Here is a 103,066-nt window from a genome sequence, read left to right on the forward strand (position 1 = left end):
ACTCCGGGCGACATGCCGACCATCACCCCGAACTCGGCCGGGGCGAATTCGGCGATCGCGGGGCAGCCGTCGCCGCCCAGAACCACGGCGCGTTCGCGGCCGTCGCTGGAGCGGCGGCCGGGGCGGGTGGGACTGGTGTCGGGGTGGTGGTGGTCGGCAAAGATCTGGGCGTGTTCGATCAGACGCGCGTCGAGGCGGTTGACCTCGGCACGGTGTTCGGCGGCCGACTCCAGCAGGTCGGCCGTCGAGAGCGTGGTCAGATCTCCATCGAACATGTGTTCGATCTTAGGTGATGGTGGGCGCTCAGGCAAACTCGTAGAGGCGCTCGGATTCCCTTATCCACAAGGGGAAATGTCACATCGATCCAGCTGGGCAGGCGGGTAGGCGTCGCTGTTGAGGGCGTGCGCCAGGTGGGTGGTTGCGCTAGGCAAGGATGTCGTGGGTGACCGTGGTGCTCGGGAAAGGCGTGGCCGGCCATGGTGGTGCGCGGGTGGTTGAGGGCGTGTACGCGACGGAGGAGCCGGTGTGGCGACGTGGTCCAGGTCGGTGATGGAGGTGTTGCGGGTGCGTGCGCCACGGGTGGGAACGGCAGTGTCCTCGGGGCAACCGCGACAGCGACGGTACGACGATGCTCGGTTGGTGCGTGTGGACGGTGTTTCGAGCATGCGGGCGACAGAGGGGTCCGCCCTCGGGTGGGGGCGGTGGCGAGCGCGGGGTGGGGGAGCTGGGCGGGTCAGTTGGGGGGCGCGTCCAGTCGGGGCGGTGAAGCTCTGTGATGAGGTCGTCGAAGGCGGAACGGTCGCTGGCTGTTCCGGTGTGTGGGTGGGTGAACCAGGTTGCGTACTCCGCGAGCTCGCTTAGGCGCCACTCCAGGTCGAACAGTTCGGTCATCTCCCAGTTCGGGGCGGCCAGGTCGGCGTAGCCGGAGTTGATCAGGGTGCCCAGGTCGCGCTCCCGTGGTGCCAGGGCGAGTGATTCCCAGTCGACGAAGACGATCCCGTGGTCGGTGATGAGTTGGTTGGCGGTGTGGGGCTCGCCGTGCGTCGGCACCCACTGGTGGTCGACGGTACGGCGACTCAGATCGTGGTAGGTGTCCGTCCAGCGTCGGATTGCGTCGATCCGCTGGGTCAGGGCGCTCCGGGCGCGTTCGCCGTACGGACCGGTTTGCCATGGGGTGCGCACGAGGTTCGCCAAGGAGCCGCCGAAGTCCTCTCCGACCCTGGGTTGCCAGCTCGGGATGCCGATTGGAGGTGGTGTGGCGTGCAGTTGGGCGAGCGCCTTGGCGTTCTGCTGAGCCAGGTCGTCGGTGTCGATGGGGCCTGAGCCAGGTTTCCCGCCGGTCCACGGCACACAGCTGAGTCTGTGGCCGGCCAGTGGAGCGGTGTAGCGACCCTGACGATTGGGAACGGACGCCAGGACGAACTCGAGCCCGGCCGCGGCCAGCTCGCCCGCCGCGGTGTAGGCAGCCTCGAGCGACTCCGCCGTATGACGTGGGCCGAGGTTGTCGAGCGTGACGAAGAGTCGCGGCGCCCCGGCGAACGAGACCCGCCAGTGGTGCGCTCCGAAACCGACCGGGAGGTGTTCGATCACGTCGACGTCGATCGCCCAGTGCGTGCGGACGGCATCGAGGACAGCATCGGCTGAGATGAACTCCGGCGCTTCACGCATGAGTGCAGCCAAGCACATCAGGTAGGAGCGTCGACGGGTGTTTTCGAGCAAGCGGGCGACAGCACGCCCAGGGGTGGGTGGGAGCGGTGGCGGGCACGCGTTGGAAGGAGCGGCGCGTGGGGTAGTTACCCAGGTGTGGGGGCGTCCTCGCGGAGGAGGTTGGCTGATTTCAGGTCTGACCAGAAGGCGGTGGGGACCTCGGTGCGGGACAGGGCTGCGTTGGTGTGGACTTCGGCGGGGGTGCGGCAGCCTACGGCGATGCCGGCTACGGCGGGGTGGGCGAGCGGGAAGGCCAGGGCGGCGGCGGGGAGGGTGGTGCCGTGGGACTCGCAGATGTCGGCGAGTTTGTTGGCCTTGTCGAGCAGGGCCGCGGCGGCGGGTTCATAGTTGAACGTGGCGCCGGGGGCGGGGCGGGGCTGCGACAGGAGGCCGGAGTTGAAGATGCCCACGGCAACTACCTGGACGTTGTTGTCCAGGCACGCGGGGAGTACGTCGTCCAGGCCGTCGGGGTCGATCAGCGAGTAGCGGCCGGCCAGCATGATCACGTCGATGTCGACCTCGCGGGCGAAGCGGGTCAGCATCGCGGTCTGGTTCATCCCGGAGCCGATCGCGCCGATCACGCCCTGGTCGCGTAGTTCGATCAAGGTCGGGAACGCGGTCGCGACAGCCTCGTCGAAGTGGTCGTCGGGGTCGTGGACGAAGACCACGTCGAGGCGGTCGGTGCCGATCCGGCGCAGTGAGTCCTCGATGCTCTGCAGGACGCCGTCGCGGGAGAAGTCCCAGCGTCGCCGCCGGGTCGTGTTGATGTCGAAGCCCTCGTCGTCGACAGCCGCGGAGTCGGCGGAGTAGATGATCCGGCCGACCTTGCTCGACAGCACGAACGAGTCCCGCGGCTTGCCGTCGAGGCCCAGTCCGAGCCGTTCCTCGGCCAGCCCCAGACCGTAGTGCGGCGCGGTGTCGAAGTACCGCCAGCCCTCGTCCCAGGCCGCGTTGACCGTGGCGACGGCGTCGGCGTCGCTGACCTCGCCGAGCAGGTTTCCGATCGGCGCCCCGCCGAGCCCGATCCGCTGGTCGTCCGGGAACAGCTTCATGACCGGGCCGCCGGGAGCCGGAGGTTCTGCATCCCGCCGTCGACGGCGATCGCCGTACCAGTGGTCGAACCCGACAACGGGCTGGCCAGATAGGCGATCGCGTGCGCGACCTCATCGGCCGACACCAGCCGGCCCATCGGCTGACGAGCCTCCAAGGCGGCCCGCTCCGCCGCCGGGTCGTCGGCCGCGTCGAGCAGGCGGCCGACCCACGGTGTGTCCGCCGTACCGGGGTTCACGCAGTTCACCCGGATGCCTTCACGGACGTGGTCGGCGGCCATCGCCATGGTCAGGGCCAGTACGGCGCCCTTGCTCGCCGAGTACAGCGCCCGGTTCGGCAGACCCGCGGTGGCGGCGATCGAGCAGGTGTTGACGATCGCGGCGGCCGAGGACTTGCGCAGGTACGGCAGCGCGGCCCGCGTCACCCGGGCGATTCCGACCACGTTGACGTCGAGGACGCGGTGCCACTCCTCGTCGTCGTTGGCCGCGACCGTGCCCTGGGCGCCGATGCCGGCGTTGTTCACCACGATGTCGATGCCGCCGAGTTGCAGCGCCGCCGCGGAGACCGCGTCGCGGACCGAGCTGTCGTCGGTGACGTCCGCGGCGATTCCGGTCAGCGGCTCGGGGACATCAGGCTTGAGGTCGAACACGACCACCTGTGCACCCCGGGAAGCCAGCAGTGAGGCGGCCGCGAGTCCGATCCCCGAAGCGCCTCCGGTCACCACGGCCTTCAGGCCGGCGAAGTCGGTCACTTGCTCTCCTTAGTCAGATCGGTCCAGATCTTGCCACTCGGGTACCGGTAGTCACAGAGCGTCTCAGGATTCATCTCGGCGCCGAACCCCGGCTTCAGCGGTACGACGTAATGCCCGTCCTTGATCACCACCGGGTCCAGGAAGTGCTCGTGCAGGTGGTCGACGTACTCGATCACGCGGTCCTCGACCGACCCGCTCACCGCGACGTAGTCGAACATCGACAGGTGCTGGACCAGCTCGCACAGCCCGACCCCGCCGGCGTGCGGGCACACCGGTACGCCGAACTTCGCCGCGAGCAACAGGATCGCGATGTTCTCGTTCACCCCGGCCACCCGGGCGGAGTCGAGTTGCAGCACCGACAGCGACCCGGCCTGCAACATCTGCTTGAAGACGACCCGGTTCTGCACGTGTTCACCGGTCGCGACCCGGATCGGTGCGATGGCGGCAGCGATGGCCGCATGCCCGAGTACGTCGTCCGGGCTGGTCGGTTCCTCGACCCACCAGACGTCGTACGGCGCCAAGGCCTTGACCCAGGTGATCGCGTCGGCCACGTCCCAGCGCTGGTTGGCGTCGATCGCGATCCGGATGTCCGGACCGACCGCCTCGCGGGCCAGCCGCATCCGCCGTATGTCGTCGTCCAGGTTCGCGCCGACCTTCAGCTTGATCTGGGTGAACCCCTCGGCCACGGCCTCGTGGCAGAGCCGGACCAGCTTGGCGTCGTCGTACCCGAGCCAGCCGGGAGTCGTCGTGTACGCCGGGTAGCCGCGCTCACGCAGCAGCGCTTCACGCTCGGAACGGCCGGCTTCGGCGGCGCGCAGGATCTCCAGCGCCTCCTCCGGTGTGAGCGCGTCGGTGAGGTAGCGGAAGTCGATCAGGTCGACGATCTGCTCAGGCGTCAGGTCGGACAGCAGCTTCCACAGCGGTACGCCGGCCCGCTTGGCGGCCAGGTCCCACACCGCGTTGACGACCGCGCCGATCGCCATGTGCATGACGCCCTTCTCCGGGCCGAGCCAGCGCAGTTGCGAGTCGTGCACGAGCGACCGCCAGAACCCGCCGAGGTCCTTCAGCGTCGCGTCGACGTCGAGCCCGATCACGTGGTCGCGGAGCGCCTCGATCGCCGCGGTCTGGATGTCGTTGCCACGGCCGATGGTGAACGCGAAACCGTGCCCCTCGAGCCCGTCGTCGGAGTCGGTCCGCAGGATCAGGTACGCCGCCGAGTAGTCCGGGTCGGTGTTCATCGCGTCGGAGCCGTCCAGGTCCAGCGACGTGGGGAAGCGGACGTCGTACGTCTCTAACTCGGTGAATCGTGGCATCAGGACCCGATCTGCAGCTGTGGGCGGACTGTCGCGAGGAATCCTATAGGATATGTGCCGACTTGGGCAGTGCTGGCGGGTCGGGACCGGCCCGTTAGAGTCGGTCGCATGGCGGAGCGGGGCGTACTGCGGCTGGGCAGCCGGTCGTTCGGCGTGGGCGAGTTCGCGCTGATGGCGATCGTCAACCGGACCCCGGACTCGTTCTTCGACCGAGGGGCTACGTACGCGACCGATGCGGCGTACGAGGCGATCGACAAGGCGGTCGCGGACGGTGCCGACCTGGTCGACATCGGTGGCGTCAAGGCCGGGTACGGCGAGCCGGTCAGCGAGGACGAGGAGCTCCGCCGGACCGTGGACTTCGTCGCCGGTATCCGCGCCCGGCACCCCGATCTGGTGATCAGTGTCGACACTTACCGCAGCGGCGTCGCCCGCCGGGTCGCCGAGGCCGGCGCCGACCTCATCAACGACACGTGGGCGGGCGCTGACCCTGAGTTGGCGTCCGCTGCCGCCGAGTTCGGCGCCGGGCTGGTCTGCAGCCACGTCGGCGGCCTCTCGCCGCGTACCGACCCACACCGGATGGCGTACGACGACGTGGTCGCCGATGTCATCCGTACGACGACCGCCCTCGCCGACCGTGCGGTCACCGCCGGGGTCCGGCCGGACGGGATCCTGATCGACCCGACCCACGACTTCGGCAAGAACACCCTGCAGTCGCTGGAGCTGACCCGCCGTCTGGACGAGCTGGCCGCCACCGGGTGGCCGGTCCTGGTCGCGGTCTCGAACAAGGACTTCATCGGCGAGACCCTGGAGTTGCCGCCGGGGCAGCGGGGTCATGGGACGCTGGCCGCGCTGACCGTTTCCGCTTGGCTGGGTGCCCGGGTCTTCCGCGTCCACGACGTACCGGCGGCCCGCCAGGCGCTCGACCTGATCGCCGTACTGCGTGGCACCGCCCAACCCGCCGGAACCCGAAGGAGTCTCGCCTGATGCGTCGACTGGAAGACCTCACGGACGCGGAGCTGGCGGCGGCCTACGAGCCGGCCGACCGGTCGGTGCCGCACCTGCGCGCGAACTTCGTCAGCAGCCTGGACGGCGCGGTCGAGATCGACGGCCAGTCCAAGGCGCTGTCGAGCGACTCGGACAGCCGGTTGTTCAGCCGGATCCGGATGCTGGCCGACGTGGTCATGGTCGGCGCCGGAACGATCCGGGACGAGGGCTACAACCCGCTGCGGTTGTCGGCGGCGAGCCGGGAGTGGCGGCGCGCGTCCGGTCTGCCGGAGAACCCGACGCTCGTGGTCGTCTCGTCGCGGCTGGAGCTGAGCCCGGTGAACCCGATCTTCCAGTCGGCGGTGCGGCCGATCGTGGTCACGCACTCCGCGTCACCGCCGGAGCGGCGCGAGGCGCTGAGCGAGGTCGCCGACGTACTGGTTCTGGGCGCGGCCGAGGTCGATCTGACGGCGGTCGTGAAGGAGTTGGGTGAGCGGGGGATGCCGCAGATCCTGTGCGAGGGCGGTCCGCATCTGCTCGGGTCGCTGACCGAGGTCGACCTCGTCGACGAGCTGTGCCTGTCGCTGGCGCCGCTGCTGGCCGGCCCGGGCGCCGGGCGGATCACGGCCGGTCCGGAGACGACGTTGACGCGGCGGATGAGGCTCGAGTCGGTGCTGACGGCGGAGGACGGGTACGTGTTCCTTCGCTACCTCCGGGAGGCGTAGGCGTGCCTGTCGTGAGCGCCGCGGTCTGCCCGCACCCGCCGTTGCTCGTCCCCGAGGTCGCCTCCGGCGCGGCCGGCGATCTGGACGACCTCCGCGCGGCTTGCCTGTCCGCGATCGATCACTTGTCTGCCGCGGATCGGCTGCTGGTGGTGGGCTCTGGTGTGGCACAGCAGCAGTACGACGGCGCGGCCGCCGGAACCTTCGGCGCGTACGGCGCTCCCGGTGTGCGAGTGGGAGCGGGCGACCCGGTGTTGCCGCTCTCGCTGGCGATGGGCGCTTGGCTCATCGAGCAGACCAAGGCGGCCGACCTGCCGCGCACCTACCTGGCCGTGCCCGCAGACGCCTCGCCCGCGCACTGCCTCGAGCTCGGCCGAGAGATTGCTGCAGGCAACGATCGGATCGGGTTGCTGGTGATGGGTGACGGCTCGGCCCGCCGCAGTGAACACTCACCTGTCCACCTGCATCCCCGCGCCGAGATGTTCGACACCACAGTCGCGAACGCCTTGGATCGCGCGGATTCCGCCGTACTCGCAGCTCTGGACCCGGACCTGGCAGCAGAGCTACAGGCCGCCGGTCGTGCGCCGTGGCAGGTGCTCGCCGGCGTCCTGGAGGCTGGTCTGACTGGCAACCTCACCTACCACGCGGCGCCCTACGGCGTCGGCTACTTCGTCGCCGCGTTCACCTAGGAACGGGCGGCCAGCGGTCCGCGGTGGCGGCCAGGTCGTCGCGTCCTGCCGCTCGCAGTTGATTGACCAGCTCAGCGCGGGCAGCCTGTACAGCGGCCACTGCGGCGTCGGCGGTGTCGTGAGGGCCGGACCAGTTGCACACCGCGTCCCCGGCGTACCAGTCGCCTGCGGTGGAGCGTCGTACGTGCGAAGCAGCCAGGCGGGCGGCTGGGAGGTCGGTGTCGGCCAACTGGATGACGGCGTCGACCGCGACCACGTCGGCGTCCAGGTCGAGGAGTGGGCGCAGTTCGACGGCGTCTGTCAGGACGAACTCGTAACCCGCGGGCGCACGCTCGGTCAGCCAGGCGAGTGCCTCCTCGGCTGTCTCGCGGAGGAGCTGAGCGTTGTCGGGGTCTGCGAGCGTGTGTACGCCGCACAGCCGCGTGTGCGTCGGCCGCAGTTCGTTCTGCCACAGGCGGATCTGGAGCTCCTCGCGGCCCGACAGTCGCCGGCCGAGGATGCGGGCCAGGCCGACGACGTCGAAGTGCAGTTCGTCCGGCGTCCGCTTCCGTCCAGGCTCGAGCGGTGCGCCGGGCAAGCTCCCACGTGTGGTCCAGGGACCGACATGCCATTGGGTCAGAGCCGTCACGGCTCCGACCCTACCGACCGTTCAGTCGGCCTTCACCGGGGCGGGCACGTCGAAGGTCTTGGCCAGGTCGGTGATGATGACCCAGGCGCCCTGCAGGCCGACCGCGGTCATCCAGGTCAGGTCGGGGACCTCGTGGACCTTCGGGGCCAGCGGCGTCCACAGCGGGTTGGTCTTGAACTGGGCCGCGGTCTTGGCGCTCAGGCCCTTCTCGTCGGCGTACTCGGTGACGAAGATGGCGTCGCCGTCGGCGTCCTTGATCCGCTCCGGGCTGATCTCGAGGGCGAAGTCCTCGACGTCCTGCGACGTCGGCCGGGCCAGGCCGGCGTCCTTCAGCACGATGCCGGAGAAGCTCTTCTTCTGGTACAGCCGGGTCGGGCCGTCGACGAACCGGACGATCGAGATGGTCGGGTTCGAGGCCTTCGCGTTGATCGCGTCACCGACGGTCTTCGCGGCCTTCTCGTACGACGAGATCTCCTTCTCCGCCAGTTCCTCCTGGCCGAGTGCCTTCGCCTCGAGCCGGATGTTGTCCTTCCAGGTCGGCCCGGTGGTCTCCGACATCACCGTCGGCGCGATCGCGGACAGTTGGTCGTACAGCTTCTCGTGCCGGACCTTGGCGGTGATGATCAGGTCCGGGTCGAGGGCGGCGATCTTCTCCAGGTTCGGCTCGGCCAGCGTGCCGACCGCCTGGGCCTCGGCGCCGTACGTCGTCCGGTCCTCGCCGAGGTAGTCCGGCAGTTTCCCGTTGATGCTGCGGTAGTCGGTGTACCCCAGGACCGGGGTGTCCAGGATCAGGGTGGCGTCGACGAAGCTCGCGTCCAGCGCGACCACCCGCTTCGGCTGGGCCGGGATCTCGGTCTTGCCCATCGCGTGCTCGACGGTCCGTGGGAAGCCCGCGGCCGCGGCCGATCCGGCCGCGTCCGGTGATTCGTCGTCGGAGGATCCGCCGCACCCAGCCAGAGCCAGGGCGGTCACAGCGAACAGGGCGGTCAGGCGGGGCAGACGCACGGGGGTTCTCCTGGTCAGGACATGTCGCAGGTTAAGGTGGCTCACCACCTCAGTGAAGTAAGGCAACCCTAACCCTATGCGCTCCGCCGCCCCGGCCGCACGTCCGGTCGCCGCACCGCCGGTACGACGTACCGTCGCGCTGCTGGTCCTCGTCGCCGTCCTGGTGCTGGCCTTCGCGGCCAGTCTCGCGCTCGGTTCGCGGTGGCTCGGACCTGGCGCACTCTGGCACGCGCTGGCCGCCAACAACGGATCTGACGCCGATGTGATCGTCCGCAACCTGCGCCTTCCCCGCACGGTGGTGGCGGTTCTGATCGGCGTCTGCCTCGGCATCGCGGGCGCGTTGATGCAAGGTCACACCCGGAACGCGCTGGCCGAGCCGGGAATCTTCGGCGTGAGCTCAGGGGCTGCCTTCGCCGTCGTCCTCGGCCTGCAGGTCGGTCTGGTCGAGTCGGTGGCGTCGACAGTGTGGGCCGCGCTCGCCGGGGCGTTGATCGCGACCTTCGGCGTGCAACGGCTGGCGTCGCGGGGGAGTGGGGCCTCGCCGGTCGGCCTGGCGCTGACTGGTGCCGCTGTGGCCGCGATGCTCGGTGCCGCGACGTCCGCGATCGTGCTGCTCGACGCGAACACACTGGACAGCTACCGGTTCTGGGCGGTCGGTTCGGTGGCCGGCCGAGGACTGGACGTCGCCGGGCAGGTGCTGCCGTTCGCTGTAGTCGGTCTCCTTCTTGCCTTGGTCAACGCCCGGGATCTGGACCTGCTGGCCCTGGGCGACGACGTCGCCGCGGGCCTCGGGTTGTCGATCCGGCGGGCCAGGCTGGTCGGACTGGCCGCGATCGGGTTGCTCACCGCGGCCGGGGTCGCGGCCTGCGGCCCGATCGGCTTCCTCGGGTTGCTGGCCGGTCATGTCGCGCGGCGGCTGTTCGGCGCCCGCAACATCTGGCTGATCCCGGCGGCCGGCCTGATCGGCGCGACCGCGCTGGTGCTGGCGGACCTGGTCGGCCGCCTCGTCGGTGGAGCCGGTGAGGTCCAGGCCGGTGTCGTCCTCGGTATCGTCGGGGCGCCGCTGTTCGTGATCGTCGTACGACGTCGGGCGGTGGCGCTCTGATGCTGATGGCCAGTCCCAGCAAAGTGAACTCGCGGACAGTCCTCCTCAGCGTGCTCTTCGCGGCCCTCGCGGTCGCGGTCGCCTTGATCTCCTTGAGTGTCGGTACGACGAAGTTGCCCGTGACTGATGTGGTCGAGGTGCTGCTCGGTGGCGGCCGCCGCGGCACCCGGCTCGTCGTCCTGGAGCTCCGCCTGCCCCGCGTTGCGACCGGACTGCTCGTCGGCGTCGCCTTCGCCGTGTCCGGTGCGCTGCTGCAGACCCTGTCGCGCAACGCGCTCGCCAGCCCTGACATCGTCGGCGTCAACTCCGGTGCGTCCGCCGGTGCGGTGGCCGTGATCGTTCTAGCCGGCACCGGTGGCGGGAACATCTCCGGCGTCGCGGCCAAGGTCGGTATCCCGCTGGCCGCCGTACTGGGTGGACTGCTCGCGACACTGATCGTCGGTGCACTCTCGATCCAGCGTGGTGTCGTGGATGCAGGCCGCGTGGTGCTGATCGGTGTCGGTATCGCGGCCGCCGCCAACTCGCTCGTCGCCTGGCTGCTGGTGATCGGCGACGTCAACGATGCCGGCCGGGCCGCAGCGTGGCTGGCCGGTTCGCTCAACGCCCGCGCGTGGAGTGACGCCGTACCGGTATCGCTTGCCGTGCTGTTGCTGGTGCCGGTGGCCATGATGTTCAACCGGGATCTGTCGGCGCTGGTGCTCGGGGACGACGTCGCCTCCTCGCTCGGTGTGCGGGTGGCGCGGATCCGGCTCGCGCTGCTGGTCATCGCGACCGTGCTGGCCGCGATGGCGACCGCGGGGGCCGGGCCGATCGCGTTCGTCGCGCTGGTCGCACCGCAGATCGCACAGCGGCTGACCCGGATGGAGCGGCCGCCGCTGCTGACGACTGCGATGCTCGGCGCGCTGTTCGTCGTACTGGCGGATCTCCTGGCCCGGAACGGGTTGCAGTGGTTGCAGGTCGGGCCGTACGAACTGCCCGTCGATGTGGTCACGGCTGCGGCCGGAGCGCCGTACCTGCTCTATCTCATCGGTCGTCAGCAGAAAGGACGCTGAACCGTGCACGTCGAGAACCTCACCCTCGCGTACGGCGCTGATGCGCCGGTGGTGTCCGGGCTGACGCTGGAGGTGCCGGCCGGACGGCTGACCGCAGTGGTCGGGCCGAACGGGTCCGGCAAGTCGACGCTGCTGCGCGGGATGAGCAGACTGCTGACTCCGCAGAGCGGTCAGGTGTTGCTGGACGGGAAGGACATCCACAAGCTGCCCGCACGCGAGCTGGCCAGGCAGCTCGGAGTACTGCCGCAGGGCCCGGTGACACCGGAGGGGATCACGGCCGCGGAGTTGGTCTCGCGCGGGCGGCACCCTCACCGCGGACTGTTCGGGCGGCTGACTGCTGAGGACGACGCGGCGATCGATGAGGCGCTGGCAGCGGTCGAGCTGACCGAGCTGCGGGAGCGGTCGGTCGACCAGTTGTCCGGCGGTCAGCGACAGCGGGTGTGGATCGCGATGGTGCTGGCCCAGGGCACTCAGCACCTGCTGCTCGACGAGCCCACGACGTACCTGGACCTGGCTCACGCGGTCGACGTGATGAACGTGGTCCACGCGGCTGCAGCCACCGGCCGGACCGTGGTGACCGTGCTGCACGACCTGACCCTGGCGGCCCAGTACGCCGACCACCTGGTGGTGATGGGGGAGGGCAGGATCGCGGCTGAGGGGCGGCCGGTCGACGTACTGACCGAGGAGCTGCTGGACGACGTGTTCGGGCTGCAGGCCACCGTGGTGGAGGTCGGTGGGGCGCCGGTCGTCGTACCCGATCGTAGGCTGGCCGGGTGACGTACTCCGTGCAGAAGCTCGCGGACATCGTGGATGACACGGTGGCGTGGGTCTCTGTGCGCGTTGCGGACTCCGTACCCGGGCCTGAGTGGGTGTCGTGCGCGGAGGTGGTCGCGGAGCAGCAGGCCGGCGGCGACCCGACGTACGAGTGGCGGAAGACGGTGCGGGAGGACTACGGGCGCGAGTACGCGATCGAGCCGCCGGTGCAGATCGCGGCGATGATCACGCTGATGTGGTACGTCCAGGTGCCGACAGTTGTGGCAGGAGTCGCTGCCGCGGTGACAGGGGTGTCACCCGATGTGTCTCCGTCGTCGCTGGCCTTCCGGCGGCACCCGACGGCGCACTACCCGGTCGAGGTCGCGTTGCTGACGGACCAGGTCGTCACGGTTGGTGAGGCGGCCGCACAGGTCGACAAGCACACGACGGCGTTTCTGGAGTCCTACCGGCCTGAGGTGAAGCTGGGCTCGCTGCAGCGGTACGGAGCGGTCAAGGACGAGCTCCGGCAGGCGATCCGGATGCCGGAGGAGGCGCCGTACGCCGATCAGGCCGCGGCAGCCTTCGAGGTGTCGCTGGGTGAGAAGCTGCGGATCTCATGCTGCTACTTCTATGCACTTCCGAACATCAAAGCGTGTAGCACCTGCCCTCGCTTCCGCTGAGCTCAAAAAACTGTCGGTGGGCCCGGGCACGATGGCCTGCATGACTTTTTCAGCGTGTTCGGTGTCACCGACGGGTAACCCGCCGTCGGTTGTCCGGCCGATGGTCCGAGGCTAGGTTCGCAGACGTGACTGTGCTTTTGGCCGGGCCTTCGGCGCCGGCGTGGTCATGGGGCCTTGGCTCCCGGCCTTCCCTCGTCGCTCCAGTCGCTGTGCACATTGCCACGCCTCCGGCGCGGCGGGTCATGGGGCTGGAACTCCCGGCCTTCCCTCGTCGCTCCAGTCGCTTCGCTCCCTGCGCTCCTCAGTCCAGGCCGGGAGGCCCCATGACCGGGCTCCCTGCGCTCCTCAGTCCAGGCCGGGAGGCCCCATGACCGTGTCCGGTGGTGCTCCGGCGACGACTCCGATCGGCTCCCGGGCCGAGGCGGAGGGATTCGTCGCGATGGTCTGTTTCAAGCACGGTCCTCCGCAACTGCACGGCGTCGAGCTCGAGTGGACGGTGCATCATGCGGACGATCCGCGCCGGCCCCTCGACGCCAGTCAACTGCGCAAGGCCCTGGGCGTGCATGCGCCCGCCACCCTGGTCCGCGGCAGCCCGCAGGTGCCGCTCGGCCGGGGTGCTCTGGTCACGGTGGAGCCGGGTGGCCAGGTGGAGCTCTCCGGCCCCGCCCTGACGTCGGTCCCTCGGCTGATCGACGACACCGCCGCCGACGCGGCCGAACTGATCTCCCTTCTTCTCGACGCGGACCTCGTCCCGGGCGACCACGGCCTGGATGCCTACCGCGCACCTCGCCGGATCCTGACCGTTCCCCGCTACGCCGCGATGGAGGCCGCCTTCCAGCGGCTCGGCCCGCACGGTCCACGGATGATGTGCAGCACCGCCGGCCTGCAGATCTGTCTCGATGCCGGCGAAGCGGATCAGACAGCTCTCCGGTGGCGGGCCCTGCACGATCTCGGCCCGGCTCTGGTCGCGCTGTTCGCCAATTCCCGGCGCCGTGCCGGCGCGGACACCGGCTGGGCGTCCGCCCGGACCGAGGCGACCTTCGGCACCTGCGCCCCGTTCACCGAGCCGCCGCCGCTCGACGGTGACCCCGCCGCCGCGTGGGCCCGGATGGCGATGGAAGCACCAGTGCTGTGCTTTCGTCGCGGCGACACCTGGGACGCTCCGGCCGGACTGACGTTCGGCGCCTGGGCGGATGGCGCGCTGCCCGGCGACAGACCGACGTACGACGACCTCGACTACCACCTGTCCACGTTGTTCCCGCCGGTCCGGCCGCGCGGGTATCTCGAGGTGCGCTACCTCGACGCGCAGACCGGCGACGGGTGGATCGCCCCGACCCTGCTGCTCACCGCGCTGCTGTCCGGCGCGGTGCCCGTCGACCAGGTGCTTGCCGCGGCCGAGCCCGCCGCCGGGCGCTGGTTCCCGGCCGCCCGCGAAGGGCTCGAGGACAAGTTGGTCCTCGACGCCGCGCGCGCCGTGGTCGAGCTGGGCACCGGAGTACTGGACCGGACCGGCGTGGACCCCGAACTCAGCGATCAGGTCGCGACCCGACTACATCGCATCGTCGACGACACCACCCATGGAAGGCGAGCCTCATGAGTCACCAACTGTCCGAGCTGTCCGCTGAAGGGCTGCGGGCGTATGTCGCCGAGCAGCTCGAGCGGTCGCGGGCGCGGACTGTTCAGCTGACCGACGCGGTCGACACCGATGACCTGGTCAAGCAGCACTCGAAGCTGATGTCCCCGCTGATCTGGGACTACGCGCACGTCGGCAACCAGGAGGAGCTCTGGCTCGTCCGCGACGTCGGCGGCCGCGAACCGCTCCGGCAGGACATCGACGAGTTGTACGACGCATTCATGCACCCGCGCGCCGATCGCCCCGCGCTGCCGCTGCTCGGTCCGTCCGAGACGCGGGCGTACGTCGTCGAGGTGCGGGACAAGGTGCTCGACGTCCTCGACCACGTGAAGTTCGACGGCGGGCGTGAGCTGGTGGACAACGCGTTCGCGTTTGGGATGATCGTGCAGCACGAGCAACAGCACGACGAGACGATGCTGGCGACGCACCAGCTGCGGACCGGCGTCCCGGTGCTCGACGCGCCGCCGCCACCGGCTGGCCGCCGGCTGGCCGCGCCCGAGGTGTTCGTGCCTGGCGGTGTCTTCGAGATGGGTACGTCGGTCGAGCCGTGGGCACTGGACAACGAGCGGCCGGCGCACGCCGTACAGGTCGCGCCGTACGTGATCGACACCGTGCCGGTGAGCAACGGGGACTACCTGCGGTTCGTGCTCGGCGGTGGGTACGACGATCCGCAATGGTGGTCCGAGGACGGGTGGGCCCACCTGCGGAAGGCGTCCCTGGTCGCGCCGCGGTTCTGGGAGCTCGCGGACGGTGAGTGGTGGCGGTTGCGGTTCGGGCATCGGGAGCCGTTGCCGCTGGACGAGCCGGTGATGCACGTCTGCTTCTACGAGGCCGAGGCGTATGCGAAGTGGGCCGGGAAGCGGCTGCCGACCGAGGAGGAGTGGGAGTTCGCGGCACGGTTCGACCCGGCGAGCGGGCGGACGCGGCGCTTCCCGTGGGGTGACGAGAGCCCTGGTCCGCAGCACGCGAACCTCGGTCAGCGGCACCTCCGGCCGGCGCCGGTCGGGGCATATCCGGCGGGTGCGTCACCATTGGGTGTCGAGCAGTTGATCGGCGACGTCTGGGAGTGGACCTCGAGCGACTTCCGGCCGTACCCGGGTTTCCGTGCGTTCCCGTACGACGAGTACTCGCTGGTCTTCTTCGGCACCGAGTACAAGATCCTGCGCGGCGGATCGTTCGGCACCGACGAGGTCGTTGCCCGAAGCACCTTCCGGAACTGGGACTACCCGATCCGCCGGCAGATCTTCGCCGGCTTCCGCTGCGCCCGCGACCCCCGCCCCGAGGAGCTGCACCCCTGATGTGCCGCCATCTGGCCTACCTCGGCCCGCCCGTCACCCTCGCCTCACTGGTGTCGGAGCCGGCCCACTCCCTCTTCGAACAAAGCTGGTCGCCGCGGGACATGCGCGGCGGCGGCTCGGTGAACGCCGACGGCTTCGGCCTCGGCTGGTACGTCGACGGCAGGGCGGTCCGGTATCGGCGGAACGTGCCGATCTGGACCGACGACAACCTGCCGGACCTGGCCGGCTCGATCCGGTCCGGCGCGGTGATCGCCGCCGTACGCAACGGCACGGATGGCATGCCGCACACGGAGTCCTCGGTGTCGCCGTTCAAGGTCGGGAACTGGCTGTTCAGTCACAACGGAAGGCTCCCGGGGTGGCCGGAGTCGACCGTGAAGCTGGCTGAGCAACTGCCGGTCGCCGAGCTGCTGAGGCTCGACGCACCGGTCGATTCCGCGCTGCTGTTCGCGCTCATCTCCAACCGCCTGTCCGACGGGATCGCGCCGGCCGATGCGGTCGCGTCCGTCGTCCAGGAGGTGGAGGCGGTGACGCCCGGGTCGCGGCTGAACGTGTTACTGACCGACGGGGAGCAGATCGTCGCCACCTCGTGGACACATTCGCTCCGGGTCCGGCAGACCGCCGACTCGGTGACCGTCAGCTCGGAACCGTTCGGTTCCGGCGACTGGGACGACGTACCGGACCGCTCGTTGCTCGTGGCCACCGCCACGACACTGCGGATCACGCCGATGGAAGGACGAGAGTGACCCAGATCGACGTACATCTGACCCCGGACTACACCGCCCGCGCACTGCGGGAGGACGTCCGGGCCGGGCTGACCGCGGACCCGAAGTGGCTGCCGCCGAAGTGGTTCTACGACGCGCGGGGGAGTGAGCTGTTCGAGCAGATCACCCGGCTGCCGGAGTACTACCCGACCCGCGCCGAACGCGAGATCCTGCAGGCCCGCGCGGGTGAGATCGCGGCGATCACCAAGGCGCACACGCTGGTCGAGCTCGGCTCCGGGTCGTCGGAGAAGACCCGGCTGCTGCTCGACGGCCTGCGCGATCACGGCTCGCTCACCACCTTCGTACCGCTGGACGTGTCGGAGTCCGCGTTGCGCGAGGCGGCCGACGCGATCAACGTCGACTACCCGTCGCTCGACGTGCACGGTGTCGTCGGCGATTTCACCGCGCACCTCGACAAGCTCCCCGGCGACCCGCCGAGGATCGTCGCGTTCCTCGGCGGCACCATCGGCAACCTGCTGCCGGCCGAGCGCGCGACTTTCTACCCCTCGGTCCGCGACGTCCTCGAACCGGGCGAATGGCTCCTGCTCGGCACCGACCTGGTGAAGGATCCGGAGACCTTGGTCGCCGCGTACGACGACAGCGCGGGCGTGACCGCGGAGTTCAACCGCAACGTGCTGCGGGTGATCAACCGGCAGTTGGGTGCGGACTTCGACGTGGACGCGTTCAGTCACGTCGCGATCTGGGACGCGGAGAACGAGTGGATCGAGATGCACCTGCGCGCCGACCGCGCGATGCGAGTGCTGATCCCGGAGATCCACCTGGAGATCGACTTCGCCGAGGGCGAGGAACTCAGCACCGAGATCTCCGCCAAGTTCCAGCGCCCCGGCGTAGCGGCAGAGCTGGACAGCGCCGGCTTCACCAACGCCGCTTGGTGGACCGACACCAAAGCCCGCTTCGCTTTGTCCCTCTGGCAAGCAGTCTGAGTTGGAGGCCGCCCTGTGGGCGGCCTCCAATCAGTAGAGCCCTCAGCCGCCTTGTTTGATCAGGTCGTTGACCTTGCTGACGTACGTCTGCAGCTCGGACACCGGCTTCTTCCCGGTCAGGATCGGCTGGTAGTACGCCGTCGTCAGGTCGGCGACCTGCTGCGCCCACTGGGTCGTGTACCGCACGCCGACCGTCTTCTCCGCGGTGAGCCCGGCCTTCACGGTGTCGACCACGGTCGGCTGCTGCGCCTTGGTCAGCGCGTCGAAGTAGCTCGTCTGCGCCGGGGTGTACGCCGGCGGCGCCACCGGGGAGGCGGGCAGTACGGCGTTCCACACGTTGGTGTTGAGGTACTCCAGCACCTTGTAGGTCGCGTCCTGGTTCTTCGTGTACGACGGGGTGCACACGCCGACCGCGTCGTACACCGTCACCGGGGTCTGCACCTGCGGGAGCGGCGCGTAGCCGTATTTGACCTTCGGCTTGTCGGTCTGGAACCCGGCGGCCAGCCACTGCCCGCCGAACATCATCGGCACCTTGCCGGCCGCGAACAGTCCCTGCACGTTCGAGACGTCGTACCCGGGTGGCGCGACCGATCCGGCCTTGATCGCGTCGGCCAGTTTCTGCACGCCCTCGACGTACTTGCCGTCCGCCTCGGCCTTGGTCGGGTGGTTCACGTTGTCGGTGAACGGTGCGCCGCCGGCCGAGACGGAGTACGTGCTCATCGTGAACGGGCCGTCCAGAGCGGTCATCGGGTCCGCCACCAGGCCGTACTTCGCACCGTTCTTGCCGGTCAGCTTCGCGGCGGCGGCGTACATCTCGTCCCAGGTCCAGCCGGCCTTCGGCTCCGGCAGGCCCGCGGCCTTGAACGCGTCCGCGTTGTACCAGATACCCGAGACGTTCATCAGCGACGGCAGGCCGCCCATCTGGCCGTCGGCGGTCTTCCAGTTCTCCATCGCCGACGGGACGAACTTGTCGGCCTTGAAGTCGCCGTCGCCGTTGGTGATCTTGTCCGTCCAGTCGACCAGCAGGCCCTGGGACGTGTACTGCTGCTCGGTGTCGTTACCGCACCAGAACAGGTCCGGCAGCTTCTTCGCCTGGGTCAGTGACGCCAGCTTGTCGCCGTAGTTGCCGCTCGGCGTCTCGAGCAGCTCGACGGTGATGTTGTCGTCCTTGAACTCGGCCAGGGCCTTCTTGATCGCCGCGTTCGTCTGCACGGACTCCCACGTCATCACGGTCACCGTGACCGGACCGTCCGACGAACCGCCGGAGTCGGAGCCGCTGCACGCCGTTGCCGTCAGCAACCCGGCGCATGCCAACGTTGTAGCAAAGTAGATGCGTTTCACAGGAACATCCCCTCTATTTCTGGTTCGTGCTGCCGAGAGCGCCGAGACCCTGGATGAAGTAGCGCTGCGCGGCGAAGAAGATGATCAGCGGCGGCAGCATGTAGAGCAGGTTGGTGGCCATGTAGTAGCTCCAGTCCGGGGTCTGGCCCGCGAACGACGAGATGAACGACGCCATCCCGACCGACAGCGGCCACTTCTCGGCGGAGTACAGGTAGACCAGCGGGTTGAGGAAGTCGTTCCAGGACGCCTGGAACGCCAGGATCGCCATCGTGATCCAGGCGGGCCGGGTCAGCGGCAGCATCACCTGGGTGAAGATCCGGAAATGCCCGGCGCCGTCGATCTTGGCCGCTTCGTCGATGGAGTAGGGGATGGCCAGGAAGTACTGCCGGGCCAGGAAGATGAACAGCGGATTGCCGCCGAAGAAGGCCGGCACGATCAGCGGCAGCCAGGTGTCGTACCACCCGATGCTCTTGTAGAGCTGGAACAACGGGATCAGGCCGACCACACCCGGCAGCAGCATGCTGCCGACGAACAGGTAGAACCACACCTTCCGGCCCGGGAACCGCAACCGGGCCAGCGCGTAGCCGGCCATCATCGCCGTCATCACCCCGCCGAACACGCTGAGCACGGTGATGACGGTCGAGTTCAGCAGCAGCCGCGGGAAGTGGATCGCCTGCGGGCCGTCGACGAAGTTGCTCCAGTTCCATTCGGTCGGCAGCAGTTTCGGCGGTACGTCGAAGACGGCCGTCTTGCTCTTCAGGCCGATGGTGATCATCCACAACAGCGGGACGATCATCACCGCGCAGATGAACAACGCGGTGACGTACCAGGCCGTCGTACCCACCACACGGGGCTTCTTCTGCGGTCGCGGCGCCGGCGGTTCCGTTGCCGGGACGACCGGGGCGGGGGCTTCAGTCGGGAGTGTTGTCACTGTAGGTCCAGAGCGAGGAGAACTTCGCGGTCAGGGCGATCACGGCGATGATCACGATGAACAGCACCCACACCTGCGCGGACGCGTACCCGAGTTGCGGGACCCGGCCGAGGTTGGAGAAGCCGTTGTTGTAGATCGCCAGCATCAGCACGTTGGTACTGAAACCGGGTCCGCCGTTGGTGAGGATCTTCGGCTGGTTGAACGTCTGCAGCGCGGCTGTGGTCTGCAGGATCACCTGGAGCAGCATGATCGGGCTGATCATCGGCAGGGTGATCCGGACGAACACCGACCAGGCGCCGGCTCCGTCGACCCGGGCCGCCTCGTAGAGCTCGGTCGGCACCGCCTGCAGTGCGGCCAGGAAGATGATCATCGTCCCGCCGACACCCCACAGCATCACCAGCACGATCGACGGCATCGCCATCGTCGGGCTCTGCAGCCACAGGCTGGTCGGCAGGCCGAGGCGGTCCAGGACCGTGTTCAGCAGGCCGACCTGCGGGTTGAGGATGAATTTCCACAGCGTGATGGTCGCGACGACGGGCAGTACGACGGGAAGGTACGCGAGGGTCCGGACCAGCCGTACCCCGGCGAACCGCTGGTTGCAGAACATCGCCAGCGCCAGCCCGATGACCAGCGACAACGGGACGTAGAGCAGCACCAGGTACCCGGTCGCGCGCAGCGACGGCCAGAACGCCGGGTCCACCGTGAACAGCCGGCGGAAGTTGCCCAGGCCAACGAACACCGGATCGCTCAGTCCGTTGTACTTGGTCAACGCGAGATAGAACGAACGGATCAGCGGATACACCACGAACACGGTGAAGCCGATGATCGCCGGGGCGATGAACAGGTACCCCGCGCGCACGTCGGACCCGGCGTTCCGGCTCATCCCACCGCCTCGGCTCCGGCGTCCCCGGTTCAACCCGCCACGAGAAAGACTCACCCGGCCTCCTGGACGGTAACGTTTCCAACGATTTACTGTTGGGTGACGATGCCGTGTCGTGAAAAGGAAGTCAACCCCGTGTCCGAAACGTTTCCAACAGTCCCGGAGGCCAGCCGGCCGACGATGATCGACGTCGCCCGGCGGGCCGGGGTGGGGTTGGGCACGGTGTCGCGGGTGGTGAACGGCGGCCACGGTGTCCGGGACGAGACCGCGCAGCGGGTCCGGACCGCGATCGCGGAGCTCGGCTTCCAGCGCAACGAGGTCGCCCGGGCGCTGCGACCGGGCAAGAAGTCGTCCAGTCTCGCCCTGGTCCTCGGTGACCTGACCAACCCGTTCTACGCGACCATCGCGAAGGCGTCGCTCGAGGTGGCCGGGCAGTCCGGGTTCGCCGTCGTCCTGGGCAGCGTCGACGAGGACCCGGAGGGGGAGAAGCGGGCGATCCAGGAGCTGGTCAGCCGGCAGGTCGCCGGGTTGATGATCGTGCCGGACCAGGGTGATCACTCGTTCCTCGCGGGCGCCGGCGTCCCGGTGGTGTTCGTCGACCGGCCGGCGCACGGCATCGATGCCGACATCGTGATGGTCGACAACGAGGGTGGTGGCAGGCTCGCGACGCAGCACCTGCTGGATCAGGGCCATCGACGCATCGCGATCCTGCTGGCGCCGTCGTACTACACGACCGGGCGACGGTTGCGCGGGTACCGCCGGGCGTATCGGTCGGCGGGGATCGACGTCGACGAGTCGCTCGTCGTGCAGTTGCCCGAGGGCACGGCCGAGGCCGCGGAGAAGGCGACCCTCGAGTTGATGCTTCGGCCCGATCCGCCGACGGCGGTGTTCGCCTCGACCAACTTCCTCACCGAAGGTGTGTTGCGGGCGCTGCAGGAGGTCGGCATGGAGCCGGCCGTGGTCGGGTTCGACGACTTCCGGCTCGCCGACATGCTGCCGACACCCGTGACGGTCGTTGCCTCCGACATCGCCGAGTTGGGGCGCAACGCGGCTCAGCTGTTGCTGGATCGCGCGTCGGGCACCGACACCCGCGCACCGCAGCGGATCGTGTTGCCGTGCGCGCTCATCCAGCGCGGCTCCGGCGAACGGCCGCCGGATTCTGCCACGAAGAGAAAGGCCCGCTGAGCCGTCGCGACCGTGGCTATGGTCGTCGGGTGTACTACGAATCGTTCGGTGCGGGCCGCCCGATCGTCTTCCTGCCCGGCTGGGGTGGCGCCAACGGTGAGGGCCGTGACGTCCACGAGCCTTTCTTCGAGGGCCGTCCGGGGTGGCGGCGGATCTACGTCGACCCGCCGGGTACCGGCAAGTCTCCGGCGGACCCGTCGATCGAAGATCAGGACGGCATGCTCGAAGCGATCCTTGCGCTGATCGACGACGTGGTGGGCGACGAGCGGTTCGCGCTGGCGGGCACGTCGGCCGGCGGTCTGCACGCCCGCGGCATCGTCAAACGGAACCCGGCCCGCGTCCTCGGCCTGCTGCTGCGCGTGCCGGGCATCGTCGTCGACCGCGCCCAGCGGACGTTGCCGACCGAGGACTACCTGATCAGGTCCGCGGCCTACCAGTCCGCGTGGGACGACAAGCAGCGCCGCTACTACGACCCGGCCGAGGCGCAGGCCGATCTCGAGTTTCTCGGCCGGATCCAGGCCGATGTCTCCACCTACTCGCTGCGCGAGGACCCGGCCGCGCGGTTCGAGGGCCCGACGCTCGTCGTGACCGGGCGCCAGGACACCATGACCGGCTACGCCGACGCGTGGTCGATCCTGGACGACTATCCCCGAGCCACCTACGCCGTGCTGGATCAGGAGGGTCACGACCTGCCGGTTCACCGCCTGGCTCTCTACCGGGCCCTCATCGCCGACTGGCTCGACCGCATGGAGGAGCACCTGGACGCGTGAGGGGCGGTACGCGCGTCCAGGTGCTCTTCGGGTGAGAGGTGGTCAGAAGTTCGGCCAGGCCCAGCCGAGGTAGCTGGAGAAGTACGGGAGTTTGGCCAGGCCGATCTTGCCGTTGACGCTGGTGGCCCAGAAGTAGCCGTCACCGCGGGCCACACCGACGTGGCCGTACGGTGCGGCCAGGTCCCAGAAGACCAGGGCGCCCTTCGGCGGGTTCAGGTCGCCGCGGTGGGCGGCGCCGCGGGCGACGGCATCGTTCCAGTTGGCCTTGGCCGAGGCGTAGATCCCGGTCTTGCCGTAGGAGTTCTCGGCGGCCATCTCGCAGTACCCCTGGTAGGCGGTCGAACCGTTGCGAGCGGAGTACCAGGCGATCGACTTGTCGGCTCGTGGGTTGCTGGTGCACAGCGGTGCGACCAGGCCGGAGCTGCCGGTGTCGACGTACGCGTCGGAGATGTAGCCCTTGCCGGGGACGTGGTCCCAGATCAGGCTGCGGCCGAACTTGCCGGTCACCGGCTCGCCGTAGATCTGGCAGTCGATCTCGACCGGGCCGTTCGGCTGGGTGCCGACCGCGCCGAAGCTGGTGGCATTACCGGACCGGATGGTCACGCCGAGCCCGCTGTCGGTGACCACGGTGCCGGTGGCGGCGTGCGCGGGGAGGGTGCCGGCACTGACCAGGGCGGTCGCGCCGAGCAGGAGGGTTGCGGTGATCCGAGCAGTGCTGCGCAGGAGGGCGGTACGCATGATGTTTGTCCTTTTCGCTCAGTCAGTGGCGAACTGGCACTGACTTACAGAGAATCAGAGGGTTACGGTGTTGTCGCAGTGGGCAACGAACGATTCGGGAGTGCGCCGTGAGGCCAGCACAGGCTCGTGTTGTGATCGGCTGCCGGATGCGTGAGCTCCGGGAGGCGGCCGGCGTACCGCTGTCGCGCGCCGCCGCCCAGTCGGGCTGGGACAAGGGCCACCTGTCCCGGGTCGAGCGCGGACACACCAAACCCAGCCGCGAGCTGATCGAGTGGTACGACGCCTCGTTCGGTGCCGGACAGGCGCTGGTCAACCAGTTGATGGAGCTGGATGCCGCCGTCCGAGCCGGTCGCGACATGACGTTGCGGGACATGCGCCGGCACATCCAGCCGGTGCTGCTCGGTGGATCCGTGCCCGTCGACCACCACCCGGAGGACCGGGCGGAGCTGGTGGGGGAGACGGTGCCGGACGGGACGCGGGTGTGCCGGGACCAGGCGTTCGAGAAGACCTGGGAGATCCGCAACAGCGGTGAGCGGCCCTGGCATGATCGCTGGCTGACCCGGCAGGGCGCGGCGGGTACGCCGGGGTGGTTGCGGTCACCACATCGCGCTCCGCTGCCGGACGCCGTACCGGGGGAGATCGTGACGGTGTCGATGGCGTTGCAGGCGCCGTCCCAGGTGGGCGCGTCCACGGCGTACTTCAAGATCACCGATGACGCTGGGCGTTTGTACTACCCCGGGCTGGAGTCCCCGCCGATGTACTGCACGATCTTCACCGTCTACGAGCTTTAGGGATTGCCCTTGACCTTGCTTTTGTGGGTGTTCCTGGTGGACTTTCCGGAATACGTTGCTGTCTCCTGAACCCGCCCGGACACACTGGAGTTGACAGCGTGATCAGACTTCCCAAGATCGCTCTGGCCCTGGCTGCGGCACTCGTTGTGCCCCAGGTGGCCATCAGCTCGGCCTCGGCAGTGCCCGCGGCCAGAGGTCCGGTGGATCCGCCGGTCCCGTCCATCCCGCAGAAGTACCTCGACCAGCCGATCACGTGGTCGGTCTGCTCGTTCGACGCCCAGGTCAAGCGGTTGTACCCGCAGGCGCCGACGACCAACTGCGCGAAGGTGAAGGTCCCGATGGACTGGGCGCACCCGGACGCGCACCCCGACGTCGAGGTCGCCATCGCCTACAGCAAGGCGACCGGTACGTCGAAGGGCCTGATGACCACCAACCCGGGCGGACCGGGTGGCGCGGGCCTGACCCTGTCGGCCTCGCTGGCGGTGGAGAAGACACAACTGTTCAGCGACTTCGATCTGCTCGGATTCGACCCGCGCGGGTTCGGCCAGAGCACTCCGCTGCAGTGCCTGACCACGACCGAGGCGCTGAACGCGCTGCCGACGACACCGGACCTGAAGGAGCGGACCCGGCAGACCCACGCGGTCGAGGTGGCCGAGGCCAAGCTGTACGCCGACGCGTGCTCGGCGACCGAGTTCGGCCAGTTCGTCAGCAGCCAGCAGACCGTGTACGACATGGAGTTCCTGCGGGCCCTGTTCCAGGCGCGGCAGCTGAACCTGATCGGCTACAGCTACGGCACCTGGCTCGGCGGCTGGTACGCCGACACCTACCCGTCGAAGGTCGGCCGGTTCGTGATCGACTCGAACATGGACTGGACCCACACCCAGTGGGACAACGTGAACTTCGACCCGTTCTCCGGCCAGCGCCGGCGCGACACCCAGCTGTTCCCGTGGATCGCCCGGCACGCTGACCAGATCGACGGCCTGGGCAGCACGTTCAAGCAGGTGCGGGCGACGTACAACGGGATCCGGGCGGGCCTGGTGACGCTGGTCAAGGCCGGCACCTCGTCGGTGCGCGGTGACGACCTCGACGGCACGATCTACAGCGTTCAGTACGGCAATATCCGCTTCATCCGGGGGACGCTCGACATCCTGATCCACGACGAGTACCTGAAGGACCCGTCCACGTCCGGCCGGATCGAGTTGCGGCACGTCGACCGCGCCTGGGCCCGGATCTCGCCGGAACTGCAGGCGTTCGACACCCTGGCCGCGATGCGGGCCCGGTACGGCGTGACGCCGGCCGCGGCCACCACCGCGGCGGCGCTGCGGGTCGACTCGACCCACTCGATCATCGCCGACGCCCGCGAGGCCGCGGCCAAGTCCACCGGTGACGCGGTGGTCAACCTCGGTGCTATCGGAACGACGGTCCGCTGCAACGACACGAAGTGGAACAGCGACCCGCGGTTCTACCTGCGCGAGGCGGACCGGATGGCCGCCAAATACGACTTCTTCGGCTACATGAACGGCGTACCGTTCTGCGCCTTCTGGCCGTACGCGCCGCAGGACCGCAAGCTCGACCTGAAGGGCTCGCCGCGGATGCTGATGATCCAGGGTGAGCTCGACCCGGCGACGGCGTACGAGGGTGCGCTGCGGACCCACAAGGACACGTCGAAGGCGACCCGGTTCGTCGCCATCGACGACGAGGGCCAGCACGGCCAGTACGTCGGCTCGGCGTCGTCCTGCGCCGAGGCGATCGGTGACACCTTCGTCTTCACCGGAGAACTCCCCGGCAAGAACCAAGTCTGCGGTACGTCGCCACTCCCGGCGGAGCTGTCCGTCTACCCGGTCAACGGCCCGATCGACGGCAACGCCGTACACCTGCCGACGTCCAAGGCCGGCGGGCACAAGGTGAACCCCTTGCTCCAGCAGGCCCTGGACACCGTCGCCGCCGGCACGCTGCGGTAGCTCGGACGTTCGGAGGGCCCGGCGGACAGGTGTCCGCCGGGCCCTCCGGCACGTTCAGGCGTCGCGGCTGCCGAATTCGGCATCGAGCTCGGCGTCGAGTTCGGCCTTGCGCTTGACCCAGCGCTCGCTGAGGCCTTTGACCTCTTCGCCGATGAAGTCGATGAAACCGAGGGACACCCGGATCCGGCGGTGGGCGGCGGTGCCCTCGCCGGACGCGTCGAGCACCTTGCGCAGTGAGGCGGACCAGCGGACGAGAGCCTGGTCCTCGCTCATCATGGTCTGGTACCAGGCGTCGTCCTGGACCACGTACACATCGCGACGGCTGCCGGGCTCGCGCTCGCGGTTGGCCAGGCGGAGCTGGAGCAGATAGTTGACCGCGCCCGAGACCGCGGCCGGACTCGCCTGCAGCTGATCGGACAGCTCGGCGGCCGTCAGCCGTCCCTCCTCGCTGGACAAGATGGCGGCGAAGACCCGGCCGGCCATCCGCGGCCAGCCCGTGTCGGCGAGCAGGTTGCCGAACTGCTCGGTGTACCGCCGGACGGCTTCGTCGTCTCGCTGTGCACTCACCGCCCCATCATCCCCTCTTCGTCACCCGGAAACCTGACCGGTGAACAACGTGTTAGAAAGATTCACAATCTTCTGAATGAAGTGTACGTTATGAATCATGACATCAGCCATCGTGGTCTCAGGACTGCACAAGTCGTACGGAAGTACGCACGCCCTCGACGGTCTCGACCTGGAGGTCGCGACCGGTGAGGTGCACGGATTCCTCGGCCCGAACGGCGCCGGGAAGTCCACCACCATCCGGGTGCTGCTCGGGCTGTTGCGCGGTGACGCCGGTGACGTCTCGCTGCTCGGCGGCGACCCGTGGCACGACGCGGCGAAGCTGCACCGCCGGCTCGCTTACGTCCCTGGTGACGTGAACCTCTGGCCGAACCTGACCGGCGGCGAGGTGATCGACCTGCTCGGCCGGCTCCGTGGCGGTCTGGATCCGAAGAAGCGGGACGACCTGCTGGGCCGGTTCGACCTCGACCCGACCAAGAAGGGCCGCACCTACTCCAAGGGCAACCGGCAGAAGGTCGCCCTGGTCGCGGCGCTCGCGTCGGACGTCGAGCTGCTCATCCTCGACGAGCCGACCTCCGGCCTGGACCCGCTGATGGAGGAGGTGTTCCGGCAGTGCATCGAGGAGGAGCGCCAGCGCGACCGCACCGTGCTGCTGTCGAGCCACATCCTGTCCGAGGTCGAGGCCCTGTGTGACCGGATCAGCATCATCCGCCGCGGCAAGGTGGTGGAGACCGGCACGCTGTCCGACCTGCGCCACCTCACCCGTACGTCGATCCACGCCGAGCTGGCCGGGTCGCCGAACGGCCTGGCGTCGCTGCCCGGCGTCCACGATCTCGATGTCGAGGGCCACCGGGTCCGGTGCGAGGTGGACACTGCCCAGCTGGATGCGGTGATGCGGCAACTGTCTGCGAGCGGGATCAAGAGCCTGGTCGCGCAGCCGCCGACGCTGGAGGAGCTGTTCCTGCGCCACTACGAGGACGAGGCCGAACCGATGGCGGCGGTCCGATGAGCGAGCGCAGCGAGCGAACAAGAAGCACAGCCGACTTCGTCGGTACCGGGACCCTGGTGCGGCTCGCGCTGCGCCGGGACCGGGTTCTGATCCCGGTGTGGATCGTGGTGTTCGTGACGATGGCGGCCGGATCGGCGCAGGCGTCGATCGACCTCTATCCGGACGTCGCCTCCCGGGTCGAGGCGGCCCGGACGTCCAACGCATCGCCGGCTCTGGTGTCGCTGTACGGCCGGATCTTCGACGAGACCTCGCTCGGGGAGCTCTCGTTGTTCAAGCTGACCGCGTTCGGTGCGGCGCTGGTCGGGCTCCTGGCCGCGATCCTCGTCGTACGGCACACGCGGACCGAGGAGGAGTCCGGCCGGCTCGAGTTGCTGAGCGCCGGAGTCCTCGGCCGGTACGCCGCTCTGGCCGCGGCTCTGATCGTGTCGTCGGGGACCGTCGTACTGCTGGGGCTGCTGACTGCTCTCTCGTTGATCGGTGTCGGACTGCCGGCGGGCGGTTCTTTCGCCTTCGGGTTGATGTGGGTCGCGGCCGGGCTGTCGTTTGCGGGCGTGGCTGCGGTGACCGCTCAGTTGACCGAAGGCGCCCGCGCCGCGAACGGGTTCACCGCGGTCATCCTCGGGATCGCGTACGTACTGCGGGCCATCGGCGACTCGTCCGCCGACGGCAAGTCCGAGTGGGTGTCGTGGCTGTCGCCGATCGGATGGTCCCAGCAGGTCCGGGCGTTCGCCGGTGATCGGTACGTCGTCGTACTGGTGCCGCTGGTGTTCATGGCCGTGCTGGTCGCCGGTGCGCTGGCGCTGATCCGGCGGCGCGATGTCGGTGCCGGCCTGGTGCGGCCGCGGCCGGGGCCTGCGATCGCGTCACCGTCGCTGCGATCGCCGCTCGCGCTGGCGTGGCGCCTGCACCGAGGCTCGTTGTACGGCTGGGGTTTCGCGTTCCTGCTGCTCGGGCTGTTGGTGGGCAACATCGCCAGCAACGTGGACGGGTTCGTGACCAGTGACAGCGCCAAGGAGATGGTGGAGAAGCTCGGCGGTGTCAACGGCATCACGGACGCGTTCCTGGCGACCGAGATGGGGATGGTCGGACTGCTCGCCTCGGCCTTCGGCATCCAGGCGGCGCTCCGGCTGCGGTCGGAGGAGACGGCGCTCCGGGCCGAGCCGTTGCTGGCCACCGGCGTCACGCGGGCGCAGTGGCTGGGCAGTCACGTGCTGATGGCCCTGTTCGGGACGGGTGCGCTGATCCTGGTCGCAGGGCTCGGCTCCGGCATCTCCAGTGGTGCCTCGCTGGGGAACATGGGTCGTCAGGTGCCCCGGATGCTCGCGGCGGCAGCCGTCCAGCTTCCCGCGATCTGGTTGGTCACGGCGCTGGTCGTCGTACTGTTCGGCCTGGCGCCCAAGCTGGTCACCGGTGCGTGGGTCCTGTTCGGCGTCTTCCTGCTGATCGGCCAGTTCGGCGCGATCTTCAACCTGCCCGAGAGCGTGATGAACCTCAGCCCGTACGGCCACACCCCACGGCTGCCCGGCGGCGACTTCTCCGTCACCCCGGTCCTCTGGCTGACAGCCATCGCCGCGGCCCTGACGCTGGCAGGTCTAGCCACCTTCCGCCGCCGCGACATCGGCTGACCTACCATCGCGGGGTGCCTTGGATTGAGCGGTCGCCGGAGTTTGCCGAGTTCTGGACGGAGCGGCATCTGTGTGTTCTGAGCACCGTCCGGGCTGACGGGACGGTGCACTCCACACCGGTCGGCGCGACGCTGGACCTGTCGACCGGTGTGGCGCGGATCATCTGTTCGGGGACGTCGTACAAGGCTCGGACGATCCGTCAGGCCGGCGTTGCTGCGGTCTCGGTGACGCAGGTGGATGGGCGGCGGTGGTCGACGCTGGAGGGGCGGGCGATGGTCAGCGACGATCCCGAGCGGGTGGAGGACGCCGTACGGCGGTATGCCAAGCGCTACCGGGAGCCGCGGGTCAACCCGCAACGGGTGGTCATCGAGATCACGGTGACGAAGGTGCTGGGCAATGCCGGCTGACGTCGTGACAGTCGTTGGTGTCGGTGCGGACGGGTGGGACGGGCTATCGCCTGCCGCGCGGAGTGCTGTCGAGTCAGCTCAGGTGGTGATGGGCAGTGCGAGGCAGTTGGCTCTCGTGCCGTCTGGTGAGGCGGAGCGCGTTGCGTGGCCCTCGCCGTTGTCCGAGTCCCTGCCCGGCTTGCTGGACGAGCACCGCGGGCGACGGGTGTGTGTCCTGGCCAGTGGGGATCCGACCTTTCACGGCATCGGTACGACGCTGACCCGGCTGCTGGGCGCGGACGCCGTACAGGTGATTCCACACCCGTCGAGCGTGTCACTGGCGTGTGCACGACTCGGGTGGCCGCAGGACCAGGTGCAGGTGGTCAGTCTGGTCGGTCACCCGGTGGAGCTCGTGCACCCGCATGTACAGCCCGGGCGGCGGTTGGTCGTACTGAGTTGGGGCGCGCACACGCCTGCAGAGGTTGCCGGACTGCTTGTCGCGCGTGGTTACGGCTCTAGCTCGGTGACTGTGCTCGAGCACCTCGGTGGACCGTCGGAGCGCGTGCGGACGGTGTCGGCTGCGGAGTGGTCTGGCGACGTCGAAGCGCTCAACGTGATCGGCGTGCAGTGCCAGGCGGACTCCGGTGCACCGCTGCTCCCGACTGTGCCCGGGCTGCCCGACGATGCGTATGAGAACGACGGGCAGCTCACCAAGCGCGAGGTCCGTGCGGTGACGCTCTCACGGCTCGCGCCGGTTCCGGGGCAGCTGCTGTGGGACGTCGGCGGTGGTGCGGGCAGCATCGCGATCGAGTGGTCGCGGCACCACCCCACCTGCCGGGCGATTGCGATCGAACGCGATCCCGACCGTTCCAAGCGCCTGGAGCGCAACGCTGCCGGGCTCGGGGCGTCGGTGACGGTGGTGCTGGGCAAGGCTCCCGCCGCGTTGGACGAACTGGAGACACCCGACGCCATCTTCATCGGTGGGGGAGCGACCGCGGCGGGCATGGTCGAAGCCTGCTGGAACGCCCTCGCCCCCGGCGGCCGCCTCGTGGTGAACGGTGTGACGCTGGAGACCGAAGCGTTGATCGCCCGCTGGTACGGCGAACTCGGCGGCGACCTCGTCCGCCTCGACGTCCAGCGCGCCTCGGCGGTCGGAACCATGACCGGCTGGCGCCCCGCCATGCCCGTGACGATCTGGAGCGTGACCAAGTGACGGTGCACTTCATCGGGGCCGGACCGGGCGCCGCCGATTTGATCACCGTCCGCGGCCACGACCTGATCGCCTCGTCACCGGTCTGCTTGTACGCCGGTGCGCTCGTCCCCGTCGAGCTCCTCGACCACTGCCCGGTCGGCGCCCGCAAGGTCGACACCGCGGACCTGAACCTCGACGAGATCATCAGCGAACTCGCCGCCGCGCACGCCGACGGACTCGATGTCGCCCGGCTGCACTCCGGCGATCCGTCGGTCTTCAGCGCGATGGCCGAGCAGATGCGCCGCCTCGACGACCTCGGCATCCCGTACGACGTGACGCCCGGCGTACCCGCCTACGCGGCGGCCGCGGCCAGCCTCGGCCGGGAGCTGACCGTTCCCGAGGTCGGTCAGACGGTGATCCTCACCCGGATCGCGGGCCGGGCGTCCGCGATGCCGGCCGGCGAGGATCTGGCCACCCTGGGCGCCAGCCGGGCCACGATGGTGCTGCACCTCGCCGTCCAGGTGATCGACCGCGTGGTCGACGAGCTCACACCGGCGTACGGCGCCGACTGCCCGGTCGCTGTGGTCGCACGGGCGTCCCGCGACGACGAGGTGATCCTGCGCGGCACCCTCGCCGGCATCGCCGACCAGGTGCGGGCCGCGGACATCCGCCGTACCGCGGTCATCATCGTCGGCAAGGTCCTGTCGGCGACGGCTTTCCGCGACAGCCACCTGTACTCGACCACGCGGACCCGATGAAGGTCCTCCTGCTCGGCGGCACCGGCGAGGCACGCTCACTCGCTGCCGCGTTCGCGGCCGAGCCAGATCTCCAGGTGGTGTCATCGCTCGCGGGCCGGATCACCGACGCGCGCCTGCCGGTCGGAGAGGTCCGGCAGGGTGGTTTCGGCGGCACCGACGGGCTGGTCGACTGGCTGCGGGACAACTCCGTCGACGCGGTGGTGGACGCGACCCATCCGTTTGCCGCCACGATGACCGAGCATGCCGTCGCGGCTGCTCGCGAGGTCGGCGTACCGCTGCTGATCCTCCGCCGCCCGGGCTGGACCGCGGTTGCGGGTGACCTGTGGCACTGGGTCGACACGCCTTCTGAGGCGGCCGGACTGTTGCCCAGTGTTGGAACCCGAGCGTTCCTCACCATCGGACGCCAAGGACTGGCCGCCTTCGAGCAGAGCGGCGTGTGGATGCTCGCGCGCTGTGTGGAGCCGCCGGAGCCAGTGCCGACCTGGTGCGAGCTGATCCTCGACCGCGGCCCGTACGACGTCTACGGCGAGCTCGCGCTGATGCGGCAGTACCAGATCGACGTATTGGTGACGAAGGACAGCGGCGGCGAACAGACGGCTGCCAAGCTGATTGCGGCGCGGGAGCTCGGCGTACCCGTGGTGGTGATCCGCCGCCCACCGCTGCCTGCCGGCGTCGAGGCAGTCGATTCGGTGGACCGGGTCGTCGAGTGGGTCAGGGCCCGTCGGTAGATTGACGCCCATGGGGATTCAGATCGCGCCGAGCATCCTGTCCGCCGACTTCGCCCGGCTCGCCGACGAGGCGGCCGCCGTGTCGAACGCCGACTGGCTGCATGTCGACGTGATGGACAACCACTTCGTGCCGAACCTCACCCTCGGCCTGCCGGTGGTCGAGTCGCTGGCGAAGGCGACCGACACCCCGCTCGACTGCCACCTGATGATCGAGGACCCGGACCGGTGGGCACCCGGGTACGTCGAGGCCGGCGCCTCGAGCGTCACCTTCCACATCGAGGCCTGCCGGGCCCCGATCCGCACCGCCCGGGAGATCCGCGCCAAGGGCGCCCGGGCCGCGATGGCGCTCAAGCCCGCCACCCCGATCGAGCCGTACGAGGATCTGCTCCCCGAGCTCGACATGATCCTGATCATGACCGTGGAGCCTGGGTTCGGCGGCCAGAAGTTCCTCGACGTGTGCGTGCCGAAGATCCGCCGGACCCGCCAGCTCCTCGACAAGCACGGGCTCGACCTCTGGGTCCAGATCGACGGCGGCGTCTCGATGGACACGATCGAGCGCTGCGCCGACGCGGGCGCCGATGTCTTCGTCGCCGGCTCGGCCGTCTACGCCGCCGACAACCCCAACGCGATGGTCGACCAGCTACGCACCCTCGCCGAGCAGGCCTCCAGCTGACTCGGTGGTCCTGCTTCCGGCGGGACGTTCCGGTGGGACTCTGAGTAAGAGAATCAGCGCACCCGCTGCGAGGACAGTCGCGACCAGCCAGACGTAACGCACGCCGAAGCTCTCGACCACCGCGCCGGACACGGCCGATCCGATCGCGGCCCCGCCCATCGCCGCACTCCCCATCCAGCCGAAGACTTCGGTGCGCACGGTGTCCGGGGTGAGCGCGCCAAGACGCTCGTACAAGGCACCGATCGCAGGCGCCAGCGTCAGGCCGGACACAGCCAGCGCGACACCGAGCGCCACCGGTGACCAGGTCGCGAACACACACAGCAGCATGCCCACCGTGACCAGAGCCGCCCGCCGCCACAGGTACGACGTACGTCGCCCTGGCAACGCACCGGCGACCGCACCACCGACCAGGCTGCCGAACGCCCAGACGGCCTCCAGGATCCCTGCGATCAGCCGCTCACCGTGCTCGTCCGCGAACGCGACGATGCCGAGGGAGATGCCGTTGAACGCCATCACCCACAGGCCGAAGGCCAGGATCAACGGCAGGCGATGCCGGTGCCACAGCAGCTGCCGCGCGGTCAGCCGTGGTTGGCTCGCGTCGTCGTGGTCGAGCGCTGGGGGTTGCTGCAACGCGTACCACCAGATGAAGGCGGCCGACATCGCGGCCGCGAGCAGCACACCGAGTCGCGGGCTCGCCACGCTCACAGCTGTTGCCCCGAGCATCGGGCCGACGATGAACAGCAGCTCCTGTGCGGTCGCGTCCACCGCGTACGCCGTCCGCAATGCCGGACCGTGGACAACCCGCGGCCAGGCGGCCCGCAGTGTCTGCATCACCGGCGGGACGAGCGCACCGGCGAGGAAGGTCAGCACCGGCATCAACCGATAGAGCCCGGCTGGAAGAGCGGCCAGCGCCGCCAGCGCCACGCTCCAGGACATCCCGGTCACCAGCAGCACCCCGCGGGCACCGCGCCGGTCGGCCGTCCTGGCCCACAGCGGTCCGGCGATCGCCATGCCGATCGAGTACGCCCCCGCGACGATTCCGGCCCAGCGGAACGACCCGCCGAGGTCCTTGGCCAGGAACGCGACCGGCACCATCGTGGCCAGCACCGGCAACCGCGCCAGCAGTGATGCGGCCAGCAGCGCCATCACGCCGTGCGTGCGCCACAGCTCGCGGTACCCGGAAAGCTCCATGGGCCGCATTCTCACGCCTGCCACCGACAGTTTCGACCGATCGCTACGATGGGCCGGTCAGCTTCGGCAACCAAGGAGTGCGGATGACCGAGCACAAGCCCGTGGACAGCTGGCTGACCGACATGGACGGCGTGCTGGTGCACGAGGAACGCGCCATTCCAGGGGCCGGTGAGTTCATCGCCTCGCTGCAGAAGTCCGGGAAGAAGTTCCTGGTGCTGACCAACAACTCGATCTTCACACCCCGTGACCTGCGCGCCCGACTGCTTGCCGGTGGCATCGATGTCCCCGAGGAGGCGATCTGGACCAGTGCGCTGGCCACCGCCCAGTTCCTCGACGACCAGCGCCCCGGCGGTACGGCGTACGTGATCGGCGAGGCCGGCCTGACCACGGCGTTGCACGAGATCGGCTACGTGCTGACCGAGCGGGCGCCGGACTACGTCGTCCTGGGGGAGACCCGCACGTACTCGTTCGAGGCGATCACCAGGGCGATCCGGCTGATCTCGGATGGTGCCCGGTTCCTGGCCACCAACCCGGACCCGACCGGCCCGTCGACCGAGGGACCGCTGCCCGCGACCGGTTCGGTGGCCGCGCTGATCACCCGCGCCACCGGCGTCGCGCCGTACTTCGTCGGCAAGCCGAACCCACTGATGATGCGGAGCGCGCTGAATCGGATCGAGGCGCACTCGGAGACCTCGGTGATGATCGGCGACCGGATGGACACCGACATCATCAGCGGTCTCGAGGCCGGCCTGCGCACCGTCCTCGTGCTGTCCGGTTCGACCGGCGAGCACGAGGTCGACCGCTTCCCGTACCGCCCCACCCGCATCGTCGAGTCCATCGCCGACGTCGTACCGCTGGTCGAGGCGCTCGCCTAGCAGGTGAGGGTGCGGAAGCCGTAGCCCTGTGCCTTGAGCGTCTTCAGGATCGTCGGCAGGGCGGCGACGGTCTGACTGCGGTTGCCGCCGCCGTCATGCATCAGGATCACCGAGCCGTTGTGGACCCCCGCGACCACGCGTTTGACGATCGCCGCCGTACCGGGCTTGGTCCAGTCGCGTGAGTCGATGTCCCAGACGACGAGGTCCTTGCCGAGGGCCTTCGCCTGCTTGGTGACGGTGCTGTTCACCGCGCCGTACGGCGGTCGCAGGCAGGCCGGCGTACCACCGGTCTGAGCGCGGATCGCCTGGTCGGTGGAGGCGATCTGCTGCCGGAACGACGTCGCGGACAGCGTCCGGAGATCCGCGTGGGTCCAGGTGTGGTTCTGCACGCTGTGCCCGGCGGCGTGGATCCGCTTGGTCAGGGCCGGATGCTTCACCACGTTCCGGCCGACCTCGAAGAACGTCGCCTTGGCGTCGTACTTCGCGAGCACCTCGAGGATCAGCGGGGTGTACACCGGATCGGGACCGTCGTCGAAGGTCAGGACGACGTACTTGGCCGGCAGCGCCTTCTGGGCCGGTGCTGCTGCCGGTGGCGGGGTCGGCGGCGGTGGACTGGGCGTGCGGGCAGCCGCGACCACCACCGTGCCGATCACGGTGCTGATCGCCATCATCATCGCCAAACCGACCAGGCGGTGGCCGGAGCGCGTCAAAGCCATGTGTCCCCCAGGGCGGTGGTGGGCTCACTTCCTCACCCGTCCACGATCGGCACGATCCGCCGGAAAGCGAGTACCCACGCCGCTGTCGCGTCAACAATCCACGGATAGCGGACGCTAGTGGCACCACAGGGGGTAGAAGACGTAGCCGCGGGCCTTGAGCGTGCGCAGGATCGTCGGCAGCGCCGCGACCGTCTGGCTCCGGTTGCCACCGCCGTCGTGGAGCAGGATCACCGAGCCAGGCCGTACCTTCGCCAGCACCCGGCGCGCGATCACCGACGACCCGGGACGGGTCCAGTCCCGCGGGTCGACCGACCACAGCTTGATCTCCTTGCCGAGCGTGGCCGCCCGCCTGGCGACCAGTCGGTTCGTCGCGCCGTACGGCGGCCGGAGGCAGCGCGGGGTGTAGCCGGTCTGAGCCCGGACGTACCGGTCCGTGGTCCGGATCTGGTACTTGAAGGCCGACCAGTTGACCTTGGTCAGATTCGGATGCGACCAGGTGTGGCTCTGCACGCTGTGACCTCGCTGATCGGCCCGTCGGGTCAGGGCGGGGTAGTGCTTGACGTTCTGCCCGATCACGAAGAAGGTCGCCCGCACTTTGTAGGTCTGAAGAATCTTCAGGACCTGCGCCGTGTACCGCGGGCTGGGGCCGTCGTCGAAGGTCAGATACACCCACTTGGCCTGTGCCGTGGTCGCTGCCTGAGGCTTCACCGTCGGAGCGCTCTGCGCCGGCGTGTCACTCGCCGCCAGGCCGAGCGCGGTGCTCAGCCCGACGGCGAGTGCTGCGGGGATCAGCCGCACCGGAAGTCGAAGATCTCTCACCGCAACCATCCCCCAGCCATGGTCGGCCCGGTGTTGGGCCACTCCTCATAGTGGCCCCAGGCAACCATTTCCGCCAGGGGTCAGAGCACCTGGGAGAGGAACTGCTGCAGCCGCGGCGAGTCCGCGTCCGTGAAGATCTGCTCCGGTACGCCGGACTCCACCACCACACCGTGGTCCATGAACGCGACCTGGTCGGCGACCTCGCGGGCGAACCCCATCTCGTGGGTGACGACGACCATCGTCATCCCGGCCTGCGCGAGATCAGCCATCAGACCCAGGACACCCTTCACCAGTTCGGGGTCGAGCGCCGAGGTGGCCTCGTCGAACAGCATCACCTCGGGCTTCATCGCCAGCGCCCGGGCGATCGCCACTCGCTGCTGCTGACCACCGGAGAGATTGCCCGGTCGCGACGATGCCTTGTTGCCCAGGCCGACGAGCTCGAGCTGCTCCAGCGCCGCGGCCCGAGCCTCCTCAGGTCCGAGGTTCTTGATCTTGCGCAGCGGCAGGGTGATGTTCTCCAGCACGGTCTTGTGCGGGAACAGGTTGAAGTGCTGGAACACCATCCCGATCCGTCGCCGCAGCTCGTCCGGGTTGCTCTTCAGTACCGACTCGCCGCCCAGCCGGACGTCCCCGGCATCCGGTTCGAGCAGCCGATTGATGGCCCGCAGCAACGTCGACTTCCCGGACCCGGACGGCCCGATCACGCACGCCGTACGCCCGGCCGGTACGGCGAGATCGACGCCGCGCAGCACCTTGTTGCTACCGAACGCCAGCTCGATCCCTTCGACCTGGAGACTCGCCGCCGTCTCAACGGTGGTCTGCATGCGCCAGCTCCTCCCGTACGACGTCGTCCGCGCGACTCGCGTCCGCCGGACGTCCTTCCCGCAGCCGCTTGTCGAAGTAGTTCACCAGGTGGGTCAGCGGCACCGTGATCACCAGGTAGAAGATGCCGGCCAGCAGCAACGGCGACAGGTTGCCGTTGGTCGCGGCCGCGTCCTGTCCGATCCGGAACAGCTCCCGCTGGCTGGCGAGCAGCCCGAGGAAGTAGACCAGACTCGACTCCTTCACCAGCGCGATGAACTGATTCACCAGCGCCGGCAGCACTCGTCGTACCCCTTGCGGAATGACGACCAGCCGCATCCCGGCCGTGTAGGTGAACCCGAGCGCACGAGCCGCCTCGAGCTGGCCCTTCTCCACACTCTGGATGCCGGAGCGGAAGATCTCGCCGATGTACGCCGCCGCGATCAGCGACAGCGCGAGGATGCCGAGCGGATACGGGTTCGGGCCCCACCAGTGCCGGGTGATCGGTGACAGGCCCTGGCCGATCAGCAGAATGGTCAGGATCGCCGGCAGGCCGCGGAAGATGTCGGTGTAGATCTTCGCCGGCCAGCGCAGCCAGCGCTTCCGCGACAGGGCCATCACCGCCACGATCATGCCGAGCAGCGTGCCCAGCACGACCGAGGCGGCCGCCAGGATCAGGGTGTTGACCAGTCCCACCTTGAGCATCTCGGGCAGGACTTCCCGCATCGACCCCCAGTCGAGGAAGGTGTCGTTCAGCGTGGACCAGATGTCCATCGATCAGCCGGCTGCGGGAGCTTTGGGGGTCGTGAACTGCACCGAGCCGCTACCCGGCTTGAAGTTCGCCGGTACGGCGCGACCCGGGTAGTACTGCTCGACCAGCTTCGTCCAGGTGCCGTCGGCGATGACCTCGTCGAGGGCCTTGTTCACCGCTTCGCGCAGCTTGTCGTTGTTCTTGGCCACCGCGAACGCCATCGGCGCGTCGCTGAGCTCCTTCGCGGCCAGGATCACGGTTCCGCCGCCCTGCTCCTTGGCCATCTTCTCGCCGATCTCGGCCGGCGAGACCCACGCGTCCGCCGTACCGGCCTTGAGCTGGCCGAGAGCGGCGTTGTAGTTCGGCACCCGGACCGGGTCGAGGCCCTTCTGGGTGGCGTAGTCGTCCTGGACGGTGCCCTGGACAACGACCACACGTTTGCCCTGGAGTTGGTCGAACTTCGTGATGCCGGAGTCCTTGGTCGTGTTCAGGCCGAGGTAGCCGAAGTCGTACCCATTGCTGAAGGCAACCGTCTTCTTCCGGGCCTCGGTCACCGTGATGGACGAGCTGCCGAGGTCGAACTGGCCGCCGTTCACCTGCGAGAGCAGCGCGGAGAAGTCGGTGCCGACGAACTCCGGCTTCAGGTTCAGCTTGGCCGCCACCGCGGTGATCAGGTCGTTGTCGAACCCGGTGAACTTGCCGTCCTTCACGTACACGTTCGGCGGCGCGTCGGTCAGTGTCCCGATCCGCAGCGTCCCGGAGTCCATCAGCCCCAGATCCGAACCGCTCGCGGCCGGGTCGTCATCGCTGCCGCAGGCAACCATCGACACCGCCAGCGCAACCGCCGCTCCCACCGCGACAACCCGTCGAAAGCCCCTGAAGGCGCGCACAACTATCTCCTCACAACCGTTGGTCAGAACGGAGCTGATCGCCCCGCCTCCGAACCCAACCTCACCCCCGTCCCCGCCATTCCACCCCGACACCCACTGAGACACCCCCGAAATGTCCACCCGCCTTGTGCTATATCGAGCACTCTGGGCGGGCTGGAGAGTGACGCCCAGCACACTGCGCGCGCGTGCGGCGTGGCGAGGATCACCCGCGCGGATCACCCCGCGCCGACTGTTAGCCGTGGTGGTGTTCGTAGTGGGTCAGGGCTTCGGCGGTGCGGCCGGTGCCGTAGGTGCGGAGGAGTTCGGCCAGGGCGGGGGAGTCGGGGGCGATGGCGGTTGCGGCGCGCTGGATCTCCTCGGCGGAGGCGACGGCGCGGAAGAGGTCCTGGATCTCGCGGACGACGGCGCGCGCGGAGGGCGGCGCACTCGTGGCAGCTTCCGGCGCGACAGGTCGAGCGGGCGTGGTGGGCAGTGCCGGCGGGGTGGCGAACGGTGCCGCACCGGACGAGCCGGGGAGTTGCGCGGTCGGGGTGGAGCGGGTGAAGGCGCCGGTGGCGCCGCGGATGCCGTCGAGCGCGGCCGGGATGTCGTCCGGCGGGATCCCCCCGGTCGACGCCCGCTGGGCGAGTTGGTCGAGTGCCTGGAGTCGGGAGACCACGGCCGGGTTGCCGATCTTCACCCGCTGGGCGCTCATCAGCTGCGACAACATCGGCGCGGACAGCCCGATCACCTGCGCCAGCGCACCCTGGGTCAGACCGAGCGGCCCGGCCACCCGGCGCACGAGTTCACCGAGCGGCTCGCCGTACAGTTCGGTCTGCTGCCGCAGGTTGTGCGCTGTCTGGTCCATTCGCGTGATCCCCTCTGACCGCCCGCCGCTCGGTAGCGACTGCAAACATCTTCGCAGTCGCGAACGCAAATTTCCAGCCGCGCAGCCACCGACCAAGCCCAGTTCCAGGCGTGGGATGTACCGGCTTGACATTTGCGATTGCAAACTGAGAGTGTTTGCGGCAGCGAATCTCACTGGAGGAAACGATGACGGCTCTGCAGGGACACCGCCGCCCCGCGGTGTGGGCGATCCTCGCCATCACGCTGACCGCCCTACTGGCCGGTCTGGCCATCCCGGCCGCGCACGCCGACCCCGACCCAGCCGGCAGCAAGCTGGTCCTGGTGCTCGACTCGTCCGGCTCGATGAAGGAGCCGGCCGGCGACGGGCAGACCAAGATCGCCGCCGCGCGGACCGCGCTGACCAAGGTGGTCACGAAGCTGCCGGCCGAGGCCGAGGTCGGCCTGCGGGTGTACGGCGCGACCGTGTTCAAGCGCACCCAGCCCGGTGCGTGCACGGACACCCAGCTGACCGTGCCGATCGGCACGAACAACCGGCCGCAACTGCAGGCCGCGATCGCGAAGTACAAGCCGTACGGCGAGACGCCGATCGGGTACGCGCTCCAGCAGGCCGCCAAGGACCTCGGCGCGACTGGGCAGCGCACGATCGTGCTCGTCTCGGACGGTGAGGCGACCTGCGCGCCCGACCCGTGCGTGGTGGCGCAGTCGATCGCCAAGCAGGGCATCGATCTGAAGATCGACGTGGTCGGTTTCCGGGTCGGCGGGAAGGCGCGCAGCCAGCTGCAGTGCGTCGCTCGTGAGGGCCGCGGTGACTACTACGACGCCGACTCGACGATCGACCTCGAGGCAGGGCTGGATCGCTTGTCCACGCGAGCGTTCCGTCCGTTCCGGATCTCCGGTGAGCCGGTCCAGGGTGCCGCGCAGCAGGAGGGTGCTCCGGAGCTTGCCCCGGGCCACTACTCGGACACGTTCGGCGGCGACCAGACCGCGAAGTACTACCTGATCAAGCGCAGCATCAAGGGTTCCACCCTCCGGGCCGGGGTGAGCTTCCGGCGGAATCCCGGCGACGAGCTGGTGATCCAGGCCGAGGTGAAGCTCAAGACCCTCGGCGGTGACGAGTGCGGCTGGAGCTACCCGCGCGTGTTCGGCAGTGACCAAGGACTGGCGACCGGCACCGCCTCGAGCTGGTCCGACTGGCGGAAGGAGTGCGCTGACGAGGACCAGTTGGTGCTGACCGTCTCGCCGGGCAAGGACTACCGCGAGCTCAAGGGTGTTCCGTTCGAGCTGCGGATCGACGAGGAACCGCCGGTGACGTCGACGGCGAACCTGCCCGCCGAGGCCGGCGACCCGGTGTGGACCCCGATGCCCGGGTCGACCCCGCGTGAGATCGTCCCCGGATCGAGCTTCCCGGACGCGCCGCTGCTCGAGCCCGGTAGCTACAAGACGACCCTGATGCCGGGCGAGCTCCAGCTGTACCGGGTGAAGGCCGACTGGGGTCAGCGGATCCAGGCTCAGGTCACGGTGCCGCAGCTCGGCGCGGCGACGAGTGAGGCGCTGGGCGGCATCCGCTACCTGGATGCGGCGCTGATCTCGCCGATCGGTGAGGACGTGTACTCGGTGTTCGCGAAGAAGGTGCCGGGAGGATCGGGCAAGCGCAGCGTGCTCACCAGGCAGGGTGCCGTCCAGGGGCTCACCACCAAGGAGATCCGGTACCTGAACCGCGACGGTGCCAACAACCAGGACACCGGTACGTCGATGCCGGGCGAGTACTACGTCGCCGTCTCGATGACGCGGAAGGACGACGACAGGGCGTTCACCGTCCCGGTCACGCTGACAGTCGGAGTGGTCGGCACGGCGGGCGCCGGGAAGCCGGAGTACGTCGACGGCGCCACCCCGGTCGCCGGCACCTCGGTCACCCCGTCACCGACCGCCGAGCCGTCCGAGTCCGGCAACGAGAACGGCAATGAGAGTGGCAACGAGAACGAGAACGGCAACGGCACCCAGGCCGGCGGCCCGGTCCAGGGCAGCGACACCAACTCCGGCGACAGCACCCCGGTCGCCCTGATCGCCGGCCTGTCCGGTGGCGGCGTCGCGCTCCTCCTGGTCGGCCTGTTCGCGGTCTTCCGCCTCCGCAAGAAGCCGGCCATCGTCCAGCCGAGCGGCTGGTCAGGCGCCCCACAGCACCCGAACCAGGTGCCGCCGCAGTACCCGAACCAGGGCGGACCCCAGCCGCCACAACAACCGCCGTACAACTAACTCCCAACAGAGCCCGGGCCCCACGGCCCGGGCTTTGTTCTTGCGGTCAGCCGAGGAGGAGCCAGGCGGCGGTGCCGAGCAGGGCGACCGCGCCGGTGATACTCACCGCTGCGACCCACACCAACAGTCGACTCCGACCTGGGGCGGAGGCGGAGGGTGGTGCGACCGAGGTGGTCTCGCGGTGGCTCGGTGCGGGAGTTCGGGTGTCCGGTTGCTTGGCCGGGCCGGTGGGCGTCCAGGTGACTGGCAGGGGTGGGAGTTGGTCGAAGACTTCGGGGGAGTCGGGTTGGGTGGACCAGGGGGTCGTCTGGGCGGGTGGGAGGGCGCCGGACTCGGCGAGGAGGCGGCCGGCGGCGTGGGCGGAGTCGGGGCGTTGGGACGGGTCGGTCGCCGTACTGCGGCGGATGAATTCGGCCAGCGGCCCATCGACGGGTGGGAGCTTGCCGTCCGGGCCGGGCCGCTCTCCGGTGAGGAGCTCGGCGGCGACGGCACCGACTGTGTACAGGTCCTGACGTGGGTCGGGGTCGGCTCCGGCCAGTTGCTCGGGGGCTATGTAGCCGGGCGTGCCGAGGACGGTGCTGTGGCGGGTCATGCGGGGCTCGTTGAGGAGGCCGGCTACGCCGAAGTCGGACAGGCGGAGGTGCGGGCGGCCCTTGCCGGTGGCGTCGAGGAGCAGGTTGGCGGGCTTCAGGTCGCGGTGTACGACGCCGGCCGCGTGGACTGCGGACAGGCCGTGCAGGAGTTGGTCGAGCAGGACGGCGACGTACGACGTGGGGAGCGGGCCGTGGTCGCCGAGCAGCGTCGCGACGGAGCCGCCGCGGACCAGGTCCATCGCGAACACGACCTTGTCGTCGTCGGCCGCCCACCCATGCGGTGCGACCACGTGCGGGTGTTCGATCCGCAACGACTGCTCCCGGACGAACCGCAGCAACGCGGCCGCATCGTGCTGCCCGAGCACCTTCGCCGCGACGTACGCCGACCGCCGCAGGTCCCACGCCCGCCAGACCGAGCCCATCCCGCCGGTCCCGATCAGGTCGATCAGCCGATACCGGCCCGCAAACGCCTCCACCGGCAAGAACCTACCGCCCCACCGGCCCGCCTCGGTCAACCCGCCGCCAGTGAAATACTGCGGTTGATGAATTCTGAGGCGGGCGGCTCGTCACCAGTGTGTCGGCGCGGTGGTTGCCGATGGCCACCGTCGGGCCGCTGGCCGGTGCGGCGCTGGCCGAGGCGTTCGGCTACCGGCCCCTCATCCTGACCGTCGCGGCTGCCTGTGTGACCGCCTCGGTGGCGCTCGCGCTCACCCGGCGGGTGCCCAGGATGTGACCTGGGTCCTGGTGGACTGGGGTGGCAGTGGCACACTTGAGGTACGAGTGAACCCACTCGCGTGCTCCGGGGTCGGTGTAATTCCGAGCCGGCGGTAATAGTCCGCGACCCGGCCGCAGCGGTTGAGCGGCCGGTTGACCTGGTGGAATTCCGGGACCGACGGTGAAAGTCCGGATGGGAGGCGCACGCGATCGGCGGGTGCGCTCTGACGTCCGGCGACGCGAGCCTCAACGGCGAGTGGGCAGTTCCGGACGGCAGTGCGTGCATGCCGGTTGTCACGAGCCCCGGAGTGCGTCCGTGACGACGAGGGACCGTGAGTGAACAACGCTTCGCCGATCGATGTCGCCTGGATGCGACGGGCGGTCGAGCTGGCCGCGAAGGGCATCGGCAGCACCCACCCCAACCCGGTGGTCGGCTGTGTCATCACCGGACGGGACGGTCATCCGGTCGGTGAGGGCTTCCACGCCGTTGCCGGTGGCCCCCATGCCGAGGTCGAGGCACTGACCATGGCGGGTGATCGGGCCCGCGGCGGTACGGCGTACGTGACCTTGGAACCGTGCAATCACACCGGCCGGACCGGGCCGTGCGCCGACGCGCTGATCGCGGCCGGGGTGGCCCGGGTGGTGTACGCCGTACCGGACCCGAACAAGCAGGCCTCCGGTGGCGCGGACAAGCTCCGGAGCAAGAACATCCAGGTCGAGGAGGGCGTGCTCCAGACCGAGGCCGAGGCGGTCAACCACGTCTGGCTGCACAGCGTCCGGATGGGCCGGCCGTTCGTCACCTGGAAGTTCGCCACCACTCTCGACGGGCGCTCGGCGGCTCCGGACCGGAGCAGCCGGTGGATCACCGGACCGATCGCGCGCGCCGACGTGCACCGGAAGCGGGCCGAGTGTGACGCGGTCGCGGTCGGCACCCAGACCGTGCTGGTCGACGACCCGGAGCTGACGGTCCGCGACGAGAACGACGTACCGGCCGCCAGGCAGCCGCTGCGCGTCGTCGTCGGCGACCGGGAGATCCCGCCGACCGCGAAGATCCGCAACGACCGCGCGCCGACGCTCCTACTGCCCACCCATGACCCGGCCGAGGTGCTCCGGCAGCTGGACGACAGCCACATCCGGCACCTCTGGCTCGAGGGCGGTCCGACGCTGGCCGCCGCCTTCCTCCGCGCGCAGCTGGTCGACCAGATCGTCGCGTACGTCGCCCCGGCCGTGCTCGGCTCCGGGTACGCCGCGATCGGGGACCTGGGGGCGGAATCGATCGACCACCTGCGGCGGTTCAAGTTAGCGGACGTCACCCGCCTCGGCGACGACGTCCGGCTGACCCTGACGCCGCTCGAACTCCAAAGGAAACGCTGAATGTTCACCGGAATCGTCGAAGAACTCGGCACGGTCGAGTCACTGGACCTGCTGGACGGGGACGCCGCCCGGCTCACCATCCGCGGCCCGAAGGTCACCGAGGACGCCGGGCACGGCGACTCGATCGCCGTCAACGGCTGTTGCCTCACGGTGGTCGAGCACGGTGACGGCACCTTCACCGCCGACGTGATGCGGGAGACGTTGCAGCGCACCAGCCTCGGCCAGGCCACCAAGGGCTCGCAGGTCAACCTGGAGCGCGCGGTGCCGGCCCACGCACGGCTCGGCGGGCACATCGTCCAGGGCCACGTCGACGGGGTCGGCACGATCGCGAGCCGCACGCCGGGCGAGCACTGGGAAGACGTCCGGGTGGCCGCGCCCGCGAACATCCTCAAGTACGTCGCCGAGAAGGGTTCGATCGCCATCGACGGCGTCTCCCTGACGGTGACCGACGTGGACGACGCGACCGGCACCTTCGGCGTCAGCCTGATCCCGACCACGCTCGAGCTCACCGTGCTCGGCCGCAACGCCGTCGGCGACACCGTCAACCTCGAGGTCGACGTGATCGCCAAGTACGTCGAACGCCTACTGGGAGGCACCAAGTGATCGACTGGTTGCTGCACGCCGAGGTGACCATCGCCGGTTCGCCGGTGCTGGTCCGCGAGATCGTCGGCAACGTGTTCGGCCTCGGCAGCGCACTGTTCGGCATGCGCCGACTGGTGGCCGCCTGGCCGGTCGGCATCGTCGGCAACATCCTGCTCTTCACAGTCTTCGTCGGCGGGATCTTCGACACCCCGCAGGACAAGGATCTGTGGGGCCAGGCCGGGCGCCAGGTGTTCTTCGCCCTGGTCAGCCTCTACGGCTGGTACCGCTGGTACCAGACCCGCCACGGCGGTGCCGCGAACGCGGTGCAGCCGCGCTGGGCGACCGCCCGCGAGCGGCTCGAACTGCTCGGCCTCGCGGTCGTGCTGTACGCCGTCTCGTACTTCGTGCTCCGCGAACTGGGTTCGTGGGGACCGCAGTGGGACGCGTGGATCCTGACCGGCTCGATCCTGGCGACGTACGGGATGGCCCGCGGGTTCGTCGAGTTCTGGCTGATCTGGATCGCGGTGGACGTGGTCGGCGTACCGCTGTTGATCCAGGCGAAGTTCTACCCGTCGGCGACGATGTACATCGTCTACGGATTCTTCTGCGTCATCGGGTTCGCCTCGTGGTGGCGGATCCAGAACCGGGAACGCACCGTGACCCCCGAACCCGTGGTGGTGGGCTGAGATGGGCAACATTCTGAAACTCGACACGATCGAGCACGCGATCGACGAGATCCGGGCCGGACGGCCGGTGATCGTGGTCGACGACGAGGACCGGGAGAACGAGGGCGACCTGATCTTCGCCGCGTCCAAGGCGACGCCGGAGCTGCTGGCGTTCCTGATCCGGTACAGCTCGGGCGTGGTCTGCGTCCCGATGGAGGGGGCCGAGCTCGACCGGCTCGGCATCCCGCTGATGACCCCGCACAACCGCGAGCGGATGCGGACGGCGTACACGATCTCGGTCGATGCCCGCGACGGCATCAGCACCGGGATCTCGGCCGCGGACCGGGCCCGGACGATCCGGGTGCTGACCGACTCCGCGTCGGAGTCGTACGACCTGGTCCAGCCGGGTCACGTGTTCCCGCTGCGCGGCCGCGACGGCGGTGTCCTGGTCCGGCCGGGGCACACCGAGGCGTCGATCGACCTGGCCCGGATGGCCGGGCTGACACCGGCCGCGGTGATCTCCGAGCTGGTGAACGACGACGGCACGATGAAACGCGGTCCGGAGCTGCGCGAGTTCGCCGACGAGCACGGGCTGGTGCTGGTGTCGATCGACGATCTGATCCGCTACCGGCGCCGTACCGAGCGTCAGATCCAGCGGGTCGCGACCACGACGCTGCCGACCCGGTACGGCGATTTCGTTGCCCACGGCTACCGGAACATCGTCGACGGGTCGGAGCAGCTGGCCCTGGTCCGCGGTGAGATCGGGGCCGGGCCGACGCTGGCCCGGCTGCATTCGGAGTGCCTGACCGGTGACGTGTTCGGCTCGCTGCGGTGCGACTGCGGTCCGCAGCTCGACGAGGCGCTGCGTCAGGTCGCGGCCGAAGGCGGTGTCGTCGTGTACCTGCGCGGTCACGAGGGCCGGGGGATCGGGCTGCTGCACAAGCTGCAGGCGTACGAGTTGCAGGACGCGGGCCGGGACACGGTCGACGCGAACCTCGACCTCGGGCTGCCGGCCGACGCCCGCGACTACGGCACCGGTGCGCAGATCCTGGCCGATCTCGGCGTCACGTCGGTGCGGTTGCTGACGAACAACCCGGACAAGCTGGCCGGGGTCCAGGGCTACGGCATCGACGTGGTCGAGCGGCGCAGCATCTCGATCGACCCGACCGAACACAACCTGCGGTACCTGCGGACCAAGCGCGACCGGATGGGCCATCACCTGCCGGGCGGCGTACTGGCTGAAGAGAACGGAGCCGGCTGATGTCGGGTAGTGGAGCCCCCACCATCGAGACCCCGCGGGCCGAAGGGGCCCGGGTCGCGATCGTCGGCGCGCAGTGGCACCCGAAGGTGACCGACGCGCTCGTTGCCGGTGCGATCCGCGCGCTGGACGAGGCCGGGGTCACCGACTACACGGTGATCCGGGTGCCGGGGTCGTTCGAGCTCCCGGTGGCGTCGTTGCACGCGGCAAAGAGCGGGTACGACGCCGTGATCGCCCTCGGCGTCGTGATCCGCGGTGACACCCCGCACTTCGAGTACGTCTGCCAGGCCGCGACCGACGGGCTGATGCAGGTCGGCGTGACCACCGGCGTACCGATCGGCTTCGGCGTCCTGACGTGTGACAACGACCCGCAGGCGCTGGACCGGGCGGGGCTGCCCGACAGTCGCGAGGACAAGGGCTACGAAGCCACGCAGGCTGCGCTGTCGACGCTGGTGGCCATCCGTAGTCTCTAGGGCCATGGACTGGCAGAGCTGGCACGGTGATTACGACGTACCCGGTTCGTCGCTGGCGCGGCGGCTGGCAGTCGTGCAGGAGCAGGTTCGCAGCGCGCTGGATGCCTGCCCGCCCGGCCCGCTGACGGTCGTGAGCTTGTGCGCGGGCGAGGGCCGCGACCTGCTGGAGGTGCTGCCGACGCATCCGCGCCGCGACGACGTCCGGGCCCGGCTCGTCGAGCTCGATCCGCGCAGTACGGCGGTCGCCGAGGAGTCGATCCGGGTCGCGGGGCTGTCCGGCGTCGAGGTGCTCCAGGGCGATGCCGCCCTGGTCGATCACTACAGGGACCTGGTGCCCGCGGACGTCGTTCTGGTCTGCGGAGTGTTCGGCAACATCGTCGACGCCGACATCGAGCGGACCGTCGACACGTGCCGCCAGTTGACGAAGTCCGGCGGCACGGTCATCTGGACGCGGCACCGGGGCGAGCCCGATCTGGTGCCGACGATCCGCGGCTGGTTCGAGGAGCGCGAGTTCGACCGGGTCTGGCTGTCCGACCCGGAGGCGGGCTTCGGCGTCGGCGTCCATCGCTTGACCGGGCGGCCGGAACCGCTCAAACTTGCTCGAAGCATGTTTGCTTTCGTCGGTTATGAGCAACTGGGAGGATAGTGAACTACCGACCCCTCATCTGGCTTGCGGTAGCGACCTTCTCGACCGGCATCGACGGCTACGTGCTGGCCGGTCTGCTCCCCGCCATCGCCGACGACCTGCAGGTCGTCGAGGCTGCCGCCGGGCAGTTGGTGTCGGTGTTCGCCCTGACGTCCGCGCTCGCGGCGCCGCTGCTCAGCACCGTGACGAGCCGCTGGGAACGACGCCGGACCATCGCCTGGTCCCTGGGCGTCTTCGTGCTCGGCAACCTGATCGTCGGGCTCGCGACCAACTACCCGATCGCGCTCGGCGGACGGGTGGTGGCTGCGCTCGGCGGATGTCTGCTCAACGCCGCCGTCACCGGGTACGTGCTGGCGCTCACACCGGCCAAGGATCACGGCAAGGCGCTGTCCTTCGTGCTCGGCGGGTGGATGGCCGCGACCGCGCTCGGCGTGCCGGTCGGCCTGGTGATCGGGCAGTCGAGCTGGCGGTTCCCGATGATCCTGGTCGCGGTGGTCGGCACCATCGCGTTGACCGGGATCCTGCTCAAGCTGCCCCGACTGCATCTCCCGTCCGGGACGCTGGCCGATCGCCTGCGCCCGCTCGGTCAGCCCCGTCTGCTGGCCGGTCTGCTCGTCACGACCGGCATCCTCTGCAGCAGCTACACCTGCTTCACCTACGCGACGCTGATCTTGGGTCCGGCGTTCCCGGCCGAGTGGATGATCATCCTGATCATGTTCGGCTACGGTCTGGCCAGCATGCTCGGCAACGCGGTGACCGGCCGGCTCGTCGACCGATACACCGCGCTCCGGGTGCTGACCGTCGTACTGACCGGACTGCTGGTCGACGCGGTGCTGGGTGCGTTCGCGTTCGCCTTCGCGCCGGTGACGGTGCTGGTGGTGGCCGGGCTGGTGTGGTTCTTCGCCGCCGGAATCGGGAACGGCGGCGCTGCGGTCCCGCAACAGGCCCGCCTTGCTGCGCTCGCACCCGATTCGGCCGCCATCGTGATGGCGCTGAACGGCAGCGCCATCTCACTCGGCGTCGCCCTGGGCGGTGGCCTCGGCGGCATCACCTTGGCCGCCGGCTCCCCGCCCCACGGGCTCCTCGTCGTGGCCGCCGTCATCCTCGCCCTGACCCTGAGCCTCCACCTCCTCGTCGCCAGAGCCCCACAGCGCGACGAAGTGCCCGCCTAGCCGATCCTGGTGTGTTGCATCTTCCAGTTGGGGACCCAGGTTTTGCCGTCGTCGACTGAGAAGGACTGTTCCCAGGCGGCCTTGTCGGTGCCGGGTGTCCAGGTGAAGCGGACGTCGATCGGCTGGCCCTCCCAGACGTCGGGACCTTCGAAGATGCCGGTGCCGTCGTCGCGGAACGAACCGATGACCGGCGTCTCGAGCTGACCGCGCAGGCTGTTGATCCAGTGGATCGCCCAGGTCTTCGACTCGGGGTTGTAGATGCGCAGCGTCGCACCGCGGAAGCCCTCGGTCGGGAACCAGCCCTCGTCGAAGCTGACCGCACCGTCCATGTACGTCGTGACTTCCATCTCCGACTGCATCTCGTACCACTCGGCCTCCGCGCCCAGCGCGGGCTTGCGACGGCTGTTGTGCATATCCCAGCGGCCGACGAGGAAGTCGAAGTCACCGGTCAGCTTCGGTACGTCGAGCGCCGGCGGCGGCGTGTCCCGCCGGGTGAAGTCCATGACCCAGTTGAGTTCCCAGGTCTTCCCGCCGTCGTTGGAGTAGCACTGCTCCCAGTGCGCGGTCTGCTCGGTGATCTCGGACCACTCGTAGCTGACCAGGATCGGCTGCCCGTCCAGCTCGTCGTCACCGACCAGCCGGCACGACTTGCCGTCCTCCGCCCAGCGCCCGCGCACCGGCGGATACAGCTGCATCGTCCGGCCGTCGATCCACCAGATGCTCCACTCCTTCTCGACCGGGTCGAACAGCCGCACCGACATCCCGTACCGCTGCTGCGCCGGGAAGCGCATCTCGTCGACGCTGATCGCCCCGTCGAAGTGCGTGCGCGCGGTCGTCGTCCCCTCGAACTCGTTCCACTCGTCGCAGCCGACGAAGGCTGCTTTCAGGGTTCGGTGCCGTACGTCGAAGTGCCCGGTCAGGAAGTCGAAGTCGCCGGTCACCTTGGTCCATGTCGTCATACAGTCAGCGTGACGGTGAAACCTGACAGCGCATGGCAGTGTTCGGAGCTAACCTCTGAATATGCGTTCGAGCCGGCTGCTGTCGATCCTGCTGTTACTGCAGACCCGCAGGCAGTTGACCGCGCGCGAGCTCGCCAACGAGCTGGAGGTCTCGCTCCGCACGATCTACCGCGACGTCGAGGCGCTCGCGGCGGCCGGAGTGCCTGTGTACGCCGACCAAGGCCGCACCGGCGGCTATCGCCTGGTCGAGGGGTACCGCACTCGCCTCACCGGACTCACCGAGCAGGAGGCGGCCGCGCTCTTCCTGGTCGGCATGCCCGGTCCGGCCGCTGCGCTCGGGCTGACCGCGGAGACGAGTGCGGCCGAGCTGAAGTTGCTCGCGGCACTCGCCCCGGACCAACGCGACCGGGCCGGCCGGCTGAAGAACCGCTTCCACCTCGATCTGCCCGCGTGGTACCAGGACGCCGAGAACTCGCCGCACCTATCGGCCGTCGCCGACGCGGTCCTGCACGACCGCCGGATCAAGGTGCTGTACCGGCGCTGGGAGGCGCCCCGCGAGGTCGAGCGCGTGCTCGAACCGTACGGCCTCGTGCTCAAGAACGGTGCCTGGTACGTCGTCGCCGCCACCGGCAACGGGATGCGTACGTACCGCGTCGCCAGCATCCTCGAGCTGACCCCGACCGACGAGGAGTTCGAGCGGCCGGCGGACTTCGACCTCCCGCGTTTCTGGCAGGACCGCCTGGCCGATTTCGACCAGACCCGCTTCACCGCCGAGGCCGTCGTCCGCGTGTCGGCGGGGCTTGCCTCGCGCATGCACGACGTGTCCTTCCCGCTCCTGGTGAAGGCGGTGGCGGCTACCGAGCCGGCCGACGACGGGACCGTGACGGTCACCGTCCCGATCGAGTCGATCGGCAACGCGGCAGCGGCCTTCTGCCGCTTCGGGAACTCCCTGGAAGTGCTCGATCCGCCGGAGCTGCGGGCCGAGCTGGCGAAGCTCGGCCGCACGCTGATCGGCCTCTACGAGTCCTGATTCAGCTTCTCGATGGCGGAGCGACCGGCCTCGGCGCTGCGGCGGAGGAAGCCGGCGATGACGTCCAACTCCTCCTCGGTGTAGCCGGTCAGGACGTCGTCCATCGCGCTGATCATCGGCTGGTAGAGCCGGAAGACCTCGATGCCGCGGTCGGGCAGAAGCCGGATGGTGACGCTGCGCCGGTCCGCCCGGGTGCGGTCCCGGACGATCCAGCCGGCCCGCTCGAGCCGATCCAGGATGCCGGTCAGCGTCGCCGGGTGCAGGCCGGCCTGTCGGGCCAGCGCGCTCGGGGTCAGCGGTCCACTGCGGGCCAGGACGTCCAGGCAGTCGAGGTCGACGTCTTTCAGCGCCAGTCGGCTGCCGACCTGATGGTTGAGCAGCGCGAGCTGGATGCGCAGGTCGCGCAGTGCGGCCTTGATCTCGTTGCCGGCCCGCCGGCGGTGACGCGGGTCACCCGGTTGTGTCTGTTCCATATATTATGAGTCCCGTACTATATGAGTTACAGAGAAGCTTCACGGTAGCGCAACTGAAGGAGTCCGGATGAAGATCACGGTGTTCGGGGCGACCGGCGGGATCGGTGGTCACGTCGTCCAGCAGGCGCTGGAGGCGGGGCACAAGGTGGTGGCGGTCGTTCGTGCGTCGTCGTCGTACCAGGTCGAGGATCCGTCGCTCGAGGTGTTCCGGGTGTCTGGTCTGACCGAGGCCGGGCCGCTGCTGGAAGCGGTGGACGGGACTGAGGCGGTCATCTCCGGGGTCGGGCCGCGTGGGCGCAAGGACGGTCCGGTCGCGTCCGGGAGCACCCGCTCGATCCTCGCCGCGCTGTCCGAGACCGGCGTACGGCGGTTTGTCGCGGTGAGCGCGGCGCCACTCGGGCCGGCCGCGCCGGACGAGAGCTTCCTCAACCGTCGCCTGCTGCTGCCGATGATCAACGCCTTCGCGGCCGACGTGTACGCCGACCTGCGGGTGATGGAGGCGGACATCGTCAGCAGCGACACCGACTGGACGATCGTCCGGCCGCCGAAACTCACCAACAAGGCCCTGACCGGCAAGTACCGCACGGCCGTCGGCGGCACCGTTGCACGCGGCTACACCATCTCCCGCGCCGACGTCGCCCACCTGATGCTCGCCGCGATCGACGATCCGGCCATGGTCGACCAGCCCGTCGGCATCGCGTACTGAATCGCTGATCGAGAGGAGTGAACTCATGATCCTGATCACCGGACCAACCGGCACCGTCGGCCGCCCACTGGTCGAGAACCTGCAGAGCCGGGAGGTCGCCGTCCGCGCCGTCAGCCGGTCGGGCGCCTTGCCGGCCGGCGTCGAGACCGTCACCGCGGACCTTGCCCGACCGGAGAGCCTCGCGACCGCACTCGACGGTGTCAGCACGCTGTTCGTGCACCCGCGTGCCGTGGGGGACAGCGCCGGCAGGCTGCTGGCGATGGCGGCCGAGCGCGGTGTTCGCCGGGTGGTGGTCCTGTCGGCGATCAACGTCGACGACGACCCGGCGTACCAGCCGTCGCGACAGAACGGCGACCGCAACAAGGAGGTCGAAGACGCGGTGACCGGCAGCGGGCTGCCGTGGGTGGCAGTGCGATCCAGTTCGTTCGCCGTCAACGCCGTCGGCATGTTCGGCGCGCAGGTCCGGGCCGGCGATGTTGTCCGCGGTCCGTATGCGAACTTCGCCGAATCGCCGATCCACGAGGCGGATCTGGCCGCCGTGGTCGCGCACCTGCTGCTTCATGACGACCTGGACGGCCGCCGGATCCCGGTCACCGGGCCGCAGTCCCTCACCCACGAAGAACAGGTCGCCGTCATCGGCAAAGTACTCGGCCGGTCCCTCACCTTCGTGGAGGTCCCGCCGGAGGCGGCCGCGGACGGTCTGATCGCCCACGGCATCCCCGGCGCCTTCGTCCAGGCCCTCATGGCCAGGTACGCCCGCGGTGCCGGACAGCCCGCGGAGGTCACCGACGAGGTGGAGCGGATCCTCGGCCGTCCCGCTCGCACCTTCGCCGACTGGGTCGGCGACCACACCCACGCGTTCCTCCGGGACGCTAGCTGACCGAGACCCCGGCGGCTTCAGTTGGCGTGGCGCACTGAGGTCGCGGGCGAGGTGGGCCCGGCGGAGGCCGTGGGTGCGTAGGTAGCGCAGGTCTTCGGCGTTGTCGTACATGAGCTGGATATGGAAGTAGTTCACGTACTCCAGTACGGCGAACAGGGCGAACGCCAGACCTGGCAGGTTGCCGGCGCCCGGATCGCGGCCGACCGACCAGCCGAGGTAGAGCAACCCGGCGGCGAGTAGGACGGGATTACCCAGCCGGGCCGCCGCGAAGGCGCGGGCGCCGGGCAGCGGCGACCGCGCGGGCTGGCGGAGCTTGGCCGTCCAGTACGCCGCTCCCTGCACCAGAAGGATCGCGAACAGGGCGAAGCCGGTCAGGTTGGGCGCCGTCACCGGGAGGCCGATCACGCTGAACCAGATCACGAACTGCAGCGGGATGTTCAGCAGCTCCAGAGCGGCCAGTGAGCGCAGCCGACGGCGGACCCAGGCGCGAGAGCGATGGTGCATCGGGCGACTATCTCAAGCGGAGGAGGTCGTGGGGGACGGCGCGGGCGGTGTGGCCTCGGTGGCCGGTGGTGGTTGTGGCCATGGTGAGGGAGTTGAGGAGGGCTTCTTCGGTCGCCTCGGTGGTGGCTTGGAAGGCGGGACGGAGATCTCGGTCCGCAAAGGCGGGAGTTCGGTTCGTGGTGAAGGCGATGGCGTAGTCGCCGCTGCCGGGGGAGAAGTCGGAGCCGACGCGGCCCATCGCGAAGACGGCCCGGCGGGCGACGCGGCCGAGCTGGCGGGCGTCGAGGGGGAGGTCGGTGGCGACGACGATCATGCAGGAGTTGCCGTCGGCATCGACCGGTTGGGCCGGGATCGGGGTGCCGAGGACGGTCAGTGTGCCAGAGAAGTTGGCTTGGACCAGTACGCCGATGGTGCCCGAGTCGAGGGTGCGGGACGCCGTACCGATGCCGGCCTTGAAACCGAGGGCCGTGGTCCCGGTGCCGGCGCCGACGCAGCCCTCAGCGGGCAGCTCGCTGGAAGCTGTGTCGAGGGCGGTGTGGACGTGCTCGGGGGTGATCGGGCGGCGGCGGATGTCGGAGAGGTGTCCGTCATTGGTCTCGCCGACGACCGGGTTGAGGCTGGTCGCCTTCGGGTCCCGGTCGAGCAGCCAGGTGAGCAACGCATCGGCGACCCGGAAGACACTCAGCGTGCCGGTCAGCAGCACCGGAGTCTCGATCACGCCCAGTTCGTCGACCTGGGTCGAGCCGACGAGCTTGCCGTACCCGTTGCCGACCGCAACCGCAGCAGGCAGACCGTCCGCGTAACCATCCGGCACGATCGCGGTCACCCCGGTGTGTAGATCATCGGAGGAGATCGTGGTCTGGCCGACGCGCACCCCTGGTACGTCGGTGATCGCATTGAGCGGACCGGGTGGCAGCGTGCCGACAGTGACGCCGAGATCGCGGACCCGCCGGGGAGTTTGCATGGCAGCTATCGTCGGCCAGGTGCTCGAACAGCTGAACGACCGGGTATGGCCCTACCCGCACGACCCCGACCCGGACGCGATCAGGCCGTCGGTCGCGGTGATCGCCGACGACCGGGGCAGCGTACTGATCGACGCCGGCAACAGCCCCGAGCACGCCCGGTCGATCCAGGCCGCGATCGCAGAGACCGGGCTGCCCGCGCCGCGGTGGCTGGTCTACACGCATCACCACTGGGACCACGTCTGGGGAGCCTGCGCCTGGCCCGACGTGACGGTGGTCGCTCACGCAGCGGCGGTCGACATCCTGGCCGAAGAAGCCGAGCGCCCGTGGAGTCACCGGTAGCTGCGCGGTCCGGAGGACACCATCGACCACGGGATGGTGAAGGGTCTTGTCGCCGAGAATCACACCTGGTACGTCGATGCTCACTCACCGCCACGAGGTCCCGGTAGGCGGACCTGACCGGAAGGCTCCCGCGCCGGGCATCTAGGCTGGGCGCGCGATGAAGACCTTTGAGGAACTGTTTGCCGAGCTGGGTGAGAAGGCGCTGACGCGGCCGGAGGGATCCGGGACCGTGGCGGCGCTGGATGCCGGCGTGCACGCGATCGGCAAGAAGCTGGTCGAGGAGGCCGCCGAGTCCTGGATGGCCGCCGAGCACGAGAGCAAGGAGCGGGCCGCCGAGGAGCTGTCCCAGCTGCTCTACCACGCGCAGGTGATGATGCACGCGCTCGGCCTGGACCTCGACGACGTGTACCGACATCTGTAGGAGTCGATCCCGCAGACACCGGTTCATATCTTCAGAAAGGGCAGTGCAATGCTGCGCGTCGCAGTACCCAACAAGGGCTCGCTGAGCGAGGCCGCCACCGAAATCCTCACCGAGGCCGGCTACAAACAGCGCCGGACCACCAAGGACCTCGCGCTCACCGACGCCGTGAACGAGGTCGAGTTCTACTACCTGCGTCCGCGCGACATCGCCGTGTACGTCGGCGAGGGCACCCTCGACGTCGGCATCTCCGGCCGTGACCTGGTCCTCGACTCGCACGCCGACGCCGAGGTGATCATGGAGCTCGGGTTCGGCGGGTCCACCTTCCGGTTCGCCGGCCGGCCCGGTGCCGCGACCTCGATCAAGGACCTGGCCGGCAAGCGGATCGCCACGTCGTACGCCGGGGTCCTGCAGGACCACCTGGCCGAGCACGGGGTCGACGCCTCCGTGGTCCGCCTCGACGGCGCGGTCGAGACGGCTGTCCAGCTTGGTGTCGCGGATGTGATCGCCGATGTCGTCGAGACCGGTACGACGTTGCGCCAGGCCGGGCTCGAGGTGTTCGGCGACCCGATCCTGCAGTCCGAGGCGGTGCTGATCAAGCGGCACGGCGTGGAGACCCCGCCGAACGGGCTGCACCAGCTGGTCCGCCGGCTCGAGGGCGTCCTGATCGCGCGCAACTACGTGATGATGGACTACGACATCCGGGCCGAACACGTCGACGCGGCCACCGCGGTCGCGCCGGGGCTGGAGTCGCCGACGGTGTCGCCGCTGCACCGCCAGGGCTGGGTCGCCGTCCGGGTGATGGTGCAGCGGGCCGACGCGCAGCGGATCATGGACCAGCTCTGGGAGGTGGGCGCGCGTGCCATCCTCACCACCGACATCCACGCCTGCCGGATCTGACATGCGCCCCGTCACCGGTGACCAGCGGCTCTACACCTTCCACCCCTGGATCGTCGCGGTGATGGCCGGTGGGATGGGGTTGTCGCTGATCGCGGTGTTCGGGGTGATCTGGTTCCGGTTGTCGGAGGATTCCCGGGACACGTTCAGCTGGTTCCAGCGGCTGACGTTGCTGGCGTTCTTCGGCGCGATCCTGTGGATCCTGTACCGGATGACCACGCTGCGGGTGTCGGCGTACCCGGACCGGCTGCGGGTCCGCAACGTCTTCAAGTCCTACACGCTGACGTGGGACCAGGTGACCGCGCTGCGGTTCAAGCCCGGTGACGCGTGGCTGCAGCTGTTCGATGCCGATGGCAACCGGCTGGGCATCCTCGCGGTCCAGGCCGCCGAGGGGGCCCGGGCGAGCAAGGCGGCCAAGGAGCTGGCCGCCGTCGCCCGCGACTGTGGGGCCGGGCCTACACGGACACCGTGAAGCTGGTGGTGTGGGAGTCGCCGGGCTGCAGGACCACCAGGTTCTGGCCGGTGATGAAGGCGTTCGGCGGACACGTCATCGGCTCGACGGCGAGCGCCGTACGCCCGATCGCGCCACCGGTGTAGAGCTGCAGCCAGGGCGTGTCACTGGTCAGGACCGACCGGTTGCCGGAGTCCGGATCCGTCAGCGTCACCGACCACGAGCTGCCGCCCAGCCCGGTGAACGCGTTGTCGATCTCGAGGTCCCCGATCACCCGGCCTTGCTGGAAGTCGTACGGCGAACCGGCCACCGGCGACAACCCGATCGGCGTCATCCGCTCCGGCGACACCTCCAGCCACTCGGCCGCGTGGAACTCCAGCACGCACTCGTCGATCGCCCGGCCGACACTCAGATACGGATGCGTGCCGTACCCGTACGGCGCATCGCTCGTGCCGACGTTGGTCGCGGTGGCGGTCACGGTGAGCCCGTCGACGAGGTGGTAGGTGAGGCGGAGATCGAGCTGATGCGGGTACCCGGGCTGGCCGTGCAGCCGATGACCGACCTCGACCAGCGCCGGGTCGGTGCCGTCGTCCACCCGCTCCCAGTTCGTCCAGCGGGTCAGACCGTGGATCGCGTTCTGCCGGGTCGGCTCGGTCAGGGACAGCTGTTGGTCAACGCCCTCGAACGTGTACTTGCCGTCGGTGATCCGGTTCGGCCACGGGAACAGGTGCTGTCCGATCCCCGCGTGCGCCGGCTCGCTCTCGCCGTACCCGAGCAGCACTTCACGCCCGTCGTACGTGAGCCCGCGCAACCCGCCGCCGACGCTGACCACCGTCGCGGCGTACCCGTCGGCGGATAGGACCCACTGCTCTCCGGACGGCAGAACCTGTGCGCTCATACCCCCATCCTCACAAAACTTCTTGGAGGATGCTGTCCATCGGGGCCTGACCCGTTCGTAGTGATGCTGTAGACACGCCAACAGGAGGTTCCGAGATGAAGTATCTGCTGCTGATCAACGCCGGTGAGCTCGACCTGAGTGGCGGTGCGGTCGGGTGTGAGCCGGAGGACTGGATGCGGTTCGACAAGGAGATCCAGGACGCCGGAGTCGTGGTCTCGTCGGAGTCGCTGGCCGACCTGGTCACCTCGACCCGGGTCCAGGTCGCGAACGACGGTCAACGCTCCGTGACCGACGGGCCGTTCGCCGAGACGCGGGAGGTACTGGGTGGCTTCTACGTGATCGACGTACCGGACCTGGACGTCGCGCTCGAGTGGGCCGCCAAGTGCCCCGGCTCCCGGGGTGGCGGTTCGATCGACGTTCGCCCGGCGGTTCGGTGACCTCGACCTGGCCGAGGAGGTCGCGTCGGAGGCGATCGAGGCGGCGCTGGTGAAGTGGCCGGTCGACGGCGTACCGCCGAACCCGGGTGCCTGGCTGATGACGACGGCGCGGCGGAAGGCGGTCGACCGGTTGCGGCGCGACCAGGTGTACGCCGCCAAACTCGCCATCCTGCAGGTCGACGCCGACCGGGGCGCACCTCCGACCCAGGGCGACCAGTTGCCGGACGAGCGGCTGCAGCTGTTCTTCACCTGCGCGCATCCGGCCCTCGCGGTCGAGGACCGCGGCGCGCTGACGCTGCGGTGCCTGGCCGGGTTGACCACGCCGGAGGTGGCGCGGGCGTTCCTCGTCCCGACCGCGACGATGGCGAAGCGGATCGTCCGGGCGAAGAAGAAGATCAAGGACGCGCGGATCCCGTTCCGCGTGCCTGGCGCGGACGAGTTGCCGGAACGCCTGCCGGGTGTCCTGCAGGTGATCTACTCGGTCTTCACCGAGGGGTACGCGGCCAGCTCGGGACCGTTCCTGCAGCGCCTCGATCTCGCCGAGGAGGCGATCCGGCTGGCCCGGATCCTGCGCCGGTTGCTGCCGGACGAGCGTGAGGTTGCCGGCCTGCTCGCCCTGATGCTGCTGATCCACGCCCGGCGCGACGCCCGCACCGGCCCCGACGGCGAGATCGTCCTGCTCGACGACCAGGACCGCAGCCGCTGGGATCGCGACCTGATCGCCGAGGGCAGCGAACTCGTCGTCGCCGCACTCACCGGCGGCCCGGCCGGACCGTACGGCGTCCAGGCCGCGATCGCCGCCCTGCACGACGAGGCGGCCGACGTCGCCGGCACCGACTGGCCACAGATCGTCGCCCTGTACGACGTCCTGATCATGATCGACCCGTCGCCGGTCGTCGCCCTCAACCGGGCGGCCGCGATCGCGATGCGCGACGGCCCCGAGGCGGGTCTGGCGCTGCTCGACGACCTGGCCGACGAACCGCGACTGCGCGACTACCACCCCTTCGCGATGGCCCGGGCCGATCTGCTGCACCGCCTCGGCCGCTTGCCTGAGGCAACAGCGGCGTACGAAGAAGCCCTGGCCCTGGCCGGCACCGAACCAGACCGAGACCACCTACGCCGCCGGCTCGCGGCGGTCGCCGAGGAGACCCAGCTATGACCGAGCGGCTGGACCGGGTGGCGCGTGGGTGGGACGAGGCCGCGGACGGCTACGAGCAGTACTTCGTCCCCCGCTTCGCCGCCTGGGTAAAGACCGCCGTGGGCGCGATCGGTGGGGTGCCCGATGGGCCCGTGCTCGTGCCGTGTTGCGGGACGTTCCCTGAGTTGGAGTTGTTGGTTGAGCGGTTCCCGGGGCGGGAGCTTGCGGGGATCGACCTGTCGGGCGGGATGGTGCGCCGGGCTCGGGAGCGTGCGGCTCGGCTGGATCACCCCAGCGTGCAGGTTGTGCAGGCCGATGCGTCCAGCCTCGACGCACGGTGGTCGGGTCTGTGTGCCGCGGTCGTCTCGGTGTTTGGGTTGCAGCAGTTGCCCGACCCGGAGGCGGCCATCCGCTCCTGGGTGGGTGCGCTGACCTCAGGCGGCCGGATGTGTGTCGTCTACTGGCCCGGGGAGACCGAGGACGACGGTCCGTTCGCCTTGCTCGGGAAGGTGATCGGCGAACGCAGCGACTACTCGTGGGAGGACCGCCTGCTCGCCGACCTCGGCGAAGCGGTCATCGAGCGCGACGAGCTGGTCTCCTACCCGATGACCCACCCCGACGCGGCGACGTACTTCGATGCCGCCGATCACGCCGGCCCGATGCGAGCCCTCGCACTGGCTCGCGGGGACGCCTACATCGCCGACCTCCGGGCACGGTTCGTGGCCGACGCACCCGCGGGGGAGTGGACCCACCATCCGCGAGCCCGGCTGATCGTGGTCAGGAAGCCGCTGAGTCGTGCGGAGGCAGCGCGACCGACTTCGTGACGAGCTCGAGGGCGGGGTCGTGCGGGGCCGACGGGTCGCCGTCGACGATGACATGGGCCCGGGAGCGGGTCGCCTGATCGGCGAAGTGGTCGCGTTCCCAGCGCATCCACTCGAGCCAGTGGTCGCGCAGTGCCTCGCCGTCGCGGGCGATCCCGCGGTCGAGGCGTACCTCGTTCGACGTCTCGATCCACAGCCGCAACGACTGCCAGTGGTCGGCGTCGCGGTCACACGACGTGACGCCTTCGACAATCAGCAGCTCGACGGTCACGGGTACGACGTGGAGCTCGGCGTACGCACCGACGTGCCAGTCGTAGCGCCGGTAGCGTCCTTCGCGGCCGTCCGCGATCCGCTGCAGCACGTGGTCGCGCAGCAGGCAGAATCCCCGGACCGCACCGGTCCAGCCGTCGTACAGGTCGTCCATGTGGATGACGCGGGTGCGAAGCCCGCGGGCTTCGGCGCGTGCCTCGATACTCGCAGCCAGGGTGGACTTGCCGGATCCGGCCGGTCCGTCGATGCTGATCAGCCGGGTGTTGCCGAGCTGGGGAGGGGCGGCCTGGACGTGGTCCAGCAGGGAGTCGATGGTCAGCGTGGCAGTGGCTTTCGTGTCAGTTGATTCCATGGCGCTTCAAGATGTCCTCGATCTCGTCGAACTCCGACGATTCCTGCTGCTTCGCCTTCGACCCCTTGGCGGGCTTGGCAGCTTTGGCGGGAGCGGCCGACGCGGGTTCGGGACCCGTCGCGGTCAGCTCACCCGCGGGCGAGGCGGGCTTTGACTGTGCCTTGTCCTTCGATGCCCTGTTCCCCCCGCGGCCGCGGGCCACACCCGAGACGACGTACAGCACGACCGAGACGCCGAACAGCGCGACCCCGGCCCACACGGTGGGGGAGAAGATCAGGTGCGTGACCCAGCTCACCGTTGAGCGCACCACGTCCCAGACCAGCTCGAGCAGGCCGGTCAGGTACAGCGAGACCGGCAACAGGGACCAGGCCACGCCACGGGTACCGGCCGCCGCCCCGCGGCGCCGCCAGGCGGTCCACGAGCCGATCAGGCCGAGCAGCGTGAGGCCCACACAGAACGGCAGCAGCGTCAGATCGTTGAAGTCAGGCACACACCCAGGCTCGCACAGTCCCCCGCGGATCCAAGGGGGGAACAGCCCTGACACCACCCTGAAACCCCACCCCGGGGAGGCCGAGTGGAGAATACGGGACATGCAACCTGAGCGCCGCCTGGCCTTCACCGGCTTCGACAACGACGACGGGTCGGCCGACCCCGCGCTGGCCAAGGCGCTTGCGGAGCGTGACCACGGGGCCCTGCTGGCCGCGCTGACCAAGGCCAGGCTGCTGGTGCCGGTCGTGGCGATGCTCGGCGAGGTCGAGTACGACGAGAACGGGCTGGCCCACGACAAGACCTCCGACATGGCCGTCGCCCTGCTCCAGGGCCAGGACGGCCGCAACGCCCTGCTCGCCTTCACCAGCACCGAGAGCCTCGCTCGCTGGAGCCCGGAAGCCCGCCCGATGCCGGCCCAGTCACAGCTGGTCGCGACCGCGGCGGTCCAGGAAGGCGCCGCCGCGATCGTCCTGGACGTCGCCGGCCCCGCCGCCGGGGTGATCGAGACCGACGACGTACGACGCCTTGCCGCCGGCCTCCAGGTGATCCGTCTGGAAGACGGCACCTACGCCTGGATCGAATCAGCCGACGGGTGAGCTGAGCGCGTCCATCGGCTTGGGGCGCAGGGCGATGCGTGCGGTGACCGCGGTCGTTGCCCCCGGCCACTTCACCAGCTCTGGGTGCTCGGCCGCAGGGTGCTAGCACCCCTGTCGGCCACCGTACGCGAGGATGGGAGTCATGACCGAGGACCGCGGGGGACTGCCGCCGGGGCTGGCCCTGTCGTGGGGTGTGCAGCCGGTGCAGCGGCGCGGGCCCAAGCCGGGGCTCTCGGTGGAGCAGATCGTCGACACCGGGATCGAGTTCGGCGATCGGTACGGGTTCGAGGCGATCTCACTGCAGCGGATCGCGGCACACCTCGGCGTCACCACGAACGCGATGTACCGCTATGTCCGGTCCAAGGACGAGCTGATCGTCCTGGTCCAGGACAAGGCGCTGGGCCGGGCGCCGGGCTCGATCCTGGCGGCCGGTGGCTGGCGGGAGGGCTCCGAGGCGTGGGTGCGGGCGGCGGTCGACCGGTACGCCGAGCGCCCCTGGCTGCTCGACGTACCCATCGGGGGCGCGCCGACCACGCCGAACCAGTTGCACTGGCTGGAGGTGCTGCTCCGGGTGCTGGCGGACACGTCCCTCAGTCAGCACGACGCGCTCGGCTGCGCGGTGCTGCTGTCCGGCTACGCCCGCAGCTACTCGGCCATGGTGCGCGAGCTGACCGCCAACGTCGACGTGCCGGTGCAGGCGCCTGCCGTCGGCGCGTTCCTGGTGCCGAGACTCCAGGAAGCCGGATTCGAGATGGTGGCCGCTCTCTACACGAACCAGGAGTATGAGGACGAGGTCGACGACGACCTGGACTTCGGCCTCAGTCGCATCCTCGACGGCATCGAGAGGTTAGTCAGGTAGGGCGATTCGCACTGGACCCTCGGCCCGGGCGGCGACCCACTGCAGGTGGAACTCGCTGCCGGGGGCAACTTCCGGCCGGCGGTGCGGCTCGGTCCGCAGGTCGACGGGGCACGTGAGCGTGGTGGCCGGCTGTGCGGTGATCCCGGTGGACCGGACCTCGGCGATCACGTCGGCCAAAGCCTGCGCGGCCGGCTTGCGCTGGTGATCCACCGTGAACAACCCGAGGTCGTACTCACGATCCGGGAAGTCCAGCAACCGCCGGTCGATGTCATGTGACGACCACCAGGTGACACCCCACAACGCCGGGTTGGCCAGCACCAGCTCGACCGTCCGCCGGGTGAACTCGGCCTGCAGTTCCACCGGAATGTCAGGTCCCGGTACGCCGATCTCCTGCAGCCACACGGGCCGCGCCGGGTCCAGGGACGTCGCCGCGGCCAGCTCGACCAGATAGTCCGCATGGCTGAGCGTCGCCGGACCGAGCGGACCATCCACCCGTGAGACCCCGTTGAAAACCCACGAATGGACAGTGCTCAGATCCCCCAGGTCCACCACGTCCACCGGATGGAACGGATGGTCGGCCATGTACCAGGCGTCGTCGAACACCGAGTGCAGAGCGAGTACGTCGGGCGCGGCCTTCTTGACCGTGGTCAGCAGCTCCTGTGCCCAGCTCGTCGAGCTCTCGAAGCTGGTCGCGCTGTCCGGCCAGAGGTTGTTCACCTCGTTCCCGAGCGTGATCGCGAAGACGTTCGGCTTCTCCGCCACCGCCCGCGCCACGGTCTCGACGTACGACGTCAGGCCGTCGCGGACCGTCGGGTCCTCGAACAGGCTGGTCTTGTGCCAGGTGAGCACCCAGGACGGCAGGAAGTCGAAGCTGGACAGGTGGCCCTGGATCAGGTCGACCGCGACGGTCAGCCCGTGCTCGGCGGCGGCGTCGACGGTGTCCAGCAGGTTCTCGATCGCGCGCTCGCGGATGATCGCCCGGTTCGGCTGGATCCACGGCCAGACCGGGAACACCCGGACGTGGTCCAGGCCCATCCCGGCCAGGTCGGCGAAGTCCCGTCGTACCGCGGCGCCGTCGTAGTCGAGCCAGCTGTAGAACCAGCCGGCCGAGGGGACGTAGTTCGCGCCGAACCGGGGCGTGACGGGATCCGAGAGCATGGCGACGATGCTAAAACGGTTTAGGAACTCGAAGCAACTGCGGCCGATTCGGCGCCGGGTCGCTCAGGCCGGGGGAGCGGTGGACTCGCGGACGGTGAGGACCGGGTCGGGGGTGCGGCGGTTGATGATCTGGGTGGGATCGGCGATGACCTCGAGCAGCACCTCTGCGGCCTGCCGGCCGAAGTCGAAGGTGTCCCGGGACAGCGCGGTCAGCGCCGGGTGCATCAGCTGGGTCAGGATCGAGTCGTCGAACGCCACGATCGACAGGTCGCCTGGCACCGAGACGCCCATCTCCATCGCGACCCCGAGCCCGGCCACGGCCATCACGTCGCTGTCGTAGACGATCGCGGTCGGCCGCTGCGACTGGGACAGCAGCTTGCGGGTGATTGCGGCGCCCTCGGCGTCGCTGAAGTCGGTGGTCAGCGACGGTGCGTCGACCAGGCCCAGGCGCGGTGCGGCATCGCGGACGGCCCGGATCCGGCGCTGGGTGTGCTGGAAGTTCGGCGTACCGGCGACGTGCGCGATCCGGCGGTGCCCCAGGGCGGCCAGGTACTCCACGATCGACAGCATCGCCTCGCGGTCGTCGGCCCAGACCGAGGGCAGCGCGCCCTTGCCGCCCCGGCCGCCGATCACCACGGCCGGCAGTTCGAGCGCCTTCAGGTCGTCGACCCGCGGGTCCTTGACGGTCAGGTCGACCAGGATCACGCCGTCGACCCGGTGCTCCGAGGTCCACCGGCGGTACACCTCGATCTCGGCTGCGGTGTCCTCGACGATCAGCAGTTGCAGCGAGATCGACTCCGCGGACAGCCCGGACTGCACGCCGGACAGCAGGTGGGCGAAGAACGGCTCCACGCCGAGGGTGCGGGCCGGTCGCGCGATCACCATGCCCACCGAGTCCACCCGGGACGCGCCGAGCGCGCGGGCGGCACTGTGCGGCCGCCAGCTCATCTGCTCGGCGATCCGCAGGATCCGCTCCCGGGTCGCGTCGCTGACCCCGGGCCGGCCGTTCAGTGCGAACGACACCGCGCCCTTGGACACCCCGGCCCGGTTCGCGATGTCGGCGATCGTCGGTCTCGCCACGTGGTTACCTCCCTCACCCTTGACAGCGGATTCTACGATCCCGGATAGTGCAGGAGCTATACCGGTTTATCAAACCCAGGAGATTCCATGCGTAGACGTCGTCCGGCAGTGGTGGCAGTTCTGGCCGCCGCGGCTCTCACCCTTGCTGGTTGCGGCCTCGGATCGTCCGAGGATTCTGGCAGCGGCGCCACGCCGACCGTCGACGCGAACGCGGCTGTGACCGGCGAGGTCAGCTTCCAGACCTGGGCGCTGAAGCCGAAGTTCACCGCGTACGTCGAGGGCGTCATCAAGGCCTTCGAGGCGAAGTACCCGGGCACCAAGGTGACCTGGCTGGACCAGCCGGGTGACGGCTACGACAAGAAGGTGCTGAGCCAGGCCTCGGCCGGTCAGCTGCCGGACGTGGTCAACCTGCCGCCGGACTTCGCCCTCTCGCTGGCCAAGCAGAGCATGCTGCTCGACGTCGGTGCGGCGGACCCGAAGATCGGCGAGGAGTACGTCGAGGGCGGTGTGCAGGCGTACCAGTACCAGGGTCTCGACGGCACCTTCGGCTACCCGTGGTACCTGAACACCGACATCGACTACTGGAACGCGGACAAGTTCGCCGCGGCCGGCCTGGATGTGAAGAACCCGCCGAAGACCTTCGACGAGCTGCTCGCGGCCGCGAAGGTGATGCACGACAAGACCGGCGGCAGGGAATACCTGATGAGCCGGCTGCCCGGCATCGGCGACTTCACCAACGCCGGGGTGAAGATCCTCTCCGACGACGGCAAGAAGTTCGTCTTCAACACCCCCGAGGCCGCCGCGCTGCTGGACAAGTACCGCGACGCCTACAAGGCCGGCTACCTGCCGCGCGACATCCTGACCCAGGAGTACCTGGGCAACTCCAAGCTCTTCACCCAGAGCAAGGTCGCCTGGACCACCGGCGGCGGTAACGCGATCCAGGACTTCGTCAAGGACAACCCGTCGCTGAAGGGCAAGGTCGTCCCGTCGCCCGCGCTGGACACCCCGCCGCTGTACGTGCAGGGCCTGTCGGTGTCGGCCAAGACCAAGAACCAGGCGGCCGCGATCGCACTGGCCCGGTTCGTCACCAACGCGGAGAACCAGGCCGCGTTCGCCAAGATCGTCAACATCTTCCCGTCCACCAAGGCGTCCGCCTCGGACCCGTACTTCTCCAAGAGCGACGGCACGCCGGAGAGTGACGCCAAGGTGCTCGCGTTCGAGTCGCTGGCCAAGGCGAAGGTGCTGCAGCCGCCGGTGATCAGCGGTGCCACCAACGACTTCATCGGTCAGCAGATCTCGCTCGCGATCTCCGGCAAGATCTCGTCCCAGCAGGCCCTCGACGCAGCGGTGGCGAAGGCCAACCAGCTCCTCACCCAGTAATGCGGTATCAACGCTGGTTCACCCCGTGGGTGCTGGTGATTCCAGCACTCACGTGGTTGCTGGTCTTCAACCTCTGGCCGTCGATCAACACCGTCATCCTGTCGTTCACCAACGCCAAGCCGCTGGGCGGCGGAACGTTCGTCGGGCTGAAGAACTTCGAGACCCTGCTGCACGACGAGCAGTTGCGCTGGGCGTTGCTGAACAGCGTCATCTACATGGTGGTCTGCCTGCCGTTCCTGACCGTCCTGCCGCTGCTGCTCGCCGTCCTGGTGGAGAAGAAGCTGCCCGGGATCACCTTCTTCCGGACCGCCTTCTATACCCCGGTGGTGGCCTCGGCCGTGGTGGTGGCGCTGATCTGGCAGTGGATCCTGGACGACCGCGGTCTGGTCAACGGCCTGGCCGAGAAGCTCGGCGTCATCTCCGGGCCGCTGCCGTTCCTCAGTGACCAGTGGCTGTTGTTGCTCAGTGCCATCAGTCTGACGATCTGGAAGGGGCTCGGGTACTACATGATCATCTACCTGGCCGCCCTCGGGAACGTCGGTCGCGAGCTGCACGAGGCGGCCGCGGTCGACGGGGCCGGGCCGTTCCGGCGGTTCGTGCACATCACCGTGCCCGGCGTCCGCGGCACGATGATCCTGATCTCGATCCTGATCTCGGTGTCGGCGCTGCGGGTCTTCTCCGAGCTGTTCATCCTCACCGGTGGCAAGGGTGGTCCCGGCGGCCGGGACAACTCGGTCGTGATGCTGATCCAGCAGTACAGCCAGGGTTTCGAGGGCAATCTCGGGTACGCGTCGGCGTTGTCGATCGTGCTGTTCTTCGTCACCGTCGTACCGATGCTGGTGCTGGCCAGGCTGAACCGGAGAGGAGCCGAAGCATGAGCACTGTGACCGATCCGGCGCGGCCGGCGGTGATTCAGGCTCCTGGTACGCCGCCTGCCCGGAGCCGGCGGGGATCCTTTGGTTTCAACACCATCTCGACGCGCGAGAAGGTGGTCCGGTACGCGCTGCTGGTGTTCGTCCTGCTGATCACCATCGGGCCGTTCCTGTGGCAGCTGTCCACGTCGCTGAAGGGATCCGGGGAGGACATCTACACCCGGATCCCGCGGCTGCTGCCGGCCCAGCCGACGCTGGACCACTACGGCGCGGTGGCCGACACGATCCCGGTCTGGGACTACGCGAAGAACTCGCTGGTGGTCGCCGTACTGGTTGTCGGCGGCAACGTCCTCGGGGCGTCCCTGGCCGGGTTCGCGTTGTCCCGGCTGCAGTTCCGCGGGCGCCGGCTGGTGCTGGGCCTCTTCCTCGCCACGCTGGTGCTGCCGGGTGAGGTCACGATCATCTCGCAGTACGTGACGGTCCGGGAGTTCGGGCTGGCGAACACGCTGTTCGGTGTCGCGCTGCCCGGCATGATCGGGGCGTTGAACGTGCTGCTGATGTACAACGCGTTCCGGTCGCTGCCGGTCGAGGTGGACCAGGCCGCGATCGTGGACGGCGCGAACGCCTGGCAGCGGTTCGTGTACATCGGTCTGCCGTCGGTGCGAGGGACCATCAGTGTGGTGGCGATCTTCGCGTTCATCGGTGCGTGGGACGACTTCCTCTGGCCGTTGATCGTGCTCACCGACCCGGACAAGTACACGCTGACCGTCGGCCTGCAGTACCTGTCCGGCACCTTCAGCAACAACCCCCGGCTCATCGCCGCCGGCACGATGATCGCGTTCATCCCGATCGTGATCGTCTTCGCGACCCTGCAACGCTTCTTCTTCAAGGGCGTCGAGGAGGGCGCGGTCAAGGGATAGTCCACCCCACGCGTGCTACGCGGTCGCTCCTTCGTCGCGGCCGCTACGCGCGCTCCCGCCCGCCCTCCGGTTCGGCGCCGGCAGACGTGCCGGCTGCCGCCGGCGGGTGGCGGCTTGTCGCCGCCGTGACTGCATAGGTCGGCCTCGTCGACTGAGGGACTGTGCTGACGTGGAACCGGTGGAGAGGTTTCGCGCAGCGGATCCAGTGACGGCCGCGAACGCGCCATCGTCCTCGGCGGCGAGGGCTCGTGCACTTGCTTCGCATTGATGTTGGGTCGCGCTGTGGCGGGTGCCTATTGACTTTCGATAGATGACGGTTGATAGTCGATGCATGAATCTGGTGCATCGGGTGGTCGTGCCTCTGCGGGTCCTGCTCGTGATGCTGTTCGCGGGTCTGGTGGTGGCGCAGGTGATGAGCATGCCCGGGCAGTTCGCGTACATGGCGGAGGAGGAGCCCGACGTGGCGTACCTGCGCTGGCCGCTGACGATCTGGTCGATCCTCGAACTGCTCTGCATCCAGGTCGTCATCGTCTGCACCTGGAAGCTGCTCACCCTGGTCACCTCCGACCGCATCTTCAGCGAGGAAGCGTTCGCCTGGGTCGACGCGATCATCTGGGCCCTCGGCGCCGGGTGGGTGCTGTTCCTCGGTGTGTTCCTCTACCTCGGCTTCCTGGCCAACGACCCCGGCCTGCCGATCCTGATGTTCGGGATCGTCCTGGTCGGCGGCGTACTCGTGCTGCTCATGGTGGTCATGCGCGCCCTGCTCCGGCAGGCGACTACGCTGCGGGCCGACATGGAAGCGGTGATCTGATGCCCATCGTGGTGCGCATCGACGTGGAACTCGCGAAGCGCAAGATGGGCGTCGGCGAGTTCGCCGAGAAGGTCGGCCTGACCCCGGCCAACGTCGCGGTCCTCAAGAACGGCCGCGCCAAAGCAGTCCGCTTCAGCACCCTGGAAGCCATGTGCCGAGTCCTCGAATGCCAACCCGGCGACCTCCTCGAATTCATCGACGACGAAGCCGTCCCCGCAGACCCCCAAAACACCCACACAGCCTGACCCGTTTCACGTACCTCGGGTCCACGCGTGGGTGAACTACCTCCGGCTGGCGGAGGGGTGGACGGCGCCGGTGTACTTCTCGCCTGGGCCTTGGCCTGGTTCGTCGGGGATCGACGAGGACTCTTTGAAGGCGAGTTGGAGGGAGCGGAGGCCGTCGCGTAAGGGGGCTGCGTGGTGGTGGCCGAGGGAGGCGGCGGAGGCGTCGAGGAGGCCGGCCAGGGCGTCGATGAGGGAGCGGGCCTCGTCCAGGTCCTTGTGTTCGGGCAGGTCCTCGGCCAGGCCGAGGTTGACCGCGGCCGCGCTCATCAGGTGCAGTGCCGCGGTCGAGATGATCTCCACGCTGGGTACGTCGGCGATGTCGCGGGACACCGTGGACATCGGGTCCGGCCGGTTGGTGGTGGGCTCGGACTGCGAAGTGGAGAGTTCGTCGGTCATGCTGTTACTCTTACACGGCGACCGACCTGGTCCGGTGGTGACCCCTGAGTGGAATACTCGCGGGACGCCAACGGTTCAAGTCTAAGCGGAGGGCCACCTCCCACCCAGTCGATGCACAGTCGGCGGGTCCCGGTCACGCCGAGGTTCCGGAGCCTTTCCGGTGTCTCGGCGATCGTACGGCGTACCTCCCGCAAGGGTTGGAGCGCCGTCGATCTGGGAATTGGGCCTTCGTGTGATCGCACGAGGGCCTTCGTCGTTTCCGGGGGTCAACGGCGGTCGCGAGGTGGCACGAAAACGAGCACAACCCAGGAGGACCCATCACCATTGAACTGCGCGTCAACGAGCGCATCCGCGTTCCCGAGGTGCGACTGGTCGGACCGAACGGTGAGCAGGTAGGCATCGTCCGGATCGAGGACGCACTTCGGCTGGCACAGGAGGCCGATCTCGACCTGGTCGAGGTCGCGGCGACCGCCCGGCCTCCGGTCTGCAAGCTGATGGATTTCGGCAAGTACAAGTACGAGACCGCGCAGAAGGCGCGCGAGTCCCGCCGGAACCAGACCAACACGGTCATCAAAGAGATGAAGCTGCGGCCGAAGATCGACCCGCACGACTACGAGACCAAGAAGGGTCACGTCGTCCGGTTCCTGCGTGCCGGGGACAAGGTCAAGATCACCATCATGTTCCGCGGACGTGAGCAGTCCCGCCCGGAGCTCGGCTTCCGGCTGCTGCAGCGGCTGGCCGAGGACGTGAGCGAGCTCGGCTTCGTCGAGTCCTCGCCGCGCCAGGACGGCCGGAACATGATCATGGTGCTCGGACCGCACAAGAAGAAGTCCGAGGCGCGCGTGGACGTGGAGGCCGAGAAGGCGAAGCGGAAGGCCGAACGTGAGGCCGAGGTGCAGGCGGAGCGCGCCGAGCGTGCCGAGCAGGTTCAGGCTCACGAGGCCGAGCGCGCCGCCGGCGCCACGAAGAAGCCGAAGGGTCCGGCAGACAACCTCGACCCGGAGTGACGAATCGCTCCGGCCGCACGGCTGCTGCCGGAGCACCGTCAACCGAAGATCGAGTCAACGAAAGATAATCAGGAGTACAACAGCCATGCCGAAGATGAAGACCCACTCGGGGATGAAGAAGCGCGTCCGGATCACGGGCTCGGGCAAGCTGCGCCGCGAGCAGACCGGCAAGCGTCACCTCGCCGAGGCGAAGCCGACCAAGCGCAAGCGTCGCCTGTCCGGCACCGTCGAGGTCGCGCCGTCGCACGTCAAGAAGGCCAAGAAGCTTCTCGGCATCTGAGTACCACCTCCCCCCGAACACCCCCGCCGGGTGGGCACCATCTTGTCTCCGGCGCAGAAATACAAGGAGTAACACCTCATGGCACGCGTGAAGCGGGCAGTCAACGCCCACAAGAAGCGCCGGGTCGTACTCGAGCAGGCCAGCGGCTACCGCGGCCAGCGCTCGCGGCTGTACCGCAAGGCCAAGGAGCAGGTCACCCACTCGCTCGTCTACGCCTACCGGGACCGCAAGGCCCGCAAGGGTGACTTCCGCAAGCTGTGGATCCAGCGGATCAACGCCGCGGTCCGCGCCGAGGACCTGACCTACAACCGGTTCATCCAGGGTCTGCGCCTGGCCGAGGTCGAGGTGGACCGCAAGATCCTCGCCGACCTGGCCGTCAACGACCCGGCCGCGTTCTCCGCGCTGGTCCAGGTGGCCAAGGCGGCGCTGCCGGCCGACGTGAACGCGCCCAAGAGCGACGCCTCAGCGGCCTGAGCAGCACCTCAGATTGCACAGTAGTGGCGAGCCCTGGTCTGCTGACCCCGCAATCCGTGCGGATCAAGCAGGCCCGGAGGCTCGCCACTCGTGCGTTCCGGCGCAAGTCCGGGCGCTTCCTGGTCGAGGGCCCACAGGCCGTCCGGGAAGCCCTCGAGCACCGCGAACTCGTCCTCGAGGTGTACGCCGAACCCGACGTCGCCACCCGCCATCGCGATCTCCGCGACCTGGCCGGCGCCGCCGACGTGCCGTGGTTCGAGGTCAACCGCGCGGCGATCGAGCTGTTGAGCGAGACCGTCACCTCCCAGGGTGTCGTCGCCGTCTGCTCGCTCGTCGACGCCCCCTTGGACGAAGCGGTACGACGTACTGCCCGACTGGTCGCGGTCGGCGTCCAGGTCCGTGATCCCGGCAACGTCGGGACCCTCATCCGTACGGCGGACGCGGCCGGCGCCGATGCCGTCGTACTGTCGTCGGAGTCCGTCGACCCGCACAACCCGAAGGCGGTCCGGGCCAGCGTCGGCAGTGTCTTCCACCTGCCGATCGCAGTCGACGTGGACGTCGCCGGGGCCGCCAAGTCGTGGCGCGATCAAGGCCTGCAGGTCCTCGCGGCCGACGGGTACGGCTCCACCGATCTCGACACCTGCATCGACGACGGCACACTCGCCAAGCCCACGGTCTGGCTCTTCGGCAACGAGGCCCACGGCCTCCCCGACGGGTACGACGCCATCGTCGACCGCTCCGTGAAGGTCCCGATCTACGGCCGGGCCGAGTCCCTCAACCTGGCCACGGCCGCCGCTATCTGCCTCTTCGCCTCGGCCCGGGCCCAGCGCCGTACCGACTGAGCTACTTCGCCACCCGGGTCTCGAGGCCGTCGAGGAGGGCGTCGAGCCCGAAGACGAACGATTCGTTGAGTGTCGAGTCGACGTCGCGGGTGGCCCGCCGCCGGACGGACTCCAGCATCTCCGGGTGGCTGGCCGAGGCGGCTTCGGCCTCGTGCAGCATCTGGCCGGCCCAGTCGTTCAGCGGCCGGCCGGCTTTCCGGCTCATCTCGCGGGTCGCGACCTCGGCGCTCGCGGTGCCGAGCACGTAGGACATCACGCTGCCCATCGCGTAGTCGACGTCGCGATCGGAGAACCCGGCCGCACCGAACAGGACCAGGCCGCGGGAGCCGAGGTTCAAGGCGTTCGGACCCATGCTCGGCCGGGTGTACATGACCTCGGGGAGCCAGGGATGCCGGAGGACGGCCGAGCGCAGGCTATGGCCGAACAGCAACGCACCGGCCCGCCAGCCCGCGAGCTCCGGCTCCGGTACGTCGATCTCGCCCCAGATCTCATCGATGAGCAGGTCGATCAGGTCGTCCTTGGTCGGTACGTGCCAATAGAGGCTGGTCGCGCCGGATCCGAGCTTGGCGGCCAGTTTGCGCATGCTCAGCCCGGCCACGCCCTCGGAGTCCAAGGTCTCCATCGCGGCCTGCACGATCTGCTCCCGGCTCAGCGTCTCCCGAGCGGGTGCGGCGGCCCGGGTCCGGGTCCAGATCGATTCCTTCATGGACCCATCCTAGCCCGGACTCGCACACCGTACGAGTTTGTCGTACAGTGTGCGAGTGACTAGTACACCGTTCGAGTCCACCGCGACCGGTCACCCGCGACGCTGGTGGATTCTGTTGATCCTCTGCCTGGCCCTGATGGTGCTGGTGGTCGACAACACCGTGCTGAACCTGGCCATCCCGTCGCTGATGCGCGACCTGGACGCCACTCCTGCCGACGTGCAGTGGATCATCGACGCCTACATCCTGGTGTTCGCCGGCCTGCTGCTGACCGCGGGCAGCCTGTCCGACCGGTTCGGCCGGCGGAAGATGCTGATCATCGGGCTGGTGCTGTTCGGGCTGGCGTCGCTGCTGGCCACGCTGGCGTCCAACCCGTGGCAGCTGATCGCGTGCCGCGCGCTGATGGGTGTCGGCGGTGCGCTGCTGATGCCGAGCACGTTGTCGCTGCTCTTCACGGTGTTCCCGCCGGAGGAGCAGCGCAAGGCGATGGCCGGCTGGTCGATGGTCGCGATGGTCGGCGTGGTTGCCGGTCCGACGGTCGGCGGCGTACTGCTCGAGCACTTCTGGTGGGGCTCGATCTTCCTGCTGAACGTGCCGATCGCGGTACTGGCGATCATCGGTACGGTCGCGCTGATCCCGGAGTCCCGTGGTCCGGCGCGCAACGTCGACCCGGGTGGTGCGGTGTTGTCGATGGTCGGCATGACCGCGGTGGTGTGGGCGATCATCTCCATCCCCGCCGAAGGGCTCGGCTCCGCGAAGGTGCTCGGCGGGTTGGCCCTCGGTGTGGTCGCGCTGACCGGGTTCGCGTTGTGGGAGAAGCGGAGTGCGCACCCGATGGTGCCGCTCGCCTTGTTCCGCGACCGGAACTTCAGCGGGACGAGCTTCTCGATCGTGCTGCTGTCGTTCACCGCCGGTGGGTTGCTGCTGGCGCTGACGCAGTACTTGCAGTTCGTGCTCGGGTACACCCCGTTGAAGGCCGGCCTGGCGCTGATCCCGTACGCCGCTTCGGCGATGCTGTTCAACGGTCTCGGCGCGACGCTGGGTAAGAAGCTGGCCGATCGGACGCTGATCGCGACCGGGCTCGTAGTGATCGCGGCGGGCTTCGGGATCCTCACTCAGGTCAGTACGACGTCCGGCTACGGGCTGCTGATCGCCGGGCTGCTGGTGATGGGCGTCGGCGGTGGTCTGGCCGGCCCAGCGGCGTACACCTTGCTCATGCAGTCGGTGCCGGCTGAGCACCGTGGCGTCGGGTCGGCCATGAACGACACCGTCCAGCAAACCGGTGCCGCTCTCTCGGTCGCCGTACTCGGGAGCGTGCTGGCCGCGGCGTACTCGTCGTCGCTGCCCGAGTCGGTCCCGGAGGCCGCTCGCAAATCCATCGCCGAGACCCTCGCCCTCGGCCCGGACTTCGTCGCCGCCGCCCGGAACGCCTTCACTGACGCCATGTCGATCGCGATGACGGCCGGCCTCTTCGGCGCCCTGGCCGGCGCCTTGGTCGCGCTCGTCGCCCTACCCCGCCGCACGGCGGACAGCACCCCGGAGGAGGCCACGCGGGAAGAGTCCGCGAGTACCACAGCAGCCTCCTGACAGATTGTTTCTGTTCCCAGCCCGCCCGGCGCCGCAAGCGTCGGGCGGGCTGCCTGTGGACAGCCGATTCACGCTCGGGGGCCGGAGGTTCCTAGACTGCTTCCGCAGAAGTTCCGAACCCGAGAGCGAGCCATGTCCGGTCCCAACACTGATTACGACCCGGTCGAAGTGACGCCGTTGCACGCCGAAGAGGTGGAGCGGACCCGGGACGAGGCGCTGAAGGCCTTCGCCGAGGCGGCCGATCTGGCCGCCCTGCAGGAGGCGAAGGTCGCGCATCTGGGGGAGAAGTCGCCGATCGCGCTGGCCAACCGCGAGATCGGCGCGCTGCCGCCGCAGGGCCGCAAAGAAGCCGGCCAGCGGATCGGCGCGGCCCGGAAGGCGATCAACGAGGCCTTCGCGGCCCGGCTCGCGGTGCTCGAGGCCGAGCACGAGGAGCGGATGCTCGCCACCGAGCGGGTCGACGTGACGCTGCCCTGGCCGACACCCGAGCTCGGCGCCCGGCATCCGCTGTCGCTGATCTCCGAGCAGATCGCGGACGTGTTCACCGCGCTCGGCTGGGACGTCGCCGAAGGCCCGGAGATCGAGGCCGAATGGCTGAACTTCGACGCCCTGAACTTCCAGCCGGACCACCCGGCCCGGCAGATGCAGGACACGTTCTTCGTCGAGCCGGCCGGTTCCGGCACCGTGCTGCGGACCCACACCTCGCCGGTGCAGGCCCGCTCGATGCTGACCCGCAAGCCGCCGATCTACGTGATCTGCCCGGGCCGCGTGTTCCGCACCGACGAGCTGGACGCGACCCACACGCCGGTCTTCTACCAGGTCGAAGGCCTGGTGGTGGACGAGGGGATCACGCTCGCGCACCTGAAGGGCACCCTCGACCACTTCGTCGTCTCGATGTTCGGCGAGGGCCTGGAGGCCCGGCTGCGGCCGAACTTCTTCCCCTTCACCGAGCCGTCGGCCGAGGTGGACCTCAAGTGCTTCGTCTGCCGCGGCGCGTCCGTCGGCAACCCGGACCGCCCGTGCCGCACCTGTGGCAGCGAGGGCTGGATCGAGTGGGGCGGCTGCGGCGTGGTCAACCCGCGTGTCCTGCAGGCCTGCGGTATCGACACCGACCGGTACTCGGGCTTCGCCTTCGGTATGGGCCTGGAGCGGACGCTGATGTTCCGCAACGGGGTCGAGGACATGCGGGACATGGTCGAGGGTGACGTGCGGTTCAGCCGCCAGTTCGGGATGGAGATCTGATGCGGGTCCCACTGTCATGGCTTCGTGAGTACGTCGACCTCCCGGCCGGTGTGAGCGGTCGCGATGTCGCGGAGAAGCTGATCCGGGCCGGCCTCGAGGTGGAGACCGTCGAGGAGTCGGACCTGTCCGGCCCGCTGGTGGTCGGCAAGGTGCTGACGTACGAGAACGAGCCGCAGAAGAACGGCAAGACCATCCGCTGGTGCTCGCTCGACATCGGCAAGGACGAGCCGCAATGGGTCGTCTGCGGTGCGGACAACTTCGAGGTCGGCGACCTGGTCGTCGTCGTGCTGCCGGGTGCGGTCCTGCCGGGTGGGTTCGCGATCTCCGCGCGGAAGACCTACGGGCACGTCTCCAACGGGATGATCTGCTCCAGCTCGGAGCTCGGCCTGGGTGACGACGGCTCGCACGGCATCGTCGTCCTGGAGCCGGGTGAGGCCACGCCGGGTGACGACGCGATCGAGCTGCTCTCGCTGCACGACGACGTACTGGACATCGCGGTCACGCCGGATCGGGGCTACTGCCTGTCCATCCGTGGTGTCGCGCGGGAGGCCTCGACGGCGTACGGCGTGACGCTCAAGGACCCGGCCGACCTGGAGCTCGACGGGGACCAGAAGGGCGGCTACCCGGTCCGGATCGAGGACGAGCACGGGTGCAGTGTCTTCGTCGCCCGGACCGTCACCGGGATCAACCCTGACGCGACATCGCCGCGCTGGATGCAGAAGCGGCTGCTCGCGTCGGGGATGCGGCCGATCTCGATCGCGGTCGACATCACCAACTACGTGATGCTCGAGCTGGGCAACCCGATCCACGGCTACGACCAGAGCCTGCTGTCCGGTGAGATCGTGGTACGGCGGGCGCAGCCGGGGGAGAAGCTGGTCACGCTCGACGACCAGACCCGCGAGCTCGACCCCGAGGATCTGCTGATCACCGACGGCTCCGGCCCGATCGGCCTGGCCGGGGTGATGGGCGGCGCGACCACCGAGCTGTCGCCGACCACCCGCGACGTGGTGATCGAGGCGGCGCACTTCGACCCGATCGTGATCGCCCGGACGTCGCGCCGGCACAAGCTGTCCACCGAGGGCTCGAAGCGCTGGGAGCGGGCCGTCGACCCGAGCCTGCCGCGGTACGCCGCGCAGCGGGTGGCGAACCTGCTCCGCGACCTGGCCGGCGGCACCATCGAGTCGGCCGAGACCTTCATCGACGTGCACCCGCTGCCGGAGCCGGTGACGTTCCGGGCCGACCATGCCGCCCGCGTCGCCGGTGCGCCGATCACCATCGAGGAAACCGTCCGCCACCTCGAATCCGTGGGTTGCAAGGTGGTCCCGGCCGAGCCGGGAGCGCGCCCGGCACCCCTGGCCGCGGGCGTTCATGCACCGGCGCTCGTTGTCGAGCCCCGCCCTGGCTCAGCCGATCCGGCTGCTGTTGGGGCGGCGGCATCCGGCGAGGCAGCTGCGGTCAGCGTCGCGGGTCTCGCGGGCGACGACCTGCTCACGGTGACACCGCCGTCGTGGCGGCCGGACCTGCGCGACCCGAACGACTTCGCCGAAGAGGTCATCCGGCTGTTCGGCTTCGACAACGTGCCGTCGATCCTGCCGTCGGCGCCGGGTGGTCAAGGCCTGACCGTGTCGCAGACGCGCCGCCGCCGGATCGCGACCGCGCTGGTCGGCGCCGGGCTGACCGAGGTCGTCTCGTACCCGTTCGCCGGTGACGCCGACTTCGACGCGATGGGGCTGCCGACCGACGACCCACGTCGTACGACGGTCAAGCTCGTGAACCCGCTGTCCGACGAAGAGCCGTCGATGCAGACCACCCTGCTCGCGACGCTGCTGCGGACCGCCGAGCGCAACGTCGGCCGCGGCAACACCGACCTGGCGATCTTCCAGACCGGCCTGGTCTTCCTGCCCAAGTCAGAGTCGAAGCCCGCGCCGCTGCCTTCGGTCGCGCAGCGCCCGAGCGACGCCGAGATCCAGTCCCTGGACGACGCCCTGCCGGACCAGCCGCTGCACCTCGGTGCGGTGCTGACCGGTGCGCGGACGCCGACGGGATGGTGGGGCAAGGGCCAGTCGGCCAGTTGGTCGGACGCTGTCCAGATCGCCCGGACCGTGGCGACTGCGGTCGGCGTCGACCCGGTCGTGCGCAACGTCGAACTGGCGCCGTGGCACCCGGGCCGGTGCGCGGAGTTCTCGATCGACGGCAAGGTGGTCGGTCACGCCGGCGAGCTGCATCCGAAGGTGTGCCAGGCGTTCGGGCTGCCCGCGCGGTCCGGTGCGGTCGAGCTCGACCTCGACGCACTGATCGCGGCCGGCCCGTCGTCGGTCACTGCCACGCCGTTCTCGTCGTACCCGGTGGCCAAGGAGGACGTGGCGCTCATCGTCCCGGCCGACGTGGCCGCGGCGGACGTCGAGGCGGCGCTGGTCGAGGGGGCGGGCGAGTTGCTGGAGTCGATCCGGCTGTTCGACCTCTACACCGGTGAGCAGATCGGCGCGGGCAAGAAGTCGCTCGCGTTCGCGCTCCGCTTCCGGGCGCCGGACCGCACCTTGAAGGAGAACGAGGTGGCGGACGTGCGGCAGGCCGCGGTCCAGGTCGCGGTCGACCGCTTCGGCGCAGTCCAACGGGTCGGCTGAGTCTCATGGCCGGGCACCCGCGGGTGGCGGTCGCGGCGCCCAACGCGGCGGCAGCCGAGGCGGGCGTTCGGGTGGCGGCCGAGGGCGGGAACGCGGTGGACGCGGCGATCGCGGCCACGCTGGTGACGATGGTGAACGAGATCGGCGTGGTGTCGCCGGCCTCGGGCGGTTTCGTCACCCTGCAGGTGGCCGGCGGCGAGGCCGTCACCATCGACGGCTGGGTCGAGATGCCCGGCCGCGGCCTGTCGACCGATCGGTTCGGCCGCGGCGTCTGGGACATCACGACCGACTACGGCGGCGGTACGACGACCACGGTCGGCCACGGCTCCGTCGCCACGCCCGGCGGGATGAAGGCCCTCGATCTCGCGCACCGGCGATCCGGCCAGGCGCCGTGGCGTGAGGTGGTCCAGCCCGCGATCGACGTGGCTCGGCAGGGGTTCCCGCTGAGCCGGACGTCGGGCTACTACCTCGGGTTCACCCACGAGATCATCTTCGGCTGGCACCAGCCGAGTCATCGGGTCGTGCACGACGAGGACGGCGCGGTGATCAAGGCCGGCAGTACGGTCGTCATCCCCGAGCTGGCCGAGGCGCTCGAACTGATCGCCCGCGATGGCGCCGAGACGATGTACACCGGCCAGCTGGCCGAGCTGCTCATCCGCGACATGGCCGAGAACGAAGGCATTCTCACCGCGGAGGACCTCGCTGCGTACGAGGCCGTCGTACGCCCGGCCCTGATCGTTCGGCAGAACGGGTGGCGACTCGCGACCAACCCTCCGCCCGCGGTCGGGGGAGTCGCCGTGGCCGCGATGCTCGCGCTGCTGGACGGCGTACCGGCTGACGGCAGTTGGACCCAGTCGGAGCTCGAGCGGCTGATCGAGGTGCAGCACGCCGTGCTCGGGCAGCGGTTGGCGGAGCTGGACGAGGAGGATCAGCGGCAACTGGAGGGCAAGAGGCTGCTCGACCTCGCTGCGTCCGGTGATCTGCGGGCGCTGAGCTCACCCAGTACGGCGACTGTCTCGGTGGTGGACGACGAGGGCGACGCCTGCGCGATCACCGTGTCGTCCGGCTACGGCTCGGGCGTGCTGACGCCGGGCACCGGGATCTGGCTGAACAACGCGCTCGGCGAGCAGGAGCTCCTCCACGGCGGGCCGCACAGTCTGGCGCCGGGCACGCGGCTGACCTCGAACATGGCGCCGAGCGTCGCCCGCCGGGAGAGCGACGGTGCGGTGCTCGCGATCAGCTCGCCCGGATCGGACCGGATCCCGACCGCGCTGGCGCAGGTCTACGCGCTCTACACGCACGGCGGACTGCCGCTGGCGGAGGCAGTCGAGCATCCGCGGCTGCACGTACGGGTCCGGGAGGACGTGGTGGTCGACTACGAGGACGAGCTGCCGGTCTCCGGTTCGACCGCGCTGCCGTCCCGGCCGATGCCGCCGCATTCGATGTACTTCGGTGGGGTCGCGGCCGCCTTCTGGGATCCGGCCGACGGACTGCTCGCGGTCGGGGACCCACGCCGGACCGGGGCCGTCGCGATCTCGCCGCCACTCTGATCGTGCCCATCATCCGACTGCGTCGTTAGTAAGGTCATCCCTTCGACACCCTGAACTGGAAGGTCTGCAGCATGCGGGACACGGACCCCGAGCTCTCCGTCGTCGTACCGATGTACGACGAAGAGGAAGTGCTGCCGATCTTCTTCGACCGGATGCACCCGCTGCTGGACGGCCTCGGGATCAGCTACGAGTTGCTGGTCGTCGACGACGGCAGCCGGGACAAGACGGCCGCGTTGCTGCTCGAGGCCGCGAAGGACTGGCCGCAGCTGCGCGTCGTCCGCCTGCTGCGGAACAGCGGTCACCAGGCAGCGCAGTCGGCCGGCTTCCGCCGGGCCCGCGGCCGGTACGTCGTCACGATCGACGCCGATCTGCAGGATCCGCCGGAGATCATCGCGGACTTCTTGACGACGGTCCGCAACGAGGACGTCGACGTCGTGTACGGCGTACGGTCGGACCGGTCAAGCGACTCGTGGGCGAAGCGGACGACGGCCCGGCTCTACTACCGGCTGATGTGCCGGCTGGTCGGCAAGGACATCCCGTTCGACGCGGCCGACTTCCGGCTCGTCTCGCGCCGCGTCGTCGACGCGGTCAACTCCCTACCCGAGGACGGCCGGGTCTTCCGGCTCGTCATCCCGTGGCTCGGCTTTCCGAGCACCGAGGTGAAGTACGTCCGGGCCGAGCGGGCCGCGGGGACGACGAAGTACAACCTGTCCAAGATGCTCCGGCTGGCCTTCGACAGCGTGACCGCGTTCTCGGCTGCCCCGCTGCGGTTGGCGACCTGGCTCGGGCTGCTCGGTGGCGTGATGTCGGGGCTGTTCGTCGTCGGTGCGTTGATCATCAAGCTGACCGGCCGCGGCATCCCGGGCTGGACGTCGACAGTGCTGGCCGTGAGCGTGATCGGCGCGATCCAGTTGCTATGTCTCGGTCTGCTGGGTGAGTACGTCGCCCGGTTGTTCCAGTCGAGTCAGCGCCGGCCGCAGTTCCTCGTCGGCTACGACAGCCTCGAAGACCAAGGGCACCAGGAACCGGTACACCACCGATGAGGCGGTCCCTCCCGTGGCTGCTGCCGTTCTTGGCGGCGGCCGTGGGGCTCATGGCGATCGACGTTTCGCCCGGACCCATCGTCAAGTACGCCGTCTACTTCGCGCTGGCGATCGCGCTCCCGGGCACCCTCCTACTGCGCGCGGCCTGGCGCAGTACGGGCAACTGGGCCGAAGACCTCGGCCTCGGCTCGGTCGTCGGCGCGACCTGGCAGCTGATCGGCTGGGCCGTGTTCACTGCGCTCGGCTGGCAGCGCTGGCTCATCGTCTGGCCCGCGTTGGTGTTGGTTGCCTTCGCCTCGGTACGACGCTTGCGCAGCAACTGGCGGATCACGCAGCCGGAGCCGTTGCCGGTGCTGTGGACCTGGGGGCTAGCGGTCGCGTCGGCCGTTGTACTCGGCGCAACCACCTTGGGCGTGATGGCCTTTCACGAGCTGCCGCCGCAGGGGTCGGCGTACTACCAGGACTTGCTCTATCACCTGTCGATGGTGAACGAGTTGATGCGGGCGGTGCCGCCGGAGCTGCCGCAGGTGGCGGGGGAGCGGCTCGAGTACCACTGGTTTGCCAACGCGGACATGGCTGCGGCGGCGGACATCACCCGGCTGACGCCGATCGTGGTGCTCTTCCGGCTGTGGCTGCTGCCGTGGCTCGTGGTCGCGTTGCTGGTGTCCGCGACACTCGCGCGGACTGTGAGTCGCACCTGGTGGACCGGCGTACTCGCGGCCGTCGCGTTGGCCGCTCCGCAGCTGTACCTGTTCTTCGACACGAGCGTGAACCTGTCCGCGCCGTTGAGTTTCCTCAGTCCGTCGCAGACGTTCGGCATGGTGGCGTGTGTCGCGGCGGCGGTGTTCCTGATCGAGCTGCTGTTCCGGGGTGCGCGGGGCTGGTTGTGGGTGGTCACTTTCGCGGTGGCGATCCTTGGCGGTGGGTCCAAGCCGACGGTGTTGCCGATTCTGGTCGGGGCGGTGGGGCTGGCGGCTGTGGTGATGCTGGTGCAGACGCGGCGGCTGCCGGTGCGGGCGGTCGTGGCAGGAGCGCTGCTGGTGGCGACCGGGGTCGGGACGATGCTGACGGTTGCCGGGAGCACCAGTGGGTCGGGGCTGCAGTTCCTCGCCGTACTGAAGTCGAGCGGTGACTACGCCGCCGCGACCGGGGATATGACGCCGGCGGGGGAAGGCGGTCTGGTCCTACCGGCGCTGACGCATGGTGCGGTGGTAGGGACGCTGGTGCTGCTCTGTGTGCTGCTGATCAATCAGTCAACTGCCGTGGTCGGGTTCGGAGTACTCGGGAAGCATCGGCAGGAGCCGGTCGCCTGGTTCCTGGTCGGTGCGCTGATCGCGGGTTGGGCGGGGTACCTGCTGATCGACCATCCATCGGTGAGCGAGTCGTACTTCATCCACACCGCCATCCCGTTCGGTTTGGCAGCGGCCGGGTGGCTGGCCGCGACGATCGTTCGCGACCTCCCGGCGCGCACCAGGGCACGTTCGGTGGTCATGGCGCTCGCGCTCGGCACGATCTGTGCTGGGTTGCTGCTGGTGGCCGATGCGAAGCCTGTCGGCTCGCAGCGGCACCAACTGCTCCTGGTCGCCCGGCCGTTACTGGTGATCCTCGTGCTGGCCGGGCTCTGGTGGTTGCTGCGACGACGGCCGGGCGCAGGGCTGGTCGTCGTACTGGCGCTGCTGACTGTTGTGCCGATCAAGTCGTTCGCGCAGAGCGCCGTACATGGTGACACCGAGCGGGCGCAGAGGTTCACGGCGGCCCGGTGGTGGGTGTATCCGGACGAGGAGTCGGCGGCGCTGTGGCTCGGGAAGAACTCCGCACCGACCGATGTCGTCGCCGCGAACACCTGGTGCCGCCCGGCCGGCAAGCAGACGCCGGGATGTGACGCCCGTGGCTACATCGTGAGTGGGATCGCCGGGCGCCGGACGTTGATCGAGGGCTGGGCGTACACGAACGAGGCGATGGCCGAGCAGGGTGTCGGCGGACGGCGATACACCGAGCAGCCGTCGCCGTGGCCGGAGCGGGTCGCGCTGACGACCGAGGCCCTCACCGCGCCGACACCGGACCTGCTGCGGCAGTTGCGGGAGGAGTATCACGTGCGCTGGCTGTACGCCGACGCCCGCGACGGGACCGTGTCACCGGCGCTGGACCGGCTGGCCGTACTGCGACACAGCGTCGGCAAGGTCCGGATCTACGACCTCGGAGAGTGATTACCCCGTAACATCGAGTCGGCGTAGACCGTTACCTCTACGCCGGCCCGCCCGCCACGACCTCAGCACGTGCACTACGTGAATGCTCGGGAGGGCGGCTACATGCGGGCAACACGACCGGGCCTGTCCATCGTGCTGGCGGCCGGCCTCGTCTCGCTCACCAGCATCGATGCGGCGGCCTATCAGGTGCCCTCGGCACCTTTCACCCAGGGTGACACCGCGACGGCGACCATGCCGGGGTCCGGGCTTGGGCAGACCATCACCGTGACCGGCCAGACCGAGTTGCTCGACGCAACCACCGCCGGCGTCCGCGGCACCGGCCCGACGACGTACGCACCGCCGATCGCGCGTACGACGCCCGCGCAGGATCTCCTGGTCAACACCGGGACCTGCGCGTCGACCGGGAGTTGCGGCGACCGCGGCACGGTGACGATCGCGTTCAGCCAGCCGGTGCGCAATCCGGTCCTGCACTTCGCCGGCATCGGCGGCGCCGTCACCCAGACCGTCAGCGGCAAACCCACCGCCCAGTCCGAACTGCATTCGATCCTCAAGCTCACCACCGCCGGCCTCAGCCTCAGCAAGGTCGGCGCGGGCAACAACCTCACCGTCACCAGCGACACCGTCACCGCCACCAACCACGGCGCGGGCCCGAACTGCATCAACAACAAGACCGGCACCGGCCCGGACGCCTCCGCGACGGCCGCCTGCGGCTCGGTCCGGGTGAACGGGGTCGCCACCAAGATCACCTTCGACCTCACCGCGTTCTTCACCAAGCACCCGACGCTCCCGGCGTTCAACACCACGTCCTCCGGCGATGCCTTCTCCGTCCTCGCCTCCACCGGCGAAGACTTCGGCGACGCCCCGGCGTCGTACGGCGCGGCCTGGTCGGTGCTCAGCGACGTACGGCTCGGCAAGGACGTCACCGAGGACAACGCGGCCGTCGCGAACGGCACCACCGGCCCGACGACTCCCGACCAGGCCGACGACGGCGTCACCTTCAAGCCGCTGCGGACCAACTCCGCGGCGTACTCCGCCGAGCTGGCGCTGGCCGGCGCGTCGAAGGCCGGCCGGGCCTGCGCGTGGATCGACCTCGACCGCGACGGAACCTTCGAGCCGGCCGAACGCGTCTGCACCACCTTCGCCTCCGGCCAGAGTGCCGTCACGCTCAACTGGGCCAAGTACACCCGCCCGGCCCCCGGAGCGTCGTACGCCCGGGTGCGAGTCGGCTACAACAACGCCCAGCTCGACAAACCGACCGGCGCCGCCGACTCCGGTGAGGTCGAGGACCACTCGATCCTGATCGCGCCGCCGCCCCCGCCGATCCTGCTCGACGACAAGGCGACGGCCGCGTTCAACTCCGGCCTCACGGTCGACGTGCTCGGCAACGACAAGCCGGGCGATCCGGGGACGCCGCTCAAGCCCGGCTCGCTGTGTCTCGTCGACGACGACGAGTGCGTGGTGATGGTGAACGTGGTCGGTCAGGCCAAGTACGTCGCGAAGCCGGACGGCAAGATCGACATCGAACCGGTGCCCGGGTTCTTCGGCCCGGCCAAGCCGGTCACCTACCGCGTTGCCGACAGCAACGGCACCGCGGCGACCGCGAAACTCACCCTCACCGTCGCCCTCCCGGCCCGGCCGGTCGCGACCCCGGACACCGCGACCACCCCGCAGAACGTCAGCATCGCGCTCAACCCGCTCGGCAACGACCGCACGGCCCCCGGTGTGAAGCTGGTCCCGGCCTCGGTCGTCGTCCGCGATCCGGCCGACGCCACCTTCAAGAAGAAGGTCGTCATCGCGGGCGAGGGCCAGTACGTCGTCAAGCCGAACGGCGGCGTGGACTTCGTACCGCTGCCACGCTTCACCGGCGTCGGTACCCAGCTCGGCTACCGCGTCACCGACAGCACCAAGCAGACCGCCGAGTCCACGCTGACCGTCACGGTCACGCCGGTCACGCCGACCGCGAACGGGGACTCGGTCTCGACGGCGTTCGACACCGATGTCGTGGTACCGGTGCTGGACAACGACCTGCCCGGCTCGCCCGATGCTCCGCTGGATCCGGCCTGTCTCCGGCTGGTCGATCCGGTCAGCAAGAAGCTGGTCGACAAGGTGACCGTCGCGCGGCAGGGCGCGTACCTGGTGGCCGGCGGCAAGGTGACCTTCCAGCCGGTGCGTGGCTTCAGCGGGGTCGGTACGCCGCTGATCTATCAGGTGCTCGACAAGAACGGCACGCCCGCGCGGGCCGCGCTCACCGTGTCCGTCGACGCGCCCGGACCGCCGGTGGCGAACCCGGACACGATCACGACGCTCCAGGGTGGTTCGGTCGTGGTCGGCGTACTTGACAACGACAAGGCCGGACCGACCGGGTCGGCGCTGGTGCCGGACAGTGTGCGGCTGATCCCGCCGACGCGTGGTGAGCCGGCCACCACCCTGATCGTGGCCGGCCAGGGCAAGTACACCGCCAAGCCGGACGGCAAGATCCTGTTCGAACCGGTCCCGGTCTTCAGCGGCGCGACGAAGCCGGTGACCTACCAGGTTGCTGATGGCAACGGTGCGATCGGCCGGTCGACACTCACGGTCAAGGTGACCAAGGTGCAGCCGGACGCGTCGGACGACATCGCCAGTACGGCGTACGACGCGAACGTGACTGTGGCCGTGCTGACGAACGACAGCGCGGGCGACCCGGCGGTGCCGCTGGTCCCGAGCAGCGTCCGAGTGCTCGACCCGAAGACGCAGGAACCCAGGACCGCGGTCGTCGTCGACGGCGAGGCGTCGTACACGGTGACACCGGACGGGAGGATCGAGGTCGACCCGCTGTCGACGTACACCGGTGTCGCGGCGCCGATCACCTACAGCGTGTCCGACGTGAACGGCACCCTCGCGTCCGCGACGCTGACCGTCACCATCGCGAAGCCGTCGGCGCCGACCGCGAAACCCGACACGGGGATCAGCAAGCAGAACGTGCGGCTGCTGCTCGACCCGCTCGCCAACGACACGGCCGGCCAGGGCACCGGGCTCGATCCGCTCAGCCTGGTGCTGATCGACCCGGCCGACGGATCGATGAAGAAGCTGGTGAAGATCCCGGGCCAGGGCAGCTACCAGGTGAGTCCCGAGGGCACGGTCATCTTCGACCCACTGCCGGGCTTCACGGGGACGGCGGCCACGCTGACCTACCGGGTGTCGGACTGGTTCGACCAGGCGGCGCGGTCGACCATCACCGTCACGATCACGCCGATCACGCCGGTCGCGGCCGACGACGTCGCGACGACGCCGTACGAGAAGACCGTCGCGGTGAAGGTGCTGACCAACGACAAGCCGGGGGACAAGTCGGCGCCGCTGGTGCCGGGGAGTCTGCTGCTCACCGATCCGGCCGACGGATTGCTCAAGGCAACGGTCACGATCCCGAACGAAGGTGTCTACGCCGCCGCCGGGGGAGTGGTCACCTTCGATCCGGGTGCGACGTTCCGCGGCCCGGGCACTCAGCTGACCTATCAGGTGGCCGACAGCAACGGCACGCTGACCACGGCCAAGCTGTGGATCACCGTCGGCCTGCCGCCGGTCGCGGTCGCCGACACCGCATCGACGCTGCAGAACGTCACCGTGACCGTGAACCTGCTGTCCAACGACAGCCCGGGCACGGACGCCAAACTCGACCCGTCATCGGTCGGCCTGCTCGATCCGGCCGCCCGGACCACCGGCTACGTGAAGAAGGTGACCGTCGCGGGGCAGGGCACGTACACGGTCCAACCGAGCGGTGGCGTCGTCTTCGATCCGCTGCCGACGTTCCGCGGGAAGGCCTTGGCGATCAACTACCGCGTCGCCGACTCGAACCAGAATCTCGCCGTCTCGACGCTGACCATGAACGTCACGCCGGTCTGGCCGGTCACCGTGGACGACTCGGCGATCACGCCGTACAACCAGGCGATCACCGTGAACGTGCTGGCGAACGACGAGGCCGGCGACCCGTCCGCACCGCTGGTCCGGTCGAGCCTGATGCTGAAGGACCCGGCCGGCGGGTATCGCAAGACCGTCACGCAACCCGGTGAGGGGACCTACACCGCGGCGGACGACGGGACGATCGCCTTCACGCCGGTCAAGGACTACCAGGGTGTGACGACGCCGGCGACGTACCGGATCACCGACGACAACGGGACGACCGCCGAAGGGCTACTCTTCCTGACCGTCGGCAAGGGTCCGCGGGCCGCAGCCGACACAACCACGACGAAGCAGAACGTCACCGCGACCGTCGACCCACTCGCCAACGACGAGGCCGGGACCGATGCGCAACTCGAGAAGACCTCGGTCCAGTTGTACGGCGTGAGCACGCGGAGCTGGGGGCGGGCGGCAACGATCCCCGGGCAGGGCGTGTTCACGGTGAACGAGGTGACCGGGCGGATCACGCTCGACCCGGTGCCGACGTACCGCGGTGTCGCCTCGATCGCCTACCGGGTGACGGACTCGAGCCGGAACACGGCCGCGTCGACGGTCACGGTAGCGGTCCAGCCGATCGTGCCGGTGGCGGCGGATGACGCGATCGCGACGCCGTACAACACCGCCGTGACCGTGGCAGTGCTGAAGAACGACAAGCCGGGCGATGCGTCGGCGCCACTGGGCGAGGTGCGATTGATCGATCCGGCGACCGGTGATGCGGTGCCGTCGTTGGAGGTCCCGGGGCAAGGCACGTTCGTGGTACAGCCTGATGGCGGCATCCGGTTCGCGCCGGTGGACGGGTTCGTCGGCGCCGCGACGCCGGTCGGGTATCAGGTTGCCGACCGCAACGGGACGGTCGGTTCGGCCGCGTTGACCGTCACGATCCAGCCGCGACCGGTGGCGGCACCGGATGCGGCGCGGACCAAGCAACACGTGCCGGTGACGATGGACCCGCTGGCGAACGACAAGCCGGGTCCGGGTGCGTCGCTGGATCCGGAGACACTGCTGCTGATCGGTCCGGATGCGGCGCTGGTCGGCCAGGTGACAGTCGCGGGCGAAGGCGACTGGGTGGTGGCCAAGGGCAAGGTGACGTTCAGTCCGGTGGCGACGTTCACCGGGACCGCCCGGCCGGCGGCGTACGTGGTGAAGGACAGCGACCGGAACGCAGCCCGCGCGGCGATCACCGTGACGGTGGCGCCGGTGCGTCCGGTCACTGTCGACGACAGCGCCCGCACCGGCTTCGGCAAGCCGGTCGTCGTCTCGGTGCTGGGCAACGACAAGGCGGGCGACTCGTCCGCGCCGCTCGTGCCGGCTTCCGTCGTACTGCGGGATCCGGCGGACGGCAAGGACAAGAAGTCGGTGACCGTTCCGGACGAGGGCGGTTTCGTGGTCGGCGTGGACGCCGCGATCACCTTCGCCCCGGCCAAGGACTTCATCGGTACGACGCGAACCGTCGCCTACCGGGTCACCGACGCGAACGGCACCTCGAACGCCGCGCTGCTGGAGGTCACCGTGGCCGCGCCGATCCTGGCCAAGGCGACGACCGACACCGCAACCGGCGCTCCGGGGAGTCCGGTCGCCGTCAACCCGCTGCTCAACGACAGCGGCGCACCCGACCCGAGCACGGTCTGCCTGCGGACGGGACCGGCCACTTGCTCGAAGCGGGTCACCGACGCGTCGGGGACCTGGTCGGTCGCGAAGGACGGGACGATCAGCCTCACGCCGGCTGCTGGATTCACCGGCAACGCCAAGGCGATCTACCAGCAGAGCGATGCCGGCGGCGGCACGGTCGCGGCGCCGGTAAAGTTCACGGTCGGCGCGCAGCCGGCCGCAGATCTGCGATCGGTCAACCGGGTCGAGATCCCGGCGACAGGAGGACCATCACCCATGCTGCTGACACTCGGCGCGTTGCTCACCGCCTTGGGCGCGACGATCGCCGCGATCTCGCGCCGGTCCCGCTAGCGGTCCATCACCTCATCCCGTCAGAGGTCCTGAACGAGCATGACCTCGTCGCGGTAGTCGTCCGCCGCCACGCGGACCGCCCGGGGATGACGGCCGACGATCCGGTAGCCGAGCGGCTCGTAGAACTTCTCCAGGCCGAGACCGTCGCGGATCGTGAGCTGCAGCTGCTCCAGGCCGAGGTCGACCGCCGAGCCGCGCAACCCCTCCATCAGCAGCCGGCCGGCGCCGCCGCCCTGGTGCTTCGGGTGGACCATCAACCGCAGCACTGTGCGCCAGTGGGCCTGCAACGCGCTGCCCCGGCTCACGAGCAGGCCCATACCCACGTAGCGCTCACCGTTGTGCAGCACGCCCAGCAGATCCAGTCCGCCCGCGACCCGACCCAGCGCTTCGTCGAGCGTCTCCGCCACCAACTCCACCGGTGCCGGCGCCGTGAACCCGACCGCACCACCCGCGTCGGTCGCCGCGATCCACGTGTCCAGCAGATCCGCCCGCAACCCCGGCTCCAGCACCTCATCCGGCTCCACCACCAGGTACTTCACAGCACCTCCATCTGCGACTGAGTTGCAGATAGTTTACGGTCAGCTGAGTTCGTGGAGGGTTGGTACCGTGTGCAGCTTGTCCGGGTTGCGGATCAGGTAGAGGCCGGTGATCAGGCCGTCGGTGGTCTGGAAGAAGGTGACCGTGTCCGGCTCGTCGTCGTAGTACGCGATGAACGCGGTCTCGCCGTTGAGCGAGGCCAGCCGGACCTCGAAGTTCGGGTTCTCCGCGATCACGGCGAACATCCAGCGGGCGATCTTGTCCGCACCGTGGATCGGGCGCAGCGCAGCCTTCTTCTTGCCACCGCCGTCGCTGATCAGCACCGCGTCCGGCGCCAGCAGCGACACCACCTGATCGAAGTCGCCGGACCCGGCAGCCGCCATGAACCGCATGGTCAGCTCGTTGTGCCGCTCCTTGTCCACCCGGTGCCGGGGCTGCCGCGCGTGTACGTGCTCGCGGGCCCGGTGCGCGAGCTGCCGTACGGCGCTCTCCGATCGGCCGAGCGTGTCCGCGATCTCGTCGTACGGGAGATCGAACACCTCACGCAGGACGAACGTGGCCCGCTCGAGCGGTGACAGCGTCTCGAGGACGACGAGCATCGCCATACTCACCGAGTCCGCCAGTTCCACCGCGGCCGCCGGGTCGTCGGCGGAGCTCGCCGGGATCGGCTCGGGCAGCCACGGACCGACGTACTCCTCCCGCCGTGCCTTCTGCTGGCGCAACCGGTTGAGTGCGAGCCGGGTAGTGATCCGGATCAGGTACGCGCGTGGGTCACGCACCTCCGCGTGGTCGACCGTGGCCCAGCGCAGCCACGCCTCCTGGACCACGTCCTCGGCGTCGCTGACACTGCCGACCACGCGGTACGCCGCGCCGACGAGCACCGACCGATGCTCGTCGAACTCCCGCGCGAGCTGCTCGTTCGCCTCGTCGGTCACGCCGGCCTCAGCTCGCACAACTCCTTGAAGCCCTGGCTGGTCAGGCCGAGCGCGGCGTTGGTGCGGGAGCGGTAGTTCTCCAACGACACCCATGCGGTCAGTTCGACCAGTTGCTCGTCGGTCAGGTCCTGACGCAGCCGGTCGACCTGCTCGTCGGTCACCTGCGGCGGCGTCGCCGTCATCGCCTCGGTGTAGTCCATCACCGCGCGCTCCAGATCCGTGTAGGCGTCACTGTCCCGCCACCCTGGCACATCGCGCAGCTTCTTCGGATCGACACCCTGGTGATGGAACTCCCAGTAGCCGAAGTCCATGCACCAACTGCACCCGATCTGCGCCGACGACACCATCACCGCGAGCGCCTTCAGCGTCGGGTCGAGCTTGTTCCAGCGGGTGGCCGACCCCTCCATCAGCATCATCGACACCAGCACCCGCCGGTTGTGCATCACCGCCTGCCCAGGGTCCAGCACCTTCCCGAACTTCTTCCGGCTGCCCCACTCCGAGAGCCGGACGAACCAGGTCCGCTTGTGCTCCAGCGTGATCCGAGCCATCACATCCACCTCCAGGTCGTCGTCATCCTTCGGACACGCCGCACCGGCAGGCGTGTGACATGACCTGGATCACACGAGGTTCTCCCCGCCCAGAGTGGGTAGGTGACCTCCGGGCGCAGTGAGCGATCTTGAATACTCATCCACCTCATGGCATACTCATTCATATGAGTGTGAAGGTGGCGGTGGCCGGGGCCAGCGGATATGCGGGGGGTGAGCTGCTTCGGCTGCTGAGTGCGCATCCTGAGGTCGAGATCGGCGCGCTCACCGCCGGAGGGAACGCCGGGACGCCGCTCGGGCAGCACCATCCACACCTCGTGCCACTGGCCGGGCGCACCCTGGTCGAGACCACGGCGGAGAATCTCGCCGGTCACGACGTGGTGTTCCTGGCCCTTCCGCACGGACAGTCCGCCGGAATCGCCGAGCAGCTCGGCGAGGACGTCACCGTGATCGACTGCGGCGCGGACTTCCGTCTGACCGAGGCCGAGGTGTGGACCGAGTTCTACGGCGGCGAGCACGCCGGCTCCTGGCCGTACGGGCTCCCGGAGCTCCCCGGTCAGCGCGAGAAGCTCCGCGGCACGAACCGCGTCGCCGTACCAGGCTGTTATCCCACCGTCTCCACGCTCGCCCTGCTGCCCGCCGTACAGAACAGCCTCGTCGATCCCGGCCAGCTGGTGGTGGTCGCGGTCAGCGGTACGTCGGGCGCCGGCAAGGCACCGAAGCCGCACCTGCTCGGCGCCGAGGTGATGGGCTCGGCCACCGCGTACGGTGTCGGCGGCGTCCACCGGCACACCCCGGAGATCGAGCAGAATCTCACGCCGTACGCCGACCAGCCCGTGAGCGTCTCGTTCACCCCGGTGCTGGTGCCGATGTCCCGCGGCATCCTCGCCACCTGCAGCGCGCCGATTGCCGACGGCACCGATCTTGCCGCGCTGCGGAAAGCCTACGAGGACGCCTACCGCAACGAGCCGTTCGTGCACGTGCTGCCCGAGAGGCAGTGGCCGCAGACGCAGGCCACCCTCGGCGCGAACACCGTGCAGTTGCAGCTCGCCCTCGACCAGCGCACCGGCCGCGCCGTCATCGTGGCCGCGATGGACAACCTCACCAAGGGCACCGCCGGCGCCGCCGTGCAGTGCATGAACCTGGCCACCGGTCTCGACGAGACCACGGCCCTTCCCCTCATCGGAGTAGCACCGTGACCGTTGCAGTCACCTCGGACACTCAAGTCGATCGGAGCGCCGGGGTCACCGCGCCGGCCGGCTTCCGTGCGGCCGGGGTGATCGCCGGGATCAAACCGGCCGGCACACCGGACCTCACCGTCGTCGTCAACGACGGCCCGTACGACGTGGCCGCCGGTGTCTTCACCACCAACAAGGTGAAGGCAGCGCCGGTCCTGTGGTCCCAGCAGGTTCTGACCGCCGGCAAGTTGAAGGCCGTCGTGCTGAACTCCGGCGGCGCCAACGCCTGTACCGGACCGGAAGGTTTCCAGGACACCCACAAGACTGCCGAGAAGCTGGCCGAGGTGCTCGGCGTCGGCGCGGCCGAGATCGGCGTCTGCTCGACCGGCCTGATCGGCGAGCGGCTCCCGATGTCCGCGCTCATCCCCGGAATCGATGCTGCCGTAGCTGCCTTGGGCAACGGTCCTGAGCACGGGCTGGCCGCAGCCACTGCGGTGATGACGACCGACAACGTGCCGAAGCAGGCGGTGCTGAAGCACCCCGACGGCTGGAGCATCGGCGGGTTCGCCAAGGGCGCCGGCATGTGCGCGCCGAACATGGCGACCATGCTCAGCGTCATCACGACGGACGCCGTACTGGACCAGCCGCACCTCGACCACGCGCTGCGGAACGCGGTCGGCAAGACGTTCAACCGGCTCGACGTCGACGGCGGTACGTCGACCAACGACACCGTGCTCCTGCTCAGCTCGGGCGCGTCCGGTGTGACCGTCGGGGCGGACGACTTCGAGGCCGCGTTGACAGTTCTGGCTGCTGACCTGGTGAAGCAGTTGCAGGCCGACGCGGAAGGTGTCACCAAGCACGTCAGCATCACGGTCCAGGGCGCGGCCACCGAGGCCGAGGCGATCGCCGCCGCGAAGGTCGTTGCCGAGGACAACCTGTGCAAGACCGCGTTCTTCGCCTCCGACCCGAACTGGGGCCGGATCGCGATGGCGGTCGGCAACGCCCCCACCGCGTTCGACCCGTCGCTCCTCGACATCACGCTGAACGGGGCGCCGATCTGCGTGGCCGGCGGCAAGGGTGTCGACCGGTCCGAGGCCGATCTGAGCGGTCTCGAGATCGACGTGGTGATCGACCTGCACGCCGGCCCGGCGTCGGCCACGGTCCTCACCACCGACCTGTCGCACGCGTACGTCGAAGAGAACTCGGCGTACTCCTCATGAGCTTGACGACGAGTCACGCGGCCGCCGTGGAGAAGGCCGCGGTCCTGACCGAGGCGCTGCCCTGGCTGAAGCAGTTCCACGGCAAGACCGTCGTGGTGAAGTACGGCGGCAACGCGATGGTGGACGAGGAACTCAAGCGCGCCTTCGCCGAGGACATCGTCTTCCTCCGGTACGCCGGGGTCCGCGTCGTCGTCGTGCATGGCGGCGGGCCGCAGATCAGCGACATGCTCAGCCGGCTCGGCATCGACAGCGAGTTCCGCGGCGGGCTGCGGGTCACCACCCCGGAGGCGATGGACGTCGTCGGCATGGTCCTGGTCGGCAAGGTCGGCCGCGAGCTGGTCGGCCTGCTGAACGCGCACGGCCCGTTCGCGGTCGGGATGTCCGGCGAGGACGCCGGTCTGTTCACCGCTGAGCGCCGTACGGCGATGGTGGACGGCGAGTCGGTCGACATCGGGCTGGTCGGCGACGTGGTCGACGTACGGCCGGAGGCGGTCGTCGACCTGATCGACGCGGGCCGGATCCCGGTGGTGTCGACGATCGCGCCGGACGAGGACGGCCTGGCACACAACGTCAACGCGGACACCGCCGCGGCGGCTCTCGCGGTCGCGCTCGGTGCCGAGAAGCTCGTCGTCCTGACCGACGTGGCCGGGCTCTACCGGAACTGGCCGGACAGCGACGAGATCATCACCCAGATCGACGCCGCCGAACTGGCCGAGCTGCTGCCGTCGCTGGCGTCGGGCATGGTGCCGAAGATGGAGGCCTGTCTGCGGGCGGTCGAGTCGGGCGTGTCCCGGGCGACCGTGATCGACGGGCGGGTCCCGCACTCGCTGCTGCTGGAAATCTTTACCGACGCCGGAAGCGGAACCCAGGTGATTCCCTCATGACCGAACTGCTGACCGTCGACGGCACGCAGAGTGCGCTGACCGAGCGGTACTCGAGTGCGCTGATGAACACCTTCGGCGCGCCGAAGCGGGTGCTCGTCCGCGGTGAGGGCGCGTACCTGTGGGATGCCGACGGCAACAAGTACCTCGACCTGCTCGGCGGGCTCGCGGTCAACTGCCTCGGCCACGCGCACCCGTTCGTGGTGTCCGCGGTGACCAGTCAGCTGGCCACCCTCGGGCACGTGTCGAACTTCTTCGCCTCCGCACCGCAGATCGCGCTGGCCGAGAAGTTGCTCGGGCTCTTCGACGTCCCCGGCAAGGTGTTCTTCACCAACTCCGGCACCGAGGCGAACGAGGCCGCGTTCAAGATCACCCGTCGCACCGGCCGGACCAAGATCGTCTCCACCGTCGGCGCCTTCCACGGCCGGACCATGGGCGCGCTCGCGGTGACCTGGAAACCGGCGTACCGGGAGCTGTTCGCGCCGCTGCCGGGTGACGTGGAGTTCGTCCCCTACGGCGATGCGGAGGCGCTGGCCGCGGCGGTCGACGACGAGACGGCGGCCGTCATCCTCGAGCCGATCCAGGGGGAGAACGGCGTCGTCGTACCGCCGGCCGGTTACCTGCAGGCGGCCCGGCGGATCACCTCCGAGCATGGCGCGCTGCTGTGGATCGACGAGATCCAGACCGGGATCGGGCGGACCGGGACGTGGTTCGCCTACGAGGCCGACGGGATCACACCGGACCTGGTGACGGTGGCGAAGGGCCTCGGCGCGGGGATCCCGATCGGTGCCTGCATCGGGCTGGGCCCGGCCGCGGACCTGCTGCAGCCGGGCAACCATGGGACCACGTTCGGCGGCAACCCGGTCGCCGCGATCGCCGGGCTGGCCGTGCTGACCGTGATCGAGCGGGACGGGCTGCTCGCCAACGTGAATGCCGTCGGCAACCACCTGGCCTCGTCGATCATCGCCCTCGACCATCCGCTGATCGCCGGTGTCCGCGGCCGCGGGCTGCTGCTCGCGATCGAGCTCACCCAGCCGGTGTCCGACCAGGTGGCGGCGCTCGCGCTGGAGGCCGGGTTCGTGGTGAACAATCCGATCCCGAACGCGTTGCGGCTGGCGCCGCCGTACATCCTGAGCAAGGCTGATGCCGACAGTTTCGTCGCGGCTCTCCCGGGGCTGCTCGACCAGGTGGGGGCGGGATGACCAGGCATTTCCTCCGTGATGACGACCTGAGCCCGGTCGAGCAGGACGAGGTCCTGACGCTGGCGCAGCAGCTGGTGACGGACCGGTACGGGCACAAGCCGCTGGCCGGGCCGCAGACGGTCGCGGTGATCTTCGACAAGACGTCGACCCGGACCCGGATCTCGTTCGCGGTCGGGATCTCCGAGCTCGGCGGCGTACCGCTGATCATCGACGCGCAGACCTCGCAGATGGGCCGCGGTGAGCCGATCGCCGACACCGCGCGGGTGCTGGACCGGCAGGTCGGGGCGATCGTCTGGCGGACCTCCGGGCAGAGCCGGATCGACGAGATGGCCGCCGTGTCCCGGGTGCCGGTGATCAACGCGCTGACCGACGAGTTCCATCCGTGCCAGATCCTCGCGGACCTGCTCACGGTGCGGCAGCACAAGGGGTCCACGGCCGGGCTGAAGCTGGTGTACCTCGGCGACGGTGCGAACAACATGGCGCACTCGTATCTGCTCGGTGGGGTGACCGCCGGGATGCATGTGGTCGTGGGGTCGCCTTCGGAGTACCAGCCGGATGCCGCCGTACTCGCGCGCGCTGAGGCGATCGCGGCGGAGACAGGTGGCTCGGCCGGGTGGACCGCTGATCCTCATGCGGCGGTCGACGGTGCCGATGTCGTTGCCACCGACACCTGGGTGTCGATGGGACAGGAGGCCGAGGCGTCGTTGCGGGAGGCACCGTTCGTCCCGTATGCGGTGACCGAGCAACTGATGTCGAAGGCAAGCGCCGATGCGATCGTGCTGCACTGTCTGCCGGCGTACCGGGGCAAGGAGATCGACGCGGCCGTGATCGACGGTCCGCAGTCGGTTGTCTGGGACGAGGCGGAGAACCGGCTGCACGCGCAGAAGGCGCTGCTGTCGTGGCTGCTGGCAAGGAACTTCAGCTCATGAGTATCGCCGTACCGACTACGAAGACCGCTCGGCAGCAACGGATCGTCGACCTGCTCGGGCGGCAGCCGGTGCGTTCCCAGACCGAGCTCGCGGACCTGCTGTCGGCCTCCGGGCTCGTCGTCGGGCAGGCGACGCTCTCGCGCGACCTGGTCGAGATCGGTGCGGTGAAGGTCCGCGACTCGAGCGGACAACTGGTGTACGCCGTACCGGGTGAAGGCGGTGACCGTACGCCGCGAGCCGGTGAGGCCGCCGCCTTCGAGGCCCGCCTGGCCCGGGTCGCGTCTGAACTGCTGGTTTCGGCGGAAGGCAGTGCCAACCTGGTGATCCTGCGAACCCCGCCGGGTGCGGCCCAGTACTTCGCGTCGGCGATCGACCACGTGGGACTGGACGACGTACTCGGCACCATCGCCGGCGACGACACCGTCATGGTCGTCTCCCGGAACCCCACCGGCGGCCCGGCCCTGGCCACCCGCTTCCTGTCCCTGGCAGCCCGCGAACACAAGTAAGGAACTGTGAGTTGAGTACTGGAGAAAGTGCTGCCCTGTGGGGTGGCCGGTTCGCGGGTGGGCCGGCGGATGCCCTGGCGGCGCTGAGCAAGTCGACACAGTTCGATTGGCGGCTGGCGCCGTACGACATCGCTGGCTCGAAGGCGCACGCGAAGGTGCTGCACCGAGCGGGGCTGCTGACCGACGAGGACCTGTCCGCGATGCTGGCCGGGCTGGACGGGCTGCTGGACGACGTACTGACCGGGAAGTTCCTGCCGGCCGAGGACGACGAGGACGTGCACACGGCCCTGGAGCGCGGTCTGCTCGAGCGGCTCGGCGCTGAGCTCGGCGGACGTCTCCGGGCCGGCCGGTCCCGCAACGACCAGGTCGCCACGCTGTTCAAGGGGTACCTGCGCGAGCACGGCCGCATCATCAGCAGGCTCGTGCTGGACCAGGTCAACACGCTGGCCGAGCAGGCGGAGAAGCACCTCGGCGTCGCGATGCCGGGCCGCACCCACCTGCAGCATGCGCAGCCGGTCCTGCTCTCACACCACCTGCTCGCGCACGCCTGGCCGCTGATCCGCGACCTCGACCGGCTCGCCGACTGGGACGCCCGGGTGGCCGCCGACTCTCCGTACGGATCGGGGGCCCTGGCCGGCAGCTCGCTCGGCCTCGACCCGCAGTACGTCGCTCGTGAACTCGGCTTCACGGATTCGTCGGCGAACTCGATCGATGGGACCGCGGCCCGCGACTTCGTGGCGGAGTTCGCCTTCGTCACCGCGCAGATCGGCGTCGACCTGTCCCGGCAGGCCGAGGAGGTGATCATCTGGGCGACGAAGGAGTTCGGCTTCGTCGAGCTGGACGACGCGTTCTCGACCGGGTCGAGCATCATGCCGCAGAAGAAGAACCCGGACATCGCCGAGCTCGCCCGCGGCAAGGCCGGCCGGCTGATCGGCAACCTGAGCGGCCTGCTGGCGACGCTGAAGGCGCAGCCGCTCGCGTACAACCGGGACCTGCAGGAGGACAAGGAGCCGGTCTTCGACTCCATCGACACCCTCGAGGTGCTGCTGCCCGCGTTCACCGGGATGATCCGGACGCTGCGCTTCAACACGTCGCGACTGGAGGAGCTGGCGCCGCAGGGGTTCTCGCTCGCCACCGACATCGCGGAGTGGCTGGTCCGGCAGAAAGTGCCGTTCCGGGTCGCCCACGAGGTCGCCGGTGCCTGCGTGCAGGAGTGCGAGAAGCGCGGGATCGAGCTGTGGGACCTGACCGACTCCGACCTGGCCGCGATCTCGCCGGAGCTCACTCCGGACGTCCGCTCGGTGCTGACGGTCGAGGGTTCGCTGGCGTCCCGCAACACCCGTGGCGGTACAGCGGGGGAGCGCGTCGCCGAGCAGTTGACGGAACTCCGCGCCCGCGCCGCGACGCTTGGGGCACGTCTCGCCTGAGGACGCGTTCATCTAGGGTGCTGCGCATGCCTGTACGCCGCTCGCTGCTCGCGGGCCCCGTCCTCGAGGTGGCTCCGAAGGTTCTCGGCATGGTCCTGCGCAGCACCACGGACGAGGGCACGGTCGCCGTCCGCCTCACCGAGGTCGAGGCGTACGACGGTCCGTCCGATCCCGGGTCACACGCCTACCGCGGCGAGACACCCCGCAACGCGGTGATGTTCGGCCCGCCCGGCTTCCTCTACGTGTACTTCACCTACGGCATGCACTTCTGCATGAACATCAGCGTCGGGCCGGACGGGCGGCCGTCGGCGGTCCTGCTCCGGGCCGGCGAGATCGTCGAAGGTCTCGAGCTGGCCCGCGCCCGCCGCCTGCCCAGCACCCCGGACGGCAAGTTCAACCAGTCCGCCGGTGTACTGCCTGGGCGGTCGGGGGGCTTACTGCCGGGGCCGGTCGCCAAGCGGCCGAACGGCAACCCGGACCGCGATCTCGCCCGCGGTCCGGCCCGCATGTGCGTGGCGCTCGGCATCGGCCGGGACCACAACGGCGCCGACCTGCTGTCCAAGACCTCCCACGTCCAGCTGCTCCCCGGCCCCGGCTTCGACGGCGAACCGTCCACCGGACCACGGGTCGGCCTCCGCGAAGCCGCCGACCGCCCGTGGCGCTTCTGGATCCCGGGTGACCCGACTGTCTCGCCGTACCGCCCGCACGTCCCCAAACGCCGCAGCTAGCGGTTCGCCAGCTCCAGCACGTGGTCGAGCTGCGGGAGCCCGTGCTCCACCTCGGGGTCCGGGAACAGCCCGATGTGGTGCACGCCGGCAGCCTCCAGCGCCTCGATGTGCGCGGCCGCGTCGTCCAGCGTCCCGACCGCGCCGATCTCGGTCCACCAGTCGACCGGCATCCCGACCAGGCCGTCGGCACCGGACTCGTCGTACAGCTTCTTCAGATCGTCGAAGAACGGCAGCGCCTTCAGCCCCGGGTGGTTGTCGTCGATCCGGGCCGCGAGCCACGGCGCGGTCCACTCGTACGCCGTCTTGCGATCACTCCGCACGCAGAACGCGCTGAACACCGCGACCACGAAACCCTCCGGCGAACCGGCGTACTCGACCGACTGCCGCACGTACGACGGTGTGGCCGGCTCAGCCAGCACGATCCCGCCCCCGACCCGCCCGGCCAAGGCCATCGACTTCGGGCCCATGACCCCGAGCAGGATCGGCGGCGGCTGGACCGGCGGCGCGTCCAGCTTCACGTCCTGGAGATACACGGTCTTGCCCTCGACACTCACGGTCTCACCGGCCAGCAGCCTGGTGACGGCGGTGGTGACCTCCTCCAGTGCGGTGAGCGGCGACTTGGGCCGGACCCCCATCTGGCCCATCCACTCCTGCACACCGTGGCCGATGCCGGGCAGGAACCGACCGGGCGCGAGCGCGTCCAGGGTGGCCAGCTCCATCGCGGTGACGGCCGCGGTCCGGGCAACCGCCGGCAGGATGCCGACGCCGACCGTGAGCCGCTCGGTCGCGGTGAGGGCGGCGGACACGAGCGACGGTCCGGCGGTGTAGAAGCAGTCCTCGATGATCCACAGCTCGTCCGCGCCGCCCTGATCCAGGCGGCGGGCCACGTCGGTCACCAGGGCAGCGGGGTAGGTCCGCGGGAAGCACATCCCGAGAGCGGCAGAGGTCTGTGTCATGCGAAGACCGTAGAGGCCGCCGCCGACAGTTCTCAAAGGACTTCCGGCAGTTCGGTAAAGGTCTTCCCAGCGGGTGGGGCAGCAGGCGTAGTTGCCCCTGCTCCGGGTAGGTTTCGGACTATGGCCCGTCCGCACTACGCGTCCCGTCTCGAGGACTGGTTCAACATCGGGGTGCAGGCGATCCTGCGGCGTCGCGGCTGGCGGGAACGGATCATCCCGCACGTCGGCTACGGCACCACGCAGTTCGTCCGGGTGATGGCGCGCGTCGTACTGAGCAGGGACCCGCGCAACCAGCCCCGGTACGACGAGGACCACGTGGTGCGCGGCTGGCGCGTCTTCGTCACCGCACCGGCGACCAAGGTGAAGGTCACGGTCACGGTGAGCGGGCAGACGTTCGAGGCCCTGACCGACCGCGGCGGCTTCGTCGACCTGTCCGTGCCGGTAGTGCTGCCCCCGGGCTGGCATGAGGTCAACCTGGGTGTGCACGGCGAGCGAGAGGCCCGGGGACGGGTCTACGTCCCGGACCCGGACGTCACCCTCGGACTGGTCAGCGACATCGACGACACGGTGATGCTGACGATGCTGCCGCGTCCACTGATCGCTGCGTGGAACACGTTCGTCCGCGACGAGCAGGCGCGTCGCGTCGTACCAGGCATGGCCGAGATGTACGCCGAGCTCCTGGCAGACCACCCTGGCGCGCCGATCTTCTACCTCTCCACGGGCGCCTGGAACACCGCACCCACGCTGACCCGCTTCCTGGCGCGGCACGGGTACCCGGCCGGGCCGTTGCTGCTCACGGACTGGGGACCGACCAACACCGGGTGGTTCCGCAGCGGTCAGGAGCACAAGCGCTCGGCCCTACGCCGCCTCGCCGCCGAATTCCCGAACGTCCGGTGGGTCCTGATCGGTGACGACGGCCAGCACGACCCGCAGCTGTACGGCGACTTCGCGCAGACCCACCCCGAGCACGTCCGGGCCATCGGCATCCGCCAGCTCACCCCGGCCGAGCAGGTGCTGTCGCACGGTCTCCCGGTCCCCAACCCGGACCCGGGCGCCCACGACCCGCACCGTCCGACGGCCGCCACGGTGCATGCACCCGACGGCCACGCGCTCCGTCCTCAGCTCCAGGCCGTCCTGACCCGCCCGGACGCCACATAGGCCGCATACAGGACACTTGTAGTCGACCGACGTACTCGAGGAGAGACAAGTGACCGACAGCGGGACCGAACGCCGCACCCAGGTACTCGACGACCTGGAGAGCCGCGGCCTGATCGCGCACTCCACCGATCCAGACGCCCTGCGGGCCGCGATGGCGGCCGGACCGATCACCTCCTATGTCGGCTTCGACCCCACCGCGCCCAGCCTGCACATGGGCAACCTGCTGCAGTTGCTGACGCTGCGCCGCCTCCAGTTGGCCGGCCACAACCCCATCGGCCTCGTCGGTGGCGCCACCGGGCTGATCGGCGACCCCAAGGAGAGCTCCGAGCGGGTGCTGAACCCGAAGGACGTCGTCCAGCAGTGGGTCGAGAAGGTCCGCGGCCAGGTGGAGAAGTTCATCGACTTCGACCAAGCCCTGCCGAACCCCGGTCGCATCGTCAACAACTACGACTGGACGAAGGACCTCAACACCCTCGACTTCCTCCGTGACATCGGTAAGCACTTCCCGGTGAACCGGATGCTCGGCCGGGAGGTGGTGAAGGCGCGGCTGGAGCAGGGGATCAGCTACACCGAGTTCAGCTACGTGCTCCTGCAGTCACTGGACTACCTGGAGCTCTACCGCCGCCACAACTGCACACTGCAGACAGGTGGCAGCGACCAGTGGGGCAACCTCACGGCTGGTGTGGAGCTCATCCGTCGTACCGAGGCCGGCAAAGCGCACGCACTGGCCACACCACTGGTGACCAAGGCTGACGGCACCAAGTTCGGCAAGACGGAGTCCGGCACGGTGTGGCTGGACCGGGAGCTGACATCGCCGTACGCGTTCTACCAGTTCTGGTTCAACACCGACGACCGCGACGTGATGCAGCTGGTGCGGTTCTACACCTTCCGGACACCGGAGGAGATCGCCGCACTCGAGCAGGCGACCGCGGAACGACCACAAGCACGTGAGGCCCAGCGACTGCTCGCCGAGGACGTCACCACGCTGGTGCACGGCGAGGAGGAGACCAGGAGAGTGCAGGAGGCGTCGAAGGCGCTCTTCGGCCAGGGGGAGCTCGCCTCTCTCGACGGCTCCACACTGGTCGCCGCACTCCGCGAAGCACCCCACGTCGAACTAGGCGCCGGCGAACCGATGCCGACGTACGGCGACCTGCTCGTGAAGTCCGGTCTGGTCGCCAGCAAGTCGGCCGCGCGCAGGACGGTGGCCGAAGGCGGTGGGTACCTCAACAACGAGAAGGTGAAGGACGCCGAGTACGTACCGGGGTCCGATGACCTGCTGCCGGGTGGAGTGCTGGTGCTGCGACGCGGAAAGCGTTCGTTTGCAGGGGTTCTGGCGTCGTCGGCGGGTGGCTGAACCTGCTGCCCGGGTGGGATGCCGGCGCGAGGGGAGGTGCCTTCGGGGCCTCCCTCCCCACTCCCACAAAGTGGATGCCGAGAGCAAATTACAACCGTGTGATCCTGCCCACCGGGAACCGATTTGACCGGCCACCTCGAAGCCACGTAATGTTCTTCTTGTTGGAGCGAGGCGCGGGACGCGAAAGCGGCCGGTCGCTCCGAACCCCCCAAGGCTAGCTGAGCCGAACCGCGTCGTCTGACTCGGGCCGGTAGCCGCCACGTGGGTGGAGGATCAGAAAATCGGGTCTTGACTCGGTGGATCTGCTCCGGTACAGTAACGCAGGTTGCCCCGGAGTCCTTGGCCGAAAGGTCTGGACGCGGTGTGCGTCCGATTCTTGAGAACTCAACAGCGTGCCGAAAGTCAATGCCGAAATTGTTTTATCCCCGTTCACAGGCATTGGATGATTCTTC

General features: G+C 69.2%; 103 protein-coding genes, 1 pseudogene and 1 riboswitch. Of the genes and pseudogenes, 70 read left to right on the plus strand and 34 right to left on the minus strand.

Translation table 11 applies throughout. From position 1 onward, the window contains the following. The 5 genes and pseudogenes from ACGFIF_RS42325 to ACGFIF_RS42345 all read right to left on the minus strand — a co-directional run. Positions 1-275: pseudogene (locus ACGFIF_RS42325) on the minus strand (hypothetical protein); the annotation flags it as partial. A gap of 148 nt (positions 276-423) precedes the next feature. After that, positions 424-1,668: a phosphotransferase gene (locus ACGFIF_RS42330; RefSeq protein WP_393163219.1), complete on the minus strand. Its 1,245-nt coding sequence runs from the start codon at positions 1,666-1,668 to the stop codon at positions 424-426. 125 nt (positions 1,669-1,793) lie between these two features. Beyond that, positions 1,794-2,759 carry an aldo/keto reductase gene (locus ACGFIF_RS42335; RefSeq protein ID WP_393163221.1) on the minus strand — a complete coding sequence of 322 codons (966 nt, stop codon included), beginning with the start codon at positions 2,757-2,759 and terminating at the stop codon, positions 1,794-1,796. Next, positions 2,756-3,508, minus strand: coding sequence for an SDR family NAD(P)-dependent oxidoreductase (locus ACGFIF_RS42340; protein ID WP_393163223.1), 753 nt, complete (start codon positions 3,506-3,508; stop codon positions 2,756-2,758). Before ACGFIF_RS42340 ends, ACGFIF_RS42335 begins: the two co-directional genes overlap by 4 nt. Beyond that, complete coding sequence (locus tag ACGFIF_RS42345; RefSeq protein ID WP_393163225.1) at positions 3,505-4,821, minus strand: L-fuconate dehydratase; 1,317 nt, start codon at positions 4,819-4,821, stop codon at positions 3,505-3,507. The genes ACGFIF_RS42340 and ACGFIF_RS42345 overlap by 4 nt, the downstream gene beginning before the upstream one ends. A 108-nt stretch (positions 4,822-4,929) precedes the next feature. Between ACGFIF_RS42345 and folP the strand changes: the two genes are divergently transcribed. Genes folP through ACGFIF_RS42360 form a run of 3 tightly spaced genes read left to right on the plus strand, consistent with a single transcriptional unit; the run spans position 4,930 to position 7,216 of the window. Then, the gene (folP, locus tag ACGFIF_RS42350) at positions 4,930-5,805 is read left to right on the plus strand and encodes a dihydropteroate synthase (protein WP_393163227.1); all 876 of its coding nucleotides are present in this window, start codon (positions 4,930-4,932) and stop codon (positions 5,803-5,805) included. Beyond that, on the plus strand, positions 5,805-6,530 hold the full coding sequence (locus tag ACGFIF_RS42355; RefSeq protein WP_393163229.1) for a pyrimidine reductase family protein: 726 nt from the start codon (positions 5,805-5,807) through the stop codon (positions 6,528-6,530). Before folP ends, ACGFIF_RS42355 begins: the two co-directional genes overlap by 1 nt. 2 nt (positions 6,531-6,532) lie before the next feature. Continuing rightward, positions 6,533-7,216, plus strand: coding sequence for a class III extradiol dioxygenase subunit B-like domain-containing protein (locus ACGFIF_RS42360; RefSeq protein ID WP_393163231.1), 684 nt, complete (start codon positions 6,533-6,535; stop codon positions 7,214-7,216). Here the strand turns inward: ACGFIF_RS42360 and ACGFIF_RS42365 are convergent. After that, positions 7,209-7,844 carry a hypothetical protein gene (locus tag ACGFIF_RS42365; RefSeq protein WP_393163233.1) on the minus strand — a complete coding sequence of 212 codons (636 nt, stop codon included), beginning with the start codon at positions 7,842-7,844 and terminating at the stop codon, positions 7,209-7,211. The genes ACGFIF_RS42360 and ACGFIF_RS42365 overlap by 8 nt on opposite strands. Before the next feature lie 21 nt (positions 7,845-7,865). Next, entirely contained in the window at positions 7,866-8,849 is a 984-nt protein-coding gene (locus ACGFIF_RS42370; RefSeq protein ID WP_393163235.1) for an ABC transporter substrate-binding protein, read from the minus strand. Positions 8,850-8,925: 76 nt separating this feature from the next. On the opposite strand from ACGFIF_RS42370, the gene ACGFIF_RS42375 reads away from it, so the two are divergent. From ACGFIF_RS42375 to egtD, 8 genes are all read left to right on the plus strand, one after another. Continuing rightward, a complete protein-coding gene (locus ACGFIF_RS42375; protein ID WP_393163237.1) occupies positions 8,926-9,954 on the plus strand; it encodes a FecCD family ABC transporter permease in 1,029 nt (342 codons plus the stop codon). 5 nt (positions 9,955-9,959) lie between these two features. Beyond that, complete coding sequence (locus tag ACGFIF_RS42380) at positions 9,960-11,006, plus strand: FecCD family ABC transporter permease (protein WP_393163239.1); 1,047 nt, start codon at positions 9,960-9,962, stop codon at positions 11,004-11,006. A 3-nt stretch (positions 11,007-11,009) separates the two neighbouring features. Next, positions 11,010-11,783 (plus strand): ABC transporter ATP-binding protein, encoded by a 774-nt coding sequence (locus tag ACGFIF_RS42385; protein WP_393163241.1) that lies wholly within the window; start codon positions 11,010-11,012, stop codon positions 11,781-11,783. Beyond that, positions 11,780-12,439, plus strand: coding sequence for a (2Fe-2S)-binding protein (locus ACGFIF_RS42390; RefSeq protein WP_393163243.1), 660 nt, complete (start codon positions 11,780-11,782; stop codon positions 12,437-12,439). Before ACGFIF_RS42385 ends, ACGFIF_RS42390 begins: the two co-directional genes overlap by 4 nt. Positions 12,440-12,806: 367 nt before the next feature. Next, positions 12,807-14,036: a glutamate-cysteine ligase family protein gene (locus ACGFIF_RS42395; RefSeq protein ID WP_393163245.1), complete on the plus strand. Its 1,230-nt coding sequence runs from the start codon at positions 12,807-12,809 to the stop codon at positions 14,034-14,036. Further along, positions 14,033-15,370 (plus strand): ergothioneine biosynthesis protein EgtB, encoded by a 1,338-nt coding sequence (gene egtB, locus ACGFIF_RS42400; RefSeq protein WP_393163247.1) that lies wholly within the window; start codon positions 14,033-14,035, stop codon positions 15,368-15,370. Before ACGFIF_RS42395 ends, egtB begins: the two co-directional genes overlap by 4 nt. Continuing rightward, the gene (egtC, locus tag ACGFIF_RS42405) at positions 15,370-16,113 is read left to right on the plus strand and encodes an ergothioneine biosynthesis protein EgtC (protein WP_393163249.1); all 744 of its coding nucleotides are present in this window, start codon (positions 15,370-15,372) and stop codon (positions 16,111-16,113) included. Before egtB ends, egtC begins: the two co-directional genes overlap by 1 nt. Then, positions 16,110-17,075, plus strand: coding sequence for an L-histidine N(alpha)-methyltransferase (gene egtD, locus ACGFIF_RS42410; protein ID WP_393163251.1), 966 nt, complete (start codon positions 16,110-16,112; stop codon positions 17,073-17,075). Before egtC ends, egtD begins: the two co-directional genes overlap by 4 nt. Positions 17,076-17,117: 42 nt before the next feature. On the opposite strand, the gene ACGFIF_RS42415 is transcribed toward egtD, so the two are convergent. The 3 genes from ACGFIF_RS42415 to ACGFIF_RS42425 form a co-directional block, all read right to left on the minus strand. Further along, positions 17,118-18,416, minus strand: a complete 1,299-nt coding sequence (locus ACGFIF_RS42415; protein ID WP_393163253.1) for an ABC transporter substrate-binding protein — start codon at positions 18,414-18,416, stop codon at positions 17,118-17,120. A 13-nt stretch (positions 18,417-18,429) separates the two neighbouring features. Next, on the minus strand, positions 18,430-19,263 hold the full coding sequence (locus ACGFIF_RS42420; protein ID WP_393163255.1) for a carbohydrate ABC transporter permease: 834 nt from the start codon (positions 19,261-19,263) through the stop codon (positions 18,430-18,432). Positions 19,264-19,327: 64 nt separating this feature from the next. Next, entirely contained in the window at positions 19,328-20,230 is a 903-nt protein-coding gene (locus tag ACGFIF_RS42425) for a carbohydrate ABC transporter permease (RefSeq protein ID WP_393163257.1), read from the minus strand. Between the two features lie 132 nt (positions 20,231-20,362). Here ACGFIF_RS42425 and ACGFIF_RS42430 point away from each other — a divergent pair, with 132 nt between their 5' ends. Together ACGFIF_RS42430 and ACGFIF_RS42435 are read left to right on the plus strand one after the other, a co-directional pair. Then, positions 20,363-21,412, plus strand: coding sequence for a LacI family DNA-binding transcriptional regulator (locus tag ACGFIF_RS42430; protein WP_393163259.1), 1,050 nt, complete (start codon positions 20,363-20,365; stop codon positions 21,410-21,412). A 29-nt stretch (positions 21,413-21,441) separates the two neighbouring features. After that, positions 21,442-22,182 carry an alpha/beta fold hydrolase gene (locus tag ACGFIF_RS42435; RefSeq protein ID WP_393163261.1) on the plus strand — a complete coding sequence of 247 codons (741 nt, stop codon included), beginning with the start codon at positions 21,442-21,444 and terminating at the stop codon, positions 22,180-22,182. Positions 22,183-22,224: 42 nt separating this feature from the next. Here ACGFIF_RS42435 and ACGFIF_RS42440 read toward each other — a convergent pair whose 3' ends face one another. Beyond that, positions 22,225-22,920, minus strand: coding sequence for a CHAP domain-containing protein (locus ACGFIF_RS42440; protein ID WP_393163263.1), 696 nt, complete (start codon positions 22,918-22,920; stop codon positions 22,225-22,227). A 107-nt stretch (positions 22,921-23,027) separates the two neighbouring features. Here ACGFIF_RS42440 and ACGFIF_RS42445 point away from each other — a divergent pair, with 107 nt between their 5' ends. Next, a complete protein-coding gene (locus tag ACGFIF_RS42445) occupies positions 23,028-23,711 on the plus strand; it encodes an NBR1-Ig-like domain-containing protein (protein WP_393163265.1) in 684 nt (227 codons plus the stop codon). A 98-nt stretch (positions 23,712-23,809) separates the two neighbouring features. Further along, a complete protein-coding gene (locus ACGFIF_RS42450; protein WP_393163267.1) occupies positions 23,810-25,672 on the plus strand; it encodes an alpha/beta hydrolase in 1,863 nt (620 codons plus the stop codon). Positions 25,673-25,726: 54 nt separating this feature from the next. Here the strand turns inward: ACGFIF_RS42450 and ACGFIF_RS42455 are convergent, their stop codons facing one another. Next, positions 25,727-26,239, minus strand: a complete 513-nt coding sequence (locus tag ACGFIF_RS42455) for a GbsR/MarR family transcriptional regulator (protein ID WP_393163269.1) — start codon at positions 26,237-26,239, stop codon at positions 25,727-25,729. A 97-nt stretch (positions 26,240-26,336) separates the two neighbouring features. On the opposite strand from ACGFIF_RS42455, the gene ACGFIF_RS42460 reads away from it, so the two are divergent. The 7 genes from ACGFIF_RS42460 to rpe are packed head-to-tail and all read left to right on the plus strand — an operon-like array spanning position 26,337 to position 32,607. After that, positions 26,337-27,245: an ATP-binding cassette domain-containing protein gene (locus ACGFIF_RS42460; protein WP_393163271.1), complete on the plus strand. Its 909-nt coding sequence runs from the start codon at positions 26,337-26,339 to the stop codon at positions 27,243-27,245. After that, the gene (locus ACGFIF_RS42465; protein ID WP_393163273.1) at positions 27,242-28,870 is read left to right on the plus strand and encodes an ABC transporter permease; all 1,629 of its coding nucleotides are present in this window, start codon (positions 27,242-27,244) and stop codon (positions 28,868-28,870) included. The genes ACGFIF_RS42460 and ACGFIF_RS42465 overlap by 4 nt, the downstream gene beginning before the upstream one ends. A 14-nt stretch (positions 28,871-28,884) precedes the next feature. Then, a complete protein-coding gene (locus tag ACGFIF_RS42470) occupies positions 28,885-29,277 on the plus strand; it encodes a PPOX class F420-dependent oxidoreductase (protein ID WP_393163275.1) in 393 nt (130 codons plus the stop codon). Next, positions 29,267-30,469: a precorrin-6y C5,15-methyltransferase (decarboxylating) subunit CbiE gene (cbiE, locus tag ACGFIF_RS42475; RefSeq protein WP_393163277.1), complete on the plus strand. Its 1,203-nt coding sequence runs from the start codon at positions 29,267-29,269 to the stop codon at positions 30,467-30,469. The genes ACGFIF_RS42470 and cbiE overlap by 11 nt, the downstream gene beginning before the upstream one ends. Continuing rightward, positions 30,466-31,206, plus strand: coding sequence for a precorrin-4 C(11)-methyltransferase (cobM, locus tag ACGFIF_RS42480; protein WP_393163279.1), 741 nt, complete (start codon positions 30,466-30,468; stop codon positions 31,204-31,206). Before cbiE ends, cobM begins: the two co-directional genes overlap by 4 nt. Continuing rightward, on the plus strand, positions 31,203-31,934 hold the full coding sequence (locus ACGFIF_RS42485) for a cobalt-precorrin-6A reductase (RefSeq protein ID WP_393163281.1): 732 nt from the start codon (positions 31,203-31,205) through the stop codon (positions 31,932-31,934). The genes cobM and ACGFIF_RS42485 overlap by 4 nt, the downstream gene beginning before the upstream one ends. Positions 31,935-31,944: 10 nt before the next feature. Next, positions 31,945-32,607, plus strand: a complete 663-nt coding sequence (gene rpe, locus ACGFIF_RS42490; RefSeq protein WP_132207848.1) for a ribulose-phosphate 3-epimerase — start codon at positions 31,945-31,947, stop codon at positions 32,605-32,607. Here rpe and ACGFIF_RS42495 read toward each other — a convergent pair. Next, positions 32,575-33,798 (minus strand): MFS transporter, encoded by a 1,224-nt coding sequence (locus tag ACGFIF_RS42495; protein ID WP_393163283.1) that lies wholly within the window; start codon positions 33,796-33,798, stop codon positions 32,575-32,577. The genes rpe and ACGFIF_RS42495 overlap by 33 nt on opposite strands. 83 nt (positions 33,799-33,881) lie before the next feature. Between ACGFIF_RS42495 and ACGFIF_RS42500 the strand changes: the two genes are divergently transcribed. Continuing rightward, positions 33,882-34,673, plus strand: coding sequence for an HAD-IIA family hydrolase (locus tag ACGFIF_RS42500; protein ID WP_393163285.1), 792 nt, complete (start codon positions 33,882-33,884; stop codon positions 34,671-34,673). Here the strand turns inward: ACGFIF_RS42500 and ACGFIF_RS42505 are convergent. The 6 genes from ACGFIF_RS42505 to ACGFIF_RS42530 all read right to left on the minus strand — a co-directional run bounded on the left by ACGFIF_RS42505 (position 34,670) and on the right by ACGFIF_RS42530 (position 39,497). After that, on the minus strand, positions 34,670-35,389 hold the full coding sequence (locus ACGFIF_RS42505; RefSeq protein ID WP_393163287.1) for a polysaccharide deacetylase family protein: 720 nt from the start codon (positions 35,387-35,389) through the stop codon (positions 34,670-34,672). The genes ACGFIF_RS42500 and ACGFIF_RS42505 overlap by 4 nt on opposite strands. A gap of 114 nt (positions 35,390-35,503) precedes the next feature. After that, positions 35,504-36,208, minus strand: a complete 705-nt coding sequence (locus tag ACGFIF_RS42510) for a polysaccharide deacetylase family protein (protein ID WP_393163289.1) — start codon at positions 36,206-36,208, stop codon at positions 35,504-35,506. 80 nt (positions 36,209-36,288) lie between these two features. Further along, on the minus strand, positions 36,289-37,032 hold the full coding sequence (locus tag ACGFIF_RS42515; RefSeq protein ID WP_393163291.1) for an amino acid ABC transporter ATP-binding protein: 744 nt from the start codon (positions 37,030-37,032) through the stop codon (positions 36,289-36,291). Then, on the minus strand, positions 37,016-37,783 hold the full coding sequence (locus ACGFIF_RS42520; RefSeq protein ID WP_393163293.1) for an amino acid ABC transporter permease: 768 nt from the start codon (positions 37,781-37,783) through the stop codon (positions 37,016-37,018). Before ACGFIF_RS42520 ends, ACGFIF_RS42515 begins: the two co-directional genes overlap by 17 nt. A 3-nt stretch (positions 37,784-37,786) precedes the next feature. Next, positions 37,787-38,614, minus strand: coding sequence for an ABC transporter substrate-binding protein (locus ACGFIF_RS42525; protein WP_393163295.1), 828 nt, complete (start codon positions 38,612-38,614; stop codon positions 37,787-37,789). A gap of 268 nt (positions 38,615-38,882) precedes the next feature. After that, positions 38,883-39,497 carry a DNA-binding protein gene (locus ACGFIF_RS42530; protein WP_393163297.1) on the minus strand — a complete coding sequence of 205 codons (615 nt, stop codon included), beginning with the start codon at positions 39,495-39,497 and terminating at the stop codon, positions 38,883-38,885. A 185-nt stretch (positions 39,498-39,682) separates the two neighbouring features. Here ACGFIF_RS42530 and ACGFIF_RS42535 point away from each other — a divergent pair, with 185 nt between their 5' ends. Continuing rightward, a complete protein-coding gene (locus ACGFIF_RS42535; protein WP_393163299.1) occupies positions 39,683-41,749 on the plus strand; it encodes a VWA domain-containing protein in 2,067 nt (688 codons plus the stop codon). A 46-nt stretch (positions 41,750-41,795) separates the two neighbouring features. Here the strand turns inward: ACGFIF_RS42535 and ACGFIF_RS42540 are convergent, their stop codons facing one another. Beyond that, entirely contained in the window at positions 41,796-42,818 is a 1,023-nt protein-coding gene (locus ACGFIF_RS42540; RefSeq protein WP_393163301.1) for a serine/threonine-protein kinase, read from the minus strand. Positions 42,819-42,937: 119 nt separating this feature from the next. Here ACGFIF_RS42540 and ACGFIF_RS42545 point away from each other — a divergent pair, with 119 nt between their 5' ends. The 8 genes from ACGFIF_RS42545 to ACGFIF_RS42580 all read left to right on the plus strand — a co-directional run bounded on the left by ACGFIF_RS42545 (position 42,938) and on the right by ACGFIF_RS42580 (position 49,226). Next, the gene (locus ACGFIF_RS42545; RefSeq protein ID WP_393163303.1) at positions 42,938-43,075 is read left to right on the plus strand and encodes a hypothetical protein; all 138 of its coding nucleotides are present in this window, start codon (positions 42,938-42,940) and stop codon (positions 43,073-43,075) included. Positions 43,076-43,132: 57 nt separating this feature from the next. Next, positions 43,133-43,266, plus strand: a riboswitch (FMN riboswitch). 126 nt (positions 43,267-43,392) lie between these two features. Then, positions 43,393-44,430, plus strand: a complete 1,038-nt coding sequence (gene ribD / locus ACGFIF_RS42550; protein WP_393163305.1) for a bifunctional diaminohydroxyphosphoribosylaminopyrimidine deaminase/5-amino-6-(5-phosphoribosylamino)uracil reductase RibD — start codon at positions 43,393-43,395, stop codon at positions 44,428-44,430. After that, a complete protein-coding gene (locus ACGFIF_RS42555; protein ID WP_393163307.1) occupies positions 44,431-45,033 on the plus strand; it encodes a riboflavin synthase in 603 nt (200 codons plus the stop codon). It abuts the gene before it with no gap. Next, entirely contained in the window at positions 45,030-45,698 is a 669-nt protein-coding gene (pnuC, locus tag ACGFIF_RS42560) for a nicotinamide riboside transporter PnuC (RefSeq protein WP_393163308.1), read from the plus strand. The genes ACGFIF_RS42555 and pnuC overlap by 4 nt, the downstream gene beginning before the upstream one ends. A gap of 1 nt (position 45,699) precedes the next feature. Then, a complete protein-coding gene (locus ACGFIF_RS42565) occupies positions 45,700-46,938 on the plus strand; it encodes a bifunctional 3,4-dihydroxy-2-butanone-4-phosphate synthase/GTP cyclohydrolase II (protein WP_393163309.1) in 1,239 nt (412 codons plus the stop codon). Further along, a complete protein-coding gene (gene ribH / locus ACGFIF_RS42570; RefSeq protein WP_393163311.1) occupies positions 46,938-47,408 on the plus strand; it encodes a 6,7-dimethyl-8-ribityllumazine synthase in 471 nt (156 codons plus the stop codon). Before ACGFIF_RS42565 ends, ribH begins: the two co-directional genes overlap by 1 nt. 4 nt (positions 47,409-47,412) lie before the next feature. Next, positions 47,413-48,054, plus strand: coding sequence for a class I SAM-dependent methyltransferase (locus ACGFIF_RS42575; RefSeq protein WP_393163313.1), 642 nt, complete (start codon positions 47,413-47,415; stop codon positions 48,052-48,054). Beyond that, positions 48,054-49,226: an MFS transporter gene (locus tag ACGFIF_RS42580; RefSeq protein WP_393163315.1), complete on the plus strand. Its 1,173-nt coding sequence runs from the start codon at positions 48,054-48,056 to the stop codon at positions 49,224-49,226. Before ACGFIF_RS42575 ends, ACGFIF_RS42580 begins: the two co-directional genes overlap by 1 nt. On the opposite strand, the gene ACGFIF_RS42585 is transcribed toward ACGFIF_RS42580, so the two are convergent. After that, a complete protein-coding gene (locus ACGFIF_RS42585; RefSeq protein ID WP_393163317.1) occupies positions 49,223-50,185 on the minus strand; it encodes a hypothetical protein in 963 nt (320 codons plus the stop codon). The two genes, ACGFIF_RS42580 and ACGFIF_RS42585, sit on opposite strands and share 4 nt — an antisense overlap. A gap of 61 nt (positions 50,186-50,246) precedes the next feature. Here ACGFIF_RS42585 and ACGFIF_RS42590 point away from each other — a divergent pair, with 61 nt between their 5' ends. Next, the gene (locus ACGFIF_RS42590) at positions 50,247-51,215 is read left to right on the plus strand and encodes a helix-turn-helix transcriptional regulator (RefSeq protein ID WP_393163319.1); all 969 of its coding nucleotides are present in this window, start codon (positions 50,247-50,249) and stop codon (positions 51,213-51,215) included. Here ACGFIF_RS42590 and ACGFIF_RS42595 read toward each other — a convergent pair. Beyond that, a complete protein-coding gene (locus tag ACGFIF_RS42595; RefSeq protein ID WP_393163321.1) occupies positions 51,203-51,688 on the minus strand; it encodes a MarR family transcriptional regulator in 486 nt (161 codons plus the stop codon). The two genes, ACGFIF_RS42590 and ACGFIF_RS42595, sit on opposite strands and share 13 nt — an antisense overlap. A gap of 67 nt (positions 51,689-51,755) precedes the next feature. On the opposite strand from ACGFIF_RS42595, the gene ACGFIF_RS42600 reads away from it, so the two are divergent. Then, positions 51,756-52,394 carry an NAD(P)-dependent oxidoreductase gene (locus tag ACGFIF_RS42600; RefSeq protein WP_393163324.1) on the plus strand — a complete coding sequence of 213 codons (639 nt, stop codon included), beginning with the start codon at positions 51,756-51,758 and terminating at the stop codon, positions 52,392-52,394. A gap of 25 nt (positions 52,395-52,419) precedes the next feature. Next, complete coding sequence (locus ACGFIF_RS42605) at positions 52,420-53,274, plus strand: NAD(P)H-binding protein (RefSeq protein WP_393163327.1); 855 nt, start codon at positions 52,420-52,422, stop codon at positions 53,272-53,274. A 511-nt stretch (positions 53,275-53,785) separates the two neighbouring features. Here the strand turns inward: ACGFIF_RS42605 and ACGFIF_RS42610 are convergent. After that, positions 53,786-54,742, minus strand: coding sequence for a P1 family peptidase (locus ACGFIF_RS42610; RefSeq protein ID WP_393163329.1), 957 nt, complete (start codon positions 54,740-54,742; stop codon positions 53,786-53,788). Here ACGFIF_RS42610 and ACGFIF_RS42615 point away from each other — a divergent pair. The 4 genes from ACGFIF_RS42615 (at position 54,741) to ACGFIF_RS42630 (ending at position 56,869) form a co-directional block, all read left to right on the plus strand. Beyond that, positions 54,741-55,082 carry an MBL fold metallo-hydrolase gene (locus ACGFIF_RS42615; protein WP_393163331.1) on the plus strand — a complete coding sequence of 114 codons (342 nt, stop codon included), beginning with the start codon at positions 54,741-54,743 and terminating at the stop codon, positions 55,080-55,082. The two genes, ACGFIF_RS42610 and ACGFIF_RS42615, sit on opposite strands and share 2 nt — an antisense overlap. Positions 55,083-55,239: 157 nt before the next feature. Continuing rightward, complete coding sequence (locus ACGFIF_RS42620) at positions 55,240-55,503, plus strand: phosphoribosyl-ATP diphosphatase (protein ID WP_337011548.1); 264 nt, start codon at positions 55,240-55,242, stop codon at positions 55,501-55,503. 48 nt (positions 55,504-55,551) lie between these two features. After that, on the plus strand, positions 55,552-56,400 hold the full coding sequence (hisG, locus tag ACGFIF_RS42625; protein WP_393163334.1) for an ATP phosphoribosyltransferase: 849 nt from the start codon (positions 55,552-55,554) through the stop codon (positions 56,398-56,400). Between the two features lies 1 nt (position 56,401). Then, positions 56,402-56,869 (plus strand): PH domain-containing protein, encoded by a 468-nt coding sequence (locus ACGFIF_RS42630; RefSeq protein WP_393163336.1) that lies wholly within the window; start codon positions 56,402-56,404, stop codon positions 56,867-56,869. Here ACGFIF_RS42630 and ACGFIF_RS42635 read toward each other — a convergent pair. After that, the gene (locus ACGFIF_RS42635; RefSeq protein WP_393163338.1) at positions 56,853-57,746 is read right to left on the minus strand and encodes an aldose 1-epimerase family protein; all 894 of its coding nucleotides are present in this window, start codon (positions 57,744-57,746) and stop codon (positions 56,853-56,855) included. The two genes, ACGFIF_RS42630 and ACGFIF_RS42635, sit on opposite strands and share 17 nt — an antisense overlap. 95 nt (positions 57,747-57,841) lie before the next feature. On the opposite strand from ACGFIF_RS42635, the gene ACGFIF_RS42640 reads away from it, so the two are divergent. From ACGFIF_RS42640 to ACGFIF_RS42650, 3 genes are read left to right on the plus strand one after another with little or no spacing between them, the layout of a single operon-like run. Continuing rightward, positions 57,842-58,183, plus strand: a complete 342-nt coding sequence (locus ACGFIF_RS42640) for a YciI family protein (RefSeq protein WP_393163340.1) — start codon at positions 57,842-57,844, stop codon at positions 58,181-58,183. Beyond that, a complete protein-coding gene (locus ACGFIF_RS42645) occupies positions 58,146-59,342 on the plus strand; it encodes an RNA polymerase sigma factor (RefSeq protein ID WP_393163342.1) in 1,197 nt (398 codons plus the stop codon). The genes ACGFIF_RS42640 and ACGFIF_RS42645 overlap by 38 nt, the downstream gene beginning before the upstream one ends. Continuing rightward, positions 59,339-60,145, plus strand: a complete 807-nt coding sequence (locus ACGFIF_RS42650) for a class I SAM-dependent methyltransferase (protein WP_393163344.1) — start codon at positions 59,339-59,341, stop codon at positions 60,143-60,145. The genes ACGFIF_RS42645 and ACGFIF_RS42650 overlap by 4 nt, the downstream gene beginning before the upstream one ends. Here ACGFIF_RS42650 and ACGFIF_RS42655 read toward each other — a convergent pair. After that, complete coding sequence (locus tag ACGFIF_RS42655; protein ID WP_393163346.1) at positions 60,099-60,764, minus strand: uridine kinase; 666 nt, start codon at positions 60,762-60,764, stop codon at positions 60,099-60,101. The genes ACGFIF_RS42650 and ACGFIF_RS42655 overlap by 47 nt on opposite strands. Continuing rightward, a complete protein-coding gene (locus ACGFIF_RS42660) occupies positions 60,751-61,254 on the minus strand; it encodes a hypothetical protein (RefSeq protein WP_393163348.1) in 504 nt (167 codons plus the stop codon). The genes ACGFIF_RS42655 and ACGFIF_RS42660 overlap by 14 nt, the downstream gene beginning before the upstream one ends. A gap of 100 nt (positions 61,255-61,354) precedes the next feature. On the opposite strand from ACGFIF_RS42660, the gene ACGFIF_RS42665 reads away from it, so the two are divergent. Next, positions 61,355-61,849, plus strand: a complete 495-nt coding sequence (locus ACGFIF_RS42665) for an SseB family protein (RefSeq protein ID WP_393163350.1) — start codon at positions 61,355-61,357, stop codon at positions 61,847-61,849. 142 nt (positions 61,850-61,991) lie between these two features. Then, on the plus strand, positions 61,992-62,708 hold the full coding sequence (locus tag ACGFIF_RS42670) for a TetR/AcrR family transcriptional regulator (RefSeq protein WP_393163352.1): 717 nt from the start codon (positions 61,992-61,994) through the stop codon (positions 62,706-62,708). Here the strand turns inward: ACGFIF_RS42670 and ACGFIF_RS42675 are convergent. Both ACGFIF_RS42675 and ACGFIF_RS42680 read right to left on the minus strand, forming a co-directional pair. After that, on the minus strand, positions 62,697-63,866 hold the full coding sequence (locus ACGFIF_RS42675) for a glycosyl hydrolase (protein ID WP_393163356.1): 1,170 nt from the start codon (positions 63,864-63,866) through the stop codon (positions 62,697-62,699). The two genes, ACGFIF_RS42670 and ACGFIF_RS42675, sit on opposite strands and share 12 nt — an antisense overlap. A 63-nt stretch (positions 63,867-63,929) precedes the next feature. Then, positions 63,930-64,946, minus strand: coding sequence for a LacI family DNA-binding transcriptional regulator (locus tag ACGFIF_RS42680; RefSeq protein ID WP_393163358.1), 1,017 nt, complete (start codon positions 64,944-64,946; stop codon positions 63,930-63,932). Between the two features lie 87 nt (positions 64,947-65,033). On the opposite strand from ACGFIF_RS42680, the gene ACGFIF_RS42685 reads away from it, so the two are divergent. The 5 genes from ACGFIF_RS42685 to ACGFIF_RS42705 all read left to right on the plus strand — a co-directional run bounded on the left by ACGFIF_RS42685 (position 65,034) and on the right by ACGFIF_RS42705 (position 69,174). After that, positions 65,034-66,326: an ABC transporter substrate-binding protein gene (locus tag ACGFIF_RS42685; RefSeq protein WP_393163360.1), complete on the plus strand. Its 1,293-nt coding sequence runs from the start codon at positions 65,034-65,036 to the stop codon at positions 66,324-66,326. Further along, a complete protein-coding gene (locus ACGFIF_RS42690; RefSeq protein ID WP_132208446.1) occupies positions 66,326-67,204 on the plus strand; it encodes a carbohydrate ABC transporter permease in 879 nt (292 codons plus the stop codon). The genes ACGFIF_RS42685 and ACGFIF_RS42690 overlap by 1 nt, the downstream gene beginning before the upstream one ends. Continuing rightward, positions 67,201-68,118 carry a carbohydrate ABC transporter permease gene (locus tag ACGFIF_RS42695; protein ID WP_393163362.1) on the plus strand — a complete coding sequence of 306 codons (918 nt, stop codon included), beginning with the start codon at positions 67,201-67,203 and terminating at the stop codon, positions 68,116-68,118. The genes ACGFIF_RS42690 and ACGFIF_RS42695 overlap by 4 nt, the downstream gene beginning before the upstream one ends. A gap of 331 nt (positions 68,119-68,449) precedes the next feature. After that, a complete protein-coding gene (locus ACGFIF_RS42700; RefSeq protein WP_393163364.1) occupies positions 68,450-68,929 on the plus strand; it encodes a DUF2975 domain-containing protein in 480 nt (159 codons plus the stop codon). Further along, positions 68,929-69,174, plus strand: coding sequence for a helix-turn-helix domain-containing protein (locus ACGFIF_RS42705; protein ID WP_393163366.1), 246 nt, complete (start codon positions 68,929-68,931; stop codon positions 69,172-69,174). The genes ACGFIF_RS42700 and ACGFIF_RS42705 overlap by 1 nt, the downstream gene beginning before the upstream one ends. Before the next feature lie 36 nt (positions 69,175-69,210). On the opposite strand, the gene ACGFIF_RS42710 is transcribed toward ACGFIF_RS42705, so the two are convergent. Next, positions 69,211-69,609, minus strand: a complete 399-nt coding sequence (locus ACGFIF_RS42710) for a DUF1844 domain-containing protein (protein ID WP_393163368.1) — start codon at positions 69,607-69,609, stop codon at positions 69,211-69,213. 317 nt (positions 69,610-69,926) lie between these two features. Here ACGFIF_RS42710 and infC point away from each other — a divergent pair, with 317 nt between their 5' ends. The 4 genes from infC to ACGFIF_RS42730 all read left to right on the plus strand — a co-directional run bounded on the left by infC (position 69,927) and on the right by ACGFIF_RS42730 (position 72,212). Further along, positions 69,927-70,616 (plus strand): translation initiation factor IF-3, encoded by a 690-nt coding sequence (gene infC / locus ACGFIF_RS42715; RefSeq protein ID WP_393163414.1) that lies wholly within the window; start codon positions 69,927-69,929, stop codon positions 70,614-70,616. An 85-nt stretch (positions 70,617-70,701) separates the two neighbouring features. Next, positions 70,702-70,896 (plus strand): 50S ribosomal protein L35, encoded by a 195-nt coding sequence (rpmI, locus tag ACGFIF_RS42720; RefSeq protein ID WP_360538422.1) that lies wholly within the window; start codon positions 70,702-70,704, stop codon positions 70,894-70,896. A gap of 78 nt (positions 70,897-70,974) precedes the next feature. After that, entirely contained in the window at positions 70,975-71,370 is a 396-nt protein-coding gene (gene rplT, locus ACGFIF_RS42725; protein ID WP_337011588.1) for a 50S ribosomal protein L20, read from the plus strand. A gap of 23 nt (positions 71,371-71,393) precedes the next feature. Continuing rightward, a complete protein-coding gene (locus ACGFIF_RS42730; RefSeq protein ID WP_393163370.1) occupies positions 71,394-72,212 on the plus strand; it encodes a TrmH family RNA methyltransferase in 819 nt (272 codons plus the stop codon). A gap of 1 nt (position 72,213) precedes the next feature. On the opposite strand, the gene ACGFIF_RS42735 is transcribed toward ACGFIF_RS42730, so the two are convergent. After that, positions 72,214-72,918, minus strand: coding sequence for a TetR/AcrR family transcriptional regulator C-terminal domain-containing protein (locus tag ACGFIF_RS42735; protein ID WP_393163372.1), 705 nt, complete (start codon positions 72,916-72,918; stop codon positions 72,214-72,216). A 55-nt stretch (positions 72,919-72,973) separates the two neighbouring features. On the opposite strand from ACGFIF_RS42735, the gene ACGFIF_RS42740 reads away from it, so the two are divergent. The 7 genes from ACGFIF_RS42740 (at position 72,974) to ACGFIF_RS42770 (ending at position 89,058) form a co-directional block, all read left to right on the plus strand. Further along, positions 72,974-74,503: an MFS transporter gene (locus ACGFIF_RS42740; RefSeq protein ID WP_393163374.1), complete on the plus strand. Its 1,530-nt coding sequence runs from the start codon at positions 72,974-72,976 to the stop codon at positions 74,501-74,503. A 132-nt stretch (positions 74,504-74,635) separates the two neighbouring features. Further along, a complete protein-coding gene (pheS, locus tag ACGFIF_RS42745) occupies positions 74,636-75,745 on the plus strand; it encodes a phenylalanine--tRNA ligase subunit alpha (protein WP_393163376.1) in 1,110 nt (369 codons plus the stop codon). Further along, positions 75,745-78,369, plus strand: coding sequence for a phenylalanine--tRNA ligase subunit beta (locus ACGFIF_RS42750; protein WP_393163378.1), 2,625 nt, complete (start codon positions 75,745-75,747; stop codon positions 78,367-78,369). Before pheS ends, ACGFIF_RS42750 begins: the two co-directional genes overlap by 1 nt. A 5-nt stretch (positions 78,370-78,374) precedes the next feature. Continuing rightward, the gene (locus ACGFIF_RS42755; RefSeq protein ID WP_393163380.1) at positions 78,375-79,919 is read left to right on the plus strand and encodes a gamma-glutamyltransferase; all 1,545 of its coding nucleotides are present in this window, start codon (positions 78,375-78,377) and stop codon (positions 79,917-79,919) included. 71 nt (positions 79,920-79,990) lie between these two features. After that, positions 79,991-80,962, plus strand: coding sequence for a glycosyltransferase family 2 protein (locus ACGFIF_RS42760; protein WP_393163381.1), 972 nt, complete (start codon positions 79,991-79,993; stop codon positions 80,960-80,962). Beyond that, complete coding sequence (locus ACGFIF_RS42765; protein ID WP_393163383.1) at positions 80,959-83,169, plus strand: hypothetical protein; 2,211 nt, start codon at positions 80,959-80,961, stop codon at positions 83,167-83,169. Before ACGFIF_RS42760 ends, ACGFIF_RS42765 begins: the two co-directional genes overlap by 4 nt. 102 nt (positions 83,170-83,271) lie before the next feature. Continuing rightward, positions 83,272-89,058 (plus strand): Ig-like domain-containing protein, encoded by a 5,787-nt coding sequence (locus ACGFIF_RS42770; protein ID WP_393163385.1) that lies wholly within the window; start codon positions 83,272-83,274, stop codon positions 89,056-89,058. Positions 89,059-89,078: 20 nt separating this feature from the next. Here ACGFIF_RS42770 and ACGFIF_RS42775 read toward each other — a convergent pair whose 3' ends face one another. The 3 genes from ACGFIF_RS42775 to ACGFIF_RS42785 are packed head-to-tail and all read right to left on the minus strand — an operon-like array spanning position 89,079 to position 91,078. Further along, positions 89,079-89,597 carry a GNAT family N-acetyltransferase gene (locus tag ACGFIF_RS42775; RefSeq protein WP_393163387.1) on the minus strand — a complete coding sequence of 173 codons (519 nt, stop codon included), beginning with the start codon at positions 89,595-89,597 and terminating at the stop codon, positions 89,079-89,081. Positions 89,598-89,636: 39 nt separating this feature from the next. Further along, on the minus strand, positions 89,637-90,548 hold the full coding sequence (locus ACGFIF_RS42780) for an RNA polymerase sigma-70 factor (protein ID WP_393163389.1): 912 nt from the start codon (positions 90,546-90,548) through the stop codon (positions 89,637-89,639). Further along, complete coding sequence (locus ACGFIF_RS42785) at positions 90,527-91,078, minus strand: carboxymuconolactone decarboxylase family protein (RefSeq protein ID WP_393163391.1); 552 nt, start codon at positions 91,076-91,078, stop codon at positions 90,527-90,529. Before ACGFIF_RS42785 ends, ACGFIF_RS42780 begins: the two co-directional genes overlap by 22 nt. A gap of 164 nt (positions 91,079-91,242) precedes the next feature. Between ACGFIF_RS42785 and argC the strand changes: the two genes are divergently transcribed. Genes argC through ACGFIF_RS42825 form a run of 8 tightly spaced genes read left to right on the plus strand, consistent with a single transcriptional unit; the run spans position 91,243 to position 99,146 of the window. Next, positions 91,243-92,274: an N-acetyl-gamma-glutamyl-phosphate reductase gene (gene argC / locus ACGFIF_RS42790; protein ID WP_393163392.1), complete on the plus strand. Its 1,032-nt coding sequence runs from the start codon at positions 91,243-91,245 to the stop codon at positions 92,272-92,274. Continuing rightward, on the plus strand, positions 92,271-93,473 hold the full coding sequence (gene argJ, locus ACGFIF_RS42795; protein WP_393163394.1) for a bifunctional glutamate N-acetyltransferase/amino-acid acetyltransferase ArgJ: 1,203 nt from the start codon (positions 92,271-92,273) through the stop codon (positions 93,471-93,473). Before argC ends, argJ begins: the two co-directional genes overlap by 4 nt. Further along, entirely contained in the window at positions 93,470-94,357 is an 888-nt protein-coding gene (gene argB / locus ACGFIF_RS42800; protein ID WP_393163396.1) for an acetylglutamate kinase, read from the plus strand. The genes argJ and argB overlap by 4 nt, the downstream gene beginning before the upstream one ends. Continuing rightward, on the plus strand, positions 94,354-95,556 hold the full coding sequence (locus tag ACGFIF_RS42805) for an acetylornithine transaminase (RefSeq protein WP_393163398.1): 1,203 nt from the start codon (positions 94,354-94,356) through the stop codon (positions 95,554-95,556). The genes argB and ACGFIF_RS42805 overlap by 4 nt, the downstream gene beginning before the upstream one ends. Next, positions 95,553-96,485 carry an ornithine carbamoyltransferase gene (gene argF / locus ACGFIF_RS42810; protein WP_393163400.1) on the plus strand — a complete coding sequence of 311 codons (933 nt, stop codon included), beginning with the start codon at positions 95,553-95,555 and terminating at the stop codon, positions 96,483-96,485. Before ACGFIF_RS42805 ends, argF begins: the two co-directional genes overlap by 4 nt. Beyond that, a complete protein-coding gene (locus tag ACGFIF_RS42815) occupies positions 96,482-96,991 on the plus strand; it encodes an arginine repressor (RefSeq protein WP_393163402.1) in 510 nt (169 codons plus the stop codon). The genes argF and ACGFIF_RS42815 overlap by 4 nt, the downstream gene beginning before the upstream one ends. A gap of 11 nt (positions 96,992-97,002) precedes the next feature. Further along, on the plus strand, positions 97,003-98,418 hold the full coding sequence (gene argH / locus ACGFIF_RS42820) for an argininosuccinate lyase (RefSeq protein ID WP_393163404.1): 1,416 nt from the start codon (positions 97,003-97,005) through the stop codon (positions 98,416-98,418). A 26-nt stretch (positions 98,419-98,444) separates the two neighbouring features. After that, positions 98,445-99,146: a DNA-3-methyladenine glycosylase gene (locus ACGFIF_RS42825; RefSeq protein ID WP_393163406.1), complete on the plus strand. Its 702-nt coding sequence runs from the start codon at positions 98,445-98,447 to the stop codon at positions 99,144-99,146. Here ACGFIF_RS42825 and ACGFIF_RS42830 read toward each other — a convergent pair. Then, positions 99,143-100,102, minus strand: coding sequence for an LLM class flavin-dependent oxidoreductase (locus tag ACGFIF_RS42830; protein ID WP_393163408.1), 960 nt, complete (start codon positions 100,100-100,102; stop codon positions 99,143-99,145). The genes ACGFIF_RS42825 and ACGFIF_RS42830 overlap by 4 nt on opposite strands. 120 nt (positions 100,103-100,222) lie before the next feature. Here ACGFIF_RS42830 and ACGFIF_RS42835 point away from each other — a divergent pair, with 120 nt between their 5' ends. Together ACGFIF_RS42835 and tyrS are read left to right on the plus strand one after the other, a co-directional pair. Then, positions 100,223-101,260, plus strand: coding sequence for an App1 family protein (locus tag ACGFIF_RS42835; protein ID WP_393163410.1), 1,038 nt, complete (start codon positions 100,223-100,225; stop codon positions 101,258-101,260). A gap of 49 nt (positions 101,261-101,309) precedes the next feature. Continuing rightward, on the plus strand, positions 101,310-102,614 hold the full coding sequence (tyrS, locus tag ACGFIF_RS42840; protein ID WP_393163412.1) for a tyrosine--tRNA ligase: 1,305 nt from the start codon (positions 101,310-101,312) through the stop codon (positions 102,612-102,614). Positions 102,615-103,066: the final 452 nt, after the last annotated feature.

It is taken from the genome of Kribbella sp. NPDC049174 (assembly GCF_043197365.1).
In the GTDB taxonomy this organism is placed as follows: Bacteria; Actinomycetota; Actinomycetes; order Propionibacteriales; family Kribbellaceae; genus Kribbella.

Coding starts and splice junctions, on each gene's coding strand:
- ACGFIF_RS42330 (WP_393163219.1), bottom strand. CDS start 1,668: ATGCGTGAAGCGCCGGAGTTCATCTCAGCCGATGCTGTCCTCGATGCC.
- ACGFIF_RS42335 (WP_393163221.1), bottom strand. CDS start 2,759: ATGAAGCTGTTCCCGGACGACCAGCGGATCGGGCTCGGCGGGGCGCCG.
- ACGFIF_RS42345 (WP_393163225.1), bottom strand. CDS start 4,821: ATGCCACGATTCACCGAGTTAGAGACGTACGACGTCCGCTTCCCCACG.
- folP (WP_393163227.1), top strand. CDS start 4,930: ATGGCGGAGCGGGGCGTACTGCGGCTGGGCAGCCGGTCGTTCGGCGTG.
- ACGFIF_RS42355 (WP_393163229.1), top strand. CDS start 5,805: ATGCGTCGACTGGAAGACCTCACGGACGCGGAGCTGGCGGCGGCCTAC.
- ACGFIF_RS42375 (WP_393163237.1), top strand. CDS start 8,926: ATGCGCTCCGCCGCCCCGGCCGCACGTCCGGTCGCCGCACCGCCGGTA.
- ACGFIF_RS42380 (WP_393163239.1), top strand. CDS start 9,960: ATGGCCAGTCCCAGCAAAGTGAACTCGCGGACAGTCCTCCTCAGCGTG.
- ACGFIF_RS42395 (WP_393163245.1), top strand. CDS start 12,807: ATGACCGTGTCCGGTGGTGCTCCGGCGACGACTCCGATCGGCTCCCGG.
- egtB (WP_393163247.1), top strand. CDS start 14,033: ATGAGTCACCAACTGTCCGAGCTGTCCGCTGAAGGGCTGCGGGCGTAT.
- egtC (WP_393163249.1), top strand. CDS start 15,370: ATGTGCCGCCATCTGGCCTACCTCGGCCCGCCCGTCACCCTCGCCTCA.
- ACGFIF_RS42425 (WP_393163257.1), bottom strand. CDS start 20,230: ATGAGCCGGAACGCCGGGTCCGACGTGCGCGCGGGGTACCTGTTCATC.
- ACGFIF_RS42440 (WP_393163263.1), bottom strand. CDS start 22,920: ATGCGTACCGCCCTCCTGCGCAGCACTGCTCGGATCACCGCAACCCTC.
- ACGFIF_RS42460 (WP_393163271.1), top strand. CDS start 26,337: ATGACATCAGCCATCGTGGTCTCAGGACTGCACAAGTCGTACGGAAGT.
- ACGFIF_RS42465 (WP_393163273.1), top strand. CDS start 27,242: ATGAGCGAGCGCAGCGAGCGAACAAGAAGCACAGCCGACTTCGTCGGT.
- cbiE (WP_393163277.1), top strand. CDS start 29,267: ATGCCGGCTGACGTCGTGACAGTCGTTGGTGTCGGTGCGGACGGGTGG.
- ACGFIF_RS42485 (WP_393163281.1), top strand. CDS start 31,203: ATGAAGGTCCTCCTGCTCGGCGGCACCGGCGAGGCACGCTCACTCGCT.
- rpe (WP_132207848.1), top strand. CDS start 31,945: ATGGGGATTCAGATCGCGCCGAGCATCCTGTCCGCCGACTTCGCCCGG.
- ACGFIF_RS42495 (WP_393163283.1), bottom strand. CDS start 33,798: ATGGAGCTTTCCGGGTACCGCGAGCTGTGGCGCACGCACGGCGTGATG.
- ACGFIF_RS42500 (WP_393163285.1), top strand. CDS start 33,882: ATGACCGAGCACAAGCCCGTGGACAGCTGGCTGACCGACATGGACGGC.
- ACGFIF_RS42505 (WP_393163287.1), bottom strand. CDS start 35,389: ATGGCTTTGACGCGCTCCGGCCACCGCCTGGTCGGTTTGGCGATGATG.
- ACGFIF_RS42515 (WP_393163291.1), bottom strand. CDS start 37,032: ATGCAGACCACCGTTGAGACGGCGGCGAGTCTCCAGGTCGAAGGGATC.
- ACGFIF_RS42520 (WP_393163293.1), bottom strand. CDS start 37,783: ATGGACATCTGGTCCACGCTGAACGACACCTTCCTCGACTGGGGGTCG.
- ACGFIF_RS42530 (WP_393163297.1), bottom strand. CDS start 39,497: ATGGACCAGACAGCGCACAACCTGCGGCAGCAGACCGAACTGTACGGC.
- ACGFIF_RS42535 (WP_393163299.1), top strand. CDS start 39,683: ATGACGGCTCTGCAGGGACACCGCCGCCCCGCGGTGTGGGCGATCCTC.
- ACGFIF_RS42545 (WP_393163303.1), top strand. CDS start 42,938: ATGGCCACCGTCGGGCCGCTGGCCGGTGCGGCGCTGGCCGAGGCGTTC.
- ACGFIF_RS42555 (WP_393163307.1), top strand. CDS start 44,431: ATGTTCACCGGAATCGTCGAAGAACTCGGCACGGTCGAGTCACTGGAC.
- ACGFIF_RS42565 (WP_393163309.1), top strand. CDS start 45,700: ATGGGCAACATTCTGAAACTCGACACGATCGAGCACGCGATCGACGAG.
- ribH (WP_393163311.1), top strand. CDS start 46,938: ATGTCGGGTAGTGGAGCCCCCACCATCGAGACCCCGCGGGCCGAAGGG.
- ACGFIF_RS42575 (WP_393163313.1), top strand. CDS start 47,413: ATGGACTGGCAGAGCTGGCACGGTGATTACGACGTACCCGGTTCGTCG.
- ACGFIF_RS42585 (WP_393163317.1), bottom strand. CDS start 50,185: ATGACGACATGGACCAAGGTGACCGGCGACTTCGACTTCCTGACCGGG.
- ACGFIF_RS42590 (WP_393163319.1), top strand. CDS start 50,247: ATGCGTTCGAGCCGGCTGCTGTCGATCCTGCTGTTACTGCAGACCCGC.
- ACGFIF_RS42595 (WP_393163321.1), bottom strand. CDS start 51,688: ATGGAACAGACACAACCGGGTGACCCGCGTCACCGCCGGCGGGCCGGC.
- ACGFIF_RS42600 (WP_393163324.1), top strand. CDS start 51,756: ATGAAGATCACGGTGTTCGGGGCGACCGGCGGGATCGGTGGTCACGTC.
- ACGFIF_RS42605 (WP_393163327.1), top strand. CDS start 52,420: ATGATCCTGATCACCGGACCAACCGGCACCGTCGGCCGCCCACTGGTC.
- ACGFIF_RS42615 (WP_393163331.1), top strand. CDS start 54,741: ATGGCAGCTATCGTCGGCCAGGTGCTCGAACAGCTGAACGACCGGGTA.
- ACGFIF_RS42610 (WP_393163329.1), bottom strand. CDS start 54,742: ATGCAAACTCCCCGGCGGGTCCGCGATCTCGGCGTCACTGTCGGCACG.
- ACGFIF_RS42620 (WP_337011548.1), top strand. CDS start 55,240: ATGAAGACCTTTGAGGAACTGTTTGCCGAGCTGGGTGAGAAGGCGCTG.
- hisG (WP_393163334.1), top strand. CDS start 55,552: ATGCTGCGCGTCGCAGTACCCAACAAGGGCTCGCTGAGCGAGGCCGCC.
- ACGFIF_RS42630 (WP_393163336.1), top strand. CDS start 56,402: ATGCGCCCCGTCACCGGTGACCAGCGGCTCTACACCTTCCACCCCTGG.
- ACGFIF_RS42635 (WP_393163338.1), bottom strand. CDS start 57,746: ATGAGCGCACAGGTTCTGCCGTCCGGAGAGCAGTGGGTCCTATCCGCC.
- ACGFIF_RS42640 (WP_393163340.1), top strand. CDS start 57,842: ATGAAGTATCTGCTGCTGATCAACGCCGGTGAGCTCGACCTGAGTGGC.
- ACGFIF_RS42650 (WP_393163344.1), top strand. CDS start 59,339: ATGACCGAGCGGCTGGACCGGGTGGCGCGTGGGTGGGACGAGGCCGCG.
- ACGFIF_RS42655 (WP_393163346.1), bottom strand. CDS start 60,764: ATGGAATCAACTGACACGAAAGCCACTGCCACGCTGACCATCGACTCC.
- ACGFIF_RS42665 (WP_393163350.1), top strand. CDS start 61,355: ATGCAACCTGAGCGCCGCCTGGCCTTCACCGGCTTCGACAACGACGAC.
- ACGFIF_RS42670 (WP_393163352.1), top strand. CDS start 61,992: ATGACCGAGGACCGCGGGGGACTGCCGCCGGGGCTGGCCCTGTCGTGG.
- ACGFIF_RS42675 (WP_393163356.1), bottom strand. CDS start 63,866: ATGCTCTCGGATCCCGTCACGCCCCGGTTCGGCGCGAACTACGTCCCC.
- ACGFIF_RS42685 (WP_393163360.1), top strand. CDS start 65,034: ATGCGTAGACGTCGTCCGGCAGTGGTGGCAGTTCTGGCCGCCGCGGCT.
- ACGFIF_RS42690 (WP_132208446.1), top strand. CDS start 66,326: ATGCGGTATCAACGCTGGTTCACCCCGTGGGTGCTGGTGATTCCAGCA.
- ACGFIF_RS42695 (WP_393163362.1), top strand. CDS start 67,201: ATGAGCACTGTGACCGATCCGGCGCGGCCGGCGGTGATTCAGGCTCCT.
- ACGFIF_RS42700 (WP_393163364.1), top strand. CDS start 68,450: ATGAATCTGGTGCATCGGGTGGTCGTGCCTCTGCGGGTCCTGCTCGTG.
- ACGFIF_RS42705 (WP_393163366.1), top strand. CDS start 68,929: ATGCCCATCGTGGTGCGCATCGACGTGGAACTCGCGAAGCGCAAGATG.
- ACGFIF_RS42710 (WP_393163368.1), bottom strand. CDS start 69,609: ATGACCGACGAACTCTCCACTTCGCAGTCCGAGCCCACCACCAACCGG.
- rpmI (WP_360538422.1), top strand. CDS start 70,702: ATGCCGAAGATGAAGACCCACTCGGGGATGAAGAAGCGCGTCCGGATC.
- rplT (WP_337011588.1), top strand. CDS start 70,975: ATGGCACGCGTGAAGCGGGCAGTCAACGCCCACAAGAAGCGCCGGGTC.
- ACGFIF_RS42735 (WP_393163372.1), bottom strand. CDS start 72,918: ATGAAGGAATCGATCTGGACCCGGACCCGGGCCGCCGCACCCGCTCGG.
- pheS (WP_393163376.1), top strand. CDS start 74,636: ATGTCCGGTCCCAACACTGATTACGACCCGGTCGAAGTGACGCCGTTG.
- ACGFIF_RS42750 (WP_393163378.1), top strand. CDS start 75,745: ATGCGGGTCCCACTGTCATGGCTTCGTGAGTACGTCGACCTCCCGGCC.
- ACGFIF_RS42755 (WP_393163380.1), top strand. CDS start 78,375: ATGGCCGGGCACCCGCGGGTGGCGGTCGCGGCGCCCAACGCGGCGGCA.
- ACGFIF_RS42760 (WP_393163381.1), top strand. CDS start 79,991: ATGCGGGACACGGACCCCGAGCTCTCCGTCGTCGTACCGATGTACGAC.
- ACGFIF_RS42765 (WP_393163383.1), top strand. CDS start 80,959: ATGAGGCGGTCCCTCCCGTGGCTGCTGCCGTTCTTGGCGGCGGCCGTG.
- ACGFIF_RS42770 (WP_393163385.1), top strand. CDS start 83,272: ATGCGGGCAACACGACCGGGCCTGTCCATCGTGCTGGCGGCCGGCCTC.
- ACGFIF_RS42785 (WP_393163391.1), bottom strand. CDS start 91,078: ATGGCTCGGATCACGCTGGAGCACAAGCGGACCTGGTTCGTCCGGCTC.
- argC (WP_393163392.1), top strand. CDS start 91,243: ATGAGTGTGAAGGTGGCGGTGGCCGGGGCCAGCGGATATGCGGGGGGT.
- argB (WP_393163396.1), top strand. CDS start 93,470: ATGAGCTTGACGACGAGTCACGCGGCCGCCGTGGAGAAGGCCGCGGTC.
- ACGFIF_RS42805 (WP_393163398.1), top strand. CDS start 94,354: ATGACCGAACTGCTGACCGTCGACGGCACGCAGAGTGCGCTGACCGAG.
- argF (WP_393163400.1), top strand. CDS start 95,553: ATGACCAGGCATTTCCTCCGTGATGACGACCTGAGCCCGGTCGAGCAG.
- ACGFIF_RS42815 (WP_393163402.1), top strand. CDS start 96,482: ATGAGTATCGCCGTACCGACTACGAAGACCGCTCGGCAGCAACGGATC.
- ACGFIF_RS42825 (WP_393163406.1), top strand. CDS start 98,445: ATGCCTGTACGCCGCTCGCTGCTCGCGGGCCCCGTCCTCGAGGTGGCT.
- ACGFIF_RS42830 (WP_393163408.1), bottom strand. CDS start 100,102: ATGACACAGACCTCTGCCGCTCTCGGGATGTGCTTCCCGCGGACCTAC.
- ACGFIF_RS42835 (WP_393163410.1), top strand. CDS start 100,223: ATGGCCCGTCCGCACTACGCGTCCCGTCTCGAGGACTGGTTCAACATC.